A 114,414-nucleotide genomic window follows, 5' to 3' on the forward strand; every position below is an offset into this window, starting at 1 on the left:
GCAGGCGTTTTTTTGCTATCTTCACACATGGCTGATCCTCCTTGTATGGACGGTGACTTCAGACACCACCATCTTAACAACGCGAGGCTCTCAGCCACCCTATTTCCTCGCACTCCTTGCGGCTTAAGGTAGTGCCATGAGAGTCTGATCGTATATATATTCCCCCCAGGCGAATGCCGATGGGGTCGTCAAGATGGGGTGTCGGTTGAGCACAGAGGGCGAGGCATGACCTACTGTATAGGCGTATTGCTCGACAAGGGAATGATTTTCGCCTCGGACTCCCGTACGAATGCCGGCGTGGACAACTTCGCGAAGTTCTGCAAGATGACGGTGTTCGAGCGTCGCGGCGACCGCGTTATCGTTTTGTTGAGCTCCGGAAACCTCGCCGGAACCCAAGCCGTGATCGGCGTGCTGAACCAGCGCTGCGCTGCCGGCGGCGCGGCCACCAACCTCTGGAGCGCGCCGACAATGTTCGACGTCGCAACGCTGGTCGCGGATGCCATGCGCGATATCGAGCGGCGCGACGGGGAGTATCTGCAGGAGAACGAGATCGGCTTCAACGCCTCGTTCATCGTCGGCGGGCAGATCCGGGGCGAGCCGTTACGGTTGTTCCGGATCTACTCCGAGGGTAATTTCATCGAAGCGGGAATCGACACGCCATATTTTCAAACCGGTGAAACCAAGTACGGCAAGCCGATCATCGACCGCGTGATTACGCGTTCTACTCCCCTTGCAGACGCCACGAAATGTGTGCTGGTGTCATTTGATTCGACCATGCGCAGCAACCTGTCGGTGGGCATGCCGATTGACCTGATTTGCTACGAACGAGACAGCCTCGAACTGCAGAAGCGGCGTCGATTCGACGACGGAGACGCATATTTCAGCGCACTCACCCATGCCTGGAGCGACGGTACGCGTCAAGTGTTTCGCCAGTTGCCCGAGCTGAACTGGTGACCGGCCGCGGCGATCGACTCCTTCCTCATCACCTGTGAACACGGCGGCAACCGGATACCAGCGCCCTATCGACGGCTGTTTCGGGGGCGACGGGCGCTGTTGGACTCCCACCGCGGCTACGATCCCGGCGCGCTGGTCATGGCCAGGGCGCTGGCCATGGCCTTCAGGGCGCCGCTCGTGACCTCGACCATCAGCCGTCTGCTTATCGACCTCAATCGCTCGATCGGTCATCCGCAACTCTTCTCGGCGGCTACGCGCGGCGCGCCGGCGAAACTCCGCTCGAAGATCATCGAACAACACTACCGGCCATATCGCGTGCAAGTCGAGCGTCTCGTAAGACAGTCGGTGTCGCGCGGCCAACGTGTGATCCACATTTCGTCGCATAGCTTTGCTCCGGAGTTGAACGGCAAAGTGCGGCGTGCCGACGTGGGTTTGCTCTATCACCCCGGCCGGCACGGCGAGGCCGAGCTGTGCGCTCGCTGGAAGGCATCGCTCGCGGCATTCGCTCCGGAGCTCCGGGTACGTCGCAATTACCCGTATGCGGGTAAGGGGGACGGGCTGACCTCGCACTTGCGCCTGCGCTTCCCGCCCAGCGCCTACGTCGGGATTGAGCTGGAGGTCAACCAGAGGTGTGTCCTCGCCGCGGGCCGACGCTGGAAAGCGCTGCGCGGCGTGCTGATCGATTCGTTGCGCACGGCATGGGCTGCCTGAGCCTGCCATGATGAGCGCCCTGCACCAGGTAACGCACCGGGAATCATTTCCAGCAACTACGCCGCCAGCCACGCGCGACTCTACTTAACGAATACCGGAGACCCATGATGCAAATTCGCGTCGGCTTCGAAATGATCTACGACTGCCCGCAGCCAACCCCGATGATATTCAACGTCAACGTCCACTTCACACGCGTGTCCGATCTGGTCGGCCGTGACGACCTGGTGATCGACCCGCCGGTCCCGATAGCGGCCTATCGTGACAGCTTTGGCAACTGGTGCACGCGCATTGTTGCGCCAAGGGGCCGCACGCGCGTCTCCGCCGACGCGCTCGTGAACGATACCGGAGCCCCCGACGTGATCGTTCCTCAGGCGCAACAGCTTCCGGTGCCGCACCTACCCGAGGAAACGCTTCTCTTCCTGCTCGGAAGCCGCTATTGCGAAACCGATCGGCTGTCCGAGACGGCGTGGAATCTCTTTGGGCAGGCGCCAACGGGATGGGGCCGCGTTCAGGCGATCTGCGACTATGTCCATCGACATATCACCTTCGGCTATGAGCACGCGCGCATGACACGGACGGCGCTGGAAGCCTTTCACGACAAGACCGGCGTCTGCCGCGATTATGCACACCTCGCCGTTGCCTTCTGCAGGTGCATGAACATCCCTGCCCGCTACTGCACCGGCTATCTGGGCGACATCGGCATGCCGCCACCGTACGGCACGATGGATTTCGCTGCCTGGTTCGAGGCCTTCCTCGACGGCCATTGGTACACTTTCGACGCCCGCAACAATACGCCGCGCATCGGGAGGGTGCTCATTGCACGAGGCCGCGACGCTTCCGACGTCGCGATCAGCAACGCGTTCGGCCCCAACACATTGACGAGCTTCAGGGTTTGGACGGACGAGGTACGCGCCGGTTGAGTCAATCGGCGCTTGGTGATCGACATCATTGCTAACCCGTTCGCCTCGTCGTCTGTAAAAACGCTAATGTCACTTCTTTGCGTCTTACCAAGCCGATGCCAATTTCACCTCCCGGTGTCAGTACAGAACCCTTCGACGGCCCACTGCCTAGCATCCACTGGACTGAGGCGGGTAAAGGTTGTTCAGCGCGCTGGCGCTCAGAACGCGGCGCACCGCCGCCCAAGCGGGTCACTCTGACTGACGATACCACCACGGCTGACGCTTCCTATCGGCTGGCCTGTGAAGGCACGGCTTTACTCTGGCGCGGAGATTTTCACAACGCCACGCAGTTGCTGCAGGCAATGGCGCGGCGCGCCGACAAAACGCCCGCACGCAAGCAAAGAAAGATAGCAAAGGAATCTACCCAGGCGGCATCCTCTGCCGACACCTTTCACCAGTATCGTCAGGCCCAGTCGCAGCGAGCGCGCGTTTTGGGCTTGCTGCTGCTTCCCTTTAATGCAGACTATGGTATTGCGCTGCGCCGTGCCCCCGATGCGCGACAAGCCTGCGCGGAAGCCTGGGGTCCAGCGGACGCGGCTGCGGGTCCCTCGGTGGCGTCCCTGCGCGAGTTGCTGGGGATCATCGGCGCGCACGAGTGGCGTAAAAAGGGTATTGAGATTGCAGCGCTGGGTGATGCGCCAAACAACCGCATTCATCCGCATTACGGCGTGTTCTCTCCCGTACGGGGGGAATACGTGAGCCTGGTCGCCACGGCTCCGTTGCCTGTGACCGGGCGGGCCAGGTTTGTGGCCTTCGACATTGGCGCGGGCACCGGTGTGCTTTCCGCCGTGTTGGCGCGTCGCCACGTCGAGCAAATCGTGGCGACGGATCAAGATCCGCGCGCGCTGGCTTGCGCGCAAGAAAACCTCGCTCGGCTGGGCGTGACCGGCCAGGTGCAGGTGGTGCGCGCCGATCTTTTTCCCGAGGGCCGGGCGTCCCTTGTGGTGTGCAACCCGCCTTGGCTGCCGGCGCGGCCCGGCTCTCCCATTGAGTCCGCAGTGTACGACGAGGACAGCCGCATGCTGCTTGGCTTTCTGAGTGGCTTGACGGCGCACCTCGTGCCGAGCGGTGAGGGCTGGCTCATTTTGTCTGACTTTGCCGAGCACCTGGGCTTGCGCTCACGCGCTGACCTGTTGGCCGCGTTCGAGAGTAGTGGCCTGAAGGTCGTGGGCCGAATCGATGCCAAGCCACGGCATCCCAAGGCGTCGGATGCCAGCGATCCGCTGCACGATGCGCGGGCGGCCGAAGTGACCTCACTCTGGCGTCTGGCCGCCATTGAACCTTGATGCTGCCGAAGTAAAGCGACGAACTTCGGGTAGGATATTTCAAGATCACATCTCCCACATTCCCATCCCAACCATGCACCATCCCCCTCATCCCGGTGAGTTCATTACCGAGGTTTATTTGGAGCCTAACAATCTTAGCGGCCGCGAGTTGGCCGCCAAGCTCGGCGTTGCGGCCTCTACCCTGCATCGCGTTCTTACGGGGGCCAGCGGTATCAGCCCTGAAATGGCATTGCGCCTTTCCAAGGCTCTCGGCCGCTCCCCGGAGAGTTGGCTGGCCATGCAATACAACCATGATCTCTGGCAGGCCAAGCAGTCCGTAAATCTGGGCAATGTCCGCAAAGTTTAGGCTTACTGCGGCCTGACGATGCATGCAGCGGACCGCCTTCGGCGCCCGCTGATTTATGACGGGAGACATCATATGAATCCACGAGATGTCCTATTTCCTTGTGATGCTCCATGGTGAACGTGTCGAGATTCCGGGTCGACTTGACGACCCACAACGGGCGCAGACCGGCAGATAGTTCGAGCCGGCGTGGTTCCGAATGAACTGACTCCATGACCATAGAAGAAGTTCTCGCACAGGATTTCCGCACGTTGCCGGAGCTGATCCGCATGCATGCCGCTCAGCGGCCGCGGCATATCGCCATCAGACAGGACATGGGCTCGCTCGACTATCGGGCGCTCGATGAACTGGCGGACCGTATTGCGGCGGCACTGCAGCGCGACGGCGTGAAGCCGAAACAGGCGATCGCGATCTGCGCAGGGACTTCGATCGAATATGCCGCGGTATTCATCGGTGCATTGCGCGCCGGGGTTGCCGTGGCGCCGCTGGCGCCGTCATCGACGGCGGCAAGCATTGCGACCATGGTCGGGGATGCCGGTTCGCCGCTGCTGTTCGTCGATGCGTCCGTTGCGAAAGCACTGGAGCCGGTGCGCGATCGAATCGCTGCAGAATGGGTTGCACTCGATGATTCCGCTCCCGGGAAATCATTTCAGAAATGGCTGGTTGCAGCCGGTACCGCACCGGCCGTCGTTGTGGCCGCGCCCGATGCGCCATTCAATCTGATCTATTCATCCGGTACGACAGGGACGCCGAAAGGCATCGTGCAATCGAACCTGATGCGCTGGCGGCAATGGCAGCGTGCTTTCGCCTATGACTACAAGCCGGACTCGATCACGATCGTGTCGACGCCGCTTTACTCGAACACCACGCTGGTGAGTTTTCTGCCGACGCTCGCGGTGGGCGGCACGGTGGTGCTGATGGCGAAATTCGATGCGACGCGATTTCTGGAGTTGGCGCAGAAATACCGTGCCACGACGGCGATGCTGGTGCCGGTGCAGTATTCGCGCATCATGGCGCTGCCGGAATTCGACCGCTACGACCTGTCCGGTTTTCGCGCCAAGTTCTGCACCAGCGCGCCGTTCGCCGCTCATCTGAAGGCCGACATCCTGAAACGCTGGCCGGGCCGTCTGATCGAGTACTACGGTATGACCGAAGGCGGCGGCACCTGCGTGCTGGAAGCCACATCGCATCCGGACAAGCTGCACACGGTCGGCTGTCCTGCGCCGGGCCATGACATCAGGCTGATCGATGAGCAGGGACACGAGTTGGCCCCCGGCTCGACCGGCGAAATCGTCGGTCACTCGGAAGGCATCATGACCGGCTATCACAACCAACCGGAACAAACTGCGGAAGCCGAGTGGGTCGACTCTACCGGCCGGCGCTTCATCCGCACCGGCGATATCGGCCGCTTCGACGAAGACGGATTTCTGATTCTGATGGATCGCAAGAAGGACATGATCATCTCCGGCGGCTTCAACGTTTATCCGAGCGATCTCGAAGCGGTGCTGCGTACGCATGCCGATGTAGCGGAAGCCGCGGTGGTTGGTGTCCCTTCCGAGCGTTGGGGCGAAACTCCAGTCGCCTTCGTGGTGCCAAAGCGGCAGGACCCGCAGTTTTCCAAAATGCTGCTCGACTGGACGAACGGCCAGCTTGGCAAGACGCAGCGGCTGACGGCGATCGAACTGGTCGAATCCCTGCCGCGCAGCGCGATCGGCAAAGTGCTCAAGCGCGAGTTGCGCGACGGCTACAGACGAAAGGCGATGGCTTTGCCATGATCAACCGATGGCAGAGAACGGGCAAGGATGTAGAATGAAACCCTGAGCAAGCCGGAGACTGATATGGACTGGAAGCCTTACATTACCGCCGATCCGGGGATCCTGCACGGGACCGTGTGCTTTCGCGGTACTCGCATTCCGGTTTCCGTCGTGCTCGACAATCTGGCCGCCGGTGAAGCGCCCGAACGCATTCTCAATCAGTATCCCTCCCTGAAGCCCGGGCACGTGCCTGCCGCGATTGCCTATGCGGCCGACCTTGCGCGCGAGCGCGTGTTACCGATACCGGCCTGATTGTTCCGCGTGGGGTTGCGCTTCAAGCTCGACGAGAACATCGAGGCCATATTTCATGATGCCGGTTACGATTGCCATCCCGTCTTATGACTGATCAAGAAAATCCGGCCGACGGTCGGGAACACCAGCGCAAGAGGCCTGTCATGAACTGGTGCGGTAACGCGAACCCACAGCTGATGAACCGATAGGGGAAGCCATGATCGCTTTCGAAAATCTCAACGTAAAAGTCGTAATCGGTTTGGTGTTGGGCGTCATTGCCCTATTGATCGTCGGCACCGCTTCCTGGAACATGGGTGAGCCGCGCTGGCTCAACTGCCTCGTGAGCCTGTTTGGCGGATTGCTCGGCTGGTGGTTCGGCATTCTCGCGACGCCTTCGGAGCAAGGCGAGAGACGGCCGTTCTCCGAGTTCGGCAAGACCATCCTGGCGTTCGTCGGCGGATTTCTTTTTGCAAAGATCGACAGCGTGTTCGATGTGTTCCTGGTCAAGGATGGCGCGCCCGATCAGTATTTCGTGCAACGCGTGCTGCTGCTCGGCATTGCGTTTTGTCTCGGCGCGTTGTTTACCTTCTTCGGCAGGAAATATGTCGGATTCGCAAGCCGCGCGCAATAGGCGCCTGCCGCAGGCCTTGCTGCGCGGCGCGCGCGGCGAAGAGGCATCCGTGATGCAAAGGCGACATTGCGCGTCGCCATGACGAGCGAAGTTCCCCCCGACGGCCGCATCACGACCGAATTGCGCGACGGGTTGTTCCTGATCGGCATCGACCGGCCGGCGAAGCTGAACGGTTTCACGCCGGTCATGTTGCGGGGCGTGGCGCAGGCCTATACCCGTTACGAACACGAACCCGAGGCGCGCTGCGCGGTGGTGTTCGCCGAAGGCGCGAACTTCACGGCCGGCCTCGATCTGCCCAAAGTGGCGCCCTATCTGGGCGGCGACACTTTGCTGGTGGAGGAAGGCGAGATCGACCCTTTCGAATCGCGCGCCCCCTTTCGCAGCAAACCGATCGTCTTTGCGGTACACGGCATCTGCTTTACGCTCGGCATCGAGATGATGCTGGCGGCGGACATTGTCGTAGCGGCCGCCGATACGCGCTTCGCGCAAGTCGAGGTCAAGCGCGGACTGATGCCGACAGGCGGTGCGACGATCCGCATGGTGGAGCGCGCAGGCTGGGGCAATGCGATGCGCTATCTGCTGACAGGCGATGAGTTCGATGCACAGGCCGCGCTGAGGCTCGGATTCATTCAGGAAATCGTCAAGCCCGGACGGCAGCGCGAGCGCGCGGTCGAACTGGCGAAGATCATTGCCGCCCAGGCGCCTTTGGCGGTGACGGCAACCATCGCGAATGCGCGTGTCGCGCTGCGTGAAGGTCCGGCTGCGGCTTCCGCGTTGTTCGGTTCGACGCAGACCCGGCTGCTGGCGTCGGAAGATTTCCAGGACGGTTTGCGCAGCTTCAAGGAGAAGCGCGCGCCCCGGTTCAAGGGCAAATAACCCCTAACCGCAAAGACGCAAAGGCGCGAAGAAAAGCTCGCAAAGGAAAGCAAGAACTGAAAAGGAAGTTGTTGGACCTACTGTCGACGAATGATCACCTTATCTGACCATTGGCATACTCACTTAACCAAGTGCCTTGGCCCTTCTTTGCGTCCCCTTTGCGTCTTTGCGCCTTTGCGGTGAAGGGTTAGCCGAAATTGCAGGAGTGCCCTTGTCCGGATTTGTAATGACCGCGGTGTTGTTCGCGGCGCTGCTGCACGCATCGTGGAACGCCATCGTCAAATCGGGAAAGGACAAATTTCTCGATACCGTCCTGGTCGCATGCGGCGCCGCTCTGATATCCGCTGTCACCCTGCCCTTCGTACCGCTACCGGCTGCGCAGAGCTGGCCTTATCTGATCGCTTCGGCGGTCATCCATCTCGCCTACTTCGCGCTGGTCGCGGCGGCTTACCGCACCGGCGACCTGAGTTACGTCTATCCGATCATGCGCGGCACCGCGCCACCGCTCACCGCGCTGGCCGCGGGATTTTTTGTCGCGGAACGCCTCACGGCCGGCGGGTGGGGCGGCATTCTGCTGATCAGCGCCGGGATTCTGCTGCTTGCCGCCAACCAATGGCGGCGCGGCCACTTTCACCTTTCCCAGACCTTGTTTGCGCTCGGCAACGCGGCCGTGATCTGCGTTTACACGCTGGTCGATGGTATCGGCACGCGCCTATCCGGAAATTCGCTCAGCTATGTAGGGTGGATGCTCGTGCTGGACGGCGTGATGCTTGCCACTTTCGTGTTCGCGCGTCACGGCGAAGCGGCGATGCGTCAGATCCGGACGCGCTGGCATTTCGGAATCGGCGGAGGGGTTTGCACCTGGGCCTCCTATGCGATCGCGCTGTGGGCCATGACGAAAGCGCCGGTTGCCCTGGTTGCCGCGTTGCGCGAGACGTCGGTGATCTTCGGCACCGTTCTCGCCGCCATGGTGCTGAAGGAGAAATTCAGCGGCGTGCGCTATGCCGCGGCTTTCCTGGTCTGCGCGGGAGCGGTGTCCCTGAAGACTTTCTGAGAGGCGGAACCGGATTTTTTCGTCGAAACGAGGCCACTATCTTTCGCCAGGCGGATGCCGGAGAGCTGCCAGCGTGCCGTCGCCGGGAAGAAATTACGATACGTTGCCCGGCTGTGGCCGCCGGGCGTCAAACAGGAACTGCCGCGCAGCACGTACTGGTTCACCATGAACTTGCCGTTGTATTCACCGACCGCTCCCTCAGGCCAGAGGTAGCCGGGATAGGGCGCATAACTCGTCTGCGTCCATTGCCATGCATCGCCGAACATCTGCTGCAGGCCTGCCGCATTCTTCGCGGGACGCGGGTGCAGCCGATCATGCCTGTGCGCATCGTCTGATGCTTTATGCGCGCGCGCGGCGTGTTCCCATTCCGCTTCGCTCGGCAGACGCGCGTCCGCCCAGCGCGCGTAGGCATCCGCTTCGAAGTAGGAGATGTGCACGGCCGGTGCGGCGGAATCGAGCGCCCGCTTGCCGCCGAGGGTGAACTCGTCCCAGCGATCGTCCTCGCGCTCCCAGTAGATCGGATGCGTGATCCTGTTGGCCTGGACCCAGTCCCAGCCATCGGAGAGCCATAGACGCGGATCGCGGTAGCCGCCGTCCACCATGAAATCGAGGAATTCGCCGTTGGTCACCAGGCGCGACGCCAGGGAATAGGGATTCAGATACTGCCTGTGGCGCGGTGATTCGTTGTCGAAACAGAATCCGTCGCCGCCGTGCCCGATTGCGACCAGGCCGCCGTGGAAGGCAAGCCATTCGATCCCATTGGGGGCGGGCGTATCCTCTTCGCCCTGCTCGCGATAGGCCGGCTTCAACGGATTCAGCGACAGCAGATGCTTGACGTCGGTCAGGATCAGTTCCTGGTGTTGTTGCTCGTGATGCAAGCCCAGGTCGACCAGCGTGCAGAAAGCTTCATCATCGCCGAGGTGCGCAAAGAGCTTCTCCATGCGCTCGTTCACTTCCTTGCGATAGAGCAATACCTCGTGCAGGGCGGGGCGCGTCAGCAATCCGCGTTGCGCGCGCGGATGCTTTTCTCCGACGCCGTTGTAGTAGGAATTGAACAGTACCTTGAACGCCGGCAGGAAAGGTGTGAAGGATTTCTCGTATTTTTCGAGGACGAAGGTCTCGAAGAACCACGTGGTGTGAGCGAGATGCCACTTGACCGGGCTCGCTTCCGGCATGGACTGTACGCAGCAGTCCTCTTCGGACAGCGGCCTGGCCAGATTGAAACTATGCGCGCGGATCCTGGCGTAGCGGCTGCGCAGGTTCTCGCAAGCGGCCGGTGCGCTACCGCGTCCGTTTGGGTCGATCGCGTGGGGTCCGCGTGGATCGTTCACCGGTGCCTCCGCATCACGCAGTGGCGTAAAACAACGCGAACCAGTTGCGTTGATCGGTCCATGCCGTGACTTTCCTGAAGCCGGTCCGACGCAACAGCGCACCGAATTCCTCGAGACTGTACTTGTAGCTGTTCTCGGTGTGAATGCGTTCGCCGGCCTCGAAGCGGCGCGAGCCGCCGGGCCACCGCACCTCGATCTCGAGCCGGGTTTCGACATGCATTTCCGCTCGCGACTGGGTCTGATTGAAAAATCCGCAGTGCCGCCAGTCGCGCACGTCGAAATCGGAGCCCAGCACCGAGTTCACGTTGTTGAGCGCGTTCAGGTTGAACGCGGCTGTCACGCCAAGCGCGTCGTCATAGGCAGCATCGAGGATCGCCTTTTCCTTGACCAGATCCACGCCGATCAGCAGGCCACCTTGTTGCTGGCATTGCCGCCGCAGATCGGACAGGAAGCCGGCCGCGTCCGCCGGCGTGAAATTGCCGATCGAGGAACCCGGATAGAAAAACAGGCGCCTGGCATCGGGAACGGAAGCCGGCAGCGAAAGCCCTTCGGACATATCCATGCCCAGGCCGGTCATGCCGATGTCGGGAAACTGGTGACGCAGGCGGACCAGCGCAGTTTCCAGGTAGGCGGCGGAAATATCCACCGCAATATACTGTGCCGGCTTCAGGGCCTCGAACAGGCTGGCCGCCTTCTCGCAATTGCCTGCGCCGAGATCGATCAGATTGCGGCCGCTACCGACCACGCGCGCGATGTCATCGATATGGCGTGAGAAAATCGCAGCCTCCGAACGGGTGGGATAGTACTCGGGCAAATGCGTTATCGCAGTGAACAGTTGCGAGCCCAGCGAATCGTAGAAGTACTTGGAGGGTATCCAGGCTTGCGGCGCGTTCAGACCGGCGAGCAATTCTTCGCGGTTGTTCCACAGTCCGGCAATGACCTCGCGATTGCGGAATCGCAGCGCATCCGTTGTTCTGCGGGCGTGCTCCAGTCTTGGAGTCTCCCGCACTCGTTCGAAACTTCCAACGCCCGGATTCGCAATGGCGATCGCGGCTTCTGTTTCGTCCAGCTGCAGCATGTTGGAGACTCCTGTTATTAGGGGTTTTCGAGCCGTGGCAGGAACAACTATGTTAGCTCTTTCCCGCGCGACACGTCTCCCTGGAATGACATTGACCGAGACCCTGCAATCGGAACGCTGTCAAGCTCCGGTCACGGAAAATCCGGTTTTTTTCCGACGGCGCGTTGTGGTTGGAGGGACGTGCTGATTCAGTATCCGATGGGCGGTCCGTTCGCCCTGGTATTCCGACAGGTCGCCGGTCGCACGGTTCCTGATATTCATCGGGAGATTGAAGCATTTTTGCGGCCGGCCGCAATCGGCGCCGGTTTGTCGCAAAAGCCAGACATACCGGTTGTCCGGCGTGGTGTGACCAGATTACCGATCGGGGTGCAAGCGGAGAATACGTGAGCAGGCGTAGTCGGCAACTACGCGTTTAGGCGTAGAAAGCCGTGACGACCTTCACGTCGTCACGGCACTTCTACAGCCGGCCTCCGCGCTTGATATCCGTGTAGCGGTTCACCAGCGCCATCGGAAGCTGTTCGGGCTCCACGTCGACGCAGACTGCGCCGCCGCGTGCAAGCCGGCGGAAGGTCAGTTCGCGATTGCGCAGGTAGTCCGCCGTGGCGGCGTGGGTGAGTGCCCGCTCGAAGGTATCAACGCGGCTGGTGAGTGCCCGCGAGAGGATGTTTTCCCGTAACGACGCAAACAGCACCAGATGGCGCGACTGCAGCAACCGCAATGCCGGCGCCAGCGTTTCGTCGTCTTCATCGCGCAGGTTGGACAGCATCACGACCAGCGCGCGCTTGCGGGTGCGCTGCATCAGTTCCACGGCGGCTTTGTGATAGTCGGTCGCGGCGAGCGTGGGATGCAGATCGTAAACGCAGTTGAGCATGAGATTGATGGTCGACCGCGACTTGCGCGGTGCCAGCCAGCGGGTTTCGCCCGACATGGTCAGCAGGCCGACCGCGTCGCCCTGGCGCAGGCTGACGTAGGCGAGCAACAGCGCCGCGTTGACGACGTAATCGAAATGCGACAGCGCGTCGTCGCGCGCAGCCATGCGCCGGCCGCAGTCGAGCATCAGCACCACCTGCTGGTCGCGTTCGTCCTGGTATTCGCGCGATATCAGGCGCGGCATGCGCGAACTTGCCTTCCAGTCGATCTGGCGCTGGACGTCGCCTTCCCGGTAGTCGCGCAACTGATGGAAGTCCAACCCCTCTCCGCGACGGCGGCGCTGCAGCATGCCGATCTGCGAGAGCCGGTTGTCGGTGGCAAGAATCGCGAAACGGGTGAGCACCGAGAAATTCGGATAAATGCGCACGGTCTGGGGTTCGCCGGTCCTGCGTTCAGACTGCCACAGTCGCAAAGGCGAATGGATGCACACTTCGACGCGATCGAATTTCAGGTCTCCGCGCTGGATCGGACGCATGCGGTAGCGCAACTCCGCCCAGCCTCGCGCCGGCAGCATGATCGTCTGCGGCTGGCCTTCCACCTCGGTAGCGGCGGGTACATGATCGCATGCGGTCAAACGCAGCGGCGATCGGCCGCTGTTCGCAAACCGCAGCACCACTTCGTGCATGACGCCGAGCGGCAGCGAGCCGGGTACCGTGCGGCGCGCCGGCGGGGTTGGGAGTCGCAGCGCCAGCGCGGCGTCGAAAATGGAGAGCAGCACCGTCAGCGCCAGCGCGGCGAGCCATGCCGGAATCGCGGCCGGCCAGATCGAAGCGCCGATGCCGGCAACCGCCAGGACGCCGGCAAGTCCGATGAAGGGTCGGCCGGGAATCAGCACGTTTCCTATACCCTAGGTGCCGGCACTTTTTCCAGCAATCCCTTGAGTAGCGTATCGCTGGAATGGCCCTCGATCTCAATTTCCGGTGTCGGCGTGACGCGATGCCTCAGCGCAGCGAGTGCCATGCGCTTGACGTCGTCCGGAGTGGCAAAATCGCGTCCGCTGATGAGCGCCGCCGCGCGCGCCGCCCGTATCAGCGCGATGCCGCCGCGCGGCCCCGCCCCAGACGCCACGCCGTTCCAGGTTCGTGTGGTGCGCACAATGCGCACCGCGTAGTCCAATACCTGGTTGTCTACGCGCACCGCGGCCGCTACGCGCTGCAGTGTCACCACGGATTCGGGCTGAATCAGCGATGCCACCGACTCCACGTTGAGCTTCTCGCCGACCTGGTTGCCGGCGACCTGTTTCACCATGGCAACCTCTTCGCTCTCCGGCGGATAGTCGATTCGCACCTTGAGCAGAAAGCGGTCGAGCTGCGCTTCAGGTAATGCGTACGTGCCTTCCTGTTCGATCGGATTCTGCGTGGCGAGCACCATGAATGGAGGCTCGAGCAGATGCGGTGTGCCCTCGATGGTGACCTGGCCCTCTTGCATCACTTCGAGCAGCGCCGCCTGAGTCTTGGCCGGCGCGCGGTTGATTTCGTCGGCCAGCAGCAGATGGGTGAATACGGGACCCCGTCGCGTGGTGAACTCTCCGCTGCGCGGGTCGTACAGCGTATGGCCGGTGACGTCGGCGGGCATCAGGTCGGGAGTGAACTGGATGCGGGCGAAGCGGCCGCCGAAAGTGCGGGCGAGCGCACGCACCAGCAGTGTCTTCCCGAGGCCAGGCACACCTTCGATCAGAACATGGCCGCCGGCGAAGAGTGCGGCCAGCACCTGATCCACCACGTCGGTCTGGCCGACCACCGCCCGGCCGATCTGCACGCGCATTGCCGCGGCGGCTTCGGTGGCGTGCTTGAGTGTGTCCTCGGATAGTGTTGTCGTCATCGCATCCCCTTTGTATTTTTCGCTGCTGGCCGTCTAAGGGCGAGTCTCTCGTGCACGGTCTGATAAAGCCTGATGGTATGCAGGAATTCGATCATGCGCGTCGGCGCCTTCTGCGAAAACAGCATGCGCGACTGCTCGGCATCGAGGCCGATCAGTTCCGCCAGGCGCGCCTCCCGTTCGGCCTCATGTTCGGTCCCGGGGGCGGCGATCAGGTCGGGATGGACCCGGGCGATGCGCCGCAGACACGCTTCGCGTGCCGCATCGACGAGCAGTTGCGAGCCGCCATGAGCCCACAGGAAACGGCCGCTCGCGCGCAAATGGTCAAGCAGCCGCCGCCGTGCGCGCACCGGATCCGGAGCAATCGGACCCAGGCGCGGCGCTGCGCTCCACAACCAGAGCAACAGGAACAGCAAAACGCCCGCGACGGCGGACCAGGCGTTGGTGCGCAGCCAGCCGAGCAGCGACAGTTTTTTCGGATCGGAAAAGAAAAGCACAGCCGGCGCGCCTTGATCGACCTGCACAATGCGCCACAGGAACTCCGCGTGGTCGTGCGTGCCGATCAATTGATTCGAGAATGCGTCGAGCTCGTTGAGTACAAGCACATTGCCGCGGCCGTGTTGCAGCAGCAGTACGGCGGTTGCCTCGCGGCCGCCGAAGCGCGCCAGCGCGCCATTCGCCTGAAGATCGAAATTCCGCTTCATCAGCACGTTGACCGGCGCGAGTTCGGGCGGCAATGCGATTTCGACGAGTTCACGGCCGGTGTCATCACCATCATCGTGTTTCCGGTTTTCTGTCTCCTTCGCCGCCTTGCGTCGTACGCCCAGCGCATCGAGCAGAGGATCCGGCTGATACGCCGGCTCGGCTTCAACAATCAGGCGTCCGCCCTTGCTCACCCAGTTCAGAAGGCTGCGTCGCGATTGCGCACTGAGTGACTGCCGGCCCTTTGGCAGCACCAGCGTCGCCGACTGCGGCAAGCTGTCCAGTTCGGGCAACGAGCGCACCGCCGTGGCATTCATTCCCATTCGTTGCAGCAGACGCTCCGCGGCGAGCCACGGGTCGCGACGAGCTTTGCCCTGAAAACCGACCAGTTCGCTTTCCGTGCGGCGCTCGAAGTTGGAAATGAACCAGGCCGCTGCTGCGGCCAAGCAGGCGAGCAGAAGTCCGATGAGAAGGTTCCGGCGCATGCTCACGAAGGCACCTTTGGCGAAAAATGCGGCCGCCACTCATCGCACAACCTCCGGATGCTGGCCGCATCGGTTTCGCGCGCGGCATAGGCCGTTGCCTGCCATGCCCCGACCAGCCTGACGAAATAATCGGCGCTCGCCGGCAGGGTCTGCCTGACAGCACGCGCGCAATCTCCCTCGGTGTCGCCGACACCAAGCTGCAATTGGTGACGATGCACCAGCGCCGACAATGCGCCGCGATATAGCAGCGACAGCGCTTCGCGCAAATGCCCTTTGCGCGACAGTTCCGCCGCCGCGGCGGCGACGTCGTCGGGCAACGATTCGGGTGCCAAATCGAATCCGAACAGCGTGTCGGGAGGGCGGTACCGCGCACCATCGCGCAACTGCGGCTCGGGAATGAATCTACGCAGGTAGTACAGTGCGGCCACAAGCAGCACAGCCGCCGCGATCCAGAGAACAAATGCGGTAATTTCGCCGAACAGCGAGCTCAGATATCGCCAGATGGCGGGCACGCTTTTCCTTGTGTCCGACCTGGACTCGCCGATGTAACGCCAGCGCGTGACGTCCTTGACCTGGGAGAATTCCGGGCTTTTGAGCACGACCCGGATCTCGTCTTGCGCGGTTTTTTGGGCAGCGTCGGCGGCGAATGCCGACGGTGGATCGGCCAGCACCCAGCTCATGGCCACAGCCGCAATCAGCACAACTGACACCGTGTTCGCCGAGGTGCGCAGGCGCTCCTCGAGCCGGCGCAGTGCCAGTTCTATGTCCCAGCCTTCCAGAATGGCGCGGCGATTGAGGTAGAGTGCGAAGCCGGCGGTGACGTAAAACGGCTCGATCAGCGATACCGCGGCCAGATAGAAAACAATCTCCTTCAATCCCCAGTTGGCCAGTTGTGCCCAGACTGGGCGATCGGATTCATCGTCTTCCGGGCCGAGATCGCCGGCGGAAGGTTCCAGCATTCTGACCAGGCCCGCCAGGCCGAACATCGCGACCCATTCGAAATGGGCGCAGACCACGGTGAGCCAGACGCCGACGTTGCGCATCCGGCTGCCAAGCGCGGCATGGCGCCGACGCGAATCGGCGCCGCGCTGGTTCTCGAGCTGTGCCACCGGCAGCGCGAAAGATCTGGCGAGGTTCAAGCGCGACAGCGTCAATGCCGTGATGATTCCGGGAGGCAGCCATTCGCGCATTGCGCGAATGGTGGCCAGCGCGCCTTGCGGCTCGCCGAATACCGCGCGACTCACTGTGTGCAGTATCGCCCTGTCGAATGCCGGTTTCAGCCACCAGAGCACGAGCACGGCGTGAAACCTGTTGGAGAAAACCAGCAGGCACAGCGCGGCAACCGGCAGGTAGACGGAGAACCATACGGCCCATATCGGCCGCCACCATTCGCGAGCCATCTGGAAGCCGAGGTCGAGCGCTTCCCAGCCGACGCGCGGCCGCAGCACCACCGCCAGACGATCAGGCTGCACTTCGGCGTCCTGCGAACAAAAAGTAAGCGATGACGAATGCCCACATGACGGCGCCGACTGCGTATTTGGTGGAAGCGGGGAAAGTCGCCAGCGGCGACCAGAAGCCTTCGATGAACGCGGCAATCACGAACATGAGGGCGGCTCCATACATCAGCCTGACCGCGGGTTTGGCCGACTCCATCAGTGCCGCTTGGCGCGAACGGGCCCCGGGCGCGATGATCGAAACACCCAGTTTCAGGCCCGCCGCGCCGGAAAGCATGATCGCGGTAAGTTCCATCGCGCTGTGGCCCGACACGAAAGACCAGAATGGTTCGCTGAATCCCGCGCCGCTGAAATGTCCGGCGATAGCGCCGATTTGCGCACCGTTGTACAGAAGATAGTAAACGCTGCCGATACCGAGCAGCACGCCGGTGGCAAAAGTCTGAAATCCGATCTTGACGTTGTTCCAGATGTAGTACGCGAACATCATCAGGTTGTCGTCGGACTGGCGCATGCCCAGGCGCGGATTGGCCGGATCGTACATTTCCTGAAAGCGGGCCAGCCCTGCGGGCTCGACGAAGTAATGAATGAAGTCCGGAAAGGTCGGCAGTACCAATAGCAGCACGAGCAGGGGGCCAGCAAATAGCGCGGCGGCGGCGGCGACGAGCCGCCATTCGGCACGCACCAGGCGCGGGAAACCGGCCGCAAGAAAATTCAGCGGCGGCGCCGACCGTGCGCCGCGCGCGCCGTAGAGAAGATGATGACCGCGCAATGCAATCCGGTTCAACCGATCGATGAGATCCGGACTGTATTGACGTTCGCGCGCGAGCGCCAGCAACTGGCAGATGTGCCGGTAGGTGCGCGGTATTTCCTGATCGGGCAGCGAGTCGGCTGGTGCTGAATTCTGCTTGCCGCCGCGCTGCTTGCCGCTGCGGTCGAGCCATTGCTCGAAGCGCTGCCACTCCGATTTATGGCGTTGTTCGAAGACGATCTGCTTCATTGCCTGCCCATCAGGTAATTGGCAATTCCGATCAACCGCGACGCCGCCACGCCGCGGGATGCGCCGCCGGTAAGCGAGCGCGGAATCTCTGCCAGTTCTTCCGCGCGTTCCTGCGTCAGGCCGGTCGACCGCGCCGCGAAATCGAGAATGGCGCGCTGCTCGGCGATGGTAAGGGCGAATCCGGGCGGGTGCGGATCGCCTTCCGGAATCGCCAGCGGCTCGAGTTTCTCTTCGCGATAGACCACCAGCGTGTTGGCGGCAAGGTCGCCGAGCCGCTTGAAATCGCGATTCATCACCATGGCGACGAAGCCGCCAAGATACATCGCCGGCAGAAAATCCGCTGCGCGCAGCAGATTGCGGGTGAGCGCGGCCGACCATCGGACCGGCGTGCCGTCGTCGTTCAGTACTATCAATCCGAGCGCGCGTTTACCCGGGGTGGCTCCCCAGCTTGCCTCGAACCACGCCGGGTAGAGCCACTCGATCAGGAAGGCGCTCAGCAGGATGACCGCAGTACCGAACTGCCGCAGAGCAGTGGCGGTTAGCGCAATGATTCCCAGGATCGCGGCGCGCACCAACAAGTCGATGGCCCACGCCAGAGCACGCGGCACCGGACCAGCGAGTCGCAGCGTGAGTTCTATCCCCTCGGGAGTGGCGACGCGGCGTGCGGTATCGAGCACGGCGCCGCGGGATCAACGTTCGTAGAAAATGTCGCGGTAAGCGGTGTATATGGAAGCCAGCAACACCGGTCCGAGCGCCAGCCAGCCCAGGGCCAGCGGAATGGTGGCGACGATTGCGAGCAGGAAAAAGACGATTCCGAACACCAGAAATGGCAGGATGTTCTTGAGGCAGGCAGCAAAGCTCGCCTTCAGTGCGTCGCCGACGCTGCAGTCATTGAGAACGATGAGCGGGGTCGCAAACCAGATTGCCATGTAGATCGGCAGGCTGAGCGCCAGGATGATCAGGGGGATGAGAAGAAAGCTCGTGCCGAGCGCCTGTAATTGTTCAGGACTTGGCTTTGCGCCCATCATCATGCGCGCCATGTCGACGCCGAAAATCACCATGACCACGACAAATACCCCGATGAATGCCAGCAGAGTTACCGCGCCGACACCGATCAGGCGGCCGGTGTTGCTGCGGAATCCCGCGAACAGATGGCCGATCTCCAGACTGTCGCCGCTGCGCTGCGCTTCGCAGCCCAGCATCACGCCGCCGTAAAGTACCGGACTCAGCAAGATGAGCAGAAGCGGACCGATGATCGGCAGGATGTTCAGCACGATAATGATTACCGCCAGGATGACGAACAAGCCTATCCACGTGCCTTTCTGGCCCTTGAACATGCCCCATGCGTCGGAAATCCAGGTCCACCCGTTGCCTGCGGCTACGCCGCGTCCTTCTGCAACGAACTCACCGTCGGGTGCGGCATTCGGGATATCTGCGACGCGGGATTTGGGCGCGGCGTACGGATCGGCAGCCATGGCATCAGACCTCTTCCGGGAAACGCGGTTAATGTCGCATTACAACATGCCTGTGGGACTAGGGCTGACGGCTAGGGTAGTGGCACGGGCGCGGACTTGCAAGCGTCATGACGGCGAAATGAACGAGGACTCGGAACCGAGGATTCTTCACCACACCTTCTTTTCAATACCTTCCCTTTAATACCCCCTTCCTGAGTCCTTCGTCCCGAGCCCAGACTTATCTGCTAGTACGTCGCCCTTCCCCCCGAAATGTCGAATATGCCGCCGGTGGTGAAGGAACATTCCTCCGAACACATCCACGCGACCATCGAGGCGAGTTCGTCGGCACTGGCCATGCGGCCCATCGGCGTCTGCTCGATCATCGAGTCGACCAGCTTCTGCGGAAAGGCCTTGACCATGTCGGTGCCGACCGCGGTGGGCGCGATGCAATTGACGATCACGCCATCTTTCGCGAGATCCTTGCCCATGGATTTGGTCAGGCCGATGACAGCGGCCTTGGAAGTGGAGTAGGGCGCGAAGTAGGGGCTGCCGTTCTTGCCGGCGATCGACGCGAGGTTGACGATGCGGCCGTACTTCTGCGCCATCATGACCGGGATGACCGCGCGGCTGCACAGGTAAACGCCATCGACGTTCACCGCCATCACCTTGCGCCATTCCTCGAGCGGATATTCCCAGCTCCTGCGCACCGGGCCGGCGATGCCCGCGTTGTTGACCAGGATGTCGATGCGGCCCAGGTTTTTCTGGGCTGCGTTGGCAGCCGAGATTACTTGCGCTTCGTTCACCACGTCGACGACGGCGGTGTTCACCTTTCCCCTTGCGCGTAGCCGCATCGCTTCCATCTCGAGCGCGCCGCGATCCATGTCCCACATCGCGACGGCCGCTCCGCCGTCCAGCAGGCGTTCCGTGATCGCGAGTCCGAGTCCGCGTGCGGCACCAGTGACGATGGCCACCCGTCCCTTGAAGTCGAGTTTATTCATCAGAATTCTCCGATATGCGGGAGGCGACGATGCTCAGAAGTACCAGCGCACTTCGGAGTACAGCGTCCTGTTCTTTTCGAGCAGTCCGTACGTCGTCTTGTCGGAACCCCTGAAGTACTCGTACCCGGCGATGAGCTTGATGCTGTCGCTCCACATGTAGATCATCCGGGGGCGCACGACATAGCCGTCGCGATTGAGCAGGGCGGTGGCGGCGAGTTCGGCTTCAAGAGTCTCGTTGAACCATTTCTTGTCGATCCGGGCGCTTACACCCTGCTGGCGGCGGTCATACTGGTAATTGACGACCGCCTGCTGGACGGCGATCGCGCGGACCGCGGGATTGGCGATCGCCTCGGGGTTGCTGTAGTGCATGACTTCGCGCACAAAAGCCTGCACGATCACGGTGAAGTTGTCCGGGTAGTCGCGCTCCACGCCGAGCACGCCGTACGCGAACGGATTCTTGATTCCCGGATCGATGCCGTCGGGATCCTCGGTGCGGACGTAAGCGGCTTCCGCCGCGAAGCGGAACGACCCGCGAGTGGTCGCGGCGTCCGCGCCCAGCACGCGGATGCGATGGTGGTCGAGTTTCACCACCTGGCCTGCCGCCGTCATCGGGCCGGGTGAAATATCGGCGCTCAGGTCGAAGCCGTCGAACCAGGACACCGACCAGTCGATGGTCTTGCCGGACTGGTCGAATTTCAGCGCCCACTGGCGTGCACTGTCGGGAATGTTTTCCTGAAAAACGATGCCGGGACGCAGCGGCAGAGGCACGACGTTCGGCCGGAACTGCGGGATCCAGACACCGGTGACGCTCGTATGGGCGTCGAAATTCCATGACCCCTTGGCGGCAAGCGAGCCGAAACGGTCCTCGTCGATGTCGCCGGCGAGCAAAGTCGCGTCGCGCGGCGTCAGGTTATCGGTCGGGTTGAGCCGGTCGGTGCGCCCCCAGGCGACGATCTGCTTGCCCACCCGGTAGTCGAAGTTTCCCTTGCGGCCTTCGACGTAGCCTTCGCGCAGGCGATGCTCGTCGAGCCGGTCGCCGAAGACGTCTTCATTGGCAACATAGCCCTCGGCGAACAGCCCGATCCCGGAATCGAGTTTCTTGTCCAGCTTCAGCCAGGCCGAAGCGACGCCGATGTCCTTCTCGTCGTCGAGCCGGCGATTGGACGACCAGTAACCTCCGCGCAGCGATCCGGTGATGCCGGCCTGCGCCATCGTCTTGCGCAAGCCCGAATCCGTGCTGGCCCCGGACGTCCCGGCTTCGGGCGGGGCGAGCGGCGGTTCGTCGTCTTCAGCCGCTGCAACAGCCGAGGCCTGGGCGGCGCAGAACAAAATCGCCAGGCACCGCGCCCGGAACAGGCGCCGTGCCGGAACCGACCGCATCCCGGTCACTGCTGTTCCATGTACCGGGTCGTGAAGTAGTCGTCCTTGACCCCGGTATTGGACTTGGATTCGTCGATGCGGATCTCGGTCGAATGTTCCGTCTGGACGTTACGCGCTTCCAGCAGGTAAGCCTGGAAGCGCTGTTTGGCGGCATCGGCGACCCTGTAGTTCGAGTACTTGGTTTCCTTGAGCAACTCCCCGGCCTCGTCGTAAATGATGCCCTTGACGGTGACGAAGGTGTCCTTCTGGATCCAGTTGATCCGCTTGGCGTAGCCGGTGTTGGACTTGATCGTGGCGTCCTTCGGGGTGGACTCGATTACATAGCACGGCTTGCCGTCGACCTCCTCTTCCTTGGCCAGCGTGTGATTCCACTCCTTCGGCTTGTGGCCGATCACGTCGCCGTAGGAGAAGTCCGTGCCGACGAAACTGTCCTTCTTGTTGCTCGAAATCAGCCGGCGAACCTTCTTGGTGCTGGGCAGGTAGATCCAGATGTCGTCGTCCTTGTCCGAATGCTCGACCAGCAGCGACACGGTGCCTTTCACGTCGGCCGGTTCCAGGAAGCGCGTCATGCGCATGTTGTCGATGCCGTTGCCCTCGAGCTTGGAGGTGCCGAAAGTCTTGCGTACCCGCTGCTTGCCCTGCTTGTTCGTGAGCGTCATCGTGGTCTGCGACACCGAGTCCTGGTACTTGATGGACATGAAGTTCTTTTCCATGATTTCCAGCGGCGTAAGCGCGTGGGCCGGAGTCGGCATACCGCCGAGGATAAATGCGACGCCGAGTGCCGCTATTGCCGGGATCGCGGCTGGCGCGACGGATTTCGATTTCACTGAGCCTCCATTGAAGATGAACTTGGGTCGGAATTTCAAAACCAGCGCCGGCATGACGGTAAGCGCGGCGGTGACGCTGACCAGCATGGCGGTGCCGATGAGTAACGCGTTCCAGGTGTGCGGGTAGTAGCCGCGCGAGAAAGCCTGCACGGCATAGCCGCCTGCCACCGCCGAGGCGACGAACAGGCAGGCCTTGCCCGCAGTCCTCAGCACCTTGCGGAACGCCTCTTTCTCCTCGGTGCCCAGCGCAAGTTCCTCGCGCAGCCGGAACAGCATGTAGATCGCGTAGTCGGCACCGATCCCGATGGCGAGCGCCGAGGTGAGCGCAACCGGGATGTTGAGTTTGAGTCCCAGAAGGCCGAGCAGCCCCATGTTGACCAGAACCGAAAGCAGCAGCGGCGTGATCACCAGGAGGCCGGCGGCGAAAGAACGGAACACCACCGCGGCGATAAGGAACACCACGCTGGCGATCTGGACGACATTCAAGATCTTGTCCTTGACGATCACTTCGGTGATCGCGGCGGATTGAGCGACACTGCCCCCGACATTGATCTTGATGTTGGGCGGGAACTTGTCTTTGGCGAATTCCCGCGCGGCTTTCCACAGCGCCAGCATGTCCACTGTGCTGTCGCTGTGGGTGAACACCACCATGTTGGCAAGCTGGTAGTCGTAGTCGACGTAGGTGTCGAAGTCTCCCGGCTCGCCGGACATCGAATAGAGCAGCAGGTATTCCGCAATGGTGGTCTGCTTGTCCGGTATCTTGAAGTAGGCCGGGTCATCGCCATTCAGCGACTGGTTCATGCGCTTGATGAATTCCGCGAGCGACATGACCTTGCCGACGTTGGGTTGCTTGACCAGGAACTCCTGCAACTGGTCCATGGCCTTGAGCACCGCCGGGTCCTTGATCGCATCCGGTTTGTCGCCTTCGACCAGGATGTAGATGTTGTTAGTGCCGGCCATGCGCTGGTTGAGCCTGGCGTCCTCCTTCAGCAACGGCAGGTCGGGATCGAAGTATTTTTTCAGCGCGCTCTCGACGGAGAGCCGGCTCATGCCGAACAGGGCGACGGCAATCACGATTCCCGCGACCATGAAGATGCGATTGCGATTGGGTCCGAGCAGGGTGTCGGCGTAGAAGCCGGTGAGCCGGTCCCAGAAGCGTTCCTCACGCTCCAGGCGCGCCTCCTTCGGTCCGGGTGGTGGAAGCAGGGACCGCAGCGCCGGGATCAGCGTCATTTCGACAATCAGCACGCACAGAATGCCCACGCCGGAGAAAAAGCCGAATACGCGGATCGAGATGATGTCGAAGACCATCAGCGACAGGAAGCCGCAAACCGCGACCAGGCCGGCAAGAATCATGACCGGGCCGATTTTGACAATCGAGTCGATGACCGCCTGTCGATTGGCGGCCCGCGCCGCCTGCTTGTCGAACGTGGTGCCGGGATTGAGCCGGTTGTATTCCTCATAGTAGCGTTTGAGCAACTGCACCGCGTGACCGGCGCCCACCGCCAGGATCAGGATCGGCGTGGACATGTTGAAGATGTCCAGCGGCACGTTGGCCAGACCCATGAAACCTTTCGCCCACTGCACCGCGACCAGGGGCGTGACCAGCGGCAGGATCAGGCCCTGCAATGTACGGAACGCCTCCCAGTGAATCAGGCCGATGACCACCAGCGCCGCCATCATCAACATCGGCGTGCGCCCGGCAAAGCGTTCGAACATCGACAGGAACGGCGGGTAACCGCTCACCATGATGTCGACCGAATCGTCACGCTCCGCGTTGACGATGGCTTCGATCTTGTCTTCGACGAAGGTGAAACCCCCTTTGACGTCGGGGCCGTCGGTGGACTTTCTGTCCCGCACTTCGGCCAGGATGACCGTGGTCTTGAAGTCGTTGGAGACGACCGCGTTCATATAAGAGGTGTTGCGCTCGAGCGCGTCCTTGAGTGCCGCCATCTGCTCTGGCGTCGCCGGCACGTCGGTCATCATCTGCCTGACTTCCATGCCGTCCTTCGTGCCGCGGATGTCCTTCGCGCGGCGCGCCGCGACCGACAGCAGGTTGGTCTTCACGACGCGCGGCGTTTCGCGCAGTTTGTTGGTGATGCGCAGCACCTTTTCCATCACCTTGGGCTGGAACACGTCGCCCTGCTTGGGCGTAATGCCGATAACCGCCACATAGCGGGAGCCGAACACCTCCTCGACTTTCAGTGTCGTGGCGATGAAGGGGTGCGACCGGGGAACGATGTTGTTGGGGTCGATGATCACCGTCAGGGATCCGCCTTTGATCGTCAGAAACACCGTGGCAATCGTGACCAGAATCACGACCGGCCAGCGGAACCGCAGGATAAATTCGATATAACCGCGCATCATTTGCAAATCCCCTTCCCTGTTTGATTCCCGTTGTAGCCTGTGTTTCGGCTTCTGGTTCGCTTCCCGTCTTGCGAAGCGGCCGCTTGCAACCTAAGAAACTAGAACTTTCCGAACTTCAGATACGCTTCCTGCGGATCCATGCCACCGAGGATGGCGCTGCGCACCTGGTTCTCGGTCAGCAGCACTTCTTCCGTTTTGCTTACCACCTGTTCCGCAATTTTACCGGGAATGATGACCACGCCGTCGCGATCGGCGAGCAGCCAGTCCCCGGTGCATATCGTGACGTCGCCGATTGTAACCGGTTGGCCGAAGCGATCCGGGACCCAGCGGCCGACGATGTCGGACGGCGTGTTGAAGCTGCAGAACACCGGGAAACCGATCTTGAGGATGAACTCGGTATCGCGGCAGCCGCCATCCACGACGTAGCCGAGCACGCCTTTGTGATGCAGTGTCTCGGCGGACAGCTCGCCCATCAGCGCGACCATGTGCGTGTTCGGCTGGCACACGATCACCTTGCCCGACGGCGCCTTCGACAGCAGCCCGGTCCACTGCACCAGCGTGTCGTGCGCATCGCGGGTCTGGTCGATATAACCGCTCACCGTGTAGATTTCACCCGCGAGTTTCTTCGTCGGATCGAGCGGCTTGATCGTATGCGGCAGCACGCACTGCGCGTAGCCCATGCCGCGCAGCACGTCGTGCACTGCGGCGGCGTAGTACTTTTCGAGGCGCTTCGTCAGATCCATTCTCTCCTCCTTCTCAAATCTACTTCATGAACCACGGAGAACACGGAGGACACGGAGAAAAATAATGGAAACAAAAAAGATAGGTTATGGAGTAGTGATGATTTGTAGACCGTGCCAAATTCGTGGCGCTGTCGATGACTACATCTCCGAATCCCTTTATCCGATTCGTGTTTGCCTTTCCTAAAAGGGTACTCCACGCTATCGCGAGGGTATCCGTGCTCTTCGTGTCCTCCGTGGGTCATTTATGAATATCTAGCTGCAGGCCGCGGTTCGCGCCGTGAGATCCATTAGTCCTCCACGTCAATGCAGAGGCGAATGGTACAGATTCCCGGGAATCGGCACCGGGGACCCTCGTTTGGCGTACGGTATCCAGCGCCGGTTGTTTGATCTATGCTTTTCGCATCCTGCAGGGTTTGGCGGTTTGGTTAGTACCCTGGTTATACGTCACGCGGCCGCTCAAGTTTTTGATCCGATGGATTCTTTGGAGCGGAATTAGCTAGACGCGATCCGACCGGATACCGGAATGCTTGATCAAAAGATCGCCGAACGCGCTCGCAACCTGATCCACCCGGCCATTAGCGCCAGGCGCGACCCTTTACGCGCGAAGGTCAGCGAGATCCTAAGCGATATGTCAGTGCGGGGAGTCGCAATGTCCAGTATGACCGCTCAATTGGTTTTTCAAGAATGCGCGAAAGAGCTACTGGAAAGAAATAGGATTGCCTGGGCGAGCCTGCGTAGAGCGCACGAATTGCTCGGTGCGCCTCGAACAGAAACACTAGCCACTGACATTAAACACGAAGTCTCAATTTATCGAAGAGAGGCAGCAGTTGAACTTACGGATATCGCTATAGACATAGTCGCCAGAGTCGGATTTGGAAAAGATCTTTCCCTAAGCTCGACGCAAACTCAAGCTGAGCAGGAAATAAATGGCGAAATAGACCTATACGTAGACTCCTTAGCGTATCGACCATCTCTCGCATTTTCCAACACCGATCCGCCGATTATTTTCGTTAGTTGTGGTCAGGCTACGAACGAGGAAATTGCCCTTGGTAACTCAATCGTTCAGTTAATCGACAAACACCTTTCCCCGTGCACGGGATATTTCGCGCAAAAGCAAAATTCTCTCGATGGATTATCGAGACACATTTTCGGCTCACTTAACAAATGCGTGGGGCTAATTGCAGTGATGCACCATAGAGGAACCGTTGCGACAAGATCTAGGGAGCACGTGCGCGCGTCAGTATGGATTGAACAAGAGATCGCCATAGCCGCATTCCTCACCCAAGTTCAAAATAGAAAAATACAGGTCGCCGTATATATACAGAATGGCATTGAGCGAGAAGGGGCGCGTGATCAACTTCTGCTAAACGCGCATGACTTTGAGTCAGACGACGAAGTCCTGCGCCATCTCGAAACGAGCATTATCAACGGCGCTTTTAAGCCCCAACTCCGCTTGAGTCCTTAGTTCCAGTCGGACCATCGTATGACATTGATCTTTCTGCGCAAGGCCGTAATATTAAGGGCGCTTCAGACGCTTAGAGGCTGGTTTTTGAAGCCCAAACGCACGCTTCAAGGAGAAGCGATGTCGCGCGCCAACCGCCATTTTCTGCCTGGTCAGATCTGGCACATCACGCACCGCTGTCATCAGAAGGCGTTTCTTCTCAAGTTCGCGCGAGATCGGCAGCACTATGTTCGCTGGCTCTTCGAGGCGAAAAAGCGTTTCGGGCTCTGCGTACTCAATTACACAGTCACCTCCAACCACGTTCACCTGCTGATAAGGGACACCGCTCCCGGCGTGATCTCCCAAAGCATTCAGCTGGTAGCAGGGCGCACCGCCCGGGACTATAACCAGCGCAAGGCACGCGCAGGCACGTACTGGGAGGACCGTTATCACACGACGGCAGTCGACGCCGACGAATATCTCCGGCGCTGCCTGGTTTACGTTGACTTAAACATGGTGCGCGCCGGAGTGGTGAAACATCCTGCGGATTGGCTGCACAGCGGCTATCGCGAGATTCAGGCGCCTCCCGAGCGCTACGCCATCGTCGATCTCGCCGCCTTAAGTGCGCTCACGGGATGTTCGACCGTAGCGGAATTTCAGAAAGCCCACCGCGAGTGGGTGGACGAAGCGCTTGGTGCAGGGATGGGCGCGCGCGATGAATGATGGTCCGAAGCCATCGCAGTCGGCAGTCGGGAGTATGTGAACAAAATGAAGGCAGCGCTTGGCAATCGTGCATCTCATCGACAGCTTGCAGAAGCGGATGGAATCTTCACGCTTCGGGAACCGGGCAGCTCCTATACGTCTCGTTTTAGCGATAAACGTGGCCCTCTAAGGCCGAATAACACGCATCTTTGGCGAGATAGTGCCGATGCAACAGGAGCTTGACGTGGTCCGACCGGATTAATCGTGGATTTCAGCATGTACCATTGGATCGACTCCCAGATTGCATATCAAAGGTGAACGCCATGCAGAATGCTCGAAAGTTTGTGCTGTTTGTATCAGCTGTTTCCCTTTTTATGCTTCACGGATGTTTTTTTTGTCTTTATACCAGGTGCCGTTATCGACAAGGTCAGCGACACGATGACAGGCGCGAAAGGAAGTAACTGCATACGTGAAGATGTGAAAGTTGGCGATAAGGTGTATCTGCCGGACGGCTCCGTGGGCACGATAACGGAAATCTCAGGAAAATCCAGCCGATGCAAAGATCCCAATATGCCAATTCGCGCAGTATTGGAACTATCAAAGGATAAAGGGTTCAACTACTCCTCACCCTACCAAAGTCAGTCTTCCGTTAGGTGCTGGATGGGAAACAAAGCAACTCAACCCAGCTATGGTGGCCTATGGAACCATCCTGCACGCAGTAAATCGGACTAAGGACATCGGGCTATTTCTGATTGCCGTCAATAGAGAGCAAATTACCGATTTGATGGAATACGCCAGTTCGAAACGCGCCGATCAAGCAAGCAGATTGGATAATTCCGTACAGTCTGAAATTATGCAATTGGAAGTGCATGGCAAGCACGCTTTCCGATTTGATGTAACCGGCAATCTCAAGGGCAGCAATAAGATGTCCATAACGTACCGGCACACATTAATGGAAGGGGACAAGGAAGTGGCGCATCTCAGCGCGTGGACATCATCAACCAATTTCGACAAGCAAAAGGAAGCGATCAATAGTCTTTCAGAAGATATTGACGGCCTTTAGGGGTAACGGGCTAGCTCAGGCCTGCAGTGTGCATAATGGATCGAATTCAATGCCAAATTACAGCTTCACAAACCTGATTTCATATCTGCCCAATAATTATCAACACGCCTCGATCGCGCCCGAGTGCACCGGCACGGAACTGAAAAACAGAAGGAGAACCTTTCATGGCGGAGCAGAACAAGACGAAAGTGATCATTCTTACCGGCAGCTACCGGATCAAGGGATATATCGAACTGGTGCCGGGGGCGCGGGTCACGGACTACATGACCGAGGCGAAGAATTTCATCGCGGTCACCGACGCCGAGGTCTGGGAAGCGGGCGAGCGCCGCGTGCTGGCCGCGCCGTTCCTGAATGTCTGCCGCGACCACATCCAGGTCATCACACCCGAAGGCTGAGCAATGTAATCGGGACGCAGCATTGCCTGCCGAGCGTCAAATCAATGCAAAGGAGATTGCCGCTTTCATCAAGGAGGCGTTCTCAAACGTGACGCTGGGAAACGGCGTCGGGCTGCGGGAGGCACAAGGCCTCGACGACTATGCAGACGCGGAGACATGCTCGTCTTATCGTGCGAACGACGAAAAGAACGATTGGAGTCGCATATCGGTCGTTGAGTTGAATGCGTGCTACAGCAGCTTGAGCTTCTTCGATGCGGAGGGCATGAGGTTCCACCTGCCTGCATTCCTCCTTGCAGGGTTGAGCGGTGGATATCTTCAGGACCTGTCTTTTCAGCTTGCCTATCTCAATGATTACAGCATCGGCCAATATACTTTGCTTTCACCGGCCCAACGCAAGGCCGTTCGAGCCTATCTGCTGTTCATTCTGGAGGATGAGAGCTATGCGTTCTCACACCCTCAGATTGTTCGAGCCTTGAACGAGTACTGGACCGATCAATCGTGAGCACATGAGAAACCGATGGTTACCGCTCCCGCTCCTCCTTGCGGCGGCAGCAGGCTGTGATGCCTTTACCGATGCCGCGACGCGCATCGCTTACGACATCGAAGCCGGCGGGTTCGACCCTGACCATTGCTTTCCTCACAGACCAGCTGCTTGCCGTTTTCGATACTGAGCTTCATCGGTCAACCCGGGAGGAATACTACATATGAGCGCACGAATCACAGTATTGGGCGCCGGTTTCGGCGGCCTGGAGTTGAGCACAATCCTTTCGGAAGCCATGGGCGATCAGGTCGAGGTGACTCTCATCGACAAGAGCGACGCCTTCATATTCGGCTATTCGAAGCTTGACGTGATGTTCGGCCGCGCCTCGCTGGAGGCGGTGCGCCTGCCGTATCGGAACTTCGTCAAGCTGGGGGTACGCCTTCTGCAGGAAACCGTCACGGCTATCGATCCCGCAACCAAGCGTGTCACGACCGATGCCGGGACCTACGATTGCGACTACCTGGTCGTCGCTCTGGGTGCGGACTATGACATGGGCGCCACCCCCGGGCTGGCTGAAGGCGGCAACGAGTTCTATTCCGTCACCGGGGCCGAGCGCGTGCGCGAAATCCTGCCAGGCTTCTCGAAAGGCCGCGCCATCGTCGGTGTATCCGCGGCGCCGTACAAGTGTCCGCCAGCCCCAAGCGAATGCGCGCTCCTGCTGCACGACTACCTGACGACGAAGGGTGTTCGCAGCCAATGTGAAATCACGATGGTCCTGCCTCTACCGAGTCCGGTGCCGCCGTCGCCAGAGACTTCCAAGGCATTGATCGCGGCCTTTGCCGAACGCGACATCAGGTTCATGCCCAATCGGCGCGTGGCCTCGCTGGATCCACGCCGTCGTGTTGCGCAACTCGACGACGGCAGCGAATTGCCTTACGAACTGTTCCTGGGGGTGCCTAAGCATCGTGCACCGGCGGTGGTCGAGGCCAGCGGCATGGCGGAAAACGGCTGGGTGCCGGTAAACCCGAGAACGCTGGAAACGAGATTCCCGAATGTCTACGCGGTCGGTGACATTGCCAATACGGGAACGCCGAAGGCGGGCGTATTCGCCGAGGGCGCCGCCAAGGCGGTCGCCATGTCCCTCTTGTCGCAAATTCGGGGCAACGGCCAGGGCGGTCTTTATGGCGGGGCGGGTTCCTGTTACATCGAATTCGGCGCAGGCCGGATTGGCCGCGTGGACGTAGATTTCTTCTCCGGCCCCAAACCGACCGGTACCTACCACGAGCCGGCGGTTGCGTTGCGTGCCGACAAGGAGCATTTTGGCTCGAGTCGCCGTGCCCGGTGGTTCGGCCTCGGATCATGATGAGCCGCGAAGCGAATGGATGAGCATGTATGACAAGCGGCAAATTCCCCGAGCGGAAACCGGGTAAGTCAGTGCAGCGAAGACGTCATCCTGTCTTCGTGTACCTCGCTGCCGGTCTGACGGTCGTCCTGCTTGGAAGCTGGGCCGCCGAAACACGAGGGCAGGGCCAGCAACACGCCGGCCATGTCTTAGGTACGGTTGTCTTTCCCGTCACGTGCTCCGATCACGCCCAGGTCGAGTTCAATCGCGCGGTCGCCTTCCTGCATCACATGACCTATCCGCAAGCGCGGGAGGCTTTCGAACACGTTGCCACGACCGATCCGCAGTGCGCGATGGCGCATTGGGGCATTGCGATGACGCTGTTTCAGCCGCTGTGGCCGACGCGGCCGCGACCCGAAGCGCTGCAGCGGGGATGGGAGGAGGTGCAGAAGGCCAAAGCCCTGCAGCCGCCGACGGAGCGGGAACGGCTCTTCGTGGCGGCAGCGGAGGCGTTCTTCCTAGATCCGGCATCGTCCGATTACTGGCTGCGCATCCGCCGGTGGGAACAGGCCTCGGAAAAAATTTATGCCGCCTTCCCCGATGACGCTGAGGCGGCCGCGTTCTACGCCCTGGCGCATCTGGCCGTCGCTCCCTCCGATGCGACATCCCGGGCGTATTCCGACCGCGCCGCCGAAATCCTGCTCCGCGTGTATGAGCGCAATCCGGACCATCCGGGCGCGATGCACTACCTCGTCCACGCCAACGACGCACCGGGTCGCGAACGCGAATCGCTGGAGATCACGCGCAAATACGAGTCGGCCGCTCCGCGCAGCCCACACGCGTTGCATATGCCGACGCATATCTATACGCGCCTCGGCGATTGGGATGGGGTGATCCGGGGAAACCTGCTGGCGGCGGATGCGGCTCTCGAGTACCCCGCGGGAGACCACGGAGAATTCGTTTGGGACGAGTTCCCCCATGCGATCGAGTACCTCGTCTATGCCTATCTGCAGAAAGGTGCGGACGAAGAAGCCGCCGTGCAGTTGCAGCGACTGCGTTCAAGGGCCCGGCTGGAACCCACTTTCAAGACGGCTTTTCACCTGGCATCCACGCAAGCGCGCTATGTGCTGGAGCGGCGCGACTGGAGCGCTGCCGAGCTGATCGTTCCCCGCGAGCCCGCGACCCTCGACTGGGATCGTTTCGCCTGGCCCGAAGCCATAGCGCTGTTTGCACGCGGCCTGGGCGCGGCCCATCTGGGAAGAATCGACGAGGCCAGGGCGATCGGTGCGCGGCTCGGGGAACTCGAAGCTGCGACGCGCAAGGCGGGGGAAGATTTGTTTGCCCGCAATATCCAGATGCTTCGCCTCGAGTTGAGCGCCTGGCGCGCGCACATGGAAGGAAAAGAGGAAGCCAGCGTTGCGCTGATGATAGAGGACTCGGAACTCGAGGCCTCGACGCCGAAGCATGCCGTGACGCCGGGACCCACTCTTCCCGCCGACGAGCTCCTCGGAGACCTTCTCATGGAGCAGGAGCAACCGGCGGCGGCCCTTGTGGCGTACCAGCGCGCAATAGAACGCTATCCTCGGCGTTTCAACATCCTGCTGAGCGCCGCTCGCGCGGCACGCACGCTTGATGATGAACCCATGGCGCGCGGTTTCTATGCCGAGCTTCTCGAAGTCGCTGACGGCGGGACGCGGCAGCCCGCTCTGAAAGAGGCACAGAGTTATGTGGCTCGGCGGCGGTGATTCCACGCGCGTTTTGTCGATACGCCCCGGACGTACATACTGGAAAAGCCGGCGGGTTCGACCCTGACCATCGACATCGAAAGACGCGCTAGCCGGGCTGTTGTCACGAGTGTCCGCTAGGAACTACTTCTTGAACCACGGAGGGCACGGAGAACACGGAGAAAGGCAAGGAGGAGACAGGACAGGAAACTGCAGAAATATTCTTGGGGGGTCAATCACAATGTGAACAACTTGGCGCCATTTGCAGATCGCCAGCACGTTATAACTTTCTGTTCTTTCCTCTTTTTTCTTCGTGTCCTCCGTGCCCTCCGTGGTTCAAGATTTAAACTGACGCGGGGCGCGCCTGCCGAAGGCTCGCTATCTGGTTCGCAACCAGCGCTCCTACGACAACCCCGCCACCGATCAGCGCGGCCTGGCTCGGGCGTTCGCCGATCAGCACCCAGACCGACAGTGTGCCGAAGATGATTTCGAGGATCGACAGCAGTCCGATCTCCGCCGAGGCGAGGTGGCGTACCGCGACCATCATCAGCAACAGTCCCGCGCCGAGCTGGACGACGCCCATGACGGACAGCAGAGCGAGATCGCCGGTGCTCACCGACAACGGCAGCGCGAAGGGCAACGCGATCAGCATCGAGAAGATTCCGGCAAGCAGGACCGAAGGCACCATGTCGACGGCGGTGCGATGTTTGCGCAGAATGACGACGTTGGCGCCGAAGCCCAGCGGGATGCACAACGCAATGAGATTTCCGGCCCAGCCGTCGCCGCTCAGAGCGTCGAAGAACATCACGATGATGCCCCCGATTGCCGCAATCATCGTCAGCCAGGTGCGCGGCGCGACTTTCTCGCCGAGGAAAAGGCGCCCGCACACGGCAGCTACGAAGGGCGAAATGCTGCCTACCACCAGCGTGTTGGCGACGGTGGTCAGCGACAGGGCGAGAATGAAGCTGATCATCATCCCCGCGAACAGCAGTCCGGACAGAACTCCCGGCCAGCCCATGGCATGAACGCGGTGTAGTAATCGCGAGCCGTGCTGGAACGACAGCACGAGCAGCAGGAACAACGTCATGAAAAAGGAGCGCCAGAAAGCGATCTTCCAGCCGTCGGTGACTTCCATGTTGCGCACGAGGACGCCCGCGGTGGCCCAGCACAGCGTGGCGCCGACCATCATGGCGATGCCCTTGCGATGCTCCGCAGGCGTTCGCATTAGTTACTACTTTCAGACAACACTCTCACCGCAGAGGACGCGGAGGACGCAGAGGAAAAACAAAGGAGAGGGAGAAGATATTGTAGAGGCGACTCATCGATCATGGTATACGACCTGCCACGGTGGCCCAGGTTGGTACTGTTCAGAATTTCCCAACATTTCCCTCAGTATTTCCTCTGCGTCCTCCGCGTCCTCTGCGGTTAGCGCGTGTGGTTAGATTAGGCGATAGCCGAGGGTGCGGCGACGCCGAGCTTTTCGCTCCAGGTTTGCAGCGACGGCAGGATGCTCGGATAGAGTTCGACGCCGTCCTGCAACTGTTGCTCGCGGCGGCGCAATCCGGATTCGCCGGGCAGGCGCACGCGATCGAAACCCGGTCTCGGCAGCGTGGTGCGGCAGGCGTTCGCGATCCACTCGGTCTGGCGCACGAAATCCTCGCTGCCGCCGAACAGTGCCGGATCGAATACCTGGATATACACATTCGCCGCCCAGCCTTCATTCGGATCGGCGCGCCCGTGACCCGACAAGCCTTGCGTCAGTGCCTCCACCAGCAAGCCCAGCGCGTATCCCTTGTGCCCGTGATCCAGCCCGCCGATCGGCAGCAATCCGCCCTTCGGTTCGTTGAAGACCACGGCGGGATCGTCGGAAGGATGGCCGTGGCCATCGAGCACCCATTGTCCGGGCAGCCTGCGTCCTTCCTTGTTCAGCCGGCCGGTCAGTCCGTGCGTGGTGATCGACATCGAAACGTCGATCATCACGGGATCGCCCTTCGTCGGCCAGGCCGCCGCGATCGGGTTCGGCGTATGCGTGCCGGTGCCGCGTCCGCCATGCGGCACGACGCCACCGACTTCGGGACCGGAAGAGATCAGCATCACCATCATGCCCTGGTCGGTCACGCGCTTGAGATACGCGGCCAGGCAAGCGATATGGTGGCTGCGGCGGATGGTGACCGTGCAGGTGCCGAGTTTCTTCGCGCGCTCCAGCGCGAGATCGATCGCGCGCGCAGTGAGCCAGGTACCGGGCAGGCGCATGCCGTCCCAGGTCACAGCCGCGGGGAAGTCCGCGATCACGCGCGGCGATCCCGACTTCGTCATGCCGCCTTTGTCGAGATCATTCAGATAAGGTGCGAGCAACTGCAGGCCGTGCGTGGTGTGCCCGAGCAGGTCGCCCTCGACCAGGATTTCAGCGACGACTTTTGATTTGTCGGCTTCCAGCCCTGCCTTGTCGAGCAGTGCTGTGGCGAAGCGCACGAGGTCTTCGGCGCGGTAACGTAATGATTCAGGCATAGAGCAAATTCTCAACGCAAAGGCGCAAAGGACGCAAAGGAGGGCAAGAAAGGAAAAACTGAACTGTCGAAGAGCGCGCCTCGGATGCTCGCACATTAAGTAGTTCTTCGAGGTCGTCGGCGCGGTAACGAGGTGTTTTGGACGTCATCTAAGAAATCTCAATCTCAATTTCAATCTCAACGCAAAGGCGCAAAGGACGCAAAGTGCGCAAAGGAAAGCAAGGCAAGGAAAGTATTCTGTAGATAGCTACCCACGTCCGGAGATATCCGATGCATCCAGAAATGAGCGGCGTTTACTTTCAATCTCTTGTTTTTGGTTTCCTTTGCGTCCTTTGCGCTCTTTGCGCCTTTGCGTTGAGGTGTGTTGTAGACCTACATCATTATTATCTGGCGGACGGTGTGGCCGGAAGCGAGGCGGTCGAAGCCGACATTGATGTCTTCGAGCTTGATGTGGTCGCTCATCAGCTTGTTCACCGGCAGCATGCCGCGGCGATAGAGATCGATGTAGCGCGGGATGTCTCTGGTCGGCACGCAGGAACCGACATAGCTGCCTTTGATGGTGCGTTCCTCGGCGACCAGGTTGACGTGCTGCAACGGCCAGCGATGATCCGGGTGCGGTAAACCGGCGGTGACTGTTGTGCCGCCGCGGCGCGTGATGCGATAGGCCAGTTCCATCGCCTGCACCGATCCGGCCATCTCGAATGCGAAATGCACGCCGCCGCCGGTCAAGTCCTTGACCTTCTGGATTGCATCCGGGTCTTTGGCATTGACCGTGTCGGTGGCGCCCAGTTCTTTCGCCAGTTTGAGCTTGTCGTCGTGCAGGTCGATGGCAACGATCTGTTGCGCGCCGGCGACGATGGCACCCAGCAACGAATTCAAGCCGACACCGCCGAGACCCAGAACCGCGACCTTCGCGCCTGGAAATACCTGCGCGGTGTTGAACACCGCACCCACACCGGTCAGGACCGCGCAACCGAACAGCGCGGCTTCGTCGAACGGCAGCGAGCTGTCGATCTTCACCAGCGAACCGCGATTGACGACACAGTACTCGGCGAACGCGGATACGCCGACGTGGTGATAGACATGCTCGCCATGCTGGTGCAGGCGCATGCCGCCGTTCAGCAGTTTTCCTGCGCCGTTCGCCTGCTGGCCCGGCTCGCAGCGGCCGGGATGGCCTTCGATGCAGGGGAGACACTGGCCGCAACTCGGCGCGAAGACCAGCGCGACGTGATCGCCGACCTTGAGGTCGTTGATACCGCCGCCGACTTCCTGCACCACGCCGGAGGCTTCATGACCGAGCACCATCGGCATCTGCCGCGGGCGGTCGCCGTTGACCGTCGACAAATCCGAGTGGCAGAGACTCGCCGCCTTGATCTGCACCAGCACTTCGCGCTGTCCCGGTTTGTCGAGCTCGACTTCTTCGATGCTCATCGGTTTGCTGTCCGAGTACGGTTGCGGCAGACCCATCTGCCTGATCACTGCGGCTTTCATTTTCATAGTTACACCTTAAAGTAAACCGTGAACCACGGAGGACACGGAGAGCACGGAGGAAATGCAAGAGAAAAGAAAATGGATGGATTGAGGTTTCATATGCAGATGTTCCTATTGCGGTGACGTTTGGCCGCACAGATTTGCAAACTGACATCTCCAATACGCACATTGATCTTCCTCGTTCTTGTTTTTCCTCCGTGCTCTCCGTGTCCTCCGTGGTTCAAGATCTGGATCTAGTCTCGCTTTAGTAAGTGGCCCGGCCGCCGGAGAGATCGAACACCGCGCCGGTGGTGAAAGAGCAATCCTCGGTGCAGGCCCAGGAGACGGTGGCGGCGATTTCCTCGACCAGGCCGAAGCGGCCCATCGGGATCTTGGCGAGCATGTAGTCGATGTGGCTCTGCGGCACCTGATCGAAGATCGGCGTTCTGACCGCAGCCGGCGTCACGCAGTTGACCGTGATACCGTTTTTGGCGGTTTCCTTGCCCAGCGATTTGGTGAGCCCAATCACTGCCGCTTTCGATGAACTGTAGGCAGCGGCGTTGGGATTGCCTTCCTTGCCCGCGATCGAGGCGATATTGACTATGCGACCATAGTTGTTCTTGATCATGTGCGGGAGAACGGTGCGGCAGCAATAGAAGACACCGTTGAGATTGATGTCGTGCACGCGCAGCCAATCTTCGGCGGGTAGTTCCCAGGCCGGCGCGTTCATGCCGGCGATGCCTGCGGAGCACACCAGCGCGTCGACTTTGCCGAATGCCGCCAGCGTGGATTTGAAAGCCGCCTCGACCTGTTCGAGCTTGGTGACGTCGACTTTCGCCGTGTGAGTCTTTATCGCACCCAGAGACTTGGCCGCGTCCGCCATGGTTTTTTCGTTCATGTCCCAGATGGCCACATTGGCACCCGACTGCGCGAGCCGTTTGGCGATGGCCAAGCCGATGCCAGAAGCGCCGCCGGTGACGATGGCGCTGCGGCCTCTCATGTCGAGTTGATTCATTGCACTCCCCCTTTTATTTTGATCGATAGGCCGGACGGTTCAGGACAGCCAGGCGCGAAAGACCGCCATTTTAATTCAGCCCGCCCACCGCGGCCAAACCCAATTTAGGGCTTAAGTAATTACACCTTGACGCAAAGGCGCAAAGGACGCAAAGGACGCAAAGGAAAGCAAGGCAAGGAAAAGAGGGGAGTTGAAAATATTCTGCGGTTAGCTACCCGCTTTGAAATAGACGATGCATTCGGAAAATTGCGGGCGTTTACTTTCAATTCTCTTGATCTTGGTTTCCTTTGCGCTCTTTGCGTCCTTTGCGCCTTTGCGTTGAGAATTTTCTCTAAACAGCCTGGCCGGCGGCGTGGCCGGAGGCCCAGGCCCACTGGAAGTTGTAGCCGCCGAGGTGGCCGGTCACGTCCACGACTTCGCCGATGAAATACAGCCCGGGCTGTTTGCGGGCTTCCAGCGTCTTCGACGAAAGCTCGCGGGTGTCCACGCCGCCCAGCGTGACTTCGGCTTTCTTGTAGCCGACGGTGCCGCTCGGCCGGATGCGCCAGTCGCGCAGGCGCGCCGCTATCTCGCGAAGGCGAGGCGCACTGAACCGTTTCACCGGCAGGTTCTCGAAATTGAATTCGACCCAGCGCTGGGCGAACCGCTGCGGCAGAAATTCGCCGAGCACATTGGTGAGCAGTTTTTCGGAAGCTTGCGCGTTCTCGAGGATTTCCCAAGCGTCCCGCTCCGGCAGCAGGTTCACCGACAGATCCAGGCCCGGCCGCCAGTACGAGGAGATCTGCAGGATGGCGGGTCCGGACAGGCCGCGATGGGTCACCAGCAGATTTTCACGAAAGTTTATGCCGTTGCAACTGACTACCGCATCGACGGAAACGCCGGAGAGGTCGGCGAACTGCGCCAGGGTTTCCGGAGCGAACGTGAGTCCGACCAGCGCCGGCCGCAGCTCCGTGACCTTGAGGCCGAACTGTTCCGCGATGCGATAACCTAAAGGGCTGGCGCCGATCTGCGGAATCGACAATCCGCCGCTGGCGATGACCAGCGATGCGCTTTCAAATTTGCCACGACTGGTGGCGATCAGGAAACGTTCGCGTTTTTCAATTGAAGCGATTTTTGCCGGCATGCACCATTGCACGTGGGCGTTGTCGCATTCGGTCTTCAGCATGTCGATAACCTGCTGCGCGGACTCGTCGCAGAACAACTGGCCGAGTTTCTTTTCATGCCAGGCGATGCCGTGCTTCTCCACCAGCGCAATGAAGTCGCGCGGCGTGTAGCGTGCCAGCGCGGAGCGGCAGAAATCGGGATTCGCGGAAAGAAAATTCTCCGGCCGCGCGTCGATGTTGGTGAAATTGCAGCGTCCGCCGCCGGAGATGCGGATTTTCTCGCCCAGCTTTTCGGCGTGGTCGAGCAGCAGCACGCGGCGGCCGCGTTTGCCTGCTTCGATCGCGCACATCATGCCGGCGCCGCCGGCGCCGATGATGACGACGTCGGCGCTCACCGCGCCGGCCCTTCGCTCACCTGACCAGGTACAGCAATATCAGCAGGACGATGATGCCGCCGCCGACCCAGGCCCAGACTGGCAGGGCGAATTTTGCAGGCCCGTTGGAGGGTGGTTGAACGGTGTTCGTCTGAATTATTGGTTCCGCCTCTGGTGCAACGGTCTTGTTGAAGCGGGCGAAGAAGTCATCCGACATTTTCTTGGCCACGCCATCGATCAGCCGCGAACCGATCTGCGCGAGTTTGCCGCCGACGCTGGCCCTCGCCTGGTAAGTGAGCAGCGTGCCGCTGCCTTCCGCTGCGAGGCTGACTTGCGCGCTGCCTTTGCCGAAACCGGCGGCACCTCCGGAACCTTCGAATGCGAGGGAGTAAGAATTCGGTGGATTCATATCGGCAAGCACCAGCTTGCCGCTGAACTTCGCCTTCACCGGACCGATCGCGGCGGTCATCGCAACCTTGTATTCGTTGTCGGACACCCGCTCGATGCTTTCGCAGCCCGGAATGCAGGCCTTGAGGATTTCCGGATCGTTGAGCGCTTCCCACACGCGCTGTTGCGAAAGAGGGATGCGCTGCTCGCCGCTCATTTCCATGTTGCCGTCTCTCCTTGATGGGTTCCGTGCACCGCATTGGGCCGGGCTCCGGGATTATGCGCCCGCTTTTGTGGCGTTCAAGCGCGAACTTCAGCTCATAACAGGAATTCGCAGTCGCCGATAACAACTACTCATTATCTTTTTCAAATTTCGATTGCTAGGCTGCATTCACATAAACAGTCAGCACATCCGTCAACCGTCTGGAAGCAACGAGGAGTCTGGACTTTATCTGGGGAGTCTTAAATCATGAGCGAAGGCATTGAACCGAAAAAAGCAGCGTTGGCGATCGAAGGGGACACCGCAACACCCGACTCCGGCGTCGACGCCGCCCGCAGGACGATACTGAAAGGTGCGGCAGCGGCAGCCGGCGTCGCAGGCGCGCAGGCGATCACCGGTTTCCCGTTGATCTGGTCGCAGGAGATCAAGAACATAGAGTTACGCCACGTCGGCGTGTCGTACTCGGTGGTCAAGGCCATCGGCGACCAGGCGTCGAAGGATCTCGGCTTCAAGGTGACGATGCAGAATCTCGACACGTCGGCGTCGATCAACCGCTTCGTCACGCAGCCTAACACCGTCGATATCGCCGACGTCGAAGGCTGGCAGGCGAAACTCGCCACCAAGCGCGGCGTGCTGCAGGGCATCGAGCGCAAGAAGATCAAGGAGTTCGACAATATCCTGCCGATCTTCACCAAGGGCGAGATCAACGGCAAGGTGGTCTCGCGCCAGGGCATCTCGCCTTATGAAGCGATGTACATTTCGAAGCCGGATGCAACCGAGTTGCATGAAGGCGTCACCGACTGGTGCACTTTCCTGCCGCAGGTCTACAACGCCGATTCGATGGGTTACCGACCCGATCTGATCAAGCGCGAGATCACCGAATGGAAGGAGCTGATCAATCCGGAATTCAAGGGCAAGGCCGCGATTCTCGACGTGCCCGCCATCGGCATCATGGACGCCGCGCTGTGCTTCGAGAGCGCCGGCGAGATCAAGTACGGCAACAAGGGCAACATGACGAAGTCGGAAATCGACTTCACCATCAACCGCCTGATCGAGCTCAAGAAGCAGGGACATTTCCGCGCGACGTGGACGACCTTCGACCAGTCGGTGCAGTTGATGGCGGCCGGCGAAGTCATCATCCAGTCGATGTGGTCGCCTGCCGTGGCCGCGGTGCGCGTCAAAGGCATGCCCTGCATCTATGCCCCGGTGAATCTGAAAGGCGGCAAGGAGGGTTACCGCGGCTGGTGCAACGGCATGGCGTTGATGAAGCATCTGTCGGGCAAGAAGCTCGACGCGGCCTACGAATATCTGAACTGGTATCTGTCCGGCTGGCAGGGTGGTTTCGTTGCACGCTACGGCTACTACAGCCCGGTGCCTTCGACCGCGAAGAAATTCCTGAGCCCGAACGAAGTCGATTACTGGTACGAAGGCAAGCCCGCCAAGGAAGCCATCATGGATCCGTACGGCGTACCGATGGAAAAGGCCGGTGCCAAGCGCGACGGCGGCTCGTTCCTGGATCGCGTGACCAACATTTCGTGCTGGAACACGCTGATGGACGAAGCGCAGTACATGAACAAGCGCTGGAACGACTTCAAGGTGGCGTGACGCCCTTTCCAATCGTTGCCGGCCGGGCTTCGGAAGAAGTCCGGCCGCTTAAATCGCCACAACGGACGTCCTCATGATTGCAAGCGCCGACATTTCGCGCGCCAAGGGCCCGCGCTGGAACATTGCGTCCTGGCTGTATATCTCGCCGCTGGTGCTGGTGCTGATCCCGTTTTTCGTGGTGCCCATCCTGGTCGTGCTGGTGGCGAGTTTCCTGGAGCACGACGGCTTCGGCGGCATGATCCCGCACTTCACGCTGGTGAACTACGCCTCGATATTCACCGCCGCGCTGACCTGGAAGCTCTACTTAAGCACGATCAAGTTCGCAGTGCTGACCTGGGGGCTGACTCTCGTCATCGGTTTCTGGATCGCGTACTTCCTGGTATTCCACGTTCGCAACCAGTTGCTGGCGATCGGTCTCTTCCTGCTCTGTACGGTGCCGTTCTGGACCTCGAACATCATCCGTATGATTTCCTGGATCCCGCTGCTCGGCAAGAACGGATTGATCAATTCGGCTTTGGTCTCGACCGGTGCCATCGACCAGCCGCTTGAATTCCTGCTCTTCTCCGATTTCGCGGTGGTAGTCGCGTACACGCACCAGCTCACCATATTCATGATCGTGCCGATCTTCAACGCCATGTCGCGCATCGACAAGCGCACCCTGGAAGCGGCGCGCGACGCCGGCGCGAGCCGTTTCGAGATCATGCGTCATATCGTCGTACCGCTCAGCCGCAACGGCATCGCGCTCGGTTCGATCTTCGTGTTGTCGATCGTCATGGGCGATTTCTTCGTGGTCAAGGTCATGAGCGGCGGCGGTTCGGCTTCGGTGGTCTCGGCGCTGTTCGAGGACATCGGGGTGTTGCAATATCCGCCGGCAGCGGCGGCCTCGGTCGTCCTGCTGCTGGTGGTCGTCATCATGATCGCGCTGATCCTGCGCACCGTGGACGTGCGCAAGGAGATCGCGCGATGAGCGCGCATCCGGCCTCGATCGCCCGCTTTCCCAAGAGCGCGCGGCGCGTAGCCACCTATCGCGACGAGAACAGGCGGCCATGGACGTTCTGGGTACTGGCCGCGTTGTTCACGACTTACGTACTGGCGTTGTACGGGCCGATGATCTGCATCTACGTCCTGTCGTTTCAAGACGTGCGCGGCGGCCTGGTGTTTCCGATGAAAGGCCTGTCGCTGCACTGGTTCGTCGACCTATTCACGCAAGTGCGCACCGGCGACGTGAAGGGCGGCTTCGAGCGCTCGATCCTGCTGGCGATCCTGGTGACGGTGCTGACGGTCGTGGGCTCGTTCATGGCGGGGCTCGCATTCCGCAACCGCTTCAAGGGCGATGGCGTGGTGTTCTATCTGATGATCGGCAGCCTGGTGGCGCCCGGCCTGGTGCTCGGCATCGGCGTCGGCCTGTTGTTCCAGTATCTCGGACTGCAGGCGAGCTGGTACACCTCGGCGCTGGGCGCGCATCTGAGCTGGACGCTGCCCTTCGGCGTACTGGTGATGTTCGCGGTGATGTCGCGTTTCGACCGCGCCTGGGAGGAAGCGGCGCGCGATCTCGGCGCGACGCGCTGGCAGATCATCCGCATGGTCGTCGTCCCCATCCTCGCGCCCGGCATCGTCGCGGTCGCCTTGTTCGGTTTCACGCTTTCTTACGATGAATTCTCGCGCACGTTGCAGACCTCCGGGCCGCTCAACACGCTGCCGCTCGAAATCTGGAGCATGACGCTGAACGTGACCTCGCCGTCCCTGTATGCGCTCGGCACGGTCACGACACTGGCTTCGTTTCTGATCATCGGCGTCTGCCTCGGTGCGATCGCCCTGATGCAGAAGCGGCGTTCCAACCAATTGGGCAGGCAACAATGACAGTCACGACAGGAGATATCGAGCTCGCCGGCGTTTACAAGCACTTCGGCAATGTCGCCGCGGTGGACGGCGTGAACCTGAAAATTCCCGACGGGGCGTACTGCTGCTTCCTGGGCCCGTCGGGGTGCGGCAAGACCACGATCCTGCGCATGATCGCCGGCCACGAAGATCCGACCGGCGGCGAGATCCTGATCGGCGGCGAAGACGTGGTCGGCCTGCCGCCCGTGGAGCGGCGCACGGCGATGATGTTCCAGTCGTACGCGCTGTTCCCGCATCTGACGGTGCGCGACAACGTCGCCTTTCCGCTGCGCGTGCGCGGCCTGCCGTCGGCCGAGCGATACAAGACGGCCGATGCCATGCTGGAGAAGGTGCAGTTGACCGAGCTGGCCAACCGTTTGCCGGGACAACTCTCGGGCGGCCAGCAGCAACGCGTCGCGCTGGCGCGTGCCGCCATCACGGAACCGCGCGTGCTGCTGCTCGACGAACCATTATCCGCGCTCGACGAGCAGTTGCGCATCCAGATGCGCACCGAATTGCGGCGCATGCAGCGCGAGCTCGGCATCACTTTCGTGCACGTCACCCACACCCAGGTCGAAGCCATCGCGCTGGCCGATATCGTGGTGGTGATGGAGAAGGGAAAGATCAAGCAGGCGGGCGCGCCGCGCGAAGTCTATGCACAGCCGCGCGACCGTTACGTCGCTGAATTTCTCGGCGGCCAGAATGTGCTCTCCGGCAAAGTCGAAAGCGTCAACGGCACCAGCCTCGTGGTCAGCGCGCCGGATGCCGCTGCCATCGTCGTGCCGCTGCAGGACCGCTCCGTTGTCCACGGTGGCGATCGGGTGGATCTGGCGGTGCGCCGCGACGACATCCATCTGCGCCGCCCCGGCCCGGCGGCCGAGGCGGGATGGAACACCATCAACACGCGTATACGCGCGATCGAATATCAGGGAGCGTTCGTCAAGGTCATGCTCGACGCGATCGGGGAGACGGAGTTCGTTGCTTATGTCCCCGAACGTGAATTCTTCTCCGATTCGTTCACGGTCGGCGACAGCGTCGTCGCGGCCTGGCGCTCGGAACGCTCATTGCTTCTGTCGTAGGGATTCGTTGCCAGGAGATCGGGACATGCAGATCAGTTTCACACTCAATGGAAAACCGGTATCGGTGGATGTGCCGCCGCAGGAACTTTTATCCGAACTGTTGCGGGAACGCCTCGGACTCACCGGCACGCACGTCGGCTGCGATACCAGCCAGTGCGGCGCCTGCGTCGTACACGTCGACGGTGCATCGGTAAAAAGCTGTGCGACGCTGGCGGCGACATTGAACGGCGCGTCCGTGACCAGCATCGAAGGCCTGGCGCCGGCCGGCGGCTTGCATCCGATGCAACAGGCTTTCCACGAGCAGCACGGATTGCAGTGCGGATTCTGTACGCCGGGAATGATCATGAGCGCGGTCGATTTCGCCAGGGTCAATCCCAAGCCGTCGCCGGAGGCGGTCCGCAACTGGCTCGAAGGCAACATCTGCCGCTGTACCGGCTATCAGAACATCGTCGCGTCGGTCATGGCGGGAGCCAGCGCGATGCATGCCAATGGAAAAGGAGCCTGACGCCATGCCCGATCAACCTATGAAAAGTCCGGCCACGTCGAATCCGACCGGCATCGGCGCGGCGATCCGCCGCAAAGAAGATATGCGCTTCCTGCTCGGGCGCGGCAATTACGTTGCCGACATGAAGTTCCACAACATGACTTTCGGCGTGCTGCTGCGCTCTCCGCATGCGCACGCGCGCCTCAAGGCTATCGAAGCGAGCGCGGCGCTCAAGCTGCCGGGCGTGGTTGCCGTGTTCACCGGTGATGATCTGTTGGCGGACAAGGTGGGCGGTCTGCCGTGCGCGTGGCCGGTCACCGGCAAGGGCGGAGCCGCAACCAAGGAACCCGCGCATCCGGCGCTGGCTCAGGGCAAGGTGCGCCACGTCGGCGATCCGGTCGCGTTCGTGGTTGCGGAAACGCTCGAAGAAGCACGCGATGGCGCCGAAGCGGTGATGGTGGACTACGAGGAACTCCCCGCCGTCGTCGGCGTGCTCGATGCGCTCAAGCCGGGCGCGCCAGCGGTCTTCGACGACATTCCGGACAACGTCTGCGTCGACTGGGAAATCGGCGACAAGGCGGCGACCGATGCCGCGTTCAGGAAGGCCGCGCACGTCGCGCGCATCAGCCTCGTCAACAACCGCCTGGTCGGCAATCCGATGGAACCGCGCGCCGCGATCGGCGACTACGATGTTTCGCGCGACCATCACACATTGTGGACGACCAGCCAGTTTCCGCATATCGCCAAGTTGCTGATGGGCAATTTCGTGCTCGGCATTCCCCAGCACAAGCTCAGGGTCGTGTCGCCCGATGTCGGCGGCGGATTCGGCGTGAAGCAGTTTCACTACGCCGAGGAAGTACTGGTCACGTGGGCGTCGCGCAAGGTCGGGCGGCCGGTGAAGTGGGTGTGCGAACGCAGCGAGGGCTTCATTTCGGACGCCCACGCGCGCGATCACGTCACCGAAGCCGAGCTGGCGCTCGACGAGAACGGCAAATTCCTCGGCCTGCGCGTGAGCACCACCGCCAACATGGGCGGCTACCTTTCCACTTTCGGTCCGAACATTCCGACCAATTTGTACGGTCCGCTGCTGGCCGGCGTCTACACCACGCCGACAGTCTACTGCGAGGTCAAATGCGTATTCACCAATACGCTGCCGGTCGATGCGTACCGCGGCGCCGGACGGCCGGAAGCCACGTTCTGCCTGGAGCGCCTGGTCGATGTCGCCGCAATCGAGATGAAGATCGACAAGGCCGAAATCCGCCGCCGCAACATCATCCGCAAGGAGGCCTATCCCTACCAGACGCCGGTCATGATGAACTACGACAGCGGCGACCCGCTCGGCTGCCTGGAAAAGGCCTTGCTCACCGCGGACTGGAAGGGCTTTCCCGCGCGCAAGGCGGAGGCGGCCAAACGCGGAAAGCTTCGCGGCATCGGCTTGTGTACCTACGTGGAAGCCTGTGGCCTGGCGCCATCGCGCATCGCCATCCGGCTCGGCGTGCGTGGCGGCCTGTTCGAAAGCGCGACCGTGCGCGTGCATCCGACGGGACACGTGACGGTGCTGATGGGCACGCACAGCCATGGCCAGGGACACGAGACCACTTGCGCGCAAATCGTATCGGACAAGCTCGGCATTCCGGCAGAGAACGTCGAAATTGTATTCGGCGATACCGACAAGGTGCAGTTCGGACTGGGCACCTACGGTTCGCGCTCGGCCGCGGTCGGCGGTTCGGCGCTGGCGAAGGCGGCCAACAAGGTGATCGTCAAGAGCAGGAAGATCGCCGCGCACATGCTGGAGGCGGCGGAAAGCGACATCGAGTTCGAGGGTGGCGTGTTCTCGGTGGCCGGCACGGACCGCAAAAAGACGTTCGGCGACGTCGCGCTGATGGCGCATTTTCCGGTCGACTATCCGCTGGAGATCCTCGAGCCCGGACTGGAAGAGCAATCGTTCTACGATCCGGTGAATTTCACTTTCCCCTGCGGCGCGCACATTGCCGAGGTCGAGATCGATCCGGAAACCGGCTTCGTGCGACTGCTCGGCTACGTTGCGGTCGACGATGTGGGAACGGTCATCAATCCGATGATCGTCGAGGGACAGATCCACGGCGGCGTGGTGCAGGGCGTAGGCCAGGCGTTGTTCGAGGACTGCGTCTACGACCCCAACTCGGGACAGTTGCTGTCGGGTTCGTTCATGGACTACTGCATGCCGCGCGCCGACAGCGTGCCGGCGATGACCGTGGAAACGCACATCACGCCCTGCACGCACAACGAGCTCGGCGTGAAGGGCTGCGGGGAGGTCGGCACCATCGGATCGCCCGCCACCGTGATCAACGCGGTCGTCGATGCGCTCCAGCATCTCGGTGTGACGCACGTGGACATGCCGGCTTCGCCAAATCGCGTATGGCGCATCATCGCCAACGCCGGCGGCGTGTAAGTCATCAAATGAAACTCACACCAGCAGGAGCGAAAGCATGAGGAGCTTCGACTACCATCGTCCGTCCAGTCTCCCGGAGGCCGCCAGGGCATTTTCTGCCGTACCGGATACGCGACTGCTTGCCGGCGGCATGACGCTGATCCCGGCGATGAAGATGCGGCTGACCTTGCCTCCGGCGCTGGTGGATCTCGGCGGACTTGCCGAATTGCGCGGCATTCGCGCAGGCAAGGGGGAGGTCGGCATCGGCGCGATGACGCGCCACGCGGACGTGGCCGCCTCGGCGGACGTGCGCCGCCTGATCCCCGCGTTGTCGGTGCTGGCCGGAGGCATCGGCGATCCGCAGGTTCGCAACCGCGGTACGATCGGCGGTTCGATCGCCAACAACGATCCGGCGGCCGACTATCCCGCGGCACTGTTGGGCCTTGGAGCGACGATCACCACCAGCAAGCGCAAAATCCCGGCTGACCGGTTTTTCGTCGGCATGTTCGAGACCGCGCTCGAAGCCGGCGAAATCATTCTGCAGGTGACGTTTCCGCTGCCGGCAATGGCGGCTTACGAGAAATTCCGCAGCCCGGCGTCGCGTTACGCGCTGGTTGGCGTGTTCGTCGCCAGAACTTCCTCCGGCGTGCGCGTCGCAGTCACCGGTGCGGCGCCCTACGTGTTCCGCGCTACGGCGCTGGAATCTTTGCTCTCGGAGAAGTTTGCTCCCGAGGCATTGGCGGGATTCCGTTTTCCTGCCGATGGGCTCAACGCCGACATGCATGGTGACGCGCAGTTTCGCGCCAACCTCATCAGTGTCCTGACGCGGCGCGCGGTGGCGACCCTGGTCGCGGGCGGTGGTAAAAATTGATGGCGGCAACCGAAGGCTTGCGCAAGAAGCAGGCGCCGAAGATCGGCGAACTCGCGCGCCTGCCGGCCACCGATCTCCTCGAAGGCTATCGCGTCGGCAGTTTCACGCCTTCCGATGTCATCGACGAGGTGATCGGCGCGCTCGAGGAAACCGATGAAATCTGCAATGTGATGGTCACGCAGATGTTCGACTCCGCGCGCGCAGAGGCGAAGGCGGCGACCAGGGCGTGGCGCAGCGGAGGCTTGATAGGGCCGCTGACCGGGATTCCGGTGACGGTGAAGGACCTCATTTTCGTCGCCGGCGTTCCGGCGCGCGGCGGTGCCCCGGTGTTCGAGGACTTCGTGCCGGAGGTCGATTCCGCGGTGGTCACGTCTCTGCGCAAGGCGGGCGCGATCATCACTTGCAAAACCACGACCTGCGAATCCGGATACAAGCTCACGGCCGACAGCCCGGTATCCGGCGTCACGCGCAATCCCTGGCGGCTCGATCGTACCAGCGGCGGCTCCAGCGGCGGCGCCGCGGCCGCGGTCGCCGCCGGATGCGGGCCGCTCGCACTGGGAACGGACGGCGTCGGTTCGATCCGCGTGCCGTCCTCGTTCTGCGGCGTGTTCGGCATCAAGCCGACATTTGGCCTGGTACCCCGCGCACCGGGATTCTTTCCGCCGTCATGGGCTTCGCTAGCGCATACCGGTCCGATCGGACGCAACGTGCGCGATGCGGCGTTATTGCTGGAGGTGATCGCCGGACACGATGCGCGCGATGCCGCGAGTCTGCCGGTAGGGCAGAGGCATTACGACACGACGCCGGGGCGTCTCGACGGCGTCCGCATGGCATTCACGCCGGATTTCGGATTCGCGGCGGTATCGCCCGACGTACGCGACGCATTCGCAACCGCGCTGAGGATCTTTGCCGATCTGGGCGCAGATCTTGTAGCCGACGATCTGGGGCTCGATCCCGAAGTGCTGGAGAGCACGATCAAACCGATTGCGTATACCGAGCAGGCGGCCGCGGTGCTGACGCGCGACCATCAAGCGCTGGCGCGTTCCGATCGCGAATACCAGGAAGTCATCGCACGCGGGCGACAGTATCAGGGCACGGATTACGTCGATGCCATGCATCGTCGTACCATGCTGCGCAGCCAGTTCCTGAAGGCGTTTCAGCGTGTACAGGTATTTGTCACGCCGACGGTCGCTGTCACCGCGTTCGCGGCCGGGACGCTCGGCGTGGGCGAAGTCGAGAACCGGCCGGTGGATCCACACCTGGGCTGGTCGCCGTTTTCCTGGCCAATCAATCTGGCGGGATTGCCGGCGGCGACGATTCCCTGCGGCTTCGATCGCGACGGCCTGCCGATCGGATTGCAGATCATCGCGCCGTGGCTGGAAGAGGGTCGCATCTTCCGTGTCGCCGCGGCGTTCGAAGCGGCGGGACTCGGCTCAGGCCGCTGGCCGGGTTTCGCGAACGGCGGTTGATTTGCGCCGGGCGCCGGTGATGGCGGTCACCGCCGCTCCGCCTGTGGATTTGGGTTGCTCCTTCGCCGCATGGGCAAGAGCTTCGATGGTTGCGCGGCCTTCCGCATTAAGCGTACCGAGACAATGGGCCAGGTATTCGTGCAGCGCTGTCGCCGCCGGCGTGCTCTGGCCTGAGGCGCGATAGAGCAGCAGGTCAACCTTGGGCAGCGGCGGGAAGTATTCGTTGATGCCGATCTGTTTCATGCCGTGCACCAGCGCGCTCTTGCACAGCACGGTGACGGCCATGCCGGCGAACACCGCGGCCTGCAGGCCGCCCACGCTTTCGCTCACGCAAGCGATGCGCCACTTGCGGCCCTGCCGCTCCAGTCCCTCGATCGCATAGTCGCGATAGATGTTGCCCGGCGGCAGCACGGCCAGCGGCACCGGTTCGGCGAGATGCACGTCGTGGCCTTCGCCCATGACCCAGATCAGTTGTTCCTGACGCACGACCTGGCCGCCGGTGAAGCCGGGCATGCGCGTCACCAGCGCAATGTCGACTTCGCCGTGCTGCACCAGGCTGACGAGCGGCGTCGACAGCGAACAGCGCAGTTCGACCTGGATGCGCGGAAAGGATTTGCGGAACAACGCAAGTATCGATGGCAGCAGGTACGCGGCATAAAGGTCCGGCGTGCCCAGCACGACGTGGCCTTCGATGTCCGGCGACGATAGCTTGGTCTGCAACTCGTCGTGCAGCCGCAGAATCGATTTTGCGTACGACAGCACCAGGTCGCCCTGCTCGGTCAGCACCGGCCGCCGGCTATCCTGCTTGAACAGGATTTTGCCGGTGAGGTCCTCCAGTCGTTTCATCTGCAGCGTGATCGCAGGTTGCGTGCGTCCGAGCCGGCGCGCAGTTTCCGTGACGCTGCCGGTCTCGACGACCGAAATGAAAGAACGCAGTACGCGCATGTCGACACTGAAGAAGCTCATGGTCGGGTTTGTCGCTCGAATGAGGGAACGATCCGGGCAGACAGTTAAGCAGAAATCATGCGCGGCGGCAATGCCGTCGAGCGCGACGTAAATGGGTACATCCGCGCGCGTTTTACGCCGATACGCGGGCCAATACGCGCCGGATTGCGGGAAGCCGACTTGGGGAGCGCCTGATTATGAGCATCGGGCACCCGGATGGTGCGCGGGGAAAAGCTTTAGGCAGCCAGAGTGAACGGATGCGGCGTTGACCGGCTGAACGCGCGACCGGGTTGCAGCGAGCGCGCCAGGTCGGTGAGGCTTTCGATGTTGTGCGCGGGCAGGAACGCGTCCACGTGCGGCAGCATCAGGCGCACGCCCGCCGCTTTCGGCTCGAAGTCTTCGAAGCGCAGCAGCGGGTTCAGCCAAATCAGTTGGTGACATGACTTGTGCAGGCGCTCGATCTGCTCGGTCAGGTCCTGGCCCGCATCGCGGTCGAGTCCGTCGCTGATCAGCATGACCACGGCGTTCTGACCCAGCACGCGGCGCGACCAGCGCTGGTTGAATTCCTTCAACGTGGCGCCGATGCGCGTGCCGCCGGACCAGTCGGCGACGGTTCCCGAAATTGCGTCCAGCGCAACGTCGACGTCGCGATGCCGCAGTTGCCGCGTGATATTGGTAAGCCGCGTACCGAAAACGAAACTGTGCACGCGATCGCGATCGCTGGTGATCGCATGCAGGAAGTGCAGGAACATGCGCGAATAACGGCTCATCGAGCCGGAGATATCGCAGAGCACGACCAGCGGCGGATGGCGGCGGCGATAGGAACGGCGGCGGAGCGGAATGATATCGGCGTTGCCGCGCAGGCTGGCGCGTAGCGTCGCGCGCAGATCCACCCGTCGCCCATGCGTATCGGGCCGCAGGCGCCGTGTCGGAATCTGCGGGATCGGCAGCCTCAATCCGGCGATTAACCGCTTTGCCTGTTCCAGTTCCTCCGGGGTCATGGTCTCGAAATCCCGGCGCTGCAAACGCTCCAGTTCCGAGGCGCTCAACAGGACATCGGGCTCGTCGTCTTCCGTACCGGCACGCATGGGCACCTTCTTCGTCAATCCGAGTGCCTCGGCAATCCGGTTCGGTGTCTTGTCGGGAGGAAAGTTCGCGGGCGCCGCGACCGGCAAACCCTGCAGCGCGCGATCGAGCAGGTAGCGCTCGCGCCAGAACAGCCTGAAGGCCTGGTTGAATAATTCGAATTGTTCGTGCCTGGACAGAAACACCGAGGCCAGCGCCCAGTAGAAGTCGTCGCGGTTCTCGATGCCCGCCAACCCGATCGCCCGCAACCCGTCCATGACCCGGTCCGGCCCCACCGGCACGCCCGCCTTGCGCAGTGCGCGGGCAAAGTGCACCACGTTTTCAGCAAGCTTCATCTAAGGCAACACCCAACTAAGGCAACACCCAACGCAAAGGCGCAAAGGACGCAAAGGTCGCAAAGAAAGGCGATTCATAGATTGTTAACCACACGCCTGATGGAACTTCGGAGGACGACGGTATTGAAATTGACCAGTAAACCGAGCTTCCTATTTGATAGTCGAAGATAGCTCAGCAACTGCGATTCATGAACGGGAAGGACTGTTTCGACCGATTTGACTTCAACGATCACGATCCCGTTAACCAGAATGTCCAGTCGAAGTTTGTTCTCAAGTTGCCGGTCCTTGTACCAAACTTCAACTTCCGCCTGCCGAACGATGTTTAATCCTCGATCTTCGAGTTCGATGACGAGGGCTTCTTCGTAAATAAACTCCAACAGGCCAGGACCTAAAACCCTGTGAACCTCGATCGCGGCTCCTATTACTTCATGGGACAGCGCGTTCTCATCCACTTTACGCCCCGGTGTATTGGAAAACTCACGTCTTAACGCATTTTGAATATGAAACCTGGCGATTTCCTGTCAACACTGTCTATCGCAAATGTTTTTCCCCCCGGCCGCTTTTGTTTTCCTTTGCGACCTTCGCGTCCTTTGCGCCTTTGCGTTGAGAAGTTGCTTTAGGATTTAGTGAGTGGAAATCTCATCGAGGATGCGGGCGGCTTCGCTGCCGCGCACGGCGGCGATGTCGTCCTGATACTTGAGCAGCACGCCTAGGGTGTCATTGACGACGCCTGCATCGAGCGAGCGGCGGTCCAGTTCGACCAAAGCCTTGGCCCAGTCGATGGTTTCGGCGACGCCGGGGCGTTTGAACAGATCCGCTGCCCGCAGTTTCTGCACGAAAGCGACGATGTCGCCGGACAGCTTCTCGGCCAGGCCGGGCACCTTGCGCCGGACGATCTCGAGTTCGGCGGCGGCGGTCGGGTAATCCACCCAGTGATAGAGGCAGCGGCGCTTGACCGCGTCATGGATTTCGCGCGTGCGATTCGAGGTGATGACGACGATCGGGGGGCGCTCTGCCTTGATAGTGCCGATTTCGGGAATGGTGACCTGGAAATCCGCCAGCACTTCCAGCAGATAAGCCTCGAACGGTTCGTCGGTTCGATCCAGCTCGTCGATGAGCAGTACGGGCGCATCGCCGGCCTTCGCGTCCAGCGCCTGCAGCAGCGGCCGGCGGATCAGGAAGCGCTCGCTGAAGATGTCTTTCTCGAGTTTTTCCCGCGAACCCGCACCATCCGCCTCCGCGAGGCGGATCTCGATCATCTGGCGCTGGTAATTCCATTCGTACACGGCCGACGCGATGTCCAGGCCTTCGTAACACTGCAGCCGGATGAGCTGGCGGCCGAGGACTTGCGCCAGTACCTTGGCGATCTCGGTTTTGCCCACGCCGGCTTCGCCTTCCAGAAACAATGGCCGGCCCATGCGCAATGCAAGGAATACTGCCGTGGCAAGCGAGCGCTCGGCGACGTATTCGCCTTGGGCAAGGAGGGAGAGGGTATCGTCTATTGAATTGGGAAGACCGCGCGACATGGACTTGGCCGACAGTAAATTTGTACTGAATGTTACCATGGGCTCCGCAAAATCCGGACTACGCCGAGTAATTGGATAAGGTTCGGATTCAACCGTTGAAAACGTCTAAGGCTAGCCGAGTTTTCATGCGCCGCCCTACCACGACCTCTTCGCTAAACGAAGCCCAGGCCCGCTACGTCATCATTGACCCGGCGTTGCGCGACGCCGGCTGGAATCTCGATGACCGCACGCAGGTCGGTTTCGAGATTCCCGTCGATGGCTACGACGCGGAGCCGTGGAACGGCGTCACCGACTACTGCCTTTACGCGCCCGGCGGCGAAGTCATTGCCGTCGTCGAGGCGAAGCGCTGCTCGCGCAATCCGCGCGAGGCCGACGAGCAACTCCGCCACTACGTAACTGAAATCGCAAAGCGCCAGTCGTACGCGCCGTTCGGTTTCATGACCAACGGCCTCGAAACCTGGTTCTGGGAAGTCGGGCAAGCCAATCCGCGCGTCGTTGCCGGTTTTTTCTCGCCCGAAGACTTGAAGCGCCTCCTTTTTCTGCGACAGAACGGTCAGCCGCTGCCGAATGTGCCGATCAACACAAAGATCGTCGATCGGCCGTACCAGCACGAAGCTATCCGCCGCGTCGCAGAAGCTTTCGCGGCCAACAAGCGCCGCGCGCTGCTGGTAATGGCCACGGGCACCGGCAAGACTCGCACCACGATGGCGTTGTTCGACTTGTTCCTCCGCGCGAATCAAGCTCAGAACATGCTGTTTCTCGCGGACCGCGATGCCCTTGTTGACCAGGCGCTCACCGACGGCTTCAAGGCGCACCTGCCCAACGAACCGCGCGACCGCATCTACACTTGGAAGGTCGATACGCAGAAGCGCCTTTTCGTCGCTACCGAGCAGACCCTGAGCCTGTGCTATCAGAAATTCAATCCCGGATTCTTCGACCTGATCGTCTTCGACGAGGCGCACCGTTCCATTTTCCGGCGATTCACCGAGGTCATCGAGTACTTCGACGCGCGCATGGTCGGCCTCACCGCGACGCCGGCCAACTTCATCGACCGCGACACCTTCCGGGTTTTTCAGTGCGACAGCGCGACGCCGACCTTCCTTTACGAATACCAGCAAGCGGTCAAGGAGAAGTTCCTTGTTGATTTCAGCCTGTATCAGGCCCATACGGGCTTTCAGCGCAAAGGCATCAAGGGCGCCGATCTCACCGAGGAAGACCGCAACGCGCTGATCGAGCAGGGTATCGATCCCGACGCCATCGACTATGCCGGCACTGAAATCGAAATCGAAGTCAGCAACAAGGACACCCTGCGCAGGCAGTGGGAAGAGATCATGGAAGTCTGCCTCAAGGACCAGTCCGCGCAGCTTCCGGGCAAGACCATCGTCTTCGCCATGACCAAGGCTCACGCGCACCGCATTGCGGAAGTGTTCGAGGAAATGTATCCGCAGCACGTCGGCGTAGCGCAGGTCGTTACGTCCACCACCGAGCGCGTGCGCGACGGCAGCTACGGCGACGGGTTGATCACCAAGTTCAAGAAGAACGACCTGCCGCGCATCGCCATTTCGGTGGACATGCTCGACACCGGGATAGACGTTCCCGAGGTCGTGAACTTAATCTTCATGAAGCCGGTCCAGTCGCGTATCAAGCTCTGGCAGATGATTGGCCGCGGCACGCGCAATCACCAGGCGTGCAGGTTCTTCGACCGCCTGCCCGAAGGCCGCAAGACCGAATTCAAGATCATCGATTTCTGGCAGAACGACTTCAACAGACAGGCAGACGACCGGGTGCCCTCCGAAGTGCCCGTGCTGGTTTCGATTTTCAATACCCGACTGAAACTGCTCGAAGCCCAACTCCCCGATCAGGAATCCGCGCCGTTCATTCAGACCGTGTCGGACCTGCGGGCGATGCTCGACCGCATTCCGCAGGACTCGTTTCCGGTGCGCAAGGTCTGGGCGGAGATCGAGCCAGCCTGGGAGGAAGGCTTCTGGACACTGCTTACCCCGGCCGGGATCGACTTTCTGCGCGTGAAGGTGGGGCCGCTGTTGCGCTTCGCGGCGGACGTCGATGTCGCCGCCGAAACCTTCACGCACAAGGTCGAGCGCCTGAAACTCCAGATACTGTCGGGCCGGTCGTCGCCGCAATTGCTGCAGTCGATTGCCGAGGACGTGAGCCTGCTGCCGGAAATCGAGCAACTGGTCGAGCGCTTCCCCAGCGCCAAGCTCGCGCTCTCGAACGCGCTCGCCTCCGCCGAGCCGGCCCAACTGACGCGACTGATCGCCGATCTTGCGCCGATGATGAAGAACCGGCGCAACCGCCCCAGCGCTTTTCTCAAGATCGACTTGCCGGACTTCATCGAAACACGCGGCTACATCTCGGTGGGCGAAGGCGGGCAGCAAATCCATGTCGAGGAATACCGCCGGCGCGTCGAGGCCCGCATCCTGCAGATCGTCGAGACCGATCCGGCGCTTGCCGCCATCCGCGAAGGTCGCGAGGCGAGCGACGAGCAACTGGTCGACCTGGAGCGCACCCTGCATCACGAACTGGGCGAGGGCGATCTACACCTCTCGCCCAAGCTCATCCGCATCGCTTATGGGCTTAAGACCGACAACTTCCTCGGTTTTCTGCGCCACGTACTTACCCTCGACGCGATACCCGATTACACCCAAGTGGTCGAGCGCGCGTTCGAGCACCATGTCGCCGCACACCGTTACAATGCCGACCAGATTCGCTTCCTGCGCGCGGTGCAGGAGTTGTTTCTCAAGCAGCGCCGTCTGGCCGAAGCCGAACTGTACGAGCCGCCGCTCACCGTGTTCGGCCGCAACGCGGTCGATCGCTTTTTCAATCCGGCCGAAGTGCGCGAAATCCTGAACCTGACTGAGCGCCTCGCCGCTTAGTGATCCGCAGATTGACGCAGATGAACGCCGATTTACAGAAAACCGACGAACAGACTTATGCCATTATCGGCGCGGCCATGGAGGCACATCGGGAACTGGGGTTCGGTTTTCTCGAAGCGGTGTATCAAGACGCGCTCGCGGCTGAGTTGGGTTCGCGGCAAATCCCCTTCGAGCGCGAGGTAACGCTTCCCGTCTTTTACAAAGGACAGAAGCTTCCCTCCAGTTACCGTGCGGACTTCATTTGTTTTGACGAGGTGTTGGTAGAAATCAAAGCCCTTGGCCGACTCACGGGGGTCGAGGAAGCTCAGACGATCAATTATCTTAAAATCACCGGCCTCTCCCGCGCTCTGCTGCTGAATTTCGGCGCTCGTTCGCTGGAATATAAACGGTTGGTGTTCACCCATGCAAAGCGATCCGCAGATTTCACAGATTTACGCCGATGAACTCAAAAGACTCGAAACATGAATATGGTGTGGAAATCGAACAGTGTTTCCCACGATTGTAGAATTGTTCGAAAATAATCTGCGCGAGTCTGCGTCAATCTGCGGATAAAGCTCCATGCTGACCGATTCCAATCTCCGCTCCGCCGTCGATTCGCTCTGGGACAAACTCTGGTCGGGCGGCCTCTCGAACCCGCTCGACGCGATCGAGCAGTTGAGCTTCCTGCTGTTTCTCAAGCGCCTCGACGAGAAAGAGCAGGATAACGAGCGTGCGGCGCAGCGGCGCGGCAAGAAGCACACGCCAGCCTTTCCGCGCAAGGAGTTGCGCTGGTCGCACTGGACTCAACTGCCGGCCGACAAGGCGCTCAAGGCCGTGAAGGAGGAAGTCTTTCCATTCATCAAGACCTTAGGCGGCGCGGGCGGCTCGTTCGCACAGCAGATGGAAAACGCCGAGTTCAAGATCAACAAACCGAGTCTCCTGATCGAAGCCTGCAAAGCCATCGACGCCTTGCAGATTTCAGCCCAGAACCAGGACGTGCAGGGCGATCTCTACGAATACCTGCTGTCCAAGCTCAACACTGCCGGCACCAACGGCCAGTTCCGCACCCCGCGCCACATCATCCGCATGATGGTGAAAATGGTCGATCCGCAGCCCGGTGATCGCGTGTGCGATCCCGCGGCCGGCACCTGCGGCTTCCTGGTGAATGCCTGGCAGCATTTGCTCGAAACCCATACCGACCCGCGCGACCTCACCTACGACGAGGAGGGCTACCCGCACGGCGTCACCGGTGCCAAGCTGCCGCGCGAAGTATTCACCGAAGACGCGCAGCGGCAGGCGATCACCGGCTACGACAGCGATTCGGGCATGACCATGCTGCGCATCGGCAGCATGAACCTGATGCTGCACGGCATTGCCTCGCCCAACTTCCGTTACAGCGACACCCTGTCCAAGGCCTTCAACGAAGAGAAATGCTACGACATCGTGCTTGCCAATCCGCCGTTCAAGGGCGCGGTCGACGCCGCCGACGTCAACGCTTCGCTGCCCGCCAAGGTGAAGAAGACCGAAATCCTGTTCCTGCACTTGTTCCTGAGGCTGCTGGAAAACGGCGGTCGCGCGGCGGTGATCGTGCCCGACGGCGTGCTGTTCGGATCGAGCAAGGCACACGTCGAAATCCGCAGGCTGCTGATCGAGCAGAACCGGCTCGACGCGGTGATCTCCATGCCGAGCGGCGTGTTCCGGCCCTACGCCGGCGTCTCCACGGCCGTGCTGCGGTTCACCAAGGGCGGCACCACGGAAAAGATCTGGTTCTACGACATGGAGCATGACGGCTTTTCGCTCGACGACAAGCGCCAGAAAGTGCCCGAGAACGACATCCCGGACCTGCTCGACTGCTGGCAGCAGCGCCGCGATACCAAGTTTCAGCAAATTCGCTCCCAGCGCCTCGCTGAACTAAATAAACAGATCGCACCGCTCAAGGCCGACCGACTGAAGCATCACGAGACCATTCACCGGCTCAAATTCGAGGAGGTGGTCGCGAAAGACGGCAACGCGGGCGCCGCCCGCGCGGCGCGTGAAACGGCCGAGGTTGAACTCGCGGAGCTTCAGGCGCAGATCACACCGCTGCAGACCGAAATCAACCAACTGGGCCGCCAGTTCTGGGTGACCGAGGATCAGGTGAAGGCGAACAACTACGACCTTTCCGCCAGCCGCTACCGGCAGATTGAGCAGGACGAGGTGTTCTATGAAAGGCCTGCCATTACGCTCGAACGTCTGCGCAAACTCGAAGCCGGCGCAACCACCGACGTTGGGACGTTGGAAAAACTACTTGCCCAGCTGTGAGTCTGCGCACCATTAAGATTGGCGACCTCGCTCTAAATGAACACGGGGCATTTAAAATAGGCCCCTTCGGAAGCTCACTGAAAAAGTCTGAGCTGGTCGATACCGGGATTCCTGTTGTCGGAATTGAGAACGTCTTGCCCAATCAATTCGAAAAGGGCTTCCGACGCTTCGTTGCGCCTGCAAAATTTAAGGAACTATCCGACTATGAAATTGCGCCTGATGACGTGCTTGTTACGACTATGGGCACAATTGGACGAGCTGCCGTCGTTCCGCACAAGTTGGGCAAAGCGATTTTTGATTCGCACCTATTCAGGATGCGTGTCGATACGGACCGCGTCTTTCCGGCTTACCTCTGCTATGCGATTAACAGTAGTGTCATAGACGTTCAGCTTCAGAAAATGGCACGCGGTGCCATTATGCAAGGCCTCAATACAACGATTCTGAGAGAGTGCGACATACCGCTGCCAGACTTGTCCGAGCAAAAGCGAATTGCAGGGCTGTTGGCGCAGGCAGACCGGCTGCGCCGCACCCGCCGCTACGCCCTCGAACTCAGCGACACCTTCCTGATATCCGTCTTCATCGAGATGTTCGGAGACCCAGCACGAAATACAAAAGGCTGGGATCGCGTTGAATTCGCAACGTTGGGCGCGCTGGATCGCGGCCGATCTAAGCATCGCCCAAGAAACGCGCCGCACCTCTATGGCGGGCGCTATCCTTTTATTCAGACGGGCGACATAGCCAACTGCGATAAATACATCAAAGAGCACCATCAGACCTACTCAGAAGCAGGATTGAAACAAAGCAAAGTCTGGCCTGCTGGGACTCTTTGTATAACGATCGCAGCTAACATAGGAAAGACTGGAATCCTTACCTATCCGGCGTGTTTCCCCGACAGCGTTGTCGGTTTTTTACCTCGCGATGGTGTCGTGACCGAGTATATCCAGTACTGGCTGGGGTTTTTGCAGGAGCATCTTGAGAAAAACGCACCGGAGTCCGCACAGAAAAATATCAACCTGGAAATACTGCGTGAGTTGACTACTCCATTGCCTCCGCTCTCGCTCCAGCAGCAGTTTGCAGGTGTATTACGCAAATACGAGCAGCTACGTTCTAACCAGCGCGAAGCATTGCGCCAAGCCGATCACTTGTTTCAGTCCCTGCTCCACCGCGCGTTCGCAGCCAAAGATTAACCACCGGTTCGCGATCGACGCGTGCCAGCGAGCCCGCGTGCCCTAATGAGCGCGACTCAACCGGAACGTTGGGCGTCAGAATCCACCACCAAGACCCCCGCTCCCTTGACTTCCCAGGCTTAGTTCACTATTCTGAACGCTTGTCTAGGTGGAATAGTGGAATAGTGGAATATGGCAAAGGCACGCGTAACCACGAAAGGCGGGGCAACGATCACCGTTGAAGGGACACCGGACGAGGTGGCCACATTAGTTGCCCGGCTTGAGTCGGGATCTCAACCAGCCCGGAAGAGAGCAACTCCCTCAGGACGAAAGAGTAAGCTCAGAACTACCCCCACCGGCCTGATCGTGGATCTCATCGATGGAGGGTTCTTTAAAAAGCCGAAGGAACTGAGTGCCATAAGACTTGCCCTAGAGGAGCAAGGGCACTACTACCCGGTCACGACCCTGTCACCGATCCTGTTGCGCTTCATCAGGAAGCGTGAACTGCGACGGATCAAGGATCAGAAGCGCTGGTTGTACGTTAACTGACCATGCCGGCCGAAATCACTAAGACTCTGAAGGATCTCCAGTCGCGGGTGAAGAGGCTTGAGGATGCCGTCTTTCCCAAACGCCAGAAGACTGCGCGCAAGGGAGATAGTAGTGACTTCAAGGGCGCAACAGGAGGATTGCGGTTTCTGGTCAATAAGGGGTTCTTCGATCGCAAACGCACCTTTGGGGAAATCAATGAAGCGCTCGCGAGCCATGGCTACCACTACAGCAAACAGGCTGTACAGACTCCGCTCAATACTCTCTCGAAGGCTGGCTCACTGTTTGTGAGCTTCCGCGAAGGGGGACGAAAAGTCTATGCAAAGAGGAAATAGCAAAGCCAATCCAGCACTCGTAGCGCGGCTGGAGCGGATAAGAGACCTGCTTGAAGAAAGTATCAGCTTGGCACGAGCGGCAAAACCGCAAACGCTCACGTCGACAACGGGAGTTCGCCGTCCACGAACGACGTCCAGACAACGAAGCAACATCGATTTTTCCACGCCCATTCGCCCATTTGTCAAGAAGCATGCAGTGGGAATGAGTGGGCCGAAAAAATTCACTCTAGTTCTCGCGCACCTCGCAGGAGGGGACGTTGGCAAGAAAGTGTCCTTGGAGGAAGTCGAGAGGCAATGGAGCAGAATGACCGCGAAGGGACTCTTGGATATCAAATTCAATCGATTCTATTCGGCGAGTGCCAAAGATAATGACTGGGTGAATACGGAGAAGAGCGGTCTTTACCACCTAAGACCGTCTTGGCAAAGTATCTTCGATGAAAAACACTGACCAAGTTAGGGGCCTCCTAGCAAAGAAGTTCGATGCGCGACACATTGAGGCGTCGCTTAAGCACTTTTCTACTGCTGTGGAGAAATACGCCGTTCAAGATTGGGATGGCGTCGCTCTTAAAGCGGGTAAGTTTGTCGAGTCGATCACGAAAGCCTTGATCGTCCATTGCGGCAAGACAGTGAGCAACCCGAGGCAATTCAAGGCGGGTAATGAGCTTCGGCAGCTTGAGAGTATTAGTGCAAGTGCCTATTCCGACGTGGTCCGAATCGTGATTCCGAAGGCGTGCATTGTCGTTTATGAAGTTGTCAACAATCGAGGGGGTAGGCATGATGCGCACGACATCGATGCCAATGAAATGGACGCGAAGGTGGTCGTACCTATCATTTCGTGGGTACTCGCCGAATTGGTCCGTTTTTGCAGTACAACCGCAGATACGGTTGCGGCTGCTACCTTGATCGACGAACTTACAAACAAGACATATCCATACTTTGAGGAGATCGATGGCCGCCCCTATGTGAACGTTAAGGGCCTCAAGGCCGGAGAGATCGCCTTGCTGCTCCTCTACTCCTTGTATCCGAGACGAATTGGTCGCCAGGAGCTTGTAGGGCTCGTCGCAAGACACGGAATCTCCAAGAGTACTGCTCAGACCGCCGTGCATCGACTGAAGCATTTGGTAGACGACAATGACGGTGAGTGGAAGCTTCGAGGTATCGGCAGACAGGATGCAGATACACTTCTAAAGAACGTAATCCGGAGAGAACGATAGAACGAATCGTGATTTTCCCGCAGCGATGAGCGGAACGCCCAACTCTGCTTGTTGCTGACAGCCGTCTGCGCGCAATACGATCTCGCGCGTAACGGTTAGCCCGACGCCCTGATTGATGGAATCGCGTCCGAGGCCGACATCCCGGTTACGGCTGATCTTTGCCTGCAGCCGCCGGAGGTGGTCGCAATTTGCGACCACCTCGTCGCGCTCCAGACGTTTGTCGAAAGGTCTCAATCGGTCTGCACGAACCCGATGCGGCGCGTCTTCGCGGGCTCGGGCGGCGCCATGAGCTGGCGGATGGCCTCCAGGATGCCGGCGATGGCCTGGTCGTGCGTGGCGAGCTTGCGCTCCAGGCGCAATTCCAGTTCGTCGAGCCGCTTGGCGAGTTCTTTGTGAGTCCCGATCGCTTCGCGCAGTTCGACGAAGGCACGCACGATGAACACATTCATTTCCGTAGCTAGGGGAGAGTTGAGGATGGTGGCGGCCATGATGGCGCCGTGCTCGGTGAACACGTAGGGCAAGTAGCGTCGGCCGCCGCGTCCCCCGATTGAGGTCGCAATTTGCGACCTCAAAGCGGAATGCTCGGTGTCGCGCAACCGGAACATGAAATCCGCGGGAAAGCGTGCGAGATTGCGCTTCACCTGCTCGTTGAAGCGCTTCGTCGTCACCCCGTACAGAGCGGCGAGGTCAGCGTCGATCATAACCTTGTGGCCGCGGACGAGGAGAATTTGCCGGGCGATGCGCGCGGTGACGACGGGTGCGGCCGCTTCAAGTTTCTTCGCGATGACGCTTACCCGCTACCGGTACGTCCTGAATTGTCCGACCACCACTCCGAAAATCTCCAGCTCGCCCTTGGGCCGTATGACCGCATAGGCCTTGTTCTCGGGTCGAAGCACGACACGGCCTTTCTCGCGGCCGAACCGCTTCAACGTAAACTCGTTGTCGATGATCGCGATAACGATGTCGCCAACGTTCGCGGATGAACGCTTCTCAACGACGACTACATCGCCAGGATGAATGCCGGCATCGATCATCGAATCGCCTTTGACGGTGATCAGTATGGTCTTCGAGGGACGGGCGACGAGGTACTCGTCAATGGAAAGCCCTTCGGGACCTGAATCTGCAGCCGGGCTGGGCAGCCCGGCCCGCACACTTTCCGCTAACGGGCGCTCGAAGAACCGCTTCCCAGGTTTAAGGCGCCGATCCGGTGAACTCTCAAGGAATCCTTCCGCCTTGAACCGTAGGACCATCCCCGCTACCGAGGCCTTCGAGTTCAGCCCGACGAGGGTGCCGATTGCAGCGTAGGACGGCAGTACCCGATGCCGGGCGTAGTAGTCCTGCAGTCTCAAAAGGTATTGACCATCATTCGCCATCCGCCTAACATACCGAACGATCGTTCGGAGGTCAACGATATGAGAACCCCCAAGGTATCGTAGTGCTGGATCGGGTCACCGCGATCCGCTTTGACGGGCGTGTCCAAACCGGGCGGACCATGCCGTGCCGGCTCTCGTGTGAAACCGCCACTGGCGATGAGGTCGAAGTGGTGGCGAAACTCTCCGCGGGCTGCGAACGCCGGGTCGCCGCACTGGTGTCGGAAGCAATCGCCGCGATGCTTGCTGCGGATCTCGATCTTCCGGTACCGGAACCTTTTCTGGTCAGACTTGATCCGCAATTTGTTGCGACGATTCCAGATCAGACGGTGGCGGAGATCGCGCGCCGGAGCAATCCGGTCGCGTTCGGCTCGAAAAGTCTGCCGCCTGGATTCACAAGCTGGCCGGTCGGCAAGCCGGTCCCGAAAGACGCCCTCAATATCGCCGCCGAAGTGTTTGCGTTCGATGCGCTCATTGCCAACGCGGACCGTCGTCGGGAGAATCCGAACTGCCTCTTCAACGGGACGAATCACGCAATCTTCGATCACGAGCTGGCATTTGTTACCGAGGGCGTGATCGATTGGCGGCCGCCTTGGGAGGTCGGTGCACTCGAAGCCCTGCGCCGTTCCCCAGGCCACTTATTCTCCGAGCAGCTTCGGGGAAGGGCGCTCAATTTCGATCGATTGGCGGGTGCTTGGGCGGCCATCACGGACACGAGGCTCGCAGCTTATCGCGACGCGCTGCCGGGCGAGTGGCATGATGCGGGGGATACTGCCGATAAGGTGTTGAAGCATGTTGCAACGGTCAGGGATAATCTGGCAGCTGCGTTGCAGGAAATCGCGAGGGTACTCCAATGAAAAATCTCTACAGTTACACGTATTGCGTGCTGCGGTACGTTCACGACACCACGAGCGGTGAATTCGTGAACGTGGGTATCGTGCTTTACGCCCCAGAGGCACGCTATCTCAGTGCGCTTTGCCGCAACACCTACGGCCGGCTGAACAAAGTGTTCCCGGGGGTGAACTCCGAGCATTTCAAGTCGCTTATGCGCTACATCCAGGCACGGATCGAGGAACAGGGTGAGCGCGTCGCTGGCGAGCTTCCGTTGACCGATCCTTCTAACGTACTGGAGTTCGCACACGCGATCCTACCGCGCGACGATAGCTCGCTTCAGTGGTCGCCGGCTGGGAGTGGCCGAACCGACGATCCGTCCCGGACGCTGGAGCGGCTATTCGACCGGATGGTGTTGCGCTATGAGGAGCGGCAGGTGGCGGCCGTACGATCCGACGAGGACGTTTGGCGGAACTTCAAGCGCAACCTGGACGAGCGACGGCTGCTACAGTATTTCCAACCGAAGAAAATTGCCGTCCAAGACGACGAGATTGAATTTCAGTACGCGTGGAAGAACGGCGTCTGGAATTGCCTGGAGCCATTGTCGTTTGACCTCGCGGCAGCGGACAGCATTCGCGACAAGGCGCATCGCTGGCTTGGCCAGTTCGCTAGCCTTCAAGGCGCAACCGATCACTTCAAGGTCTACCTGCTCGTGGGCGCGCCGCAACAAGAAGGTCTGCAGTCCGCGTTCCTAAACGCAGTCAGCATCCTGAAAAAGATTCCGGCCGATAGGGAAATAGTGTTTGAGCAGGATGCCCCTGCTCTAGCGGCGCGTATTGCGAAGGAGGTTTCGCTTCACGATACGGCACACCCCGGCACAAACTAGCGTCGGGTCATACGGAGGGTTGACATTAGGGTGTGCCGTCCTTCGCGGTTCCTTCGTGTCTTTCGCGTGTCGCTCTTCAGTTTGCTCTTTCTCTGCGTCCTTTGCGCCCTAAAAGGGTACTCCGACGTGCTACGCACGTAGGGTATTCGCGAGGGTATCTGCGTTGGGTGTAATCCTTATGCTTTAAGAGCCTGGTCGACGGCGCGTTGGGCCATGATCGTGATCAGGTGCGAGCGGTACTCGGCGCTGGCATGGATATCAGTGTTCAGATTACCAGCGGATACTTTGATTCCCTTGACCGCATCGGGCGAGAAAGATTTCCCGAGGGCCTTTTCCATTTCGGGGATGCGAAATACGCACGGTCCGGCGCCGGTCGCGGCAACGCGCATGCCGCTGGCGCTTTCAGCCACGAATACACCCACCATCGCGTAACGCGAGGCCGGGTTCTTGAATTTCATGTAGGCGGCGCGCTTCGGTATCGGAAAGGAAATCGAGGTAATGATCTCGCCCGGCTCGAGCGCGGTTTCGAACATTCCCGTGAAAAACTGATCGGCCCCGATCTTGCGTTTGCTGGTGATGACGGTCGCGCCCAGTCCAACGAGCGCCGCGGGATAGTCCGCGGCCGGATCGTTGTTGGCGACCGAACCGCCCAGCGTGCCCATGTTGCGCACCATCGGGTCGCCGATGCTGCCGGCGAGCAACGCCAGCGCCGGAATGGCTTTGGCGACCTCCTTCGAAGCGGCGACCGCGGCGTGCGTCGTCATCGCGCCGATCATGACACTCCCGCCCTCGACCTTGATCCCGCGCAATTCCCCGATGCCGCCCAGGTCGATGACGTCTGACGGTGCGGACAACCGCATCTTCATGGCGGCGATCAACGTCTGTCCGCCTGCCAGCAGGCGGGCGTCTTCCGAAGCGGCCAGCTTCGCCGTAGCGTCCGCGACGCTCGAAGCCTTGTGATAATTAAATGCATGCATGTTTGGTTTTTCCTAAATTTACACCCAACGCAGAGGCGCAGAGGGCGCAAAGTTCGCAGAGAAAAGCAATCGAATTGGGATCGAACCGTTGCTCAATTGTATAGTTTGCCGTTTTCATATTCACATTTCAGAACTTTGCCCTTCTCAGCGCCCTCTGCGTTCTCTGCGCCTCTGCGTTGGGTTGAGATGACGTAGAGGTTTAGGCTTTAGAGGCGGCCTGGACGGCTTTGACGATGTTGTGATAGCCGGTACAGCGGCACAGGTTACCATCCAGTTCGGCGCGGATCAGTTCTTCGCTCGGATTCGGGTGGCGCTTGAGCAGATCGATCACGCTCATGACCATGCCCGGCGTGCAATAACCGCACTGCAGGCCATGATGGTCGCGGAACGCCGCCTGCATCGGATGCATGCTGCCGTCGGCCTTGGCAAGGCCCTCGATGGTCAGGATCGTGCTGCCCTGGGCCTGCACGGCCAGCATGTTGCAGCATTTGACCGCTGCGCCGTTCATATGGATCGTACAGGCGCCGCATTGCGCGGTATCGCAGCCGATGTGCGTCCCGGTGAGGCGCAGCGCATCGCGGATGAAGTCCACCAGCAGCGTGCGCGGTTCCACATCGGCGCTGATGGGTTTTCCGTTCACGGTCATGGAGAGCCGGACTGGCATGGGTTTCCCTTCTTGGCGGGTGAGAGCCGGCGTCACCGGCGAAAGTGCAATCCTAGACAACCGCAGCGGCCGGAGCAACCTGAACAGACCGGGGCATCCTGAACAGCCGATGCGATCGTGGCGTAGAATCCGGCGATATTTCTCTTTTGCAACATAACGGAACTGGGATAACAACATGGCAAAGTTCGGTATCGGTCAGGCGATGACCCGCAGGGAGGACCAGCGCCTTCTGTTCGGCACGGGCCAGTACGTCGATGACGTGGCGGTCGCAAACGAGGTCTTTGTCGCGTTCGTGCGTTCGCCGCACGCGCATGCTCGCATTGTCTCGATCGACGCCGGATCGGCGAAAACGATGCCCGGCGTGGTGGCCGTGTTGGCCGGCGCAGATCTCAGGGCGGACGGCATTGGCCCGCTCCCCGACGGCGAGGGACTGAAGCGTGCCGATGGCAAGCCGATGTGCGGCGCGCCGCACGATGCCCTCGTAATCGATACGGCGCGCTATGTCGGCGAACCGGTGGCTGCCGTGATCGCGAAAACCCGCATACAGGCGGAGGATGCCGCCGAGCAGGTGATGGTCGAATACGAAGACTTGCCCGCGGTCGTAACCATCGAAGCCGCCACCGCAAAAGGGGCGCCGCTGCTGTGGCCGGATGCGCCCGGCAACATCGCCGCGCAAATGGAATTCGGCAAGAAAGACCTGTGTGATGCCGCCTTTGCCAGGGCGAAGCACATTACCAAACTGTCGCTGACCAACCAGCGGCTGGTGCCGGTGAGCATGGAACCCCGCGGCAGCATCGCGGAATTCGACGCCGGCAGCGGCCGCGTCACCTTGCGTACCAGTTGCCAGAACCCGGCCGGCTTGCAGAAGACCCTGGCGGAATCCTGCCTGAAGGTGCCGATGCAGAGTGTGCGCGTCATCGTTGGCGATGTCGGCGGCGGTTTCGGCATGAAGACGCAGTTGTATGCCGAAGACGTGGTCTGCGCCTGGGCCGCACGCAAGCTGAAGCGCCCGGTGCACTGGCGCGCGAGCCGCAGCGAGGAGTTCCTGGCGGGCAATCATGGCCGCGACCAGGTCAACCACGCCGAGCTTGCCTTCGATGCCGATGGCAAGATTCTCGGCTTCCGCGTCAATATCATCGGCAACATCGGTGCGCACGCCAGCGGTCCGGGTGCCGTGATCGTCGTTGCCGTCGGTCCGAAGGTGATCACCGGCGTCTATCACGTGCCGGCGCTGCACCTGCGCGGCACCGCAGTGATGACCAACACCAACATGGTCGGCGCCTACCGCGGCGCCGGCCGGCCCGAAGCGATCTACCTGGTCGAACGCCTGATGGACCAGGCCGCGGCCGAGATGAAAATGGATCCGGCGGAATTGAGGCGGCGCAATTTCATCCAGCCCTCGCAAATGCCGTACAAGACGCCGATGGGCGAGAAGTTCGACAGCGGCAACTTTCCGCACATGCTCGATCGCATCCTGGAAAAGTCCGACTGGAAAGGCTACGCAGCGCGGCGCGACGAATCGCGCAAGCGCGGCAAGCTGCGCGGGCGCGCGCTGTCGACTTTCCTGGAGTGGACCGGCGTCGTGCACGAAGAGACCGTGAACCTGCATGTCGAAGCTGATGGCCGCGTGCTGGTTTATACGGCGATGCAGGCGATGGGACAGGGCATCGAGACCAGCTACGTTCAGATTCTTTCCGAAACGCTGGATATCGATCCGGACAAGATTGTCATCGTGCAGGGCGACAGCGACATCGCCCAGGGCATCGGCAGCATGGGCAGCCGTTCGCTCTACATCGGTGGCTCGGCGATGCTGACCGCGTCGAAACAGACCATCGAGAAGGGTCGCGAGCTCGCCGGCGACGCACTCGAGGCGGCCGGGCAGGACATCGAATACCGGGACGGCCGTTTCAAGGTGGCGGGAACCGACGTTGGGATCGGCCTATTCGAGTTGGCGGCGAAGCAGCCGGAGAAGCGCATCGCGATTACGACCTTGCAGAAGGTCGGCGGCCCGTCCTGGCCGAACAGTTGCCATGTCTGCGAAGTGGAGATCGATCCCGAAACCGGCGTCACGAAGATCGTGCGCTACACCACCATGGACGATGTGGGCCGCGTGATCAACCCGCTGATCGTTGCCGGCCAGGTGCACGGCGGCATAGCACAGGCGGTCGGTCAGGCGCTGCTGGAAAACACGCATTACGATCCCGAAAGCGGCCAGCTCGTCACCGGTTCGCTGCTGGATTACTGCCTGCCGCGCGCGGACGATCTGCCGAGCTTCAATACCTCTACCGACGAGACCACGCCGTGCAAGATCAATCCGCTTGGTGCAAAGGGCGTCGGCGAGCTCGGCACGGTAGGCGGGACGCCTACGGTCATGAATGCGGTCATCGATGCATTGCGCCCGCTCGGCGTCAAACAGATCGAGATGCCCGCGACGCCGGAAAAGGTCTGGCGGGCGATCAATCAGGCTAAGGCTGCTTAGGACCTACACCCAACGCAAAGACGCGGAGGACGCAGAGTTCGCGGAGAAAGCAAATAGGTTCGAAGTTAACCGCCGCTCTCAGCGAACATTGGCGAGCCCATATTCAGTCTTGTATTTCTCTGCGCCTCTGCGTTGGGTGGAAAAAGCTAGAGATTAAAAAAGCCCCGGAAATCCGGGGCTTTTTGTTTGGAGCGGCGGTCTGGGCTTACTTGCGTAGCTTGGGCCAGAGTTCCGCGTGGAGGGCTGCCTGTTCCTTGCCGAGTGACATCACCCAGTAGAGACATCCGATAATCACGGTGAGCGGGCCGAGGATCATAATCACGCTGGTCATGCTTTATTCTCCTGATTGGTGAGGGTAGTGGACGTCGAGATTTGTGTGCGGACTAAGCGGAGTTTGTGGCTCGGGCCCGAATAAGAATCGCGACGGCGCGGCATCATACCCGATCGGACCGTTAAGTGCTGTCTAGGGCAACACCCAACACAGAGGCACAGATACCCGACGTGCTACGCACGTCGGGTATCTGTGCCTCTGTGTTGGGTTGAGACTCAGATCTTGCGGCTCTTTGCGTTCCAGTGCCGCTCGAGGTTGGAAATCAGCGCAGGGCTGAAATGGCAGTAAGCCTGCTCCAGCGCGTACGTGGCGAAGTAGCGGCGAAACAGGTCCAACGGTTCTTGCGTCACACGGAACGCGCGCCGGTTCGAGGCGGCGCTGACGACGCCGGAACTGGTGAGATCGTCGACCACGCGCTCGATCGCGCCGTCCATCTCGGCCGGTTCGACGATCTCGTCGCAGATCAGACGCCCTTCCGGACTGTCGCAGTCCAGCCGGCGTTCATACATGATCGCCTGCCGCGCAATGCGCTCGCCGGTGAAGCGCGGCAGGCGCATGTTGGCCGCCCCGGGAATGATGCCCTCCTTGCGCGCAGGCAGGCTCAGAAAGGCGCCCCGCGCCGCCAGCACGTAATCCATCGTCAGCAGATACTGGCAGTGGCCGCCGATGGCGAACTGCTCGACCACGGCCACCCAGGGTTTCTCGATGGTTTGCCCGTTCACGTCATCCGGCGTCATGTCCTCGCGCGCCACGCCGCGAAAGAACTTGTTGACGATGCCGAGGTCGCGCTGCAGGTACCAGATGAACGGTATCTTGCCGTAATACAGGTGCGTGAGGTTGATGCCGCTGCCGAGCATGCGCCGGCCGTCGTATTTTCCGCCTTGCACGTAATCACCGCGCAGCACACCGATCTGGGTTTGCGGGTCGAGGATCGCAAGATCGACCGCAATTTCCGCTGCGTCGATGGTGGTGTCGTCTTCCGCGTTCAGGTGGCGCGGATTCTTCTGGATCACGTAGGAAGCGTGGCCCCTGCGGAATATTTCCGCAGTGCCAAGATCGAGATGGCCGGTTTTCTCGTATTCGGGAAGTTGCGCGACGGCTTCGGGGCGCGGCAGCAGCATGGCGTGGCAGAGATGCGTTCCCGATCGCACGTCGGCGAGCACACTCGAAATGAAAATCCCCTGATCGACTTCGTGACCTTCTTTGTCCCGCTGCATCAACGCCAGTTCGGCATCGACCTGCGCCTGCGTCGGAGTCAGGCCGGGTACCAGCACCGCGGCGTCATAGATGAGTTGTTCGACGCGCACGAACCGCGTCCGGTTGCGCGTCAAGCGGTCGTAGACCGCTCCCGCATGAGCCGCAAGAAAACGCGTACGCGCTTCGCGCGCGACGCGCTTGATCTGTTCCGCGGCGTCGGCTTGCTCCGCGTTGCGCGCCGGCCGTGCGGGAAGCCGCGCCAGCAGTGCGGCACTGGCCTCCCAAAACGGCGAGTAGCGCGCGCAGTCGCCGGTGAAATCACCGGTGTCGAGCGGGGCCGACGCGCGCCACGATTCGATCGCATCGTTGCCGATGCCGGCTCGTTGCAGGCTTTGTGCCTCCTGAACGAACGGTTTAGTTGCCGATGATGACACCCTGCTCTCCTCTCAATTCTTTGGCCGTTTGTCGATGACGCGCACCGCCTTGCCCTGCGAGCGTTGCAGGGTGCCCGGTTCGACTACGCGCACCTTTGTGCTGACCCCGATCAAGCCCTTGATCAGTCGTTCCACTTCCTGCTCGACGCCGCTGCGAGCGGTGGCCGACACCAGCCCGGGGATTTCCGGCCGGCGTTCGACCAGCACATCGAGTTCATCCAAATGGCTTTCGCGGCGTACTTCGAGAACGTAGTGAGGCGAGAGGCTAGTCTGCTGTACTACGATCTCCTCGATCTGCGACGGGAAGACATTGACGCCGCGGATGATCAGCATGTCGTCGCTGCGCCCGGTGACGCGATCCATGCGGCGCATGGTTCGCGCGGTCCCCGGCAGCAGCCGCGTGAGATCGCGTGTGCGATAACGAATGACCGGCATGCCCACCTTGGTGAGCGAGGTGATCACCAGCTCGCCTTTCTCACCGTCGGGCAGCACCGTTCCGGTTTGCGGATCGATGATCTCGGGAAAGAAATGGTCCTCCCAGAGGGTGAGGCCATCCCGGGTTTCGATGCATTCCGCCGCCACGCCGGGACCGATGACTTCGGACAATCCATACAGGTCCAGCGCGACGATGCCGAAGCGCCGCTCGAGCTCGGCCTGCATGCTTTCGGACCACGGCTCGGCGCCGAAGATACCCGCGCGCGGCGACGATTTAGCCGGGTCGAGTCCCTGGCGCACGAACTCGTCCGCAATTACCAGCAGATAGGACGGCGTGCACATGATGATGTCGGGCTTGAAATCGCAGATGAGCTTGACCTGCCGTTCGGTCATGCCGCCGCCCGAGGGAATCACGGTGGCGCCGAGTGCTTCGGCGCCGTAGTGCGCGCCGAGCCCGCCGGTGAACAGGCCATAACCGTAGGCGATATGCACGATGTCGCTGGATCGCACGCCGGCCGCACGCAGGGAGCGGGCCATGACCGACGCCCACATCTCGATGTCCTGCTTTGTGTAGCCGACGACTGTCGGCTTTCCGGTGGTACCGCTGGAAGCATGCACGCGCACGATCTCGTCCATCGGTGCCGCGAACATGCCGAAAGGATAGTTCTCACGCAACTCTGCCTTGGTGGTGAACGGAAATTTCGTCAGGTCGGAGAGACTTTTCAGGTCGCCGAGGTGAGCGCCGGCCGTATCGAAGGCTTTGCGGTAGTGCGGCACGTTTTCGTACGCATGCCGCAAGCTCCAGCGCAGCCGGTCGAACTGCAGCGCGCGCAGTTCGTCGATCCCCGCCTTCTCGATGGGCTCCAGCCGATCCATTGCTCCCATGCTTTCCCTCCTCCCGCGTCGGACTATTCGCCAGTCTAATCCTGCAGAAGTCCCCTAACGTGTGTGGCGATCGCCAGCGACGCGGTCAGTCCCGGCGATTCGATGCCGTACAGGTTGACCAATCCTGCAATACCGTGATCCTTCGGTCCGCGAATGAGGAAGTCGGCGGCGGCTTCATTCGGGCCGGAGACCTTGGGACGGATGCCGGTGTAGCCAGGCTGCAACTGGCCGTCCTTGAGACCCGGGTAATACTTGCGGATCGCTGCGTAGAACAGGGGTTCGCGTGAGTGATCGAAACTGTAATCCACCGAATCGACCCAGGATACGTCCGGACCGAAACGCACCTGGCCGGCAAGGTCCACGGTCACATGGACACCGAGGTGGGCATGGCTGGCTACCGGATAAACCAGGTGCCTGAACGGCGGCTTGCCCGACAAGGTGTAGTAGTGCGCCTTGGCGAAATATTGCGGGGGAATGCTCTGCGCCGGCACGCCTTCGATCGATCGCGCAATGTTCTGCGCGAACAGGCCGGCGGAATTGACGATGCTCCTGCAAACAATGGTCATGGGTTCATCGCCGCCGACGTTCAGCACGATGCCTTCGGAGACGACCTCTCCGGATTCGACCGGACTCTTGAACACGACGGTGGCACCGCTGTTCTCGGCATCTCCCTGGTAGGCGAGCATCAGCGCATGGCTATCGATGATGCCGGTGGAAGGCGAAAAAAAGCCGGCCACGCAGTCCAAGGCCGGCTCCAGTTCTCGCAGTTCTTCGCGCGACAGCCAGCGCAGATCCCTGATGCCATTGGCTTCGGCTTTTTCGACGTAACCCTTCAGTGTGGCGATTTCGTCCTCAGTCACGGCGACGACGATCTTGCCGCTGTTTCTGTGCGGTACGCCATGTTCGGCGCAGTAGTCGTAGAGCATCGACTTGCCGGACACGCACAACATGGCTTTCAGCGAACCTTTCGGGTAGTACAGGCCGGCGTGGATGACTTCCGAGTTGCGCGAGCTGGTGTGCGTGCCGATGGCGTCCGCTGCCTCCAGCACGATGACCTCGCGCCCGGCGATGGCGAGTTCGCGGGCGATGGCAAGTCCGACGATGCCGGCGCCGATGACGGCGCAATCCACTTGTTCGGTCACGGTGCTTTTTTCCAGATGGCTATACTGCGAGGAACGCATGTTACCCGAACGCACCCGCACGCTTGCATGGCCGACTACTGGAATACGGACTGGCTGAACCGCTCCGATATGTTTGCACCGCTGCGTGCCGTCGGCGCTCGTCTGCCGGGGATCGGCTGGCCGAATCCCGACCTGCTGACCGCGCTAGCCGACGATGCCGGCAGGGTGGTCAATGCGCAGGGTTTGCGCGTGCGTTTCGTCCCGCAGGCGCCGAAGTCGAAACACTTCCGGGACGGCTTCGAGCCGCGAGTTTTTTTAAAGGGCGAAGTGCAGATACGTCCGCTCGACTGGCATGACCTGTTCAACGCGCTGGTTTGGATGACCTTCCCGACGACCAAGGCGGTAATCAACGCCCGTCACTACGAGTTGTTGTCCGCCGGTGAATCCGGCAACCGGCCGGCGGTGTGCGACGCGCTTACGCTATTCGACGAAGATGGCCTGGTCGTTCTTTGCAGCGACTCTGGACTGCTGGATCTGGTGCGTGAATTCCGCTGGAAAGAGTTGTTCTGGAACCGACGCGAGCAGGTCAGGAAGCGGATGCGATTTTTACTGTTCGGCCATGCGCTTTACCACAAGGCGCTGAATCCCTTCGTCGGCATGACCGGCAAGGGGGTGCTGTTTGAAGTGCCGGATGCGTTTGCGGAACTGCCCCTGAACTCGCAAATCGCCGAAGCCGATCGCCTGCTTGCGGCGCACGTATGGGACCGGAAACGCATGAGCCACGGTCGCGAGTTCTCGCCGTTACCGGTTTTGGGTGTGGCGGGATGGTGGGGTGGGAACGAAGAGGAAAGCTTCTACGAAAACACGGAATATTTCAGGCCGGGCCGCGGCAGTCCTGGCGAGCGAGATCAGGCTGCTACGTCTTCAGTGTAAGCGATGACCCGGTTGCGGCCACGTTGCTTGGCGCGATACATCGCCTTGTCCGCCTTGTCGAGAATCACGTCGAGATTGCCGCCCTCATCGGGATAGCTGGCGACGCCAAGGCTTACGGTGATGTTGGTGTCTCCGGTACGTACGTCGAAGCGGGATATTTCCACCGCCTTGCGTATGCGTTCGGCCATTTCCATGGCGCCCTTGCTATTGGTTTCCGGCAGCAGCACGATGAACTCGTCGCCGCCGAAGCGCGCCATGACGTCGGAGCCGCGCAGTTGCTCGCGTATGCAGCGCACCAGGTGCTGGAGCAATCTGTTGCCGGACTCATGCCCATGCGTGTCGTTTATCTGCTTCAGGTTGTCGGAGTCGATCATTACCACGGACAGCGTGTGGCCGTAGCGCACCGCCTGCCTGAAGGCCCGCTGCAGCATCGACGAAAACGCGCGCATGTTGTATGCGCCGGTGAGTTCGTCGGTATCGGACACCTGCTTGATCTTGTCCACCGCAAAGCGAATGTCGGCCGAGAGCATCGTGGTGATATACGCCACCAGAATCATCGGCGCGGAAATTGCCAAAAGCTCGCCCCAAAACGGCAGTGTGAGGAGCGTCTTCGATTTCGGGTCGTAAGCGAAGTACATGAAGCAGGCGATGATCGCGCCCACCTTGGTGGCGGTCGCCAGCCTGCCAAAGATCAGGGCGCTGGCAATGACCGGCAAAAGATAGAGGTTGAGCAGCGGGCTGTGAATCTGTCCCGTGAACCAGACTACCCAGGTGATGAACACGATCATCACCCAGTTTTCGAACATCAGCTTGGGGCGCTTCTCCTGCTTGTAGAAATTTACATAGTGCAGACCGAGGATGAACGCCGTGAAAAAGAACAGTGCGGTGTGAATGGCGATCCTGCCGTCCTCGGGCGGTGCGTCGGCGAGCAGGTAAACAAGGACGAGGCCGAGCAGCAGCCACTCGATTTCGGCAATGGTTCTGGAGAAACCTTTCAGTTCGTCTTGTTCTATGGTCAGGCCGATGTTGGTTCTTGTCAGCATGGAGTGGTCATACGCAGATCTTTTGGTCACAGGCGGCTTATCGTTGTTTTACCGTCGAAATTGCGGTAAGACTAAACGGTTTCCGCGGCCAGTACCAGAGCCGGAACGCGTTCGAATATCAAGGGAAGGAAAGGAGGAAACGATGGTCGCCAAGTCGTCGCGATCCCGTGCCCCTTCGATTGCCTGTTCCTCCGGCACGCAGTGAGGGAAGGCTACGCATCGTGTCCGCGCGCTGGATCGAGATTGGCGGCCACGCCTTCCGGGGTCGCGCCCTATGACCGCTGTCTGTGGTGCCGGGTGCGCGATCGAAGCGGTGCTTTTCGGCGGCGCGCCTGGATCCGGCGCAAGCAGGATCCGGGTCGATCCCGGGTGTGACACGGCGATCGCCACATGCTGATTTGGCGCGGGGCAGTTGCGGAATACAGGCCATTGTTGACTTGGCCCGCACCCATGTCTACACTTGGTTTACAGATTAGATTTAGTCTAATTCAGGGGGGGGTGGCGGAACGGTTCGATGCCGCCGTCCGATTTGACACAACTCGTAAAGATAACAGGAGTCATTATGAAAGCACTCAAAGGTTCGAAGACCGAACAAAGCCTGAAGGATGCATTCGCAGGCGAGTCCCAGGCCAACCGTCGCTACCTCTATTTCGCGGCGAAGGCCGACGTGGAAGGTCAGAACGACGTGGCATCGGTTTTCCGTTCGACCGCGGAAGGTGAAACCGGCCATGCGCATGGCCACCTCGAATATCTGGAATCCGTCGGCGATCCGGCGACCGGCCTGCCGATCGGCCGTTCCCGTGACAATCTGAAGGCGGCGATTGCCGGCGAAACTCACGAGTACACCGATATGTATCCCGGCATGGCCAAGGGCGCCCGCGACGAAGGTTTCGATGAAATTGCGGATTGGTTCGAGACGCTGGCCAAAGCCGAGCGTTCCCACGCCAACCGCTTCCAGAAGGCCCTCGACGCCCTGGCAGACTGAAGGCGTCCAAGTAAAGGGAGGCAGAGTGAAGGGGGAAGGGTCGAAAGCCTTCCCCGGTCGTCCCTTTGTTCCCTTCACGCATTCACTCGTCACCCATTGACTTTTCAAATGACCGTCCGCGAAGGTTCGCTCGAAGCGCCGACAAGACATCCGATCGATTGGCAGTCCGCCGACTTCTATGACGAGGACAAGGTGCACGCCGAGATGCATCGCGTCTTCGACATCTGTCACGGTTGCCGCCGCTGCGTCAATCTTTGCACCGCGTTCCCGACGTTGTTCGATCTGATCGATGACGGCAAGACCGGCGAACTGGATGGCGTCGACAGGCAAGACTTCGGAAAAGTCGTCGACAAATGCTATCTGTGCGACATGTGCTTCATGTCCAAGTGTCCGTACGTGCCGCCGCATCCCTGGAACATCGACTTCCCGCACCTCATGCTGCGGGCCAAGGCGGCCAAGTTCAAAAGTGGCGGGACGACGTTTCGCGACAAGCTGCTGACCAGCACCGATGCCGTCGGCAAGCTGGCTTCGATCCCGGTGGTGGTGCAGATGGTCAACGCGGTCAACAAGGCGCCGGTCGCGCGCAAGGTGATGGATTCCATGCTCGGCGTGCACAAGGACCGGGTGTTGCCGGAATACACCAGTGCACGGTTCCGCGGAACCGCGCGGCCGGATTCGTCGTTTCCGGTGAAGGACGGCAAGAACGCACCCGGCAAGGTGGCAATCTTCTCCACCTGTTACGTGAATTACAACGAGCCCGGTATCGGGCACGATCTGCTGAAGATCCTGAAGCACAACGAAATCCCGGCCATCCTCGTCGAGAAAGAGGCCTGTTGCGGCATGCCCAAACTCGAACTGGGCGACCTCGAAACGGTTGCGAAGCTCAAGCACGCCAACATTCCGGTGCTCGCGAAGCTGGCCAAGGCAGGTTACGCCATCCTTACGGCGGTGCCGTCCTGTACGTTGATGTTCAAGCAGGAACTGCCGCTGATGTTTCCGGACGATCCCGACGTCAAGGCGGTACGGGAAGCAATGTTCGACCCATTCGAGTATCTGATCATGCGCAACAGGGACGGGCTGCTGAACAAGGATTTCAAGACGCCGCTGGGCAAGGTTTCGTATCACATCCCCTGTCATCTGCGCGTGCAGAACATGGGGCAGAAGACGCGCGAGATGTTCGAACTCGTGCCGCAGACCGAGGTCAACACAGTGGAGCGCTGTGCGGGCCACGACGGCACCTGGGGCGTAAAAAGCGAATTTTTCGCGGACTCGATGAAAATCGGCCGGCCGGTATTCCGCCAGATGGCGTCCACCGCACCCGACTACGTGAGTTCGGATTGCGCGATCGCCGGCCGCCACATACGGCAGGGTATCGAAGAGGGTGATCCTGGTGAGGGCAGGGCGGAGAAGCAGCATCCGCTGACGCTCATCCGCATTGCCTACGGCCTTTGACCTTGCACGCAGCCGAATACGATCGCAAGAGGACGCAAATGGTCGCGATTACCGCAGCGAGCCTGATGTCTCTCGAACAATACGCCAAGGCGCGCAAGGGATTCCGCGAACGGGTTCTGGCCCACAAGAAGAACCGTACCGTGCAGCTTGGCGAACACGTCACCCTGGTGTTCGAGGACGAACTGACCATGCGTTACCAGATCCAGGAGATGTTGCGCGTGGAGCGCATCTTCGAGGAGGAGGGCATACGCGACGAACTGGATGCCTACAACCCGCTGGTGCCGGACGGCAGCAACTGGAAGGCGACAATGTTGATCGAGTATCCGTACATCGAAGAGCGCCGCATGGCGCTGGCAAAACTGATTGGCGTCGAAGACCGCGTCTGGGTCAAAGTCGCCGGGCAGCCGCGCATCTATGCGATCGCCGACGAAGACCTCGACCGGGAAAATGAAGACAAGACCTCGGCGGTCCACTTCCTGCGCTTCGAACTGTCCGGACCGATGAAGCAGGCGCTAAAGGACGGAGCCGCGTTGTCGGTGGGCGTGGACCACCCGAACTATTCAGCGACGATAGACAAGGCATTGGCCGGAACGGCGGACTCCCTGCTGAAAGACCTGGTGTTCTAGAATCGGTTTTCTGATTCGTCGGTCTAACCAGTACAATAACGGCGACCTTCGGGTCGCCGTTGGTTTTTCGGAAACCGAACTACGAGGAGCACGATGCTGGAATCCCGCATGATCGGCATGCTTGAGGACCGCCTGAAGCGTGTACGCCTCCCCATCAGCATGACCCTCTGGAACGGCAGCACCATCCGATCCGGTCCGGACGCGCATTTGCGCTTGACGGTGAAATCCCCGAAGGCGCTGATGTCGCTCGCCAATCCCAGCCTGGGCGGGATCGCCAGGGCATACGTCGAAGGCCAGCTTGACCTGGACGGTGACATTCGCGAGACCATCCGGCTTGGCGAAGGACTGGTCTCCGGAGATTCGACCCCTTACAGCAATCGTTCGAACATTTGGAAGTGGTGGCGGCATACCCGGCCGGCCGATCGCAAGAACATCCAGCACCACTATGACGTCGGCAATGATTTCTATGGTTTGTGGCTCGATAGGAACCGCGTCTACTCGTGCGCCTATTTCAAGAAGTCCGGTGATACGCTCGACGTCGCCCAGGAGCAGAAGCTCGATCTCATCTGCCGTAAGCTCGATCTCAAGCCCGGCGAGCGATTCCTCGATGTTGGCTGCGGCTGGGGCGGTTTGATCCTGTGGGCGACCCGGCAATACAACGTCAAGGCGCTCGGCATCACGTTGTCGGACGAACAGCACGCCTATGCGACCGAGCGCATCAGGGAGTTGGGTTTGGAAGGCCGCTGCGAAGTGCGGCTGATGGACTATCGGGATGTGGGTGAGGGTCAGCCCTTCGACAAAATCGCCAGCGTCGGCATGTTCGAGCACGTGGGAAAGCGCAATCTCAAGGCGTATTTCGGGAAAATCTTCCGGCTGCTCAAACCCGGCGGGATGGTTATGAACCACGGCATCACAACCAATTCATTGGAAGATGCCGAGCTCGGCAGCGGTATCGGGGATTTTGTGGAGGAGTACGTATTTCCCGGGGGTGAGCTGGTGCACGTCTCACGCGTTCTGTCGGAAATGTCGGAACAGGGGTTGGAACCCTGGGACGCTGAATGCCTCAGGCCGCACTACGCAAAGACCCTGTGGGAATGGGTCGGCAGGCTGGAGGCGAAACAGGAAGAAGCGCGCCGCATCGTCGGCGAGAAGATGTACCGCATCTGGCGCATCTACATGGCCGGTTCGGCGCACGCCTTCGATCGCGGCTGGATCTCCATATTCCAGATACTCGGAACGAAGTCTTTGCCGGATGGTTCGGTGCCCCATCCGCTGACGCGGGATCACGTTTACCGATGAGGGTGCGCCACACCGCGCGCGCGCGCTGGCTGGTCATCGCTTTCCTCTCGTTCGTCATTGCGGGGTGCGGGAGCAGCACGCCACCGAACGTGAAATCGTCTCAGCGCGGCATGCCGAAGAACGTCGGCGGCGTGATCGAAGAAAAGGATTTCAGGGAGGCTGATGTCGAGTTGCCGCCATACCCCGGCGAGTCCGATCTCACCGAGTTCCGGTTGCGGCGTAATTCGAATAATCGCTATTACGTAGATATCAAGTCGATAGCGATCGGTCCGGACCGGGTCGTGCGCTACAGCGCAGTGATCAAATCACCATCCGGCGCACTCAATACGAGCTATGAAGGCCTGCGCTGCAAGACCTCGGAGTTCAAGGTCTATGCTTACGGCATCAGGAGCGGCGAATGGACAAAGGCGCGCGATTCGCAATGGCGCCGGATAGAAAGATCGAGCGCGGATTTTCGCTTTACCTTGTACAAGGATTACTTCTGTGACATCGAGGCGATTGCCGGGCGAAACGAGAAAGACCTGATTGCCAATCTGAAGGGCAATCCGCTCAACAACATTACCGACAAGAATCGGTGAGCCGTCCGTCCTGCGGACTGGACTTGCTGAAGCAAGTTAGCCTGCGCCGCAATCTGGTTTTGCTCTCAGAGCAAAACCAGATTGTCCCGGTGGATCAATTCCGGCTCGTCAACATAGCCGAGCCGCGCCTCGATTTCATGGCTCGGCGATTTGAGAATCTTGCGCGTCTCGGCCGAATTGTAGTTCACCAGTCCACGCGCGATTTCGTGGCCTTTCGAATCCATGCAGCTCACAACCTCGCCGCGTTCGAATTCACCCGTCGCTTCGAATACGCCGATCGGCAGGAGGCTTTTTCCCTCGGTCTTGAGCGCCCGGGCGGCGCCATCGTCCAGTTTGAGCTTGCCGCGCACCTGCAGGTGATCCGCCATCCATTGTTTGCGTGCCGCCAGTGTCATTGTTTCCGCGATCAGTTGCGTGCCTATCGCTTCGCCTGAGGCCAGCCTCACCAGCACATCTGGTTCGCGTCCCGACGCGATGATAGTGGCCGCCCCGCTGCGCGCAGCACGTTTCGCTGCAAGAACTTTCGTCAGCATGCCGCCGCTGCCGACGTGGCTGCCGACGCCTCCCGCCATTTTCTCCAGCGCGGGATCGCCGGCCTTGGCTTCACTGACCAGTTCCGCATCGGGATGGCGACGCGGATCCTTGGTATAAAGTCCGGGCTGATCGGTCAGGATGACCAGGGCGTCCGCCTCGATCAGATTGGTGACCAGCGCTGCCAGCGTGTCGTTGTCGCCGAAGCGGATTTCGTCGGTGGCAACGGTATCGTTTTCGTTGATCACCGGGACTACGCCGAGGTCAATCAACGTCCGCAGCGTCGAACGCGCATTCAGATAGCGCTTGCGATCCGCCAGATCTTCATGTGTCAGCAGTACCTGGGCGGTATGCAAGTCGTGCTTGCGAAAGCAGGATTCGTAGGCTTCGACCAGACCCATCTGGCCGACAGCGGCGGCGGCCTGCAACTCGTGAAGCGCGTTCGGGCGGCGCTTCCAGCCGAGGCGCTGCATGCCTTCCGCGACTGCGCCGCTCGAAACCAGCACGATGTCCTTCTTGCGGCGCTTGAGTTCGACGATCTGTTCCGCCCAGCGTGCGAGGGCAACATGATCGAGTCCCTGGCCCTCGTTTGTTACGAGGCTGCTGCCGACCTTGACGACCAGGCGCCTGGCTTCTGCCGCGATGGATTTCATTCCTGTACGGCGCTCCGGGTCATCCGGTGTTTTCCGCGGTCTCGGCAGTTTCGATTCTGGCGTTGCGTTCCAGGTGTTCCATGATCGCGAAAGTGAGCTCGCGCCCCCCTTCCCCGGTGAGCGCCGAAATGATAAAGGTTTTCTCGGGTTCGGAAACGAGGCTGGAGTACGCCGACAGGAAAGCCTGGATCCTCTGGTCACGCTCCTCCGGCGCGATCAGGTCGACCTTGTTCAACACCAGCCAGCGTGACTTGCGAAACAACGCCTCGTCGTACTTGCGCAACTCTTCGACAATGGCGCGTGCGTCATTTGCAGGTTCTGCGTTCTCGTCGAACGGTGCGATGTCCACAAGATGAAGCAACAATCGGGTTCGCTGCAGGTGACGCAGGAATTGATGGCCAAGGCCGGCACCCTCCGCCGCACCTTCGATCAGACCGGGAATGTCCGCGATCACGAAACTGCGGTTTTCGTCCACGCGCACTACACCGAGATTCGGGTGCAGCGTAGTGAAGGGATAGTCCGCGACTTTCGGCCGTGCCGCGGACACGGAGCGTATGTAGGTGGATTTACCGGCGTTCGGCATGCCGAGGAGGCCGACGTCGGCCAGAACCTTGAGTTCGAGCTTCAAACGGCGGCTCTCGCCAGGCGTACCCGGCGTGCATTGGCGCGGCGAGCGGTTGGTGCTCGACTTGAAATGGATGTTTCCCAGGCCGCCTTGCCCGCCTTTGGCCAGCATTGCGGTCTGGCCGTCGACGGAGAGGTCCGCCAGCACTTCGCCGGACTCGATATCGCTTACCACGGTGCCGACGGGAAAACGCAAAGTGATGTCGTCTGCTGCTTTGCCGTAGCAATCGGACCCGTGACCTTTTTCGCCGTTGCGCGAGCGATGAATGCGGGCATAGCGATACTCGACCAGCGTATTGATATTGCGATCGGCTACGGCAAGAATGCTGCCGCCGCGGCCACCGTCACCGCCGTCCGGGCCGCCGCGTGGTATGAATTTCTCGCGTCTGAAACTCGCGATTCCGTCCCCGCCTTTTCCGGCGTGCACTTCGATAGTGGATTCGTCGACGAATTTCATAATTCAATGCGTACCATAAGCCGTCAAGCCGGAAATAAAAAAGCCCTACCGGAACCGATAGGGCTTCTTGCCAAATCCGGGAAACCTTACGCCGGCACGATGCTGACGGTCTTTTTCCTGGACGGGCCCTTGATCGCGAAAGCCACCGTGCCTGTGATCTTGGCGAACAATGTGTGGTCCTTGCCGATGCCGACGTTCTCGCCGGGATGAACCTGGGTGCCGCGCTGGCGCACGATGATGCTGCCTGCGGAAATCACCTGTCCGCCATAACGCTTCACGCCGAGGCGCTTGGACTGTGAGTCGCGGCCGTTACGGGAACTGCCTCCTGCTTTTTTGTGTGCCATGGTCTGCGGTTCCTTATGCCGAGATCGTGCCGATCTGGATCTCAGTGTAATTCTGCCGGTGCCCGCCGTGACGCTGATAATGCTTGCGCCGCCGCATCTTGAAAATATGCACCTTGTCGTGGCGGCCATGAGACACGACCGTCGCCTGAACGGACGCGCCAACTACCAGCGGTGCCCCGATCGAGACCTTGTCGCCGTCGGCAATCATCAGGACATCCAAGGTAATCTGGCTGCCCACGTCTGCAGGTAACTGTTCTACCTTGATTTTTTCGCCCGGGGCAACCCGGTACTGCTTGCCGCCGGTTTTTATGACCGCATACATGATAGAGCCCTCGGTACGCTTTTGAGGAAAGCCGCGCATATTACAAAAAAAGAAGGGCTTAGTAAAGCCGAATGGGTTTTGACCGGCTCGATCTGAAACAGGAGGCGAGTCAGCTATATCATACGCCCAGCTTCCTTGACACTTCTCCCGCGCAGTTTCTACCATCGCGCACTTTGCCTTCACCCCCGCTCGTGACCCCTGAAATCATCAAAGACCTGATTGCCGACGACATGAAACAGGTCGATGTCGTCATTCGTGATCGACTGAAGTCCGACGTGGTGCTGATCCGGCAGGTGGCCGATTACATCATAGGCGGCGGTGGCAAACGGCTGCGGCCCGCACTGGTAATCCTGTCGGCGGGAGCATGCGGCTACGCCGGACGACATCATCACGAGCTGGCTGCGGTGGTCGAGTTCATCCACACCGCCACGCTGTTGCACGACGACGTCGTGGACGATTCGCACATGCGGCGTGGCCGCGCGACGGCAAATTCGATGTTTGGCAATGCGGCAGCCGTTCTGGTCGGAGACTTTCTCTATTCCCGAGCATTCCAGATGATGGTCGACGTGAAGAATATGCAGATCATGGAAGTATTGGCCGATGCAACCAATACCATCGCCGAAGGCGAGGTTATGCAGCTTCTGCACGTCCATAATGCCGACGTGAACGAGCAGGACTACCTGCGCGTGATCCGTTCGAAAACCGCAAAGCTGTTCGAGGCTTCAGGGCGACTCGGTGCCATTCTCGCCGGTGTGCCGCCGGCCCGGGAAAAGGCTTTGGCGGATTACGGCATGCACCTCGGAACGGCATTCCAGCTGGTCGATGACATCCTCGATTACTCCGGAGATCTGGCCCAGACGGGGAAGAATCTCGGTGATGATCTTGCCGAAGGGAAGACCACTCTTCCTATCATTTATGCCATGCGCCATGGCAGCGCGGAGCAGGGGGGGATTATTCGCAATGCACTCATCGATGGCGGTTTGAGCGATTTCGACCCCGTAATGAAAACAATGCAGGAGACCGGGGCCCTTGACTACACGCGCACCCAGGCCGAGGATTCGGCGCGCGAGGCACGCGAGGCAATCGCGGTGCTGCCTGATTCAAAATACAGGGATAGTTTGCTAGAATTAGCGACCTTTGCGGTGACCCGCAATTACTGAAACTCACCGTCGGGGTGTAGCTCAGCCCGGTAGAGTACTGCGTTCGGGACGCAGGAGTCGGAGGTTCGAATCCTCTCACCCCGACCAATCCAAACATCTGCGCTGCGAGGTTCGCGTGGCAAAATTCCTCCTCGTCATCGCTGTCTTCATAGTCGTTTACCTGCTCCTGCGCAATCATGCGAAGAAATCGGGTGAAGCACCGCCGCCACACTCCGCATCGAAGCATGGCGAAGATGAAGATATGGTTCGATGCAGGGTCTGCGGCGTGCATCTGCCGACCAGCGAAGCCGTTACCTCCCGCGGCGACTTCTTTTGCAGCAAGGAGCATTTGCATCTCGCCGACCGGGAAGGCGGAAAGCGCTAGCCGCAATCGTTCCCGCGGCCGATGAGCAGCGTTACTTTTCCAGTCCAGGATTTTGCCGTCGAGCGCCGGCACTACGGCGACGCATTCTGGCGCTCGCTGTTCTATTTCAATGTCTACCGTCTTTCGGCGGCGCTGGTGCTGCTGGCGGTCGCCGTGACGCTGGGCGACGAAGCTCCATTCGGCTCAAACAGCCGCCACGCCTATCTTTATACCGACGTCGGCTATATCGTCTTCAGCCTGCTGGCGTTTGCCGTTATCTTGCCGCGCCGGCCGTACTTCACGATCCAGCTCACCGTGCAGATCTGCGCGGATATCCTCTTCCTCACTGTACTGATGCACGCCAGCGGCGGCATCGGCAGCGGACTGGGTCTGCTGTTGCTGGTTTCGCTGGCCGCGGTAGGGCTGATTAGCCGAGGCAGACTGACGCTGTTCTTTGCCGCGCTGGCCACGATTGCCGTTCTGGCGGAGCAGACCTATCAAATAGTGTTTTTGACGGGATCCACGGCGCAATATGCGCAAGCCGGATTGCTGAGCATCGGGTTTTTTGCCACTGGCTGGCTGGCGCATTCGCTCGCCAAACGCGCGGTTGCGATCGAGGCGATCGTGGCGCAGCGCGAAATCGATCTCGCCAACCTGGCGCAGGTGAATCAACTGGTGATCCAGGACATGCAGGATGGCGTGCTGGTGGTGGACGAACGCGGTGTGATTCGCCAGATCAACAGCCGGGCGGAAGCTATCCTTGGCCCGCTGCGCCGTTCGCACCGCGAAGTTCTCCTGCAGGACTACGCGCCCACGCTGGCTGCGCGCCTTGGGCAATGGCGACGCGATCCCAGTTCCGGGTTCGATCCGCTACGCACCGTGCAGACGCACAAACCTACGGCGGCCCGCTTTGTCCAGGCCGGCATCAGCCGCAACGTTGGGGTTGTCATCTTTCTGGAAGATCTGACGCGCGTGCAGCAGCAGGCGCAACAGCTTAAACTCGCGTCGCTGGGCCGGCTCACCGCCAACATCGCTCACGAGATCCGCAATCCCTTGTCCGCCATCAACCACGCGACCGAGTTGCTGCTCGAGGAGTCCGCGCTGCGCAGCCCATCCCATGCGCGCATGCTGCAGATCATCCACGACAACGCCCAGCGCCTCGATCGCATGGTCCAGGATGTGCTTAAACTGAACCGGCGCGATCGCGCGGTGCGCGAGCACTTCGATCTGGGCGATTACCTCGAGACATTCGTGGCGGAGTTCTGCGAAATCGAAAAGGTGCCTGCGGATACCATTCGCGTGGAAACCGAGATCGAGGCTACCATCTCGTTCGACCGCAGCCACCTGAATCAGATCATGTGGAACCTGTGCCGCAATGCATTGCGCTACTGCCAGAAACAGCCTGGCAGCATCGCCGTGACCGTGCAATCGGGCCCGCGGCAGGGTACGGTAGAATTGAACGTCATTGACGACGGCATGGGCGTTGCCGAGTCGCTGCGCGCGCACCTGTTCGAGCCGTTTTTTACCACCGCGTCCAGCGGCACCGGACTTGGTCTGTACATCGCGCGCGAAATCTGCGAGGCGAATACGGCGACGCTCGAATACGTGGAGCGACCGGTCGGCGCGCAGTTCAGTCTGGTCTGCAAAGGAGTGTCAGCGTGAAACGTAAGGATCAGCAGGCGGGAACGACATCGCGGTCGGTGCTTATCGTCGACGACGAAGAGGACATCCTCGAACTCATCGAGCTTACCCTGCTGCGCATGGGACTGGATGTCGAGCGCGCCACGACCGTCAAGGGCGCGATCGAGAAGGTGCAGGCGGGCGACTACGACCTGTGCCTGACCGACATGCGTTTGCCGGACGGTGAAGGACTCGAGCTGGTGCAGTTCATCTCCGACAATCTGTCCGATCTCCCCGTTGCGGTGATCACCGCGCACGGCAATACCGAAAATGCCGTTGCGGCGCTGAAGGCCGGCGCTTTCGACTATCTGGCCAAGCCGGTTTCGCTCGAGCAACTGCGTACCCTGGTCAAATCCGCGCTTTCGTTGCCGCAACCTGCGGCCGCCAAGTCCTCGAGCGAGCAATCGATGCTTGGGGAATCGGCCGCGATTCAGCAGGTACGCGAGCTGATCGAAAAGTTGGCGCGCAGCGAAGCACCGGTACACATCACCGGCGAGTCCGGCAGCGGCAAGGAACTCGCCGCCCGGCTTATCCACCAGAAGGGCGCGCGCCGCAGCCAGCCTTTCGTTCCGGTCAACTGCGGAGCGATCCCTGAAAACCTGATGGAATCCGAGTTCTTCGGCTATCGCAAAGGCGCCTTTACCGGCGCGGACAGTGATCGGGACGGTTTCTTCCAGGCGGCCCACAGCGGCACGCTGTTCCTCGACGAAGTGGCCGACCTGCCGCTGCCGATGCAGGTGAAGCTGCTGCGAGCGATTCAGGAGAAGAAGGTGCGCAAGGTGGGCGCGACCCAGGAAGATCCGGTCGACGTGCGCATCATCAGCGCGACCCACCAGAAGCTGGGCGAATGTGTCGAGGCCGGCAAATTCCGTCATGACCTCTATTACCGGCTGAACGTGATTGAATTGCGCATGCCGGCTCTGCGGGAGATGCGCGAGGATATCCCGCAGTTTGTCGGCGCTTTGTTGGACAAACTGGCGCGAAACGCCGGCTCCAAAAAGCCCGTGGTTGCCCCCGAGGCGCTTGAGGAACTCAAGCGATACGACTTTCCGGGCAACGTTCGCGAACTGGAAAACGTGCTTGAACGGGCGATGGCCTTGTGCAGCGACGGCAAGGTCACGGCCGAAGATCTGCAGCTCACGCCCGAGGACATGCACGAGCAGGCCGCTGCGATCCGCGGGGACAGCAAGGCGCCACTGCAGGACTATCTCGATCGCGTCGAGAAGGAAGCCATTCTGGAAGCGCTCGAGAAAACGCGTTACAACCGCACTGCGGCCGCGAAGCTGCTCGGCATCACGTTTCGCTCGATGCGCTACCGGATGGAGCGGCTGGGGCTGAATTGAAGCAGGGGCGAGGGGCGAGGGACGAATCGAAGAAGAGCCGAGCTTCGCCCACCGGATTCCACGGGATACCGGTCTAAATGGGTACTCCTAGCTCCGCACGGGTATTCGACCATAACCGGCCTAAAAGGGTACTCCTAGCTAAAAGGGTACTCCGGGCTTCGCCAGGGTATTCGCACGGGTATTCGGCCATAAGGCCCGGGGTTCGTGATAAGACGTTACTCGGCCCGCAGCCTTCCTGCTTCGCACCTGCCGGATGAAGGAGCCAATGGCTTGGCGTTTGGATGCTGCCGGATTGCTCGCCGGCGCCACTTACATTGCCTCCCCGAATTTCGATGATCGGCCGGACGGCGCAGTCATCGAGTTGCTCGTCGTCCACAACATCAGTCTGCCGCCCGGCCAGTTCGGCGGCCCCGGCATCATCGACCTGTTTACCAACCGCCTCGACCCAAACGTCCATCCCTACTACCGACAGATTGCGGACGCGAAGGTCTCCAGCCACTTCCTCATCCGGCGCGACGGCGAACTGATCCAGTTCGTGCCCTGCAGTCTGCGCGCCTGGCACGCCGGAAAATCGGAATGGCGAGGGCGCGGGCGCTGCAACGATTTCTCGATCGGCGTCGAACTCGAAGGCGCCGATGATCGGGCCTTTGCTGATTCCCAGTACGCGATCCTGGCAAAGCTGGCCTCCGAGCTCCTGGGCGAGTATCCGATCCGGGATTGCGTCGGCCACTCCGACATCGCCATTCCACCCGGACGCAAGACTGACCCGGGACCGCATTTCAACTGGGCGCGCTTTCGAGCCATGCTCGAAGAGCGGTGATTGGTAATTAGTAACTGGTGATTGGGGTTGTATTTACCGGTTACGAGTCACCAATCACCGCCCTCATGAAAATCTTCTACACCGATCACTTCGTGCTGTCGCTTCCGGACGGTCATCGCTTTCCGATGCAGAAGTACTCACTTCTGCGCTAACGCCTGATGCGAGCGGGTTTATCCGACGGCGAGGCGTTGCGCGAGCCGCATGCTGCGACCGATGAGGAAATCCTGCGAGCCCATGACGCCGGTTATTTGCGGCGCGTGGTCAGCGGCGAACTCACGCGCGCTGAAGCGCGTCAAATAGGCTTTCTGCAGATGGTCGAACGCTCACGGCGCTCGGCTGGCGCCACCATTGAAGCTTGCCGCGCCGCGCTGGACGAAGGCATCGGGATAAATCTCGCCGGCGGTACGCATCATGCGTTCCGCTTCTCGATCCGCAGCGCCAGGAATTTTCCGTTTCGCAAGGAAGCTAGCGATCTCGACGTCGAACTGGCAGACGGCACGGGCGACGCCGAGTATCTGGATGCACTGGAACGGGGCATCTGCCATGCGCTGTCGGCGGCGCAACCCGAACTCGCGATCTATCTCGCTGGCGCCGATCCTTATCGCAGTGATCGACTGGGCCGGCTCGCGCTGTCGAAGGAGGGCTTGCGCGCGATTCGCTGGTTCTGGATCTTTGCCGCACGGCCTGCCTGCCGGTCGCGATCGTGATGGCGGGCGGTTACGCGGGGAACATTGCCGATGCGGTGGACATTCACTTCTCGACCGTGCAAGTCGCCACGCATTTCCAGCGCGCTGCGCAACAATCGCACGCTCCTTCCTCAACAGGAACGCGTTGACGCGACCTCGCGGGTCGCAAGTTATTTCCGTTGCTGCCGCGTTTCGTCACATCGCGCTTCAAAAAAATGCGACCGAGCATTCTGATTTCTAAATATAAAAATTTCTTGACAGGGTTGGTGAGGCTACTAGAATTAGTCTCCATGCATCAGCTTGGGCACAACATATAGTGGTTTCGAGTAAATCTAGTGGTTTCGTATAAATCCTTACCCGGCGCCGGCGGTTGCTTCTAAGCGACAAGAATATTCGAGGGAGAAAAAATGCAACTAGGCAGCAATCTGACCACACCCGTTCCGGCCGGTAACTACTCCACGGAAGACAGCGTCGCCAGCCAGGAAAAGCAGCGGTATGCGCAGTACAAGGTCATCCGGCGCAATGGCGCCGTGGTCTCCTTCGAGCCAGGCAAGATATCGGTGGCGGTGACCAAGGCGTTTCTCGCCATCAATGGCGGCCAGGGTGCCGCGTCGGCGCGTGTACGCGAGATGGTCGAAGGTCTTACCGAAGCCGTTATCAACGCTCTCATGCGCCGCCAGCCCAACGGCGGCACCTTCCACATTGAGGACATCCAGGACCAGGTCGAACTTTCGCTGATGCGTTCCGGCGAGCACGAGGTGGCGCGGGCTTACGTGCTGTACCGCGAAGACCGGGCGCGCGAGCGCGCCAGGAATCGCGAGGCGCACGCTGCGGCAAGCTCCATCCCAAGTATCAACGTCGTCGAAGGCGGGCAGACCCGCCCGCTCGAAATGGAGCGGCTGACTGCGCTGATCAAGGATTCCTGCGAAGGTCTGGGCCGTTCGGTCGATGCGGGCGTGATCCTGCAGATGACGCTGAAGGATCTCTACGACGGCGTGCCCATGGACGAAGTGCGCAAGTGCACCATCCTGGCCGCCCGCTCCCTGATCGAGAAGGATCCGGCGTACAGCTACGTCACTGCGCGCCTGCTGCTTAATAGCGTGCGTTTCGAGGTTCTGGGCGAGGAGGTTACCCAGGCCGGCATGCATTCCCGCTATTCCGACTATTTTCCGCAATTCATCAAACGCGGCATCGATGCCGGTTTGCTCGACGAGCGCCTGAGCCGTTTCGACCTGCGGTCGCTGGGTGCGGCACTGGATGCCAACCGCGATTTCAAGTTCGGTTACCTGGGCCTGCAGACGCTCTATGACCGTTACTTCCTGCACATGAGCGATCGGCGTATCGAGTTGCCGCAGGCCTTTTTCATGCGCGTGGCGATGGGCCTCGCCATCAACGAAGTCGAACGCGAGTCCCGTGCCATTGAGTTCTACAACGTGCTTTCGAGTTTCGATTTCATGTCCTCGACGCCGACGCTGTTCAATTCCGGCACCCAGCGCTCGCAGCTGTCGAGCTGCTACCTGACCACGGTGTCTGACGACCTGGAAGGCATCTACGACGCCATCAAGGAAAACGCCCTGTTGTCCAAGTTCGCCGGTGGGCTCGGCAATGACTGGACGCCGGTGCGTGCGCTCGGCTCCCATATCAAGGGGACCAACGGCAAGTCGCAGGGTGTCGTTCCCTTCCTTAAGGTCGTGAACGACACCGCGGTAGCGGTCAACCAGGGTGGCAAGCGCAAGGGCGCGGTCTGCTCCTACCTGGAAACCTGGCACCTGGACATCGAGGAATTCCTCGAGCTGCGCAAGAACACCGGCGACGACCGTCGCCGCACCCACGACATGAACACCGCCAACTGGATTCCGGACCTGTTCATGAAGCGGGTCATGGAGGCCGGGGAGTGGACGTTGTTCTCGCCCGCCGATGCGCCGGACCTGCACGACAGGGTCGGCAGGGATTTCGAAGCTGCCTATGTCGAATACGAACGCAAGACCAGGACAGGCGAGCTCAAGCTGTTCAAGCGCCTACCGGCCCTGACCATCTGGCGCAAGATGCTGACGATGCTGTTCGAGACCGGGCATCCCTGGATCACCTTCAAGGATCCCTGCAACATCCGCAGCCCGCAGCAGCACGTCGGCATGGTGCACAGCTCCAACCTCTGCACCGAGATCACGCTCAATACCTCGGACAGCGAAATCGCGGTCTGCAACCTGGGTTCGGTCAACCTGGTGGCCCACATCAAGGACGGCAGGCTCGATCAGGACAAGCTGAAGAATACGGTGTCGACCGCCATGCGCATGCTCGACAACGTGATCGACATCAACTATTACGCCGTCAACAAGGCACGCAACGCCAATTTCAAGCACCGTCCGGTGGGTCTCGGCATTATGGGATTCCAGGATTGCCTGCACGAAATGCGCGTGGCTTACGGCTCCAAGGACGCCATGGAATTCGCCGATCGTTCGATGGAGGCGGTGGCCTACTTTGCCTACTGGGCCTCGACCGAGTTGGCTGAGGAACGCGGCCGTTACTCGACTTATGACGGGTCGCTCTGGTCCAAGGGCATCCTGCCGCAGGATTCGCTCAAGCTTTTGGCCGAGGAGCGCGATGGCTACGTCGAAGTCGAAGATTCGTCGGCGCTGAGCTGGGAGCCGCTGCGTGCCCGCATCCGCCAGTTCGGCATGCGCAATTCCAACTGCCTGGCGATCGCACCGACCGCGACCATTGCCAATATCGTCGGCGTCTCGGCTTCGATCGAGCCGACTTACCAGAACTTGTACGTGAAATCCAACCTGTCTGGCGAGTTCACGGTGACCAACGAATACCTGGTCCGTGACCTCAAAAAGCTCAACATGTGGGATGAAGTCATGATTGCTGACCTCAAGTATTTCGACGGCAGCCTGGCCAGGATCGACCGCATTCCGCAGGACATCCGCAGCCTCTATGCCACGGCTTTCGAGGTCGACCCGGCCTGGGTGGTGGAGGCGGGTTCGCGGCGGCAGAAATGGATCGACCAGGCCCAGTCGCTCAACATATATATGGCGGGCGCTTCCGGCAAAAAGCTGGATGACACCTACAAGCTGGCCTGGAAGAGCGGCCTCAAGACCACTTATTACTTGCGTACCCTCGGTGCGACGTCGACGGAAAAGTCGACCGCGCGCGGCGGCCAGTTGAACGCCGTGCCGACCGATGGTGGTGCAACGGGTCCGGGCACGGCCGAAGCGCCGGCCGAGGAAGCCAAGTTTTGCTCAATTGACAATCCAGAATGCGAGGCCTGCCAGTAATGGCCGGGCCGGCGTTCTTGATTGCGGCGGACGCTAACTTGCCTTGGCAAGTTAAGCTCGAAGAGCGGCGGGAGCCACAGCCCGGAGGAATGCGAGGCCTGCCAGTAATGGCCGGGCCGGCGTTCTCGATTGCGCTGAAGGCTAACTTGGCTCGATCCGCGCAGCACGGCCGAAACCATAACCCGGCTTGCGAGGCCCGGCAGTGAAGGTGGCGTATCGGGTCAATGCGACTGCGAGACGGCGTCTGACTTTCTGGCTGCGCCGCACCCGTGACGGGATCGGACGCCCCGCTTTTGCGGCGCGGTCGTTGCGGCGGAGTTGAGACATTCTTGATGCGATGACGGGATCTATGCATCTTTCATCGTGGCTAACGGACAACAAAGGGGTCGCATTGCGACCGAATATCAAAGAAGTATTTGACATTCCACCGATAACATTTATAAAGGAACCATCGATGTTGCAATTTGAAGATCACATCCCGAGCATCGGCGGCGCTGGATTGCAGCCCGTCGTGAATGTTCCGCCGGCGCGCGTCTCCGCAGCCGGCAGCGCCACGTCCGCCGACGCGGCATTGCGCCGTGTACGCGTCGAGGACAAGCGCATCATCAACGGCAAGGCCGACGTCAATCAGCTGGTGCCGTTCAAATACAAATGGGCCTGGGATAAGTATCTCTCCGGCTGCGCCAACCACTGGATGCCCCAGGAAATCAACATGAGCCGGGACATCGCCACGTGGAAAGACCCGAACGGTCTGACCGAGGATGAACGCCTGGTGGTCAAGCGCAATCTCGGCTTCTTCGTGACCGCCGACAGCCTGGCGGCGAACAACATCGTGCTCGGTACCTACCGGCACATCACCGCTCCCGAGTGCCGCCAGTACCTGTTGCGCCAGGCATTCGAGGAAGCGATCCACACCCACGCTTACCAGTACATCGTCGAAAGTCTCGGCCTGGACGAAGGCGAGATCTTCAATGCCTACCACGAGGTCTCCAGCATTCGCGAGAAGGACGAGTTCCTGATCCCGTTCATCGAGACCCTCACGAACCCGGAATTCAAGACCGGCACCCCGGAAACCGACCAGCAGCTTCTGAAGAGCCTGATCGTGTTCGCCTGCATCATGGAGGGCCTGTTCTTCTACGTCGGTTTTGCCCAGATCCTGGCGCTCGGCCGCCAGAACAAGATGACGGGGGCCGCGGAACAGTACCAGTACATCCTGCGCGACGAGTCCATGCACTGCAATTTCGGCATCGACCTGATCAACCAGATCAAGATGGAGAATCCGCACCTGTGGACGCCGGAATTCCGCGAGGAAATCCGCGGCCTGATCCAGAAAGGCGTCGAACTCGAATACCGTTATGCCGAGGACACCATGCCGCGCGGCGTGCTTGGCCTGAACGCACCGATGTTCAAGGAATACCTGCGCTTCGTGGCCAATCGCCGCGCGCAACAGATTGGCCTTGATCCGCTCTTCCCCGGGGCGAATAATCCCTTCCCGTGGATGTCGGAAATGGTCGATCTGAAAAAAGAGAAAAACTTCTTCGAGACCCGTGTGATCGAGTATCAGACGGGCGGAGCCCTGAATTGGGATTGATCTTCGGGGCCGAAAAGATTTCTGTGACACCCGCGTCGTCATCGACCTGTATCAGGGGCGGCGCATTTGACAGGCTGAATGGGTAAATCGGGCAAAGCTGTACTTTATTCATCACGAAACGCGTGCCGATCTGCTGCAGGTCGCGGCGCCAGGCTGGGAGCCATGAGCCCCCGGCCCAAGGTTTCATTTCCCTTTCGTTTTTGGTCCCTGGCCGACGATGAAGTTTTCTTCTCTTCGGCCGCTATTCCTTGTTCCCTCAAGAATCGCGCTGTGTACCGGAAGTCAGGTACACGGCCAGCAGAACTGCCTGATGACCGGACATGCGGCTTGCATGGCGCGGGTTCGGGCATTGGCGGTTGGCACGGAGAAGAATCCTTCTTTGAAGTGCTGGTAGTGCCCTTTGTTTAACTTTCATTAGGAGATACAGAAATGGCAGCAAAGAAAAAGGCAATGAAGAAACCCGCTAAGAAAGTAGCAGCGAAGAAGAAGCCCGCCAAAAAGGCCGCGAAGAAGAAGCCCGCCAAAAAGGCTGCGAAGAAGGTAGCGCGGAAGCCGGCGAAGAAGGCTGCGAAGAAGCCCGCAAAAAAGGCTGCTAAGCGCCCGGCCAAGAAAAAGGCCGCAAAGAAAAAGGCGAAGAAGCCCGCTAAAAAGAAGGCAAAGAAGGCGGCGAAGAAGCCCGCCAAAAAGAAGGCGAAGAAGGCCTCCAAGAAGAAGCCTGCCGCCAAGCCCGCTGCTACGGCAGCGCCGGCGGCACCGAAGCCCGTTTCCGCACCGGCGGCCTGGCCGTTTCCGGTAGCCGGCAACCGGCCTAACTAAGCTTCCCATATGCTCGCGGGCAATCTGCATCCGCGACGGATACCAGGCACTGAGCCGCGAGCTTTGGGATTTGCAGTACACATAAGACCTGCACCTGTGAAGGTGCGGTTCAGTTAGGATTTAGAAGGCCAACCCTCGCCGATCAAGAGACGGGAGGCGGGGTAAGTTCCTAACACTCACTTCTTGTCCCGAACGGGACGAGAGGGATTTTTCTTTCCTATTGAAAGCTGAACGCTAAGCACTTCAAAAATCGAGGAAAATCCCGGCGGATAAGTGGTTCGGACGGGCACCCGGATCGCGTCGGGATGATGCAAGAATCATCGAAAAAAATGGGCAAGGCGGCGTGACATGTACGCCGCTTTGTCATTGCGGCAGCGAGACGCCGCCCGAGTTGCGACATCGAAGTGAGATGACGAACGGGAAAAAACATGAAAGCACCCAGTCGTAAAACCGGTTTGCTTTGCCTCGTGATTTTCGTCCTCGCGCTGATCGGGGTGTTCGTGCCGCTCGGGCACTTTCCTTATGTCGGCGCCGCGCTCGGCCTGGTCAACCACTACCACGAGTGGTTGCTGATTGCCGGCTATGCGCTGTTGCTGCTCGCCGTGTATATCCTCTAGCAAAAAAGATAGCCGGGGAGGATGCATGGATAGAAAAAAAGTCAGCTCCAGTTCGATCCGGTCGGTCGGCTACGACGAACGCAATCGCGTGCTCGAGGTGGAATTCAATGACGGCCGGGTCAACCAGTATTCGGGCGTTTCCGCGGAGGTCCACCGCCGATTGATGAGCGCGCCTTCGATCGTCAGCTATTTCCGCGACCACGTCGAAGAGTCGTTTACCGCGAAACGGGTGAAAGGCTAGCCGACCCAAGGCCGGCATCAGAAGCGTTGACGCAGAGGGCGCGGAGGAACGCAGAGGACGCGGAGGAAAAACAAGAACGAAACCGGGAGGTGGAGCCAATGGGCGATCTGATGCCTGCACGCGGATGAATGGCCAGCCGCACCAAAAACACCTACTCCTTTAAATTCCGATCAATCCGATTTTCTCTGCGACCTTTCTTGCCTTTCCTCTGCGTCCTCTGCGTCCTCTGCGTCAACGCTCCTATCGCTGGCCCTTGGCCAGCTAGTCAGCATTCGGGTTCGCCTTCGGCTGGCCTCGGTGTCGGGTCGAAGCCGAATTTCTGCGCGACTTCGCCGGCCTGGATGCGGCCGATCGGCACCCGGCTGCCGGCGTAGTCGACGTATACACCGGTCGCGTGACGGCGTGCTTCGGCGTCGAAAGCCCGCGCCAGCACGGCGTCGCTGATCGGTTTGCCGTGCAGGTCGGTGAATAAGCCCGACACCATCGCCAGATCGCGATCGTTCATAACCCCCAGCCCCGTTCCCCAGCGCAGCAGCAGCGAGCCGGTTTCGTCGATCCAGGCGCCCGAGACTTTTCCGATAGGCTGTCCGATATGCGTTTCAAACGCCGTGGATGCGTCGCTTGCGGTGTTGACGACGAACGGCGTGTATTCAAGCGTAACGAAGACCCGCTGCGGGCCGTTCTGGAAGAACCAGCGGCCCCGTTTATCGGCGGCGTAGTTGCGCCCGATGAATGCCGTTACGCCCGCATTGGCAATGCGATCGCCCTTGATCAGCCAGCTCCCCCGACGATCGAGCTCAAGCCATCCGTAGACGTTCGGAACGTCCGGCCATTTGCCCATTGCCTGGATGACGATCGGGTCCATCTGGATGCAAAATTGACGTAATGTGGGCCAAGGGCAAAATTGTACGCGCTGCCCGGACCGGGCTTTCACCAGTCACCTATCACTGACCACTAATCACGGAAACACCATGGCGCTGACCTTCTACTACGGCTCCGGATCCCCCTACGCATGGCGCGTGTGGCTCGCGCTGGAGCATAAGGCGATTGCCTACGAACTCAAGATGATTTCCTTCTCCGCCGGCGATCTCACCAAGCCGGAATATCTGGCGATGAATCCGCGGCACAAGGTGCCGACGATCGCCGATGGCGATTTCTCTCTCTATGAGTCGGCGGCAATCGTCGAATACCTGGACGAGCAATACTCAGCCGGTAAAAGGCTTTTTCCCGGCAGCGTCGGGCAGCGCGCCGTCATTCGCCGGCTGGTGCGCGAGGCCGATGAGTATCTTGCGCACGCGCTGGAACGGCTGGTTGATCAAGTCCTGTTCACCAAGCAGGAAAAATGGGACCTGCAGGAAATAGCGGCGGGCCGCGAAACTTTCCTCAAGGAACTGGACACGTTCGAAGGTTATCTGGGCGGCGGCTGGTTCGCCGGCGAATTATCTGCGGCGGATTTCACGCTCTATCCGATCATCGCGCTGTGCCTGCGCATGGAAAAGAAAAAAACGGATCTGAACGTAAGCAGTGCGATCGGACCGAAAATCGCGGCGTGGATGAAGCGCGTCGAAGCACTGCCATACTACGACAAGACCTACCCCCCGCACTGGAAAGCCAAGAGCTGAGGCGGCCCGTGGCTTCAGGCCAGATTGTCCCATTCGTCGTGCCGTTGCCTGCGCTCAGCCCGGAAGTTGGTCACTTCCAATCGCAAGCCATCCGGATCGTTGAAAAAGGTCGCATGATAGTCCGGTGCGTATTCCGGGTAGAGCCTGGATCCGGATGCATCGATCCCCGCTGCTCGCAGCTTACTGGCTGCTTCATCCACGTCCGCCGCATCGTCGACACGAAAGCAGAGGTGATGTAACCCCGGGGCATACGGATCGTAGGGAGATTTGCATTTGGCCGGACGCAGGACGTAACCGAAGTGCCGGTTGAAATACTGGATGTGAAGGGCGCCGTCGAGCGTAAACGAGTTCTTCCTGAACCCCAGGATCGACATGACCTGGTCGTAAAAGGTTTCGGCCCGGGCGAGATCGCTCACCGAGATGTAGATATGGTCTATTCCAATGACTTCGAGCATGGCGGTGGGCCCGGCAGCGGGCTTTCGGGCCCGGCTTTCGGTACCATTATGCCCAAACAACCAACCAGCCTGATGGGAGGAGATTTCGTGACCGATTTTATTCAGCCGGGAGCGATGGCATGAGCATTCTGCTCGGCTGCGTCGCCGACGATTTCACTGGCGCTACCGATCTGGCCAACACGCTCGTCAAGGCCGGCATGCGCACCGTCCAGTTGCTCGGCGTGCCACGCAAGGGCCTGAAAGTACCCGAGGCCGATTGCATCATTGTCGCGCTCAAGTCGCGCAGCAATCCCGCCGCCGAGGCGGTCACGATGTCGCTCGCCGCCCTGGACTGGTTGCGACAGCAGGGCGCGAGGCAGCTCTACTTCAAGTATTGCTCGACTTTCGATTCCACCGACAAGGGCAATATCGGCCCGGTGGCCGAAGCGATACTGGATGCGATCGGCGCCGACTTTACGGTGTTCAACCCGTCTTTCCCGACCAACAAGCGCACGGTGTACAAAGGCTATCTTTTCGTCGGTGACGAGTTGCTGTCCGAATCCGGCATGCGCCACCATCCGCTGACTCCGATGACCGATCCGTCCCTGGTGCGCGTTCTGCAGCGGCAGACCAGACACAAGGTCGGGCTGGTGCAGTACTCGACCGTTGTCAAAGGCGCGGCGGCGATTCGCAGCGCGTTCGACGATCTGCGCAAGCAGGGCATCCGCCACGCCGTGCTCGACTCCATCACCGATGATCACCTGATGACGCTCGGCGAAGCCTGCGCGGACATAAGACTGGTTACCGGCGGCTCCGGCATGGCGATGGGCCTGCCGGCCAATTTCATCCGTCAGGGCCTGATGAAAAGCGGTCAGCGTGCGACGCTGCCGAAAGTGACCGGCCCGACAGTCGTGATTGCGGGCTCGTGCTCGGTCGCCACGCAAGGCCAGGTCGCACTGATGAAAAAAGATCACGAAGCCTACGAACTGGAACCGATGGCGATCGCCTCCGGGCGCGACGTCGCGCGGGAGGCGACCGACTGGGCATCGAAGCGGCTCTCGGAAAAACCGATCCTGATTTACTCCACCGCCACCCCGGAGCAGGTGAAAGCCGTGCAGGATAAACTCGGCCGCGAACATGCCGGCTCGATGGTGGAGGAAACGTTCGGCAAGATCGCGAAGGGACTGGTTGCCAACGGCACGCGCAGGTTGTTGGTCGCCGGCGGTGAAACTTCCGGTGCGGTAGTCGGCGCGCTCGGCGTCGAAGGGCTGGTCATCGGGCCGGAAATCGATCCGGGCGTGCCGTGGACGTTCTCGATCGGCGAACCGTCGCTGGCGCTGGCGCTCAAGTCCGGCAACTTCGGCGCCCAGGATTTCTTCACCAAGGCTTTCAAGCTTCAACCAATGTAGTTCTGACGGCAATCCAGCCGATCAAATGCGCACCACGAAGTCACGAAGAACACGAAGGCTCACGAAGAGATGCGAGGAAAGAAAAGACCGAAACGATGTTCACAATATCGGTTATGTGAAATGGAGTTTTTGTTTCTCTTTGTGTCACTTCGTGCTCTTCGTGCCTTCGTGGTGAGATTTAACTTATCCAGTTCTTATCTATGAACGAATCGAAACTCAGGGAAGAGATCTGCCTCTTCGGCAAGTCGATGTTCGACCGCGGGCTCACGGTCGGCAGCTCCGGCAACATCAGCGTGCGCCTCGACGACGGCTGGCTGATGACGCCGACCAATTCCAGCCTGGGCCGGCTCGATCCGGCAATGCTGTCGAAGGTGGACGACAAGGGAAACCTGCTATCCGGCGCGAAGCAGACCAAGGAATCCTTCCTGCATCTTTCCGTGTACGGGCAGCGTCCGACGGCAGGCGCGATCGTGCATCTGCATTCAACCCATTCGGTCGCCGTATCCTGTCTCGCTGACGTCGATCCGAAGCAGCCCATCCCGCCGATCACTGCTTACTACGTCATGAAGATCGGCAACCTGGTGCTGCTGCCTTACTACGCACCGGGCGACATGACGCTGGCCAATGCGGTGAAGGAAGTGGCGGGGAAACACCACGCGATTTTGCTTGCCAATCACGGCCCCATCGTGGCCGGCAAGGATCTCGAAAGCGCCGTCTATGCGACCGAGGAACTGGAAGAAACCGCCAGGCTGTACCTGCTGCTGAGGGGCAGCCGGCTCAAAATCCTGTCGCCCGAGCAAGTAGCGGAACTGCACAGGAAGTGGCCGCAATAAGAAAGGCAGGACTGAGGTAAAAAGGTTCTTTGCCCGCGCTTGCGCAACACGTCTACTGGGGCGTGCTGATCCTGGTCGTGCTGCTGCATGGATCGGGCAAGCTGTCGCTGGATGCGATTGTGTGGAAGAAAATGAAGCGGCACTAAGCGCTGAGGATTCTTTTCAATACCCCCTTGAGGGGTACTGAGTCGTAACCGCGCGTTGCGGCTGGATTCTTCCAGCTCGTACCCTTTCCTTGCACGGCCTTACTTGAACGAATCCTGCGGCTTTCCCGCGAGAACTCGCGTGTGGATGTTCCAGGAAATTGTGATGCGCGGCCGGATGCCGGCGTAAGGCGTCACCAGATGCACCCACTCGCTCGGAAACAGCATCATCGTTCCCTCGTGCAGCGTCGGCACCAGCAACTGCGTCATGCGCCCCGGTTCGACCTGGCAGCAAGCCGCGATGCGCGGATCGGCGAAGCAGAACTTACCGCCTGTATTGTCGGCCGGATCCTGGTCGCCCAGGTCGAGCACATAGAGCACGCTTGCCACCGACCGATGATGGCTGTGTGGCATGCAGTAGTCGCCTTTTTCGTACACGCTTGCCCAACTATCGTCGATCACCGCGTTGTCGTTCGGATACACCTGCCTGAACAGCGCGACGGCGCGTTCTTGAATCAACTCCGCTTCCGGCCGCGCCCAATCGGCGACGCGGCGTATCTTCGTGCCGCAGCCGCCGTGGAAATAGAAGTCGCGAAATTTGGAATCCTGCAGTAGTTCCAGCACGCGCCGCTTGAGGCCGGGATGGTAATACTCCGCGTCTTCGAAGCGGGTGACCTTGACGGTGGGTTCGTCGAGCGCAAGCAGGGCCTGCTTCTCCGGCCAGATGCGCAGCTTGCGGATGCCGATTTGGATGATGTGCCTCGACATGGACGGCATTTAAGCGCCGTGCTCATGCCAGCGTCAAGCTGCGGAGCAACGAAGAAGGAGAGGAAAAGAGGGGGAAGGCAGCACTGAGGACTGAGTAGCGATCATGCACTGCGGCTAGACTTTCTAGCCACTAGAGCCACTAGAGCCACTAGAGCCACTAGCCCCTAGCTACTCGCTCGGCCCAGCCGCATAATGGCCGAAAAGAAGGCTTCTCAATCTCTCGGGGGAGGGGCAAGATGAAGCGGTTCGCGGCAGTCGTCGCACTTTCTCTGTGTTCGGCACCTTTGCTCGCCGACACGCCTGACCAGATCCTGGAACGTTACGCCGAGCTGGCGCAACAGGAAGATCCGGCCTTCGCCGGTTTTTCCGCAGAGCACGGCCACGAACTGTATCTTCAGAAGCGGGTGCTGCCGGTTGTCGGTGCGATCAACTGCGCTTCCTGCCACATGGCTGATCCGCGTGACGAGATCATCGCGCACAAGTCCAAGGTGCTGTGCCGCCAGTGCCACGTCATCAACGATTCCGAGCATCCCCATCCCAAGGACGCCAAGCTGCGCAAGATCCCGCCGCTCGCGCCGTCCGCGAATCCCAGGCGTCTGACCAACTTCGAGCATGTCGAGGAGTTCCTGAAGCCGAACTGCGAGATGGTGATCGGGCGCGAGTGCAGCACGCAGGAGAAGGACGATATTATTGCGTGGTTGATCTCGGTGAAGTGAAGATGTGTCATTCGTGGTTTGTCTACACTGTCTAATTGCAGCAGGGTCGAAGGGCGGCAATTTGACTGGGACATACAGTCCGTAATTACGTCTGGAGTTCTTTCAGGCATGTTGATGTGTGTATTCGTTTATCAGGTGGACAACGAGACGGAACCAGCGCGGTCCCTAGTCGCTCGACACTCTCAGTTTTGCCAAATTGGGAATGGCTTTGCGACCAAGTTCAAAATAGTGCGGGTCTTTCTCGATCCCAATGCATTGATATCCAAATACTGATGCTGCGGCCAGAGTCGACCCTGACCCTGCAAATGGATCTAGGATAATTCCTTTTCCCATAGGAAGGACTCCCCTAACTAACTGGCGCAAGAATGCTTGTGGTTTTAGGCTGGGATGCGAAGCTAAGGCTCTCTCGCTTGTTCTCGTTGGTGAGGAGGAGATCACATCTCCGAAAGGCCTATCCGTGGATGGTCTGCGAAAACCGCCCGTTCCCCATTTCCTTAAATTGTCTTGCGCGCGGCCTTCGAGTGGTTTTCGAAAGACGAGCCATGGTTCCCACATTGATCGAGGCATTACACTTATCTCAGGAAATTCTTCGTGAGCAGCCTTAGGACGATCGCCCCCCCGCATTGTCATGACTAGGCGGACGATTTCTCCGCGGCGCTCCAGGCCTGCACGCGCCAAAGAATTGGAAACAACGTGAGATAAGAGAGGATTGCTGGCAACGACAACATTTGCGCCCGGTACTAGTGCTGGGGACAGAAGCCGCGCCCACTTGAAGAAAAAATCATCAAGAGCTTTTAGGTCAGTCGCGGTTAACACGGTAAATCTTGGCAACGGCGAACGCTTATTGCCGTCAAACGACGGAGGAATCCGCCAAATTCCACCCTTTCCGTTTCGTAGCTTTTCTTGCTGTTCCGAGGAGTATTCAACTAACCCATATGGGGGATCTGTAACAACGGCGTGAATGCTGTTCCTGTTGCATGAAGACAGCCAATCGCAACAATCGGAATGAATCATGATCGTTTTTTCGTATTCGAACGTGCTCAGTGTTTTTTTTAATGCCTTGATTTCTTTTTTTTCCGAGCGCTGGTCGTCATAAAGATTGAGCGAGTACTGCGCGCGATCCATTCTCGTGAACAATCGAGGAGTATTCAGTTGCAGATAAGACCTAATAGACGAAGAGGAGACGGGACCAAGTCTTTCCGAAACACCCACTTGAATATCGCTAAGCGACGCTCCGCCAGCGCGGGCGGATAGCACCTCCACTATTGCGTCCCTAACTTCCCCCGGGCGGCGTTTCATTGTGCTGACCTGGTTTCTATATAGTGTAATTTAGTCATCCTATAGCTAAAGACGTCTAGACGTCAAACAAATTGTGCGCGATTTGGTCCATGAAGAAATTCAAAAAGTACCGCGTTAGAAGATTCGTCGCTATTTCATTCTTTTCCCTCGATATACTGACCCTTTACTAGTCCTTCCATATATAAATACGATAGAAAAGTCATGAAAGATAATCTCGCCATTTATCCCAGCCTCAAGGACAAGGTCGTTTTCATCACCGGGGGAGGCTCCGGAATCGGTGCATCGATCGTGGAAGGTTTCGTGCGCCAGGGTGCGAAGGTGGGCTTCGTCGATATCGACGAGACGGCAAGTAGCGCGCTCGTTCAGAAACTCAAAGGCACCGGACCGGCGCCGCGATTTATCCGCTGCGATGTCCGCGACATCGAGCAACTGCGCACGACAATTAGAACGGTGCGGTCAGAGTTCGGCGACATCGGCATCCTGGTCAACAATGCCGCTCACGACGATCGCCACTCGATCGAGAGCGTGACGGTCGAATTCTGGGACGAGCGCATTGCGGTCAACCTGCGCCATCAGTTCTTTGCGTCGCAAGCCGTCGTCGATCAGATGAAGCACCTGGGCGGCGGCTCGATCATCAATTTCGGTTCGATCTCCTGGATGACGGCGACCGGCGGCATGCCGGCCTATACGACCAGCAAGGCTGCCATCCACGGCCTGACACGCGGACTGGCGCGTGACCTCGGACCGTTCAACATCCGCGCAAATACCGTCTCTCCCGGCTGGGTCATGACCGAGCGCCAGCTCAAGATGTGGGTGACGCCGGAAGGCGAGAAACAGTTGGACCAATTGCAATGCCTGAAAGGCCGGCTGCAGCCCGAAGACCTCGCCAACATGGTGCTGTTCCTCGCGTCGGACGACGCGAAGATGATTACGTCGCAGAACTTCGTGGTCGATGCGGGGTGGACGTAAGATAGGGGCTAGGGACTAGTGGCTAGAGACTAGAGAGAAGCAAAAAGGCGCGAAGCTCCACCACTAGCCGCTAACCCCTATTCCCTAGCCCCTGATGTTAAGGTCAACGCCGTGACCGAAACGAGACCCCGTTGTATCTGGCCTGCTGGTGCGCTGCTCGGCGAAGGGCCGATGTGGTCGGCTCGCGATAAGGCGGTGTACTGGGTCGACATCAAGGGCCAGCTTCTGCATCGCCTTGCACTGGCGGACGAGTCGAAAAAAAGCTGGCCGATGCCGGAGCGCATCGGTTGGGTCGTCGAGCGCAGCGATCGGCCGGGCTTCGTCGCCGGGTTCAAGTCGGGCTTCGCGTTCCTCACGCTCGATCCGGTAACTATCACGCCGATCGGCAATCCGGATGCCGGCCATCCCGGCAATCGCCTGAACGATGCCAAGGCCGACCTGCAGGGCAGGATCTGGGCCGGCTCCATGGACGACGAAGAAGTCGCGGCATCGGGGAGCCTCTACCGGCTTGCTGCGGATTTGCGCTGGCAGACAATCGACAGCGGTTATCGCGTCACCAACGGCCCGGCATTCAACGTCGACAGCAGCCGGATGTTCCACACCGACAGCGCGCTTCGGCGCATTTATGTTTTCGATGTGAGTGTCGAGGGCGCGATCTCGAACAAGCGGTTGTTTCTGCAGTTCGAGACCGGCCATGGCTACCCCGACGGCATGACCACCGATGCGGAAGATCATTTGTGGGTCGCGCACTGGGGCGGCTCGCGTGTCAGCCGCTTCCGACCCGACGGCAGCTTCGATCGGTCCATTTACTTGCCGGCATCCCAGATAACCAGTTGCGTATTCGCAGGCGATAAGCTCGACCGTCTGTTCGTGACGTCCGCCTCGATCGGTCTGAGCAAAGAGCAACTTGCCTCCGAACCGCTGGCCGGATCGTTGTTCGAGGTCGAACCCGGCTGCACCGGATTGCCGACACGGCAATTCCACGGCTAGGCGCCGAAGTCGGGTTCGAAGCGGCAACGGCCCGTGAATGTTGCGCCAGGCGATAGCACCATACCGCCAATCTGCGCGGAGCCGAGATGCCCGAGGTTGAGCCAGTCCACCGTATTGCTGACCGGTTCGACGCACAGGAACTCGCGCGAGGGCGGGGTGAAAACCACCAGGTAGGACAACGGCGATTCGGCGGTCATGCGCAGGCGCCGTCCCGTCTCCGGCCAGCGCATCGTGGCCACGTGCTTCCAGCCGATGAAGTTGTTGTCGAGCGTCACCGACGCCATTTTCAGTTCGCGCGCAAGCGACTCGACCGTCTCGTTGCGGGTGAGCCGGACCGGCATGTCGTTATCCACTTCCCACATCTGCGAAACCTCCGCGTGCAACGTCATGCCAGGGGTGTAGGGAAAGTAGGGGTGCTGGCCGATACCCAGCGGCATCGCCAGCGTGTCCGTATTGCTGACGAGGAGTTCCACCGCGAGGCTGCGCGGCGTCAGCGCGAAGTGCTGCTCGGCACGATAGGCGAACGGCCAGTCTCCGCGTTCATGCTCCAGCACGATGCTCGCGGAAGCGGCATCGTGGCCGGTGATCCTCCAGGGAAGCTTCCAGGCGTTGCCGTGGATGGCGTGCGGCGAGCTGCCGAAGTTGCGCGGCAGCGAGATGTGGCGTCCGGCGAAAACGAAGCGCCCGTCGCGCACGCGGCCGCTGAACGGCACCAGCGGAAAGCTCGCCATCATCTGCGGATTGCCCTCGGCGAGTCCCTCGGGGCTGGCGGGCCGCATCCACTCGACGGTCTGATTTTTCTCCTTGCTGTAGAAGCGCGCAATGGAGCCGCCGATCCCGGGCGCGATGTCGAGGTGCAACGCTCCCGCAGAGATGCTGATGACCGACTTTGTTTTCATGCTGGCCTCATCGGCAGTCGATAGAAGCGAATCGCGTTGTCGTTCATGACCGCCATTTGATCGGCGGCGGAGTGCGAAGCGATGAATTGCTTCGCCGCCGCCAGCCAGCCGGGGTAATCCGCGTTGACCAGCATGACCGGCCAGTCGCTGCCCCATACGATGCGCTCCACGCCGAAACATTCGACCAGGTGTTCAGCATAGCGACGCAGGTCGTCGGGCTTCCATCCCGGGCGGGCTTCGGTCACGAGACCGGAAAGCTTGCAGTACGCCTGGGTTTCGCGCGCGATGCGGCGCATTTCGTCGGCCCAGGGTTGCCACATTCCGCCGGCGATATCCGGTTTGGCCCCATGATCGACGATGGCACGCAGATCCGGATGACGCAAGAGCAGCGCGAGCACGGCCTTGAGATGCGGCGGCCGCACCAACAGATCGAACGACAGGTCTTGCTCGATGACGATACGCAACGCCGGTGCGAGCTTCGGCTGCAACACCCACTCGACGTCGGCGATTTCCTGCAGCATCGGACGGATGCTGCGCAGGAGCGGATCCTGCGCCAGATCGTGCAATACGTCGGGCGCGTTCGCCGCCGCCATGTCGATCCAGCCGACCACACCCTTGATCAATCCGCCGCTGGCGCGCGCCTGGCCGAGCAGCCAGCGCGTCTCAGTCACGGTCTGCGCTGCTTGCACGACAACACTGCCGGCGATGCCGTTTGCGGCGGCGAGCGCGCGGTAGTCCTCGACCAGGTAGTCCCGCTCGATCGGTGTCACGGCGGGATTGCTGCCGTCGCCGATCCAGCCGTAGTCGGCGCGGGACAGTTTCCACAGGTGATGATGGGCATCGATCACGGCTTCTATTCGATCACGGTGTCGGCGCCTGCGCGTCCATCAAGCCCGCCGATTTCAGTTCGCGCCAGAGTTCCGCGGGAACCGGGGTGCGCAGCATGCGCAGGTTCTCGTTCAGTTCGGCTGCGTTGCTGGTGCCGGGAATGACGCTGGCGACGCAGGAATGATGCAGCGGGAACTGCAGGGCGGCGGCCTTCAGCGCCACGCCGTGAGCCGCGCAGATTTTTTCGATCGCGGCGACTTTCGTCAGCACGTCCGCCGGCGCGGGCGCGTAATTGAACCAGGCGTTTTTCACCGCTCCGCTGGCGAGGATGCCGGAGTTGTAAGGCCCGCCGAGAACGATGCCGATGCCGCGCTTCTCGCACAGCGGCAAAAAGGATTTCAGCGATTCCTGTTCGAGCAGCGTATAGCGGCCCGCCAGCAGGAAGCAATCGAAGTCGCCGGCCTCGGCGAACGCCTGGCACGCCTCCCATTCGTTCAGTCCGCAGCCGATCGCCTTGACCACGCCCTGTTCGCGCAGTGACAGCACGGCCTTGTAGGCGCCCGCCATTGCCTCCCTGAACACTTCCGGAAACCGTTCGCCCTGGTTGCGGCGATCGACGTCGTGGATCAGCAGGATGTCGAGGCGGTCCGTGCCGAGGCGGTTCAGGCTGTCCTCGAACGAGCGCATGGCGCCGTCGTAGCTGTAGTCGCTGAAGCGCGCAAAGGCGACGATGTCGCGGAACAAGCCGGCCCCGGTCGGCTTGCCGAATGCCGGCCGCAGGCGCCAGCCCACCTTGGAGGACACGATGACGCCAGTATCCGCGAACATGCGCAGGCCGCCGCCCAACCGCAGTTCGGACAGGCCGTGTCCGTACAATGGCGCGGTGTCGTAGTAGCGCATCCCGGCGGCGTATGCCGCGGACAGGGTATCGATCACGCTTCGCTCGGACATGGCAACATACATGTTGCCAAGGCCGGTGCCGCCGAATCCGAGTACTGAGAGTTTCAGTCTCGAGCGGCCCAGGGTTTTGCGATCCAGCTCCATGCGTCCCCTCCGTGAGCCAATGCCGGAGGATGTTAGCACGCAAGGTTGTGCGTCCCCGTGCCGGTTTTTTTGCAGCGCAACCTGAAAATGCGCTTGCTCCGGGGCGGGCAACTGGGCGATGCTAGCCGGCGCACTCAGAACAAAAAATCTGGAGGAACTGCTGCGATGCTGAAGAACATCGATCCGCTGTTGTCGCCGGAATTGCTGTCCACGCTGCGGGCGATGGGGCATGGCGACGAACTGGCGATCGTCGATGCCAACTATCCCGCAGTGTCGAGCGGGCGGCCGGTGATCCGCGCCGATGGTTCGCAGGTGACGGCCGTGGCAGCCGCGGTGCTCTCCCTCATGCCGCTGGACGAGTTCGTCCCGTGCGCCGCCTTCCACATGCAGGTGGTGGATAATCCGAACGGCCAGATGCCGATCTTCGACGAGTTCCGTTCGCTATTGCGCAAACACGAACCGAAGATTGCGAAACTCGAAGGCATCGAGCGCTTTGCGTTCTACGAGCGGGTAAGGAATTGTTTCGCGGTGGTCGCCACGGGCGAGCGCCGGCTCTACGGCAATCTGATCCTGAAAAAAGGCATCGTCCGGCCCGCCTGAGAGGAGAACCGTGCGCCTGTTCGAGCTGCGTGGGATTTCCAAGAATTTCGGCGCCATCCAGGCGCTGACCGAAGTCGATCTGAAGATCGACGCCGGCGAGGTGCTCGGTCTGATGGGCGACAACGGCGCCGGCAAATCCACGCTCATCAAGATCATGGCCGGCAACTTCCTGCCTTCGAGCGGGGAGATCTGGCTGAAGGGCGCGAAAGTCGAATTTCACAACCCGGTCGACGCGCGCAGGAAAGGCATAGAGGTCGTTTACCAGGACCTCGCGCTGTGCGACAACCTCACTGCGGCGGAGAACGTTTTCCTCGGCCGCGAGGCCAAGCGCAAGATCGGCCCGTTCAGCTTCATCCACTATGCGGCCATGTTCCGCGAAGCCGCGCGCCACTTCGCCGAGCTGAAATCGGAGACGCGCCCGCGCGACCTGGTCAAACAAATGTCCGGCGGCCAGCGCCAGGCCGTGGCGATCGCACGCACGCGGCTGTCGAATCCGGACATCGTGTTGATGGACGAGCCGACCGCGGCGATCAGCGTGCGCCAGGTCGCCGAGGTGCTGGATCTGATACGACGGCTGCGCGACCAGAACGTCGCCGTCATCCTGATCAGCCATCGCATGCCGGACGTGTTCGCGGTATGCGACCACGTCTCGGTGATGCGCCGTGGCAAAGTCGTCGCCGACAAGCCGATCAAGCAGACTTCCCCGGAGGAAGTCACCGGCCTGATCACCGGTGCCATCGAAACTGCCTGACGCCGAGGACGCCGATGAGTGTCGCGCTGGAAGAAATCGCGCAAAAGAGGGAGAAGGGCCCGCTGCGGCAGATGGTCGGCAGCCAGCCCTTCTGGGTGACGATCGCGCTCGCGCTGATCTGCCTGGTGATGTCGCAGGTGTCGGACGTCTTCTTCACCGAGGACAACTTCTTCAATGTCACGCGCAACTTCGCGTTCATAGGCATCATCGCGATGGGCATGACCGCCGTCATCATCACCGGCGGCATCGATCTTTCGGTCGGCTCCATCGTCGGACTGTCGGGCATCGTGACCGGACTGGTACTCAATGCCGGACATTCCTTGTTGGCCGGGATCGTTGCCGGCCTGCTGACCGCGCTGTTTTGCGGCCTGGTCAACGGCATCCTGATCGCCTACGTGCGGCTGTCGTCCTTCATCGTCACGCTGGGCATGTTCGGCATCGCGCGCAGCCTGGCCCAGGTGCTGTCAGAGAACCACATGATTTACGAGTTCGGTCCGGACGAGAAACTGTTCTTCGAGCTCGGCGGCGGCACGATTTACGGCTTCGCCAATCCGTTCATCCTGCTGATCGTGCTGATCGTCGTGTTCATGATCGTGTTCCGCTACACGACATGGGGGCGCTGGGTGTTCGCGCTTGGCGGCAACGAGAATGCCGCGCGGCTGACCGGGGTGCCGGTGAACCGCATGAAGCTGTCGGTGTACATGCTCTCCGCGCTGATGGCGGGAATCTCGGCGGTTTTGCTGGTCGGCTGGCAGGGCGCGGCGATCAACGCCATGGGCACGGGTTACGAATTGCGCGTGATAGCGTCGTCGGTGATCGGCGGCGCGGATCTGATGGGCGGGGCCGGAGGTGCTTACGGCGCATTCATCGGTGCGGCCCTGATCGAAGTGATCCGGAACAGTTTGCTTCTGGCCGGTGTGGATGCAAACTGGGAAGGTACGTTCGTAGGTCTGTTCATTGTGTTTGCTGTGTTGTTGAGTAAATTACGTGGGATGCGCTCGGGGTGATAGCCCGGGCCGATAACGACATGAGGAGGAACTGATGAAAAAGACGTTGATTGTGGCGGCAATGGCGGGGCTGTTCGGCCTGCCGGGTCTCGCCGGTGCGGCGGATGGCAAGCTGGTGTTCGCGCTGGTTCCGAAAAACATGAACAACCCGTTCTTCGACCAGGCGCGCGACGGCTGCAAGAAGGCCGAGAAGGAAATGGCCGGCAAGGTCGAGTGCATGTACATCGGCCCGGGCGAGCACGGCGGCGGCGAAGAGCAGGTCCAGGTCGTGCAGGATCTGATCACCAAGAAGGTCGACGGCATCGCGGTGGCGCCTTCCAACGCGCCGGCGATGGCCAAGGCGCTGGAGCGCGCCAAAACGGCCGGCATCCCGGTGATTACCTGGGACTCCGACCTGCTGGACAAGGACAAGGGACTGCGCGCCGCCTATGTCGGCACCAAGAATTACGACATCGGCGTGAACCTGGCGAAGATCGCGATGAAGCTCAAGCCCAAGGGCGGCACCATTTGCATCCAGTCCGGTGGCCCCGCGGCGGCGAACCATAACGAGCGCATGAAAGGCATCCGCGACACCATCGTCGGAAAAGTCAGCAACACGCCGCCGCCCGGAGACCGCCTGACCGGACAGAACGGCTGGAAGGAAGTGGATGGCTGCCCGCTGTACACCAACGACGATTTCCCGCTGTCGGTGAAGCAGCTCGGCGAAATCCTGGCCAAGTATCCCGACCTCACGGCTTTCGTGCCGACCGGCGGATTCCCGCAGTTCGTGCCGCAGGCCTACCGGCAGGCGGTGGAAAAGAACATGGACCGCATCAAGAGCAAGAAGACCATCCTCGTGGTGGCCGATACGCTGCCGGTGCAGATGGACTTGATGAAGGCCGGGTACAGCCATGGCCAGGTCGGCCAGCGCCCGTTCGACATGGGCTACAAGGCGATGAGCATCCTGAAGGACCTCAAGGAGAAGAAGAAAGTCGCCGATCCGATCTACACCGGCCTGGATGTGTGCGAGCCGGAAACCGCGGCGACCTGCATCGCCAAGTAATCGCGAGCTTCGGCATCAGGCGGCCACCGCAAAAGCGGTGGCCGTTTTTTTTCAGCGCTCCAGCGCACGCTTGAGTTCGGACAGGTGGCGGAAACCCATCTGCGCGTACTGATAGCTCGGCGCGCGCGCCGGATCCTGCTCGGCTTCGACCACCAGCCAGCCGCGATAGCCGTGGTCGTGCAGCAGCTTCAACAGCGACTTGAAATCGATATGACCGTCGCCGGGAACGGTGAACACGCCTTTCAAGACGGAATCCAGGAAGCTCCAGTCCTGCCTGCGCGCCGCGCGCGCCACGCCGGGGCGCACGTCCTTGCAGTGAACGTGGCAGACCCGCGCGATGTGTCGTTTCAACGTGTCGACCGCGTCGCCGCCGGCGAAGGTGATGTGGCCGCTGTCGAACAGCAGGCCGACATCGGGACTGGTCAGCGACATGAGGCGGTCGACGTCCTCGACGGTTTCGACGTAGGCACCCATGTGGTGGTGATAGGCGAGGCGAACACCTTGCGACAACGTGTAACGGGCGAAAGCGTCGAGCTTTTTCGCATACTCGCGCCATTGCGCGTCGCCGGCGAACTGCGGGCGCCGCGATAGCGGAACCGCCTGTCTGCCCTGGATCGAATCGGCGACTTCGCCGTAGACCATCACGTTCGCGGCGTTCTTCGCCAGCAATTGCAGATGCGGGCCGACGGCCTGGATCTCCTGCTCGACGGAGCGGCGTGCCAGTTCGCCGGAATACCAGCCCGACACCAGTTCCACGCGGTATTGCGCCAACACCTTGCGCAGGGCTTCCGGTTCCCTCGGAAACTTGTTGCCGAGTTCGAAGCCGCGATAGCCGATCTCGCTGCCCTCGGACAGGATGATTTCCAGCGGCGTGTCGCCGCCCAGTTCCGGCAGGTCGTCGTTGGCCCACGAGATCGGGTTGATTCCGATTTTCACGTCGAAGGCTTTCATGCTCAGGCCTTCTGCTCTTGCTTGCCCTGTTCGTAAGCCTTGCGCGCCGCGGCGACCTCCTCTCGCTGCGAGATTTCCGGCACGGCGACTTCCCACCACCAGCCGCCTTCGGTCGTCGAGCGGTTCGGATCGGTCTCGATGCAGACCACCGACGTGCGCTTGCTTGCGCGCGCGCGTTTCAGCGCGGCTTCGAGTCCGGCGATGCCGTCGACTTTCTCCGCCGCTGCACCGAGCGACGCGGCATGGGCGACGAAGTCGACGCGCGGTGCGCCGTCCGCGGTACGCATGCCGTCGTCGAACAGGTTATTGAAAGGCGCGCCGCCGCAGGCCTGCTGCAGCCGGTGGATGCAGCCGTAACCGCGATTGTCGAGCAGCACGATCACCAGCTTGAGGCCGAGCATCACCGAAGTGGCGATCTCGGAATTCATCATCAGATAGCTGCCGTCGCCGACGATGACGATGACTTCGCGCATCGGGCGGGCCAGTTTCACGCCGAGCCCGCCGGCGATCTCGTAACCCATGCACGAGTAGCCGTACTCGACGTGATAGCCGCCGGGCACCGAGGTGCGCCAGAGCTTGTGCAGTTCGCCGGGTAATCCCCCCGCGGCGCAGACCACGATGTCGCGCGCGGCTGAATCTTCGGCGGAGCGCTGCACGGCGCCGATGACTTCGCCCTCGTAGGGCAGCTTCGCATCGCGGCGACCGGTGATCGCATCGACTTTCGCGCGCCACTCCGCGGCGAGCTTCGTCGCCTTCGCGCTCCACGCGGCATCCGCCTTCCAGCCGGCCAGCGCGGTGTCGAGCGCCTGCAGTCCCGACCTGGTGTCGGCCTGCAAGGCCAGTCCCCGCAGCTTGATCGCATCCAGCCCGTTGACGTTGAGGTTGATCAACTTCGCCTGGGTGAACAGCGAATGCGATCCGGTGGTGAAGTCCTGCAGCCGCGTGCCGATCGCCAGCACCAGGTCGGCTTCGCGCGCGAGCGCGTTGGCTGCGGTGGAGCCGGTGACGCCGATCGATCCGAGCTGCAGCGGATGGTCCCATGGCAACGCACCCTTGCCGGCCTGGGTTTCCGCCACCGGCACGCCATGGCCGTCGGCGAAACCGCGCAGCATGTCCGTCGCCTCGCCGTAAAGCGCGCCGCCGCCTGCGACGATCAGCGGACGTGTGGCGTTCTTCAGCGCGGCTGCGGCTTCTTGCAGCGGTGCAGGGGCAGGCGGGACCGCGCGCAGCGTGATCCTCTTCGGCGAGAAAAAATCCTCCGGCCAGTCGTAAGCCATGGTCTGCACGTCCTGCGGCATCGCCAGCGTGACCGGGCCGCACATTGCGGGATCGGTGAGCACATGGATCGCCCGGGGCAGCGCGGTCAGCAACTGGGCCGGATGGACGATGCGGTCGAAATAGCGCGAGACCGGCCTGAAGCAATCGTTTGCCGAAATGCCGCCGTCGTGGAAATCCTCCACCTGCTGCAGTACCGGATCCGGCGCGCGCGAGACGAAGATGTCGCCGGGCAGCAGCAGCACCGGCAGGCGGTTCACGTGCGCGACCGCCGCCGCGGTCACCATGTTGGTCGCGCCCGGCCCGATCGACGTGGTGCAGGCCATCATGCGCCGGCGCATGTTCGCTTTTGCGTAGGCGATCGCGGCGAGCGCCATCGCCTGTTCGTTGTGCGCGCGATAAGTCGGCAACCGGTCGCGATACTGATACAGCGCTTCGCCGATGCCCGCCACGTTGCCGTGTCCGAAGATCGCGAACACGCCTCCGAACAGGGTCTGATTGCCTTCGATATCGGTGCGCAATTCCGCGAGGTAACGCACCAGCGTCTGCGCGGCGGTCAAGCGGATCGTTCTTCTCATATACTGCCTCCCGTTCACCCGCTGTTGTGCGGGCCTGTCATGTGTGGATATCCGGACTTGGTTTGACAGACACTGTCAGTCGTACGACGAGTCGTTTGCCTCCACGGCAACTGAAAGGTTCACCACGAAGGCACGAAGACACGAAGAGTAAGATCTGGAAAGAATCGAGAGTCCGGCAATCAAGCGTCCGGCCACTTTGGTTGTCACAGCCATGCTTGCATCAAACGGTGTGGGTTTCTTCGTGTCTTCGTGCCTTGTATGTTCGTTTTGTTGGTGTAAGTTGTGTTTGTTCTCAAGCGTAGTTGGGGCTTGGGGACGGGGAAGCGGCAGATCGATTGTGTCCTGGTTTAAATCGTCACGAAGCCTGGTCGCCGCCTCCTGCTTTGCGTGAATCCGAGCAGTTGCCTGGGCACGAGCCCGAATTATTGCAAGATAGGATCGAGTGAAGCCATGA

Annotated in this window: 105 protein-coding genes, 1 tRNA gene and 2 pseudogenes; 63 read left to right on the plus strand and 45 right to left on the minus strand. The window is 60.5% G+C overall.

Translation table 11 applies throughout. The annotated features are described in order from the left end of the window. The first annotated feature begins 225 nt into the window (after positions 1 to 225). The 10 genes from HY067_09800 to HY067_09845 all read left to right on the plus strand — a co-directional run bounded on the left by HY067_09800 (position 226) and on the right by HY067_09845 (position 8,859). The gene (locus HY067_09800) at positions 226 to 954 is read left to right on the plus strand and encodes a peptidase (GenBank protein ID MBI3528251.1); all 729 of its coding nucleotides are present in this window, start codon (positions 226 to 228) and stop codon (positions 952 to 954) included. 12 nt (positions 955 to 966) lie between these two features. Then, positions 967 to 1,665, plus strand: a complete 699-nt coding sequence (locus HY067_09805) for an N-formylglutamate amidohydrolase (protein MBI3528252.1) — start codon at positions 967 to 969, stop codon at positions 1,663 to 1,665. A gap of 107 nt (positions 1,666 to 1,772) precedes the next feature. Then, entirely contained in the window at positions 1,773 to 2,585 is an 813-nt protein-coding gene (locus HY067_09810) for a transglutaminase family protein (GenBank protein ID MBI3528253.1), read from the plus strand. Positions 2,586 to 2,680: 95 nt separating this feature from the next. Further along, positions 2,681 to 3,910: a class I SAM-dependent methyltransferase gene (locus tag HY067_09815; GenBank protein MBI3528254.1), complete on the plus strand. Its 1,230-nt coding sequence runs from the start codon at positions 2,681 to 2,683 to the stop codon at positions 3,908 to 3,910. 73 nt (positions 3,911 to 3,983) lie between these two features. Further along, positions 3,984 to 4,256 carry a HigA family addiction module antidote protein gene (locus tag HY067_09820; protein ID MBI3528255.1) on the plus strand — a complete coding sequence of 91 codons (273 nt, stop codon included), beginning with the start codon at positions 3,984 to 3,986 and terminating at the stop codon, positions 4,254 to 4,256. Between the two features lie 209 nt (positions 4,257 to 4,465). Next, positions 4,466 to 6,028 carry an acyl--CoA ligase gene (locus HY067_09825; GenBank protein ID MBI3528256.1) on the plus strand — a complete coding sequence of 521 codons (1,563 nt, stop codon included), beginning with the start codon at positions 4,466 to 4,468 and terminating at the stop codon, positions 6,026 to 6,028. Between the two features lie 63 nt (positions 6,029 to 6,091). Next, entirely contained in the window at positions 6,092 to 6,319 is a 228-nt protein-coding gene (locus HY067_09830) for a DUF433 domain-containing protein (GenBank protein ID MBI3528257.1), read from the plus strand. Positions 6,320 to 6,515: 196 nt separating this feature from the next. Next, positions 6,516 to 6,929 carry a hypothetical protein gene (locus HY067_09835; GenBank protein MBI3528258.1) on the plus strand — a complete coding sequence of 138 codons (414 nt, stop codon included), beginning with the start codon at positions 6,516 to 6,518 and terminating at the stop codon, positions 6,927 to 6,929. A 78-nt stretch (positions 6,930 to 7,007) separates the two neighbouring features. Beyond that, positions 7,008 to 7,805, plus strand: coding sequence for a crotonase/enoyl-CoA hydratase family protein (locus HY067_09840; protein MBI3528259.1), 798 nt, complete (start codon positions 7,008 to 7,010; stop codon positions 7,803 to 7,805). Positions 7,806 to 8,016: 211 nt separating this feature from the next. Next, positions 8,017 to 8,859: an EamA family transporter gene (locus HY067_09845; GenBank protein ID MBI3528260.1), complete on the plus strand. Its 843-nt coding sequence runs from the start codon at positions 8,017 to 8,019 to the stop codon at positions 8,857 to 8,859. Here HY067_09845 and HY067_09850 read toward each other — a convergent pair. From HY067_09850 to HY067_09910, 13 genes are all read right to left on the minus strand, one after another. Beyond that, on the minus strand, positions 8,805 to 10,163 hold the full coding sequence (locus HY067_09850; GenBank protein ID MBI3528261.1) for an ergothioneine biosynthesis protein EgtB: 1,359 nt from the start codon (positions 10,161 to 10,163) through the stop codon (positions 8,805 to 8,807). The genes HY067_09845 and HY067_09850 overlap by 55 nt on opposite strands. Before the next feature lie 40 nt (positions 10,164 to 10,203). Next, complete coding sequence (gene egtD / locus HY067_09855) at positions 10,204 to 11,268, minus strand: L-histidine N(alpha)-methyltransferase (GenBank protein MBI3528262.1); 1,065 nt, start codon at positions 11,266 to 11,268, stop codon at positions 10,204 to 10,206. 457 nt (positions 11,269 to 11,725) lie between these two features. Continuing rightward, entirely contained in the window at positions 11,726 to 13,033 is a 1,308-nt protein-coding gene (locus tag HY067_09860) for a DUF58 domain-containing protein (GenBank protein ID MBI3528263.1), read from the minus strand. A 5-nt stretch (positions 13,034 to 13,038) separates the two neighbouring features. Beyond that, positions 13,039 to 14,019: a MoxR family ATPase gene (locus HY067_09865; GenBank protein ID MBI3528264.1), complete on the minus strand. Its 981-nt coding sequence runs from the start codon at positions 14,017 to 14,019 to the stop codon at positions 13,039 to 13,041. Next, entirely contained in the window at positions 14,016 to 15,242 is a 1,227-nt protein-coding gene (locus HY067_09870; GenBank protein MBI3528265.1) for a DUF4350 domain-containing protein, read from the minus strand. Before HY067_09870 ends, HY067_09865 begins: the two co-directional genes overlap by 4 nt. After that, a complete protein-coding gene (locus HY067_09875) occupies positions 15,206 to 16,675 on the minus strand; it encodes a DUF4129 domain-containing protein (protein MBI3528266.1) in 1,470 nt (489 codons plus the stop codon). Before HY067_09875 ends, HY067_09870 begins: the two co-directional genes overlap by 37 nt. Beyond that, positions 16,665 to 17,654: a stage II sporulation protein M gene (locus tag HY067_09880; protein MBI3528267.1), complete on the minus strand. Its 990-nt coding sequence runs from the start codon at positions 17,652 to 17,654 to the stop codon at positions 16,665 to 16,667. Before HY067_09880 ends, HY067_09875 begins: the two co-directional genes overlap by 11 nt. Then, positions 17,651 to 18,331, minus strand: a complete 681-nt coding sequence (locus HY067_09885) for an RDD family protein (protein MBI3528268.1) — start codon at positions 18,329 to 18,331, stop codon at positions 17,651 to 17,653. The genes HY067_09880 and HY067_09885 overlap by 4 nt, the downstream gene beginning before the upstream one ends. Before the next feature lie 12 nt (positions 18,332 to 18,343). Next, positions 18,344 to 19,129 (minus strand): hypothetical protein, encoded by a 786-nt coding sequence (locus HY067_09890; GenBank protein ID MBI3528269.1) that lies wholly within the window; start codon positions 19,127 to 19,129, stop codon positions 18,344 to 18,346. A gap of 224 nt (positions 19,130 to 19,353) precedes the next feature. Continuing rightward, positions 19,354 to 20,106, minus strand: coding sequence for an SDR family oxidoreductase (locus HY067_09895; protein ID MBI3528270.1), 753 nt, complete (start codon positions 20,104 to 20,106; stop codon positions 19,354 to 19,356). Positions 20,107 to 20,139: 33 nt separating this feature from the next. Continuing rightward, complete coding sequence (locus tag HY067_09900) at positions 20,140 to 21,495, minus strand: porin (protein ID MBI3528271.1); 1,356 nt, start codon at positions 21,493 to 21,495, stop codon at positions 20,140 to 20,142. Continuing rightward, entirely contained in the window at positions 21,492 to 24,680 is a 3,189-nt protein-coding gene (locus tag HY067_09905) for an MMPL family transporter (GenBank protein MBI3528272.1), read from the minus strand. Before HY067_09905 ends, HY067_09900 begins: the two co-directional genes overlap by 4 nt. Before the next feature lie 98 nt (positions 24,681 to 24,778). Then, positions 24,779 to 25,423, minus strand: coding sequence for an RraA family protein (locus HY067_09910; protein MBI3528273.1), 645 nt, complete (start codon positions 25,421 to 25,423; stop codon positions 24,779 to 24,781). Positions 25,424 to 25,946: 523 nt separating this feature from the next. On the opposite strand from HY067_09910, the gene HY067_09915 reads away from it, so the two are divergent. The 7 genes and pseudogenes from HY067_09915 (at position 25,947) to HY067_09945 (ending at position 32,592) form a co-directional block, all read left to right on the plus strand. Beyond that, the gene (locus tag HY067_09915; GenBank protein MBI3528274.1) at positions 25,947 to 26,888 is read left to right on the plus strand and encodes a hypothetical protein; all 942 of its coding nucleotides are present in this window, start codon (positions 25,947 to 25,949) and stop codon (positions 26,886 to 26,888) included. A 117-nt stretch (positions 26,889 to 27,005) separates the two neighbouring features. Beyond that, positions 27,006 to 27,809 (plus strand): annotated as a pseudogene (locus HY067_09920) (transposase). A 445-nt stretch (positions 27,810 to 28,254) separates the two neighbouring features. Then, positions 28,255 to 28,629, plus strand: coding sequence for a hypothetical protein (locus HY067_09925; GenBank protein ID MBI3528275.1), 375 nt, complete (start codon positions 28,255 to 28,257; stop codon positions 28,627 to 28,629). 164 nt (positions 28,630 to 28,793) lie between these two features. Next, positions 28,794 to 29,024 carry a hypothetical protein gene (locus tag HY067_09930; GenBank protein MBI3528276.1) on the plus strand — a complete coding sequence of 77 codons (231 nt, stop codon included), beginning with the start codon at positions 28,794 to 28,796 and terminating at the stop codon, positions 29,022 to 29,024. A gap of 22 nt (positions 29,025 to 29,046) precedes the next feature. After that, entirely contained in the window at positions 29,047 to 29,526 is a 480-nt protein-coding gene (locus HY067_09935; protein ID MBI3528277.1) for a hypothetical protein, read from the plus strand. Positions 29,527 to 29,728: 202 nt separating this feature from the next. Further along, on the plus strand, positions 29,729 to 30,868 hold the full coding sequence (locus HY067_09940; GenBank protein ID MBI3528278.1) for an FAD-dependent oxidoreductase: 1,140 nt from the start codon (positions 29,729 to 29,731) through the stop codon (positions 30,866 to 30,868). A 71-nt stretch (positions 30,869 to 30,939) separates the two neighbouring features. Continuing rightward, a complete protein-coding gene (locus HY067_09945; protein ID MBI3528279.1) occupies positions 30,940 to 32,592 on the plus strand; it encodes a hypothetical protein in 1,653 nt (550 codons plus the stop codon). 322 nt (positions 32,593 to 32,914) lie between these two features. Here HY067_09945 and HY067_09950 read toward each other — a convergent pair whose 3' ends face one another. From HY067_09950 to HY067_09975, 6 genes are all read right to left on the minus strand, one after another. Further along, entirely contained in the window at positions 32,915 to 33,796 is an 882-nt protein-coding gene (locus tag HY067_09950) for a DMT family transporter (protein ID MBI3528280.1), read from the minus strand. Positions 33,797 to 34,014: 218 nt separating this feature from the next. Next, positions 34,015 to 35,079, minus strand: coding sequence for an Ldh family oxidoreductase (locus HY067_09955; protein MBI3528281.1), 1,065 nt, complete (start codon positions 35,077 to 35,079; stop codon positions 34,015 to 34,017). Positions 35,080 to 35,450: 371 nt separating this feature from the next. Next, positions 35,451 to 36,575: a zinc-dependent alcohol dehydrogenase family protein gene (locus tag HY067_09960; protein MBI3528282.1), complete on the minus strand. Its 1,125-nt coding sequence runs from the start codon at positions 36,573 to 36,575 to the stop codon at positions 35,451 to 35,453. A gap of 238 nt (positions 36,576 to 36,813) precedes the next feature. Then, positions 36,814 to 37,563 (minus strand): SDR family oxidoreductase, encoded by a 750-nt coding sequence (locus tag HY067_09965; protein MBI3528283.1) that lies wholly within the window; start codon positions 37,561 to 37,563, stop codon positions 36,814 to 36,816. A gap of 331 nt (positions 37,564 to 37,894) precedes the next feature. Next, positions 37,895 to 39,061: an NAD(P)/FAD-dependent oxidoreductase gene (locus HY067_09970; GenBank protein ID MBI3528284.1), complete on the minus strand. Its 1,167-nt coding sequence runs from the start codon at positions 39,059 to 39,061 to the stop codon at positions 37,895 to 37,897. Between the two features lie 16 nt (positions 39,062 to 39,077). Continuing rightward, the gene (locus HY067_09975; GenBank protein MBI3528285.1) at positions 39,078 to 39,650 is read right to left on the minus strand and encodes a carbon monoxide dehydrogenase subunit G; all 573 of its coding nucleotides are present in this window, start codon (positions 39,648 to 39,650) and stop codon (positions 39,078 to 39,080) included. Between the two features lie 246 nt (positions 39,651 to 39,896). Between HY067_09975 and HY067_09980 the strand changes: the two genes are divergently transcribed. The 8 genes from HY067_09980 (at position 39,897) to HY067_10015 (ending at position 49,443) form a co-directional block, all read left to right on the plus strand. Beyond that, a complete protein-coding gene (locus tag HY067_09980; GenBank protein ID MBI3528286.1) occupies positions 39,897 to 41,252 on the plus strand; it encodes an extracellular solute-binding protein in 1,356 nt (451 codons plus the stop codon). A gap of 73 nt (positions 41,253 to 41,325) precedes the next feature. Next, the gene (locus HY067_09985) at positions 41,326 to 42,219 is read left to right on the plus strand and encodes an ABC transporter permease (protein ID MBI3528287.1); all 894 of its coding nucleotides are present in this window, start codon (positions 41,326 to 41,328) and stop codon (positions 42,217 to 42,219) included. Continuing rightward, positions 42,216 to 43,112, plus strand: coding sequence for an ABC transporter permease (locus HY067_09990; GenBank protein MBI3528288.1), 897 nt, complete (start codon positions 42,216 to 42,218; stop codon positions 43,110 to 43,112). Before HY067_09985 ends, HY067_09990 begins: the two co-directional genes overlap by 4 nt. Beyond that, the gene (locus HY067_09995; GenBank protein MBI3528289.1) at positions 43,109 to 44,209 is read left to right on the plus strand and encodes an ABC transporter ATP-binding protein; all 1,101 of its coding nucleotides are present in this window, start codon (positions 43,109 to 43,111) and stop codon (positions 44,207 to 44,209) included. Before HY067_09990 ends, HY067_09995 begins: the two co-directional genes overlap by 4 nt. 25 nt (positions 44,210 to 44,234) lie before the next feature. Continuing rightward, positions 44,235 to 44,714 (plus strand): (2Fe-2S)-binding protein, encoded by a 480-nt coding sequence (locus HY067_10000; protein MBI3528290.1) that lies wholly within the window; start codon positions 44,235 to 44,237, stop codon positions 44,712 to 44,714. Positions 44,715 to 44,733: 19 nt separating this feature from the next. Beyond that, complete coding sequence (locus tag HY067_10005; protein ID MBI3528291.1) at positions 44,734 to 47,124, plus strand: molybdopterin-dependent oxidoreductase; 2,391 nt, start codon at positions 44,734 to 44,736, stop codon at positions 47,122 to 47,124. Between the two features lie 37 nt (positions 47,125 to 47,161). After that, positions 47,162 to 47,974, plus strand: coding sequence for a xanthine dehydrogenase family protein subunit M (locus HY067_10010; GenBank protein ID MBI3528292.1), 813 nt, complete (start codon positions 47,162 to 47,164; stop codon positions 47,972 to 47,974). After that, entirely contained in the window at positions 47,974 to 49,443 is a 1,470-nt protein-coding gene (locus HY067_10015; GenBank protein MBI3528293.1) for an amidase, read from the plus strand. Before HY067_10010 ends, HY067_10015 begins: the two co-directional genes overlap by 1 nt. Here the strand turns inward: HY067_10015 and HY067_10020 are convergent. The 4 genes from HY067_10020 to HY067_10035 all read right to left on the minus strand — a co-directional run bounded on the left by HY067_10020 (position 49,408) and on the right by HY067_10035 (position 53,374). Further along, the gene (locus HY067_10020) at positions 49,408 to 50,409 is read right to left on the minus strand and encodes a LysR family transcriptional regulator (protein ID MBI3528294.1); all 1,002 of its coding nucleotides are present in this window, start codon (positions 50,407 to 50,409) and stop codon (positions 49,408 to 49,410) included. The genes HY067_10015 and HY067_10020 overlap by 36 nt on opposite strands. A 215-nt stretch (positions 50,410 to 50,624) precedes the next feature. Beyond that, positions 50,625 to 51,809, minus strand: a complete 1,185-nt coding sequence (locus HY067_10025) for a VWA domain-containing protein (protein MBI3528295.1) — start codon at positions 51,807 to 51,809, stop codon at positions 50,625 to 50,627. Positions 51,810 to 51,883: 74 nt separating this feature from the next. Further along, the gene (locus HY067_10030) at positions 51,884 to 52,261 is read right to left on the minus strand and encodes a GxxExxY protein (protein ID MBI3528296.1); all 378 of its coding nucleotides are present in this window, start codon (positions 52,259 to 52,261) and stop codon (positions 51,884 to 51,886) included. Positions 52,262 to 52,432: 171 nt separating this feature from the next. After that, complete coding sequence (locus HY067_10035) at positions 52,433 to 53,374, minus strand: MoxR family ATPase (GenBank protein ID MBI3528297.1); 942 nt, start codon at positions 53,372 to 53,374, stop codon at positions 52,433 to 52,435. Positions 53,375 to 53,460: 86 nt separating this feature from the next. Here HY067_10035 and HY067_10040 point away from each other — a divergent pair, with 86 nt between their 5' ends. The 8 genes from HY067_10040 to HY067_10075 all read left to right on the plus strand — a co-directional run bounded on the left by HY067_10040 (position 53,461) and on the right by HY067_10075 (position 61,770). Next, complete coding sequence (locus HY067_10040; GenBank protein ID MBI3528298.1) at positions 53,461 to 56,229, plus strand: DEAD/DEAH box helicase family protein; 2,769 nt, start codon at positions 53,461 to 53,463, stop codon at positions 56,227 to 56,229. A 20-nt stretch (positions 56,230 to 56,249) separates the two neighbouring features. After that, positions 56,250 to 56,672: a GxxExxY protein gene (locus HY067_10045; protein MBI3528299.1), complete on the plus strand. Its 423-nt coding sequence runs from the start codon at positions 56,250 to 56,252 to the stop codon at positions 56,670 to 56,672. A gap of 115 nt (positions 56,673 to 56,787) precedes the next feature. Then, positions 56,788 to 58,509, plus strand: coding sequence for an SAM-dependent DNA methyltransferase (locus tag HY067_10050; protein MBI3528300.1), 1,722 nt, complete (start codon positions 56,788 to 56,790; stop codon positions 58,507 to 58,509). Positions 58,510 to 58,925: 416 nt separating this feature from the next. Beyond that, a complete protein-coding gene (locus tag HY067_10055) occupies positions 58,926 to 59,696 on the plus strand; it encodes a restriction endonuclease subunit S (GenBank protein ID MBI3528301.1) in 771 nt (256 codons plus the stop codon). 171 nt (positions 59,697 to 59,867) lie between these two features. Continuing rightward, complete coding sequence (locus HY067_10060; protein MBI3528302.1) at positions 59,868 to 60,224, plus strand: hypothetical protein; 357 nt, start codon at positions 59,868 to 59,870, stop codon at positions 60,222 to 60,224. A gap of 2 nt (positions 60,225 to 60,226) precedes the next feature. After that, positions 60,227 to 60,556, plus strand: a complete 330-nt coding sequence (locus HY067_10065; GenBank protein ID MBI3528303.1) for a hypothetical protein — start codon at positions 60,227 to 60,229, stop codon at positions 60,554 to 60,556. Continuing rightward, entirely contained in the window at positions 60,540 to 61,004 is a 465-nt protein-coding gene (locus HY067_10070; GenBank protein MBI3528304.1) for a hypothetical protein, read from the plus strand. The genes HY067_10065 and HY067_10070 overlap by 17 nt, the downstream gene beginning before the upstream one ends. Further along, a complete protein-coding gene (locus HY067_10075; protein ID MBI3528305.1) occupies positions 60,991 to 61,770 on the plus strand; it encodes a hypothetical protein in 780 nt (259 codons plus the stop codon). The genes HY067_10070 and HY067_10075 overlap by 14 nt, the downstream gene beginning before the upstream one ends. Positions 61,771 to 62,000: 230 nt before the next feature. Here HY067_10075 and HY067_10080 read toward each other — a convergent pair whose 3' ends face one another. Together HY067_10080 and HY067_10085 are read right to left on the minus strand one after the other, a co-directional pair. Then, positions 62,001 to 62,471 carry an ORF6N domain-containing protein gene (locus HY067_10080; GenBank protein MBI3528306.1) on the minus strand — a complete coding sequence of 157 codons (471 nt, stop codon included), beginning with the start codon at positions 62,469 to 62,471 and terminating at the stop codon, positions 62,001 to 62,003. Between the two features lie 96 nt (positions 62,472 to 62,567). Further along, on the minus strand, positions 62,568 to 63,143 hold the full coding sequence (locus tag HY067_10085; GenBank protein ID MBI3528307.1) for a LexA family transcriptional regulator: 576 nt from the start codon (positions 63,141 to 63,143) through the stop codon (positions 62,568 to 62,570). 119 nt (positions 63,144 to 63,262) lie between these two features. Between HY067_10085 and HY067_10090 the strand changes: the two genes are divergently transcribed. Both HY067_10090 and HY067_10095 read left to right on the plus strand, forming a co-directional pair. Continuing rightward, positions 63,263 to 63,997, plus strand: a complete 735-nt coding sequence (locus HY067_10090) for a hypothetical protein (GenBank protein ID MBI3528308.1) — start codon at positions 63,263 to 63,265, stop codon at positions 63,995 to 63,997. Continuing rightward, complete coding sequence (locus HY067_10095; GenBank protein ID MBI3528309.1) at positions 63,994 to 64,857, plus strand: DUF3037 domain-containing protein; 864 nt, start codon at positions 63,994 to 63,996, stop codon at positions 64,855 to 64,857. Before HY067_10090 ends, HY067_10095 begins: the two co-directional genes overlap by 4 nt. Positions 64,858 to 65,033: 176 nt before the next feature. Here HY067_10095 and HY067_10100 read toward each other — a convergent pair whose 3' ends face one another. Then, the gene (locus tag HY067_10100) at positions 65,034 to 65,834 is read right to left on the minus strand and encodes a xanthine dehydrogenase family protein subunit M (protein ID MBI3528310.1); all 801 of its coding nucleotides are present in this window, start codon (positions 65,832 to 65,834) and stop codon (positions 65,034 to 65,036) included. A 199-nt stretch (positions 65,835 to 66,033) separates the two neighbouring features. After that, positions 66,034 to 66,498: a (2Fe-2S)-binding protein gene (locus tag HY067_10105; protein ID MBI3528311.1), complete on the minus strand. Its 465-nt coding sequence runs from the start codon at positions 66,496 to 66,498 to the stop codon at positions 66,034 to 66,036. Positions 66,499 to 66,673: 175 nt separating this feature from the next. On the opposite strand from HY067_10105, the gene HY067_10110 reads away from it, so the two are divergent. Continuing rightward, entirely contained in the window at positions 66,674 to 68,977 is a 2,304-nt protein-coding gene (locus HY067_10110) for a xanthine dehydrogenase family protein molybdopterin-binding subunit (GenBank protein MBI3528312.1), read from the plus strand. A gap of 546 nt (positions 68,978 to 69,523) precedes the next feature. Here the strand turns inward: HY067_10110 and HY067_10115 are convergent. The 3 genes from HY067_10115 to HY067_10125 are packed head-to-tail and all read right to left on the minus strand — an operon-like array spanning position 69,524 to position 73,401. Next, on the minus strand, positions 69,524 to 70,939 hold the full coding sequence (locus HY067_10115) for an enoyl-CoA hydratase/isomerase family protein (GenBank protein ID MBI3528313.1): 1,416 nt from the start codon (positions 70,937 to 70,939) through the stop codon (positions 69,524 to 69,526). A 12-nt stretch (positions 70,940 to 70,951) separates the two neighbouring features. Continuing rightward, the gene (gene paaF / locus HY067_10120; GenBank protein MBI3528314.1) at positions 70,952 to 72,259 is read right to left on the minus strand and encodes a phenylacetate--CoA ligase; all 1,308 of its coding nucleotides are present in this window, start codon (positions 72,257 to 72,259) and stop codon (positions 70,952 to 70,954) included. A gap of 35 nt (positions 72,260 to 72,294) precedes the next feature. After that, on the minus strand, positions 72,295 to 73,401 hold the full coding sequence (locus tag HY067_10125; GenBank protein MBI3528315.1) for an NAD(P)/FAD-dependent oxidoreductase: 1,107 nt from the start codon (positions 73,399 to 73,401) through the stop codon (positions 72,295 to 72,297). A gap of 66 nt (positions 73,402 to 73,467) precedes the next feature. Between HY067_10125 and HY067_10130 the strand changes: the two genes are divergently transcribed. Continuing rightward, positions 73,468 to 74,313, plus strand: coding sequence for a DUF3025 domain-containing protein (locus HY067_10130; GenBank protein MBI3528316.1), 846 nt, complete (start codon positions 73,468 to 73,470; stop codon positions 74,311 to 74,313). Here HY067_10130 and HY067_10135 read toward each other — a convergent pair. Beyond that, positions 74,289 to 75,356 carry a GGDEF domain-containing protein gene (locus HY067_10135; protein ID MBI3528317.1) on the minus strand — a complete coding sequence of 356 codons (1,068 nt, stop codon included), beginning with the start codon at positions 75,354 to 75,356 and terminating at the stop codon, positions 74,289 to 74,291. The genes HY067_10130 and HY067_10135 overlap by 25 nt on opposite strands. A gap of 562 nt (positions 75,357 to 75,918) precedes the next feature. Here HY067_10135 and HY067_10140 point away from each other — a divergent pair. The 5 genes from HY067_10140 to HY067_10160 all read left to right on the plus strand — a co-directional run bounded on the left by HY067_10140 (position 75,919) and on the right by HY067_10160 (position 80,296). Beyond that, complete coding sequence (locus HY067_10140; GenBank protein ID MBI3528318.1) at positions 75,919 to 76,341, plus strand: rubrerythrin; 423 nt, start codon at positions 75,919 to 75,921, stop codon at positions 76,339 to 76,341. Positions 76,342 to 76,449: 108 nt separating this feature from the next. Further along, positions 76,450 to 77,793 (plus strand): Fe-S oxidoreductase, encoded by a 1,344-nt coding sequence (locus tag HY067_10145; protein ID MBI3528319.1) that lies wholly within the window; start codon positions 76,450 to 76,452, stop codon positions 77,791 to 77,793. Between the two features lie 38 nt (positions 77,794 to 77,831). Then, complete coding sequence (locus tag HY067_10150; protein MBI3528320.1) at positions 77,832 to 78,419, plus strand: DUF3501 family protein; 588 nt, start codon at positions 77,832 to 77,834, stop codon at positions 78,417 to 78,419. Between the two features lie 93 nt (positions 78,420 to 78,512). After that, on the plus strand, positions 78,513 to 79,718 hold the full coding sequence (locus HY067_10155; GenBank protein ID MBI3528321.1) for a class I SAM-dependent methyltransferase: 1,206 nt from the start codon (positions 78,513 to 78,515) through the stop codon (positions 79,716 to 79,718). Beyond that, positions 79,715 to 80,296: a CNP1-like family protein gene (locus HY067_10160; protein ID MBI3528322.1), complete on the plus strand. Its 582-nt coding sequence runs from the start codon at positions 79,715 to 79,717 to the stop codon at positions 80,294 to 80,296. The genes HY067_10155 and HY067_10160 overlap by 4 nt, the downstream gene beginning before the upstream one ends. A 65-nt stretch (positions 80,297 to 80,361) precedes the next feature. Here HY067_10160 and HY067_10165 read toward each other — a convergent pair whose 3' ends face one another. From HY067_10165 to rplU, 4 genes are all read right to left on the minus strand, one after another. Continuing rightward, positions 80,362 to 81,480: a glutamate 5-kinase gene (locus tag HY067_10165; GenBank protein MBI3528323.1), complete on the minus strand. Its 1,119-nt coding sequence runs from the start codon at positions 81,478 to 81,480 to the stop codon at positions 80,362 to 80,364. A 19-nt stretch (positions 81,481 to 81,499) separates the two neighbouring features. Next, the gene (gene obgE / locus HY067_10170) at positions 81,500 to 82,561 is read right to left on the minus strand and encodes a GTPase ObgE (GenBank protein ID MBI3528324.1); all 1,062 of its coding nucleotides are present in this window, start codon (positions 82,559 to 82,561) and stop codon (positions 81,500 to 81,502) included. A gap of 86 nt (positions 82,562 to 82,647) precedes the next feature. Continuing rightward, positions 82,648 to 82,905: a 50S ribosomal protein L27 gene (rpmA, locus tag HY067_10175; protein ID MBI3528325.1), complete on the minus strand. Its 258-nt coding sequence runs from the start codon at positions 82,903 to 82,905 to the stop codon at positions 82,648 to 82,650. A 13-nt stretch (positions 82,906 to 82,918) separates the two neighbouring features. Continuing rightward, positions 82,919 to 83,227, minus strand: coding sequence for a 50S ribosomal protein L21 (gene rplU, locus HY067_10180; protein MBI3528326.1), 309 nt, complete (start codon positions 83,225 to 83,227; stop codon positions 82,919 to 82,921). 191 nt (positions 83,228 to 83,418) lie between these two features. Between rplU and ispB the strand changes: the two genes are divergently transcribed. From ispB to HY067_10225, 9 genes and pseudogenes are all read left to right on the plus strand, one after another. Next, positions 83,419 to 84,387: an octaprenyl diphosphate synthase gene (ispB, locus tag HY067_10185; protein MBI3528327.1), complete on the plus strand. Its 969-nt coding sequence runs from the start codon at positions 83,419 to 83,421 to the stop codon at positions 84,385 to 84,387. A gap of 10 nt (positions 84,388 to 84,397) precedes the next feature. Beyond that, positions 84,398 to 84,474: transfer RNA gene (locus HY067_10190), tRNA-Pro, on the plus strand. A 28-nt stretch (positions 84,475 to 84,502) separates the two neighbouring features. Beyond that, positions 84,503 to 84,751 carry a hypothetical protein gene (locus HY067_10195; protein ID MBI3528328.1) on the plus strand — a complete coding sequence of 83 codons (249 nt, stop codon included), beginning with the start codon at positions 84,503 to 84,505 and terminating at the stop codon, positions 84,749 to 84,751. Positions 84,752 to 84,772: 21 nt separating this feature from the next. Next, the gene (locus tag HY067_10200) at positions 84,773 to 86,392 is read left to right on the plus strand and encodes a PAS domain-containing protein (GenBank protein ID MBI3528329.1); all 1,620 of its coding nucleotides are present in this window, start codon (positions 84,773 to 84,775) and stop codon (positions 86,390 to 86,392) included. Positions 86,393 to 86,430: 38 nt separating this feature from the next. Continuing rightward, positions 86,431 to 87,753, plus strand: a complete 1,323-nt coding sequence (locus HY067_10205) for a sigma-54-dependent Fis family transcriptional regulator (protein MBI3528330.1) — start codon at positions 86,431 to 86,433, stop codon at positions 87,751 to 87,753. Between the two features lie 253 nt (positions 87,754 to 88,006). After that, positions 88,007 to 88,573 (plus strand): 1,6-anhydro-N-acetylmuramyl-L-alanine amidase AmpD, encoded by a 567-nt coding sequence (gene ampD, locus HY067_10210; protein ID MBI3528331.1) that lies wholly within the window; start codon positions 88,007 to 88,009, stop codon positions 88,571 to 88,573. A gap of 65 nt (positions 88,574 to 88,638) precedes the next feature. Then, positions 88,639 to 89,408 (plus strand): annotated as a pseudogene (locus tag HY067_10215) (histone deacetylase). 258 nt (positions 89,409 to 89,666) lie between these two features. Then, complete coding sequence (locus HY067_10220) at positions 89,667 to 92,537, plus strand: ribonucleoside-diphosphate reductase subunit alpha (protein MBI3528332.1); 2,871 nt, start codon at positions 89,667 to 89,669, stop codon at positions 92,535 to 92,537. Between the two features lie 454 nt (positions 92,538 to 92,991). Next, entirely contained in the window at positions 92,992 to 94,128 is a 1,137-nt protein-coding gene (locus tag HY067_10225; protein MBI3528333.1) for a ribonucleotide-diphosphate reductase subunit beta, read from the plus strand. A gap of 404 nt (positions 94,129 to 94,532) precedes the next feature. Here the strand turns inward: HY067_10225 and HY067_10230 are convergent, their stop codons facing one another. Further along, on the minus strand, positions 94,533 to 94,931 hold the full coding sequence (locus HY067_10230) for a hypothetical protein (protein MBI3528334.1): 399 nt from the start codon (positions 94,929 to 94,931) through the stop codon (positions 94,533 to 94,535). Between the two features lie 441 nt (positions 94,932 to 95,372). On the opposite strand from HY067_10230, the gene HY067_10235 reads away from it, so the two are divergent. Then, entirely contained in the window at positions 95,373 to 95,561 is a 189-nt protein-coding gene (locus HY067_10235; protein ID MBI3528335.1) for a hypothetical protein, read from the plus strand. Between the two features lie 25 nt (positions 95,562 to 95,586). Then, positions 95,587 to 95,802 (plus strand): KTSC domain-containing protein, encoded by a 216-nt coding sequence (locus HY067_10240; protein MBI3528336.1) that lies wholly within the window; start codon positions 95,587 to 95,589, stop codon positions 95,800 to 95,802. A gap of 265 nt (positions 95,803 to 96,067) precedes the next feature. Here HY067_10240 and HY067_10245 read toward each other — a convergent pair whose 3' ends face one another. Further along, entirely contained in the window at positions 96,068 to 96,667 is a 600-nt protein-coding gene (locus tag HY067_10245) for a DUF2946 family protein (protein MBI3528337.1), read from the minus strand. Between the two features lie 106 nt (positions 96,668 to 96,773). On the opposite strand from HY067_10245, the gene HY067_10250 reads away from it, so the two are divergent. After that, on the plus strand, positions 96,774 to 97,424 hold the full coding sequence (locus tag HY067_10250) for a glutathione S-transferase family protein (GenBank protein ID MBI3528338.1): 651 nt from the start codon (positions 96,774 to 96,776) through the stop codon (positions 97,422 to 97,424). Between the two features lie 14 nt (positions 97,425 to 97,438). Here HY067_10250 and HY067_10255 read toward each other — a convergent pair whose 3' ends face one another. Beyond that, a complete protein-coding gene (locus HY067_10255; GenBank protein MBI3528339.1) occupies positions 97,439 to 97,879 on the minus strand; it encodes a VOC family protein in 441 nt (146 codons plus the stop codon). A 119-nt stretch (positions 97,880 to 97,998) separates the two neighbouring features. Here HY067_10255 and HY067_10260 point away from each other — a divergent pair, with 119 nt between their 5' ends. Both HY067_10260 and HY067_10265 read left to right on the plus strand, forming a co-directional pair. Then, positions 97,999 to 99,267 carry a four-carbon acid sugar kinase family protein gene (locus HY067_10260; GenBank protein MBI3528340.1) on the plus strand — a complete coding sequence of 423 codons (1,269 nt, stop codon included), beginning with the start codon at positions 97,999 to 98,001 and terminating at the stop codon, positions 99,265 to 99,267. A gap of 200 nt (positions 99,268 to 99,467) precedes the next feature. After that, positions 99,468 to 100,100 carry an aldolase gene (locus HY067_10265; GenBank protein ID MBI3528341.1) on the plus strand — a complete coding sequence of 211 codons (633 nt, stop codon included), beginning with the start codon at positions 99,468 to 99,470 and terminating at the stop codon, positions 100,098 to 100,100. Between the two features lie 245 nt (positions 100,101 to 100,345). On the opposite strand, the gene HY067_10270 is transcribed toward HY067_10265, so the two are convergent. Then, on the minus strand, positions 100,346 to 101,011 hold the full coding sequence (locus tag HY067_10270) for a hypothetical protein (protein MBI3528342.1): 666 nt from the start codon (positions 101,009 to 101,011) through the stop codon (positions 100,346 to 100,348). A 236-nt stretch (positions 101,012 to 101,247) separates the two neighbouring features. Here HY067_10270 and HY067_10275 point away from each other — a divergent pair, with 236 nt between their 5' ends. Beyond that, a complete protein-coding gene (locus tag HY067_10275; GenBank protein MBI3528343.1) occupies positions 101,248 to 101,727 on the plus strand; it encodes a DUF1924 domain-containing protein in 480 nt (159 codons plus the stop codon). Positions 101,728 to 101,892: 165 nt separating this feature from the next. Here the strand turns inward: HY067_10275 and HY067_10280 are convergent, their stop codons facing one another. Beyond that, positions 101,893 to 103,026 (minus strand): site-specific DNA-methyltransferase, encoded by a 1,134-nt coding sequence (locus tag HY067_10280; protein MBI3528344.1) that lies wholly within the window; start codon positions 103,024 to 103,026, stop codon positions 101,893 to 101,895. Between the two features lie 201 nt (positions 103,027 to 103,227). Here HY067_10280 and HY067_10285 point away from each other — a divergent pair, with 201 nt between their 5' ends. After that, the gene (locus HY067_10285; protein ID MBI3528345.1) at positions 103,228 to 103,995 is read left to right on the plus strand and encodes an SDR family oxidoreductase; all 768 of its coding nucleotides are present in this window, start codon (positions 103,228 to 103,230) and stop codon (positions 103,993 to 103,995) included. Between the two features lie 171 nt (positions 103,996 to 104,166). Next, on the plus strand, positions 104,167 to 104,985 hold the full coding sequence (locus HY067_10290) for an SMP-30/gluconolactonase/LRE family protein (protein MBI3528346.1): 819 nt from the start codon (positions 104,167 to 104,169) through the stop codon (positions 104,983 to 104,985). On the opposite strand, the gene HY067_10295 is transcribed toward HY067_10290, so the two are convergent. From HY067_10295 to HY067_10305, 3 genes are read right to left on the minus strand one after another with little or no spacing between them, the layout of a single operon-like run. Next, on the minus strand, positions 104,982 to 105,884 hold the full coding sequence (locus HY067_10295) for an aldose 1-epimerase (GenBank protein MBI3528347.1): 903 nt from the start codon (positions 105,882 to 105,884) through the stop codon (positions 104,982 to 104,984). The two genes, HY067_10290 and HY067_10295, sit on opposite strands and share 4 nt — an antisense overlap. Further along, the gene (locus HY067_10300) at positions 105,881 to 106,732 is read right to left on the minus strand and encodes an amidohydrolase family protein (GenBank protein ID MBI3528348.1); all 852 of its coding nucleotides are present in this window, start codon (positions 106,730 to 106,732) and stop codon (positions 105,881 to 105,883) included. Before HY067_10300 ends, HY067_10295 begins: the two co-directional genes overlap by 4 nt. Before the next feature lie 13 nt (positions 106,733 to 106,745). Next, positions 106,746 to 107,756 (minus strand): aldo/keto reductase, encoded by a 1,011-nt coding sequence (locus tag HY067_10305; protein ID MBI3528349.1) that lies wholly within the window; start codon positions 107,754 to 107,756, stop codon positions 106,746 to 106,748. A 165-nt stretch (positions 107,757 to 107,921) separates the two neighbouring features. Here HY067_10305 and HY067_10310 point away from each other — a divergent pair, with 165 nt between their 5' ends. From HY067_10310 to HY067_10325, 4 genes are read left to right on the plus strand one after another with little or no spacing between them, the layout of a single operon-like run. Next, positions 107,922 to 108,356 carry a ribose ABC transporter gene (locus tag HY067_10310; GenBank protein ID MBI3528350.1) on the plus strand — a complete coding sequence of 145 codons (435 nt, stop codon included), beginning with the start codon at positions 107,922 to 107,924 and terminating at the stop codon, positions 108,354 to 108,356. Between the two features lie 10 nt (positions 108,357 to 108,366). Continuing rightward, positions 108,367 to 109,107 (plus strand): sugar ABC transporter ATP-binding protein, encoded by a 741-nt coding sequence (locus HY067_10315; protein MBI3528351.1) that lies wholly within the window; start codon positions 108,367 to 108,369, stop codon positions 109,105 to 109,107. Positions 109,108 to 109,121: 14 nt separating this feature from the next. Continuing rightward, positions 109,122 to 110,114, plus strand: coding sequence for an ABC transporter permease (locus HY067_10320; protein MBI3528352.1), 993 nt, complete (start codon positions 109,122 to 109,124; stop codon positions 110,112 to 110,114). Positions 110,115 to 110,148: 34 nt separating this feature from the next. Next, complete coding sequence (locus tag HY067_10325; GenBank protein MBI3528353.1) at positions 110,149 to 111,156, plus strand: sugar-binding protein; 1,008 nt, start codon at positions 110,149 to 110,151, stop codon at positions 111,154 to 111,156. Positions 111,157 to 111,207: 51 nt separating this feature from the next. On the opposite strand, the gene iolE is transcribed toward HY067_10325, so the two are convergent. Together iolE and iolD are read right to left on the minus strand one after the other, a co-directional pair. Beyond that, entirely contained in the window at positions 111,208 to 112,107 is a 900-nt protein-coding gene (iolE, locus tag HY067_10330) for a myo-inosose-2 dehydratase (GenBank protein ID MBI3528354.1), read from the minus strand. Positions 112,108 to 112,109: 2 nt separating this feature from the next. After that, complete coding sequence (gene iolD, locus HY067_10335) at positions 112,110 to 113,960, minus strand: 3D-(3,5/4)-trihydroxycyclohexane-1,2-dione acylhydrolase (decyclizing) (protein MBI3528355.1); 1,851 nt, start codon at positions 113,958 to 113,960, stop codon at positions 112,110 to 112,112. Positions 113,961 to 114,414 lie beyond the last annotated feature (454 nt).

The sequence above is a fragment of the Betaproteobacteria bacterium genome (assembly GCA_016194905.1).
In the GTDB taxonomy this organism is placed as follows: Bacteria; Pseudomonadota; Gammaproteobacteria; order Burkholderiales; family JACQAP01; genus JACQAP01.

What these genes read in the sequence shown, in the direction of transcription:
- HY067_09890 (MBI3528269.1), bottom strand. Translation starts at nt 19,129, where the DNA reads ATGGCTGCCGATCCGTACGCCGCGCCCAAATCCCGCGTCGCAGATATC.
- HY067_09820 (MBI3528255.1), top strand. Translation starts at nt 3,984, where the DNA reads ATGCACCATCCCCCTCATCCCGGTGAGTTCATTACCGAGGTTTATTTG.
- HY067_09975 (MBI3528285.1), bottom strand. Translation starts at nt 39,650, where the DNA reads ATGGAAATGAGCGGCGAGCAGCGCATCCCTCTTTCGCAACAGCGCGTG.
- HY067_10065 (MBI3528303.1), top strand. Translation starts at nt 60,227, where the DNA reads ATGCCGGCCGAAATCACTAAGACTCTGAAGGATCTCCAGTCGCGGGTG.
- ampD (MBI3528331.1), top strand. Translation starts at nt 88,007, where the DNA reads ATGAAGGAGCCAATGGCTTGGCGTTTGGATGCTGCCGGATTGCTCGCC.
- HY067_09880 (MBI3528267.1), bottom strand. Translation starts at nt 17,654, where the DNA reads ATGAAGCAGATCGTCTTCGAACAACGCCATAAATCGGAGTGGCAGCGC.
- HY067_10270 (MBI3528342.1), bottom strand. Translation starts at nt 101,011, where the DNA reads ATGTCGAGGCACATCATCCAAATCGGCATCCGCAAGCTGCGCATCTGG.
- HY067_09905 (MBI3528272.1), bottom strand. Translation starts at nt 24,680, where the DNA reads ATGATGCGCGGTTATATCGAATTTATCCTGCGGTTCCGCTGGCCGGTC.
- HY067_10310 (MBI3528350.1), top strand. Translation starts at nt 107,922, where the DNA reads ATGCTGAAGAACATCGATCCGCTGTTGTCGCCGGAATTGCTGTCCACG.
- HY067_10220 (MBI3528332.1), top strand. Translation starts at nt 89,667, where the DNA reads ATGCAACTAGGCAGCAATCTGACCACACCCGTTCCGGCCGGTAACTAC.
- HY067_09950 (MBI3528280.1), bottom strand. Translation starts at nt 33,796, where the DNA reads ATGCGAACGCCTGCGGAGCATCGCAAGGGCATCGCCATGATGGTCGGC.
- HY067_09940 (MBI3528278.1), top strand. Translation starts at nt 29,729, where the DNA reads ATGAGCGCACGAATCACAGTATTGGGCGCCGGTTTCGGCGGCCTGGAG.
- HY067_09830 (MBI3528257.1), top strand. Translation starts at nt 6,092, where the DNA reads ATGGACTGGAAGCCTTACATTACCGCCGATCCGGGGATCCTGCACGGG.
- HY067_10100 (MBI3528310.1), bottom strand. Translation starts at nt 65,834, where the DNA reads ATGCATGCATTTAATTATCACAAGGCTTCGAGCGTCGCGGACGCTACG.
- iolD (MBI3528355.1), bottom strand. Translation starts at nt 113,960, where the DNA reads ATGAGAAGAACGATCCGCTTGACCGCCGCGCAGACGCTGGTGCGTTAC.
- HY067_10225 (MBI3528333.1), top strand. Translation starts at nt 92,992, where the DNA reads ATGTTGCAATTTGAAGATCACATCCCGAGCATCGGCGGCGCTGGATTG.
- HY067_10070 (MBI3528304.1), top strand. Translation starts at nt 60,540, where the DNA reads ATGCAAAGAGGAAATAGCAAAGCCAATCCAGCACTCGTAGCGCGGCTG.
- HY067_10200 (MBI3528329.1), top strand. Translation starts at nt 84,773, where the DNA reads ATGAGCAGCGTTACTTTTCCAGTCCAGGATTTTGCCGTCGAGCGCCGG.
- HY067_10320 (MBI3528352.1), top strand. Translation starts at nt 109,122, where the DNA reads ATGAGTGTCGCGCTGGAAGAAATCGCGCAAAAGAGGGAGAAGGGCCCG.
- HY067_10165 (MBI3528323.1), bottom strand. Translation starts at nt 81,480, where the DNA reads ATGAAATCCATCGCGGCAGAAGCCAGGCGCCTGGTCGTCAAGGTCGGC.
- HY067_10155 (MBI3528321.1), top strand. Translation starts at nt 78,513, where the DNA reads ATGCTGGAATCCCGCATGATCGGCATGCTTGAGGACCGCCTGAAGCGT.
- iolE (MBI3528354.1), bottom strand. Translation starts at nt 112,107, where the DNA reads ATGAAAGCCTTCGACGTGAAAATCGGAATCAACCCGATCTCGTGGGCC.
- HY067_10275 (MBI3528343.1), top strand. Translation starts at nt 101,248, where the DNA reads ATGAAGCGGTTCGCGGCAGTCGTCGCACTTTCTCTGTGTTCGGCACCT.
- HY067_09930 (MBI3528276.1), top strand. Translation starts at nt 28,794, where the DNA reads ATGGCGGAGCAGAACAAGACGAAAGTGATCATTCTTACCGGCAGCTAC.
- HY067_10105 (MBI3528311.1), bottom strand. Translation starts at nt 66,498, where the DNA reads ATGCCAGTCCGGCTCTCCATGACCGTGAACGGAAAACCCATCAGCGCC.
- HY067_10245 (MBI3528337.1), bottom strand. Translation starts at nt 96,667, where the DNA reads ATGGACCCGATCGTCATCCAGGCAATGGGCAAATGGCCGGACGTTCCG.
- HY067_10325 (MBI3528353.1), top strand. Translation starts at nt 110,149, where the DNA reads ATGAAAAAGACGTTGATTGTGGCGGCAATGGCGGGGCTGTTCGGCCTG.
- HY067_09915 (MBI3528274.1), top strand. Translation starts at nt 25,947, where the DNA reads ATGCTTGATCAAAAGATCGCCGAACGCGCTCGCAACCTGATCCACCCG.
- HY067_09995 (MBI3528289.1), top strand. Translation starts at nt 43,109, where the DNA reads ATGACAGTCACGACAGGAGATATCGAGCTCGCCGGCGTTTACAAGCAC.
- HY067_09910 (MBI3528273.1), bottom strand. Translation starts at nt 25,423, where the DNA reads ATGGATCTGACGAAGCGCCTCGAAAAGTACTACGCCGCCGCAGTGCAC.
- paaF (MBI3528314.1), bottom strand. Translation starts at nt 72,259, where the DNA reads ATGGGAGCAATGGATCGGCTGGAGCCCATCGAGAAGGCGGGGATCGAC.
- HY067_10160 (MBI3528322.1), top strand. Translation starts at nt 79,715, where the DNA reads ATGAGGGTGCGCCACACCGCGCGCGCGCGCTGGCTGGTCATCGCTTTC.
- HY067_10135 (MBI3528317.1), bottom strand. Translation starts at nt 75,356, where the DNA reads ATGCTGACAAGAACCAACATCGGCCTGACCATAGAACAAGACGAACTG.
- obgE (MBI3528324.1), bottom strand. Translation starts at nt 82,561, where the DNA reads ATGAAATTCGTCGACGAATCCACTATCGAAGTGCACGCCGGAAAAGGC.
- HY067_10010 (MBI3528292.1), top strand. Translation starts at nt 47,162, where the DNA reads ATGAGGAGCTTCGACTACCATCGTCCGTCCAGTCTCCCGGAGGCCGCC.
- HY067_10265 (MBI3528341.1), top strand. Translation starts at nt 99,468, where the DNA reads ATGAACGAATCGAAACTCAGGGAAGAGATCTGCCTCTTCGGCAAGTCG.
- egtD (MBI3528262.1), bottom strand. Translation starts at nt 11,268, where the DNA reads ATGCTGCAGCTGGACGAAACAGAAGCCGCGATCGCCATTGCGAATCCG.
- HY067_10280 (MBI3528344.1), bottom strand. Translation starts at nt 103,026, where the DNA reads ATGAAACGCCGCCCGGGGGAAGTTAGGGACGCAATAGTGGAGGTGCTA.
- HY067_09895 (MBI3528270.1), bottom strand. Translation starts at nt 20,106, where the DNA reads ATGAATAAACTCGACTTCAAGGGACGGGTGGCCATCGTCACTGGTGCC.
- HY067_09800 (MBI3528251.1), top strand. Translation starts at nt 226, where the DNA reads ATGACCTACTGTATAGGCGTATTGCTCGACAAGGGAATGATTTTCGCC.
- HY067_10150 (MBI3528320.1), top strand. Translation starts at nt 77,832, where the DNA reads ATGGTCGCGATTACCGCAGCGAGCCTGATGTCTCTCGAACAATACGCC.
- HY067_10095 (MBI3528309.1), top strand. Translation starts at nt 63,994, where the DNA reads ATGAAAAATCTCTACAGTTACACGTATTGCGTGCTGCGGTACGTTCAC.
- HY067_10020 (MBI3528294.1), bottom strand. Translation starts at nt 50,409, where the DNA reads ATGAGCTTCTTCAGTGTCGACATGCGCGTACTGCGTTCTTTCATTTCG.
- HY067_09955 (MBI3528281.1), bottom strand. Translation starts at nt 35,079, where the DNA reads ATGCCTGAATCATTACGTTACCGCGCCGAAGACCTCGTGCGCTTCGCC.
- HY067_10025 (MBI3528295.1), bottom strand. Translation starts at nt 51,809, where the DNA reads ATGAAGCTTGCTGAAAACGTGGTGCACTTTGCCCGCGCACTGCGCAAG.
- HY067_10085 (MBI3528307.1), bottom strand. Translation starts at nt 63,143, where the DNA reads ATGGCGAATGATGGTCAATACCTTTTGAGACTGCAGGACTACTACGCC.
- rpmA (MBI3528325.1), bottom strand. Translation starts at nt 82,905, where the DNA reads ATGGCACACAAAAAAGCAGGAGGCAGTTCCCGTAACGGCCGCGACTCA.
- HY067_10260 (MBI3528340.1), top strand. Translation starts at nt 97,999, where the DNA reads ATGAGCATTCTGCTCGGCTGCGTCGCCGACGATTTCACTGGCGCTACC.
- HY067_10035 (MBI3528297.1), bottom strand. Translation starts at nt 53,374, where the DNA reads ATGGTAACATTCAGTACAAATTTACTGTCGGCCAAGTCCATGTCGCGC.
- HY067_09965 (MBI3528283.1), bottom strand. Translation starts at nt 37,563, where the DNA reads ATGAATCAACTCGACATGAGAGGCCGCAGCGCCATCGTCACCGGCGGC.
- HY067_10145 (MBI3528319.1), top strand. Translation starts at nt 76,450, where the DNA reads ATGACCGTCCGCGAAGGTTCGCTCGAAGCGCCGACAAGACATCCGATC.
- rplU (MBI3528326.1), bottom strand. Translation starts at nt 83,227, where the DNA reads ATGTATGCGGTCATAAAAACCGGCGGCAAGCAGTACCGGGTTGCCCCG.
- HY067_10060 (MBI3528302.1), top strand. Translation starts at nt 59,868, where the DNA reads ATGGCAAAGGCACGCGTAACCACGAAAGGCGGGGCAACGATCACCGTT.
- HY067_09990 (MBI3528288.1), top strand. Translation starts at nt 42,216, where the DNA reads ATGAGCGCGCATCCGGCCTCGATCGCCCGCTTTCCCAAGAGCGCGCGG.
- HY067_10240 (MBI3528336.1), top strand. Translation starts at nt 95,587, where the DNA reads ATGGATAGAAAAAAAGTCAGCTCCAGTTCGATCCGGTCGGTCGGCTAC.
- HY067_10250 (MBI3528338.1), top strand. Translation starts at nt 96,774, where the DNA reads ATGGCGCTGACCTTCTACTACGGCTCCGGATCCCCCTACGCATGGCGC.
- HY067_10075 (MBI3528305.1), top strand. Translation starts at nt 60,991, where the DNA reads ATGAAAAACACTGACCAAGTTAGGGGCCTCCTAGCAAAGAAGTTCGAT.
- HY067_10140 (MBI3528318.1), top strand. Translation starts at nt 75,919, where the DNA reads ATGAAAGCACTCAAAGGTTCGAAGACCGAACAAAGCCTGAAGGATGCA.
- HY067_10110 (MBI3528312.1), top strand. Translation starts at nt 66,674, where the DNA reads ATGGCAAAGTTCGGTATCGGTCAGGCGATGACCCGCAGGGAGGACCAG.
- HY067_10045 (MBI3528299.1), top strand. Translation starts at nt 56,250, where the DNA reads ATGAACGCCGATTTACAGAAAACCGACGAACAGACTTATGCCATTATC.
- HY067_10040 (MBI3528298.1), top strand. Translation starts at nt 53,461, where the DNA reads ATGCGCCGCCCTACCACGACCTCTTCGCTAAACGAAGCCCAGGCCCGC.
- HY067_09840 (MBI3528259.1), top strand. Translation starts at nt 7,008, where the DNA reads ATGACGAGCGAAGTTCCCCCCGACGGCCGCATCACGACCGAATTGCGC.
- HY067_10005 (MBI3528291.1), top strand. Translation starts at nt 44,734, where the DNA reads ATGAAAAGTCCGGCCACGTCGAATCCGACCGGCATCGGCGCGGCGATC.
- HY067_10255 (MBI3528339.1), bottom strand. Translation starts at nt 97,879, where the DNA reads ATGCTCGAAGTCATTGGAATAGACCATATCTACATCTCGGTGAGCGAT.
- HY067_09960 (MBI3528282.1), bottom strand. Translation starts at nt 36,575, where the DNA reads ATGAAAATGAAAGCCGCAGTGATCAGGCAGATGGGTCTGCCGCAACCG.
- HY067_09980 (MBI3528286.1), top strand. Translation starts at nt 39,897, where the DNA reads ATGAGCGAAGGCATTGAACCGAAAAAAGCAGCGTTGGCGATCGAAGGG.
- HY067_10080 (MBI3528306.1), bottom strand. Translation starts at nt 62,471, where the DNA reads ATGATCGACGCTGACCTCGCCGCTCTGTACGGGGTGACGACGAAGCGC.
- HY067_10305 (MBI3528349.1), bottom strand. Translation starts at nt 107,756, where the DNA reads ATGGAGCTGGATCGCAAAACCCTGGGCCGCTCGAGACTGAAACTCTCA.
- HY067_10050 (MBI3528300.1), top strand. Translation starts at nt 56,788, where the DNA reads ATGCTGACCGATTCCAATCTCCGCTCCGCCGTCGATTCGCTCTGGGAC.
- HY067_10000 (MBI3528290.1), top strand. Translation starts at nt 44,235, where the DNA reads ATGCAGATCAGTTTCACACTCAATGGAAAACCGGTATCGGTGGATGTG.
- HY067_10055 (MBI3528301.1), top strand. Translation starts at nt 58,926, where the DNA reads ATGCAAGGCCTCAATACAACGATTCTGAGAGAGTGCGACATACCGCTG.
- HY067_10235 (MBI3528335.1), top strand. Translation starts at nt 95,373, where the DNA reads ATGAAAGCACCCAGTCGTAAAACCGGTTTGCTTTGCCTCGTGATTTTC.
- HY067_10295 (MBI3528347.1), bottom strand. Translation starts at nt 105,884, where the DNA reads ATGAAAACAAAGTCGGTCATCAGCATCTCTGCGGGAGCGTTGCACCTC.
- HY067_09825 (MBI3528256.1), top strand. Translation starts at nt 4,466, where the DNA reads ATGACCATAGAAGAAGTTCTCGCACAGGATTTCCGCACGTTGCCGGAG.
- HY067_09815 (MBI3528254.1), top strand. Translation starts at nt 2,681, where the DNA reads ATGCCAATTTCACCTCCCGGTGTCAGTACAGAACCCTTCGACGGCCCA.
- HY067_09865 (MBI3528264.1), bottom strand. Translation starts at nt 14,019, where the DNA reads ATGACGACAACACTATCCGAGGACACACTCAAGCACGCCACCGAAGCC.
- HY067_10015 (MBI3528293.1), top strand. Translation starts at nt 47,974, where the DNA reads ATGGCGGCAACCGAAGGCTTGCGCAAGAAGCAGGCGCCGAAGATCGGC.
- HY067_10285 (MBI3528345.1), top strand. Translation starts at nt 103,228, where the DNA reads ATGAAAGATAATCTCGCCATTTATCCCAGCCTCAAGGACAAGGTCGTT.
- HY067_10290 (MBI3528346.1), top strand. Translation starts at nt 104,167, where the DNA reads ATGTGGTCGGCTCGCGATAAGGCGGTGTACTGGGTCGACATCAAGGGC.
- HY067_09985 (MBI3528287.1), top strand. Translation starts at nt 41,326, where the DNA reads ATGATTGCAAGCGCCGACATTTCGCGCGCCAAGGGCCCGCGCTGGAAC.
- HY067_09835 (MBI3528258.1), top strand. Translation starts at nt 6,516, where the DNA reads ATGATCGCTTTCGAAAATCTCAACGTAAAAGTCGTAATCGGTTTGGTG.
- HY067_10130 (MBI3528316.1), top strand. Translation starts at nt 73,468, where the DNA reads ATGGCCGACTACTGGAATACGGACTGGCTGAACCGCTCCGATATGTTT.
- HY067_09810 (MBI3528253.1), top strand. Translation starts at nt 1,773, where the DNA reads ATGCAAATTCGCGTCGGCTTCGAAATGATCTACGACTGCCCGCAGCCA.
- HY067_09925 (MBI3528275.1), top strand. Translation starts at nt 28,255, where the DNA reads ATGGTGGCCTATGGAACCATCCTGCACGCAGTAAATCGGACTAAGGAC.
- HY067_10090 (MBI3528308.1), top strand. Translation starts at nt 63,263, where the DNA reads ATGCCGTGCCGGCTCTCGTGTGAAACCGCCACTGGCGATGAGGTCGAA.